This is a genomic window from Gracilibacillus sp. HCP3S3_G5_2, assembly GCF_052063305.1.
In the GTDB taxonomy this organism is placed as follows: Bacteria; Bacillota; Bacilli; order Bacillales; family Amphibacillaceae; genus Gracilibacillus.
This window is the reverse complement of sequence record NZ_JBQHXU010000002.1, coordinates 173,014-288,356: the sequence shown is the minus strand read 5'-3', so window position 1 is coordinate 288,356 and position 115,343 is coordinate 173,014. Positions and strand designations below refer to the sequence as shown.

Here is a 115,343-nt window from a genome sequence, read left to right as displayed (position 1 = left end):
GGTAGATACGTTAGCCATATATATGGGAATGAGTAATCTTGCTTTTCTTACCGAAAAATTAATTAATGCTGGAAAATCATCGCAAACACCGATTGCAATCATTCAAGAGGCGACTACCGCTAATCAACAGGTCGTTGCAGGGACATTACAGAATATTGTAGCGCTTGTAGAGCAGTATCAAGTGCAAAATCCAGCGATGATTATTATAGGAGAAGTAGTGAAAGTAAGGGAAAAACTACAATACTTAAAAGATAGAATGCAAGAGCAAGAGACTATTTCTGCTTTAGAAGTATTTTAGGAGTGAAGAATAATGGAAGCCGTCGTCTATATTTGCCATGGAAGTAGGCTGGAAGAATCCAAATTAGAGTCTTTCGCACTAATCAATCAAGTAAAAAAGAATGTTCCGATAACCATTCAGGAGACTTGTTTTTTGGAATTACAAGATCCTAATTTAGCCACAACCGTTCATAAAGTAGTTGAAAAAGGTGCGACCAAGGTATACATTATGCCGGTCCTTTTACTGACAGCAGGCCATGCAAAAAAGGATATTCCTGACATGATCGAAAAAGAAAAGAATAAACACCCAGGGGTAGAGTTTGTTTATGGACGTGCAATTGAAGTAGATAAAAAAATGATCAATATTTTAACAGATCGAATAAAAGCATGTACGAACAATCTGGAAGGGATCGATTTATTACTTGTAGGTCGAGGAAGCAGTGATATTTCAGCAGTCAATGATACGGAAAGAATTGTCAGTATGTTACGAACTCATTTTCCTGATAATACTGTAGAAAAATGTTTTTTAGCAGCTAGTAAACCAAAATTCGAACCTTTTTTACTGGAAAAAGTGAAGCAAGGTAAGTCTGTTCTAGTCCTGCCATATCTGCTTTTTACCGGATTACTAGATAAGGGGATGAAAGAGTATATTGGCTCGATAGAGTTAAGAGAAGGTCAAAGAATATTACTTGCCGAATATTTAGGACATCATCCGAATGTAGTGGAGGTATTGACGGAAAGAGTGGAAGAAGCCAGAGAGGGAGCGAATCGAAATGCAACAATGGCTGAAAGAAGTAGCTAGAGGAAAAAAAGGTGCAAAGGATTTAAATTATCAACAGACACTGGAGGTTGCCGAAAGCATTTTTTCCCAAAAAGCTACAACTGCACAAATTGCTGCTTATTTGGTTGCTGAAAGAATAAAAACGGAGACGCCTGACGAGTTGTTGGCATTTATTCATAGTTTACAAAGATATACAGACCAACTAGATTTATCAGAAGAAATCAGAGCAAAGACAATAGACTTTGCCGGACCTTATAATGGTCGGAATTCCTTTGCAGCAACCATTCCTGTTTCTTTATTATTAGCAGATTACGGTATACCGGTATTTCTTTCAGCAAGTGACACGTTACCACCAAAATATGGAACATCTTTAAAAACAATTTTTGCGGAATTAGGAGTGGTGGTGGATAACGAACGTGAACAAGTAGCCAAAACATTGGTGGATAGCAATATAGCTTTTGTCGATACAGAACAATACAGTCCTCCACTCGCTATGTTACGAATGATTCGTGAGGAGATTGGCGTTCGAACATTATTCAACACAGTAGAGAAGCTAATTAATATTTCACAAGCAAAGAATGTAATGTTAGGAGCATTTCATCGGACGGCCATTAACAAGCTAGAAGGCGTCTTTAGCCATTTGGATTACCATCATGTATATATTGTTCAAGGCATGGAAGGTTCTGAAGATGTACCAGTACATCGTAATAGCTTTGTGTTTGACTGGACGCCTGAAGGATTACATTCTTTTATCGTCAAACCGAAAGAATATAGGTTAGAAGTTAAAGAATTTGATAAGTCTATTAAATTGTCTGCTAATGAACAAGCAGCTATTATTCATTCTATTTTTTCCGGTGAAGCAAAACAGGAACACCAGTATTATTATTATCAAATCTTATTAAATGCTGGCTTACGCTATTATTTATTTAAGGTTACCGATTCGATTGAGGAGGGGATTGAGATAGCAACAGAACAAATAAAAACTGGTCGTGCAATGCGGAAGTTACAAGAATTCCAAAAAGCCAAGGATGAGAGGTAAATATCGCTCACCCTTGGCTTTTTACTTTTTCAAACCAAGCTAGCTGTTCTTTTCGGGAATAGAGCGGATTTTCTACAATTTCATGTAATAATTCATTTCTGGTGGTAGCAGAGAGGTTTAACTGTTTAATTAATTGTCTAGCTTCGAACAAAAAGTCGATATATTGTTCATAATGATTTGGTAGCTCTTTTTCGATAGATTTTTTTAACTTTTTAGCTAAAATTGGACTTGCTCCGCCAGTAGAGATAGCGATCTGTAATTTTCCCTTCTGAATGGTAATAGGGAAGTGAATATTACCAGCTTCAGCTTGATGTGCGGCATTTATCCAGGCAGATGATGGAGCATTCTTCCTTACATATTCATTTGTGATAGAGTCATTTGTCGCAATTATAATGAGATCTGCCGCCTGAAAGTGATCAAGGTGACATTTTGTCTGGATCCACTTGATGTTATGTAGCTGGATAAGTTGATGTAGTGACTCTGTTAAGCTGGGACTAACAATTGTGGTGTTGTCCTTAAATGGAAGCAAGCGCAGAACCCTTCGTTCAGCTACTTTTCCGCCTCCAATTATCACGATTTGTTTGTTTTGTAAATTTAAAAAAAAAGGTAAATAGGTCATTGATTCCACTCCTAATCTTTATTGTAGTATTCAAACAGTGTCAAGGCAAGCTAATTGACAGAAGAACCCTTCATTACTTAAACTGAATATAATTTAATTAGCTAAACATATTTTGAAGCTGAGATAATGGGGAAGGATGGTAAAATGAAACATATTTTTAAGAAAGGCAAAAGCTTACAAGGGCCTACTTTGCTTCTGTTGCATGGTACAGGGGGAACGGAAACGGATTTGCTACCATTAGCAAATATTATCGATTTAGATGCAAACATTTTAAGTGTACGTGGAAATGTCTCAGAAAATGGAATGTCACGATTTTTCAAACGATTAGCAGAAGGAGTATTTGACGAAGAGGACCTGATATTACGTACGAAAGAGCTTCATGAATTTTTAGATGAGGCAGCGGAGGAATATGGCTTTGATCGTAATTATGTAATTGCAGTCGGGTATTCTAATGGAGCTAATATTGCAGGCAGTTTATTATTCCATTATCAAGATGCGTTAAGTGCTGCTGTGCTACACCATCCAATGGTTCCTAGAAGAGGTATCGAACTTCCTGACCTTGCAGGAGTAAAAGTATTAATAACAGCTGGTCGGAATGACCCATTATGTACAGAGCAGGAGTCTATAGAGTTAGAAGAAATTTTAAAAGAAAATGGTGCTGATGTGGAGGTTCACTGGGAAAACAATGGTCATCAATTAACCCAGACTGAAGCAGAAGCAGCAAAAGAGTGGTATCAAAATAAACTATCTAATTAAAGAAGCTATGTATCTCAACAAAGAGATACATAGCTTTTTTAAATTAAATAGTTGGGAAAATTGGAATAAATTCCTCTTGCATTTTCACATTTTAAGTATATAATATAACTGTACTAAATATATTAATACAGTTAATACAATTAATACAGTTCATACACTAGAAAGGGAGGTTGTTATGTTTGAGTTGGATTTACGTAGTAGAAAGCCTATTTATGAGCAGTTAGTAGATCGACTGAAGCAGTTGATCATTAATAATGTATTGGAAAAAGACGAGCAGTTACCCTCTGTACGTGTACTTGCTCAGCAACTGTCGATTAATCCAAACACGATCCAAAAGGCGTATCGTGAGTTAGAGGCACAGGGATATATATATTCGGTGAAAGGGAAGGGAAGTTTCGTGAATCATGTTATGACGACCGATAATTCAGTTGAAAAGAAAAAGGTAATTGAACATCTGAGAAAGCAAATAGCAGAGGCATTGTTTTTAGGTGTAACCGTTGAAGAGTTAGAGAAATTGATGAGAGAAGTAGAACAATCTGTAACAAGGGGGGATGACGATGATTCAAGTTCAAAACATAGTTAAAAAATTTGAAAAAGAAGTGGTACTTCATGATGTAAGCCTAAAAATACAAAAAGGCTCTATTTACGGTCTACTAGGATCGAATGGTGCGGGTAAAACAACTTTGTTGAAGACTATTGCAGGTATCATTAAGCAAAATGAAGGAGCGGTAGAGCTAGAAAGGAAACCGATATTCGAAAATGTAGAATTAAAGGAAAGAATGATATTCATTCCCGATGCGTTGTTCTTTTTCTCTCATTATACAGTGAAACAAATGGCTAACTTCTATATGGATATCTATCCAAAGTGGAATCAAGAACGATTTCAGCAAATGCAGCATTTATTAGACTTAGATGCCGATCGCAAAATCCAACGTTTTTCAAAAGGAATGCAGCGTCAAGTCGCATTCTGGCTTTCGTTATGTGCAATGCCTGATTATCTTATTCTTGATGAACCGTTTGATGGCCTAGATCCTGTTATTCGCCGTAAAATTAAATCTTGGATCATTCAAGATGTTGCAGAACGGGAAATGACGGTACTAGTTTCCTCTCATAATTTAAAAGAAGTAGAAGATATTTGCGATGCAGTCGGGATTCTTCATCGAGGAAAATTGTTGTTAGAAAAAGACCTGGATGAGCTCAAATCTGATATTCATAAAGTACAGCTTGCTTTTAAACAAGAAGTAAATCCAACACAATTTGAAGGGCTAAATATACTTCATGAAGAAAAGCGCGGCAGTGTATATCTCTGTATTATCCGTGGTGATTATAAGCAAGTAGAAGCGGTTATCGAACAATATAATCCAGTTGTGTTTGATATTTTACCTTTAACCTTGGAGGAAATATTCGTTTATGAAATGGAGGGTGTAGGCTATGCCATCGAAAACATCTTACTTTAAAAAAGAATTATGGAAGCAAGCTTTCCGATCTTTCGGTTGGATTGGAATAGGCTATTTTCTCGCCCTTCTTTTCCTATTACCATTAAAAGTTATTATGGTGAAAACGAGAAATGATCCGGGTGATGTAAACCATTATCAAGAGTATGTAGATGGTCTCTTTCATATAAATGGTCCAGTACAAAGTATACTTATTTTAATTGTTCCTGTTTTAGCGGCTATGTATGCCTGTCGTTATATGCATATGAAAGGCTCCACAGATTTTATCCACAGTCTACCATTAAAACGGTCACAATTGTTTTTTCATCAATTTACAGTAGGTTACTTGATGATTTTGATTCCTGTACTTCTTACTAGTTTTATTCTTTTTGTCATGTATGGATTAATCAATGTGGATTTTATGTATCAACATGAGGATATTTGGAAATGGTTCTATGATACCTTAACATTTACAACTTTTATCTATTCACTTACGTTCCTTATTGGTATGTTTACCGGTATTTCAGTTGTCCAAGGTGCTTTAAGTTATATTATTCTTATTTTCCCTTACGGTATCTCTTTATTAGTGATGGAAAATTTAAGAATGCTGCTAGTTGGATTTAGTCCTGATTCGATCGTAATGTCTTATTTTTTACATGTATCACCAATTTATTGGATTTTTGAATTATCCACGCAAAGTAATCTAGAAATCGTCACTTGGTATTACTGGTTGCTTTCCATTGCTTTAATAGGTATTTCGTTAGTACTTTATCAGGCACGTCATATGGAATCAGCAAATCAAACCATTACATTTCCGGTAATAAAGCCAATTTTTAAATTTGGCGTAACCTTTTGTTTTATGTTGCTAGGTGGCACCTACTTTGGTCTTGCACAAGGATTATATGTAGGTTGGATTGTCTTTGGTTATATATGTGGTGCATTGCTTGGCTATTTGTTAGCAGAAATGCTCCTGCAAAAAACTTGGCGGGTGTTTGATCAGTGGAAAGGTTTTATGATCTATATTGGCATTTCTTTGTTTTTAATAGTATCGGTAATTTTCGATTGGTACGGCTTTGAAACCAAGGTTCCTAGTAAGGATGAAGTGGAAGGAATCTATTTTGCCAATGAAAATTTTCTTTATGATAGTGTCTATTATGATTCAGATGGAAACAGAATAAGTAAGCAAAATATTACTGATTCAGAATTAATACAAGATGTGCTTGATCTCCATAATTTTATTATTGCAAATGATCATATAGGGCAAAATAGATACCACCAATACACTGATGAATCAACGACTATTGATATTAGCTATCATTTGGACAACGGGAATAAACTGACACGGGAATATTTTATCCCGTCAATAGAAGAAATAGCGCATTATTTAAAGCCAATAATGGAATCAGAAGATTATAAACGATCAAGTTTATTTTGGTTGTATGACAAAAATAGTCAGATAAATTCAGTAGCCGTATCTGGTTATAATAGCAGGCAGCAAGTTACCGATCAGCAAACAATTACCAAAATCATGGATGCATTTAAGCAAGATTTCTTAGATGCTACTTATGTAGAAATGATTCAGAGTGGTAATCGCGAAATGAAAGCTCTTGAGTTTGGGCTTGGACCAGACAATTTTTATTACGTGCCTTTATTAGATAGTTATACAAGGGTATTGGATGTTTTAGAAGAAGAAGAATTAGATCGGGGACTTACAATTAATTCAGATGATGTAAGCAGGATTGCCATAACTCGATCCCTTGAGAATGAAGCTGTGTTTTATGAACTGTCTTATATGGAAGATATTGATCTGAACGAATGGATGATTGTGAATGATAGAGAGCAAATAGAAGAATTAGTTAATCTTAACAGTGATTCAGAAGGTAGTTGGGAAATTGGTTTTTATGGACCAACTAATGATTATTTTATTGATGCTTATCAAGTGCGTGAGGATCAGTTACCAAGTTATATTACAGAGTATTTTGAATAAGAGGGGGAGGTGTAATCAATGTTCACGGACGACTTTTATCAAGCATTAGTTAAACAGTATCAGTCAATGATGCACTATACAGCACTCAAAGTAGTCAAAGATCAGCAAATAGCAGAAGATGTTGTCCAAGAGTCATGGATCAAAGTAATGAAACAGCAAGTAGATATTGAAAAGATTGATAAATTAGGGGCATGGTTGCGAACTGTCACCTCAAGAACTGCAATCGATATTTTACGGAAAGAAAAGCGTCGTCAAACATGCTTGCTAGAAAGTCCATACTTAATCGAGGAGCTGGCAATTTGTTCCTCTAATGAAGTGGATGACCAGATAAACTGGAAAACCACATTGGATGAATTAGAGCAATGCATCAATAAAAGTAAGAAGCTAAAGCATGTGTTTCAATTAAAATTTAAAATGGAATTAGACGATGATCAAATAGCAAAAACATTAAAAATTAGTCGTTCAACCGTTAAAACGCGTATTTTCAGAACAAGACAATTATTAAAAAGGCACTATCAACTTAACGAAAATATCTTAAAACCAGGAGCTTAAATGTTTCTGGTTTTTTCTTTGGCAAATTAGGTTTATAATGATAGAAGTAATGTCAATATAAAAGGATGAATCACATGAGTTACATTATATATGTTGTCTTACCTTGGATATTTTTATGCTTATTTATCATTGGTGCCGTCTACAGTTTATGGAAGAAACTTGCTTATTGGTGGGGATTTTTAAGTTGTGCTGTAGGTGTCGTCATTTATTTAATTGGTAACGAATTAGTTGGCGGCTACAATGGGATGAGTCTTAGCTTAATTGGTACTTTACCTTTTACAATCGGTCTGTTCATCTTGTTCTTTCTTTTTATTGGTAGTAAATTCCAGTAAAACCTGAAATAGTGTCGGCTAGAAATTAGTTAAAAGTAAAAGATAGAAGTGTACCCCAAATGAATGGAGGGATACAGATGAGAAGAGGCACAAGAATCTTACCAATGCTTGCTTCAATCGGTATTGGAGCATATGCATATTATCAAATGCGAAGAAACAGAACAATATGATGATAAGAAAACTTGGCGGTAGCCAAGTTTTCTTTCCTGTTTCATATTTGCTATAATAAATTGATAACAATTTTTACGAATAGAAAGGGTTTTTGCTAATGGGGAGACAATACATAGGATATATTGGTTCTTACACGAAAAAAGAAAGCCAGGGTATTTATCGTTTCACATTGGATACAGTAGAAAAAAAAATAATCGACATAGACGTTGCAGCTAATTTGGATAACCCGACATACTTAACAATTAGTAACGATAATCAATATGTATACGCTGTTTCCAAAGAAGGAGATCAAGGCGGTGTTACAGCTTTTAGGATTACAGATGATCGCGGGACATTAGAAAAAATAAATAGCCAGTCAACAGATGGTTCAGCCCCTTGTCATGTCAGTGTAGATAATCGTAATAAGTTAGTGGTAGCAGCTAATTATCATACGAAGAAAGTAGAAGCATTTTCAACGAACCTAGATGGTTCGATAGAGCCACCAAATGCAGTAGAGCATGAGGGAAATGGTCCGCATGAGCGCCAAGAGAAACCTCACCTACATTTTTCAGGATTTACTCCAGACGAACAATTTGTAGTGGTAGTGGACTTAGGTAGTGATACAGTTACCACTTACCGTCCGGATGGCGATGTTCTCCAAGAAATAAGTGTATTAACAGTTAAACCTGGAAGTGGCCCACGTCATATTGCATTCCACCCAGATGGTCAATATGCTTATGTGATGACAGAGCTAAGTAATGAAGTAATTGTGCTTAAATATCATGAAAATGAGGGGACATTTGAAGAAGTCCAATACATTTCCACTCTGCCAGAAGACTTTACAGAAAATAGTCAGGGGAGTGCGATTCATCTTTCCTCAGATGGTAAATTTGTTTATGTAGGAAATAGAGGGCACAATTCCATTGCGATATATCGGATTAAAGAGGATCATACGCTTGAATTTATTGAATGGACACATACAGAAGGAGACTGGCCACGTGACTTTGTTCTGGATCCAACCGGACAATTTATCGTAGCGGCCAATCAAGAAACTGGAACATTAGTATTGTTCGAAAGAGATCAAGAAAAAGGAACATTAAGTTTACTACAAAAAAACATTAACGCGCCAGAAGCAGTATGCGTCAAATTTATAAAATGAGACTATGAGCAGAGGGGGCACCCCCTCTGCTTTCTGGACTTACAGACGTTTTAGCACCGAGACAAATCAACAAATTAAAAAGAGTAATTAGATAGAAAAACCCGAGTATGCATACCGCTTCGGCAAAATACTTCGCTTTCCGTGGGCGAACTTTAGCTAACTGTGTGAAGAAAAAACTTCACCCAGTGGATCTTCAGCTCGTGTGAGTTTCGAAGATAGGACGATCAAGTGTCTGTATTGGCTACAGGAAGTGACCGTAGTTAGCCGACCCACAGGAGTCATTTATTTTTGCCTGCACTTCGTTCAAATTGTTCGGATTCTCGTTCTACCTATTTAGTTATGTCCATCCTCTTTTCTTGGAATGAAAGTAAGTGGGAGGACAGAAGTCATATCATTATTCGAGTGTCCGCTTATTGATATCCACATCAATTAAGTCCATGTTTTCTTTTGAATCATAGCGTGAAATAAATCCATCACCATGACATATTGAGCAAGTATAGCGCCACTCTTCATCATCCATCAAAAGCCCTGTGCCTTCACAGGCTTTACATCTCATATGTTGGGAACCCATCGTTATTCTTCCTTTCTACATTATTTTTGTTTTTGCTTGATCCAATTAATAATCCCGCCTTGTAAAATAATATCGATGTGTCGTTTCGTTAAATCGTGTCGTACCGGAATTGTACGATCTGTTCCTTTCACCTTAATGTCAAATGTATCGGTAACTTGGATGGTTTCGTGGATATTACGGAATTCTAAAATATCATCTTGCGATAGATAATCAAAATCTGTTTCATTCACAAAAGTTAACGGAAGAATACCAAAGTTAATTAAGTTTTGTAGATGAATACGTGCGAAATCTTTCACCACTACCACTTTTAGACCTAAGTATCTTGGTGCAAGTGCAGCATGTTCACGGCTGGATCCTTGTCCATAATTTACGCCAGCAATAAGGGCGTGACCACCGCTATCTCTTATATTCATTGCTTTTTCGTAATAGTCCTCATCAATAATTTCAAAGGTAAATGTGCTGATTTTTTGAATATTACTGCGATAAGGTAATACTCTGGAACCGCCAGCTAATATTTCGTCAGTGGAAATATTATCACTCATTTTCAACAAAATTGGCAGATCAAAATTGTCTTTAATTGGCTCAAAATCAGGAATAGTTGTAATATTTGGCCCTTTCTCTAGTTCTACATCATTATTTTTTGGTGGTGCTTCCAGCATTCCTTCGGTTGTGAATTTTTTTGGTTCTTGAACATTGGGATAGCTCATGTCTAATGTTCTCGGGTCAGTAATTCTGCCTGTCAGAGCTGAAGCTGCAGCAGTTTCGGGACTGCATAAAAAAACACTGTCTTCTCTAGTACCAGATCTGCCCGGAAAGTTACGTGGCGTAGTCCGTAAACTATTTCTACCAGTTGCAGGTGCTTGTCCCATTCCGATACAACCATTACATCCGGCTTGGTGCATCCGTGCGCCGGCGGAGAGAAGGTTTGCTATGTGACCATTTTCCACGAGTTGCTCTAGTAACTGTCGTGAAGTCGGATTGATATCAAAGGAGATACCTGGTGCAATTTTTTTCGCTTTTACTATTTCACTTGCGATAGCGAAATCACGATAACCTGGATTTGCTGATGAACCGATATATGACTGATATATTGGTTCCCCTGCTACTTCCGAGACAGGCACAACGTTACCTGGGCTGGATGGTTTAGCTATTAAAGGTTCTAATTCAGATAAATCAATACTTTCGTGTTCATCATATTCAGCACCACGATCTGCCGTTAACTCGATCCAATCATTTTCACGGCCTTGTTGCCTTAAAAAGTCCTTAATTTCTTTATCAGATGGAAAGATAGTAGCAGTTGCGCCTAGTTCTGCCCCCATATTTGCGATAACATGTCGATCCATTGCAGATAAATTTTTGACACCGGGCCCATAATATTCAATGATTTTGCCAACTCCACCTTTGACACCATGACGTCGTAACATTTCAAGAATAACGTCTTTTGCACTAACCCAATCTGGGAGTTTTCCTTTTAATTCTACACCTATGACTTTTGGCATTTTTACGTAATAAGGCTCTCCTGCCATTGCCATCGCAACATCTATACCACCTGCACCTATGGCAAGCATTCCCATACAACCATTTGCACATGTATGACTATCAGAGCCAAGTAATGTTTTTCCTGGCTTAGCAAGCTGTTGCATATGGACAGGATGGCTTACTCCATTTCCGGGACGACTGTAGTAGATACCAAATTTTCGTGCCGCACTTCGTAAAAAAAGGTGGTCATCCGCATTACGAAAATCCTCTTGAATTAAGTTATGATCTACATATTGGGCAGATGCTTCTGTTTTTACACGATCAATCTCCATAGCTTCTAATTCGAGCATAACCATTGTACCTGTAGCATCCTGTGTTAACGTTTGGTCGATTCTTAAGCCAATTTCCTTACCAGGCTGCATTTCCCCTGATACTAGATGGTTACTAATTAATTTTTGGGTGACATTTTGTTTCATCTCATTTACCCTCCTAACGTTAATTTCCGACATATTTAGAATATACCTTACAGTTAATATTACACATTTTATTTATTTATAAACTTTTCATAACAAAAAAGCAGAAGGAATAAGTTTCCATCTGCTACGGATGATTATAAAGTGAGACTATGAGTAGTGGGGTTTTAACCTCCATTAATATTAGTGAACTTATCAGGGTGTTAGGTCTGTTATCCCAAAACTATCCCTGTGAAGTAGAGGGCTTACTTTATTGTGGAAGATACATTGCCCAAAAAAGAACTACTATAAATAAACCGTCGCAATTAGCAACTGCGACGGCTTTAGGAGAAGCTTCTTCGTTTTCATGTTCACTCCTGCTGAAGGGAGTTTCCCTTTATACCATTACTTTACACATATCGTTTGTTAAGGCAACTGGGTCTTCGATCGGTAGACCTTCGATAAGTAATGCTTGGTTGTACAAAATGTTCGTATACAGCTTTACTTTTTCTTTATCTGTCTTATGGGCATTTACTAATGCTTGAAAAATGTCATGCTTATTATTAATTTCCAATACTTTTGTTGCTTCAATGTTTTGATTATCAGGCATCTGTTTTAGCACTTTTTCCATTTCAATCGAAACATCCCCTTCAGCTGATAAGCAGACAGGATGTGTCTTTAGACGTGTAGAAAGTTTAACATCTTTTACTTTATTGCCAAGAACTTCTTTCATTTCTTCTAAAAGATCCTTATGTTCTTCTTTTTGCTTTTCCGCTTCTTTTTTCGTTTCCTCATCTTCTAAATCAAGGTCACCACTTGATACATTTTTAAATTCTTTGTCATCATAATTCATTAGCATCTTAATGGCAAACTCATCCACTTCGTCAGTGAAATAAAGAATTTCAAAGCCTTTATCCTTCACTAATTCTGTTTGTGGTAACTTCTCGATCCGTTCATGAGATTCACCAGTTGCATAATAAATATGCTCCTGCTCTTCGGGCATCCGTTCCACATATTCTTTTAGTGATACAAGTTTTTGCTCACTGGAGGAATAGAAAAGTAATAAATCTTTTAATTTATCTTTATTAGCACCAAAGTCTGTGTAAACACCGTATTTAAGCTGTCGACCAAATGCCTCATAAAATTTTTCATACTGTTCACGTTCATTTTTTAGCATACTTTGTAAATGGTTTTTAATTTTTTTCTCGATATTTTTCGCAATTAATTTTACTTGGCGGTCTTGTTGTAAGATTTCTCTCGATATGTTTAATGACAAATCTTCTGAATCGACAATTCCACGTACAAAACTGAAATGATCGGGTAATAGATCAGCACACTTATCCATGATGAGTACACCATTAGAATAAAGCTCTAAACCTTTTTCAAAATCTTGTGAATAATAATTAAATGGTAATTGTTCAGGAATATAAAGGATGGATTGAAATCTTACCATACCATCCACACTGATGTGGAGATGACTTAATGGTTTATCAAATCCAAAATGTTTCTCCTGATAAAAGCTTTCGTAATCTTCGTCACGCAGCTCTTGTTTATTTTTTCGCCAAATAGGCACCATGCTGTTAATGGTTTGATCTTCTATTACGTCTTCTAATTCTTCTTCATTATCTTCTTTTGGTTTCTTTTCGATGACTTCCATTTTAATAGGGTAGCGGATAAAATCAGAATATTTTTTAATAATTGATTTTAGCCTATATTCTTCAAGGAATTCATCATAATTTTCTTCTTCTGCATTTTCTTTAAGATGAATAATAATTTCAGTTCCGACATCTTGTTTATCATACGGTTCTATTGTATAACCTTCTTCACCGTCTGACTCCCATTTGAACCCTTCGTCGCTGTGAAGTGAGCGAGTATAAACGGTTACTTTGTCCGCAACCATAAAAGAAGAATAGAATCCTACACCAAATTGTCCGATAATCTCCTGTCCTTCTTTCATTTCCACTTCTTTTTTAAAAGCGAGGGAACCACTTTTAGCAATCGTACCTAAGTTTTCTTCCAGTTCTTCTTTTGTCATACCGATACCAGTATCCTTAACGATCAAAGTACGATTATCTTTGTTCGGTTCAATTCGAATATAATAATCATCTTTGTTAAAAGAAATACTATCATCCGTTAATGCTTTATAATAGATTTTATCGATCGCATCACTAGCATTTGAAATTAGTTCACGTAAAAAGATTTCCTTTTGTGAGTAGATAGAGTGTACCATCATTTCAAGCAATCGCTTGGATTCAGCCTGAAACTGTTTTTTTTCCAAATTAATCTCCTCCTCATCGTTCTTGTTTATGTATGTTAGCACTCTTGTTATGCGAGTGCTAACACATAATAATTATCACAAAAGCCTTGTAGTGTCAAGAATAAAAGCGGTTTGACTTCTTTGCGTCAATCACTTATTTTAAAAAAGAACAAGTATTTTGCTATTATAGTAAGATGTACATAATATAAGAGTTGTTCGGTTATAAAGGGGGAGTCGACATGGTCTTTGATTATCAAACACCACGTTATATTCATGTGATTGAGCAAATAAAAACCAAAATAAGTGAGGGAGAATTGGAGCCGGGTGAACGTTTACCGTCTGAGATGGAATTTGCCAGACAATTAAATGTCTCCCGGAATACCTTGAGAGAAGCACTAAGAATATTAGAGGAAGAAAATATTATTATTCGTAAACATGGAATAGGAACTTTTGTAAATAAAAAACCGGCTTTTTCAGGTGGAATTGAGGAATTATTCAGTATTACTGATTTTATAAAAAGGGAAGGTAAAGAGCCTGGTACAAAGTTACTTTTTCAAGGGATAGTAGATGCTGTCAGTGAAGATAAGCAAGAGTTAAACCTAAAAGACAATGATCCTGTCTATTTGGTGAAACGTGTAAGGACTGCTGATGAAAAACCACTAGTGTACTGCATTGATAAAGTTCCAGTTTCTTTTATTGGAGAGGATTATCGGTTTGAAGAGGAATCTATATTACTTTCTTTTCAGGAGAAAAAAGGGATAACGATTAGTTATGCAAAGGCTGAGATTAAAACAATCGGTTACCATGAAGAAATATCGAATATATTGGAAGCGGAACCTGAGCAACCGTTATTAATACTAAAACAGATTCATTATGATACAGATGACCAACCGATTTTATACTCTTTAAATTTTTTCCGGGCGGATCAGGTTAGTTTTAGTGTAATAAGAAAACGTATTTTATAAATACTACTACTAAAACATTCTGTCATAATTAATTGACTTGTTGGACGTCTTACCTATATAATGAATCCGAATTCAATGGCGATTTCGTAGCAACAGGGTATTAGACGTCCTTATAATTTGGAGTAAGTATAAAGAAGGAGGAATCATTACATGAGAATGGTCGATTTAATCGCAAAAAAACGCGATGATAAAAGCTTAACAAAAGATGAAATCAATTTTATGATAGAAGGCTACACAAAAGAGGAAATTCCCGATTATCAAATGTCTGCTATGGCAATGGCGCTATATTTTCAAGGAATGACGACAGAGGAACGAGTTAATCTAACGATGGCTATGGTTCAATCTGGTGATATCGTTGATTTATCAGATATAGAAGGTATTAAAGTAGATAAACATTCTACAGGTGGAGTAGGTGATACCACTACCCTTATCTTGGCGCCATTAGTAGCCTCTGTAGGTGTGCCAGTTGCCAAAATGTCAGGAAGAGGACTTGGTCACACTGGAGGAACAATTGATAAATTAGAATCTATTGATGGATTTCAGGTTGAATTAACAACAGAAAAATTTAATAAGTTGGTAAATGAACAAAAAGTTGCTGTAGTTGGACAAAGTGGGAATTTGACACCAGCAGATAAAAAACTTTATGGATTACGTGATGTCACAGCTACCGTTAACTCCATACCTTTAATTGCCAGCTCGATTATGAGTAAGAAGATTGCATCAGGGGCAGATGCCATTGTGCTGGACGTCAAGACAGGTTCAGGTGCATTTATGAAAAGCTTAGATGATGCGAAAGAATTAGCAAAAGCAATGGTGGATATTGGGGATGGAGCAGGACGTGAAACAATTGCCGTTATTTCCGATATGAATCAGCCATTAGGATATGCTGTTGGGAATGCACTAGAAATCAAGGAAGCGATAGAAACATTAAAAGGTAACGGTCCTGAGGATTTAAAAGAATTGTGTTTAACTTTGGGAAGCCAGATGGTATATTTAGCGAAACAGGCCAGCTCCATTGATGAAGCAAGGCAGAAATTAGAAGATGCCATTCACTCAGGTAAAGCTATTGATAAATTCAAAACATTTGTGTCCTCACAAGGTGGAGATCCATCAGTTGCAGATGATCCTAGTAAATTACCGCAAGCAAAATATGTGATCGATATTAAAGCAACACAGTCCGGTATTGTTAATGAAATAGTGGCAGATGAAATTGGTATTGCTGCAAGTATGTTAGGAGCAGGGCGTTTAACAAAAGAATCAGACATTGATTTAGCAGTTGGAGTAGTATTACAGAAAAAAATTGGTGATCAAGTATCAGAAGGTGAGACACTGGTTAAAGTATATAGTAATCAGGAAGACATAACAGAAGTAGAGCGAAAAATTATCGATGCCTATACAATCCATACGGAAAATAATACAAATCTCTCATTAATTTACGATATCATTCACTAATAAAACCTTTTATGTAGTAAAGGGTATCATCAAAAGAGGTTGGACATCCTACAAGGAAGAGTATAAAATAGGAGTGACACATCATGAAAGAAATTGCCCTCAGTTTACTTGCTGGAATAATAGTTGGTATCTTGTTTAAATTTATGAAATTACCATTACCTGCACCTCCTGTACTTGCAGGGGTCGTAGGTATTTTTGGTGTTTATTTTGGAGGGCAGATCGCCGACTGGATCAAATCATACTTCTAGAGTTAGTAATAGAAAGGAAGGTCACCAATGAAATCATTTAAACGTGTTTTTTTAATTGTATTAGATTCTGTGGGAATTGGAGAAGCACCTGATGCCGCACAATTTAATGACGAAGGTGCGGATACATTAGGACACATTGCAGAGCATATGAATGGCTTGCAGATGCCTAATATCGGAAAGTTAGGTCTGAGTAATATTCGTGAAATTAAAGGAATCGAAAAAGCAGCGCAACCACAAGCTCACTACACCAAAATGCAGGAAGCATCAAATGGAAAAGATACAATGACAGGTCACTGGGAAATTATGGGTTTACATATCGAGCAGCCTTTTCAAACATTTCCTGATGGATTTCCTGATGACTTAGTGAAGCAGCTAGAAGAACAAACAGGACGAAAAATTATTGGAAATAAACCAGCATCAGGTACTGCGATTATCGAAGAACTTGGTGAAGAGCATATGAAGACAGGCGATTTGATTGTTTACACTTCAGCGGATTCTGTTTTACAAATTGCCGCACATGAAGAGATTATTCCAATCGATGAGCAATATCGAATTTGTAAGATTGCTCGAGATCTAACGAAAAATGAAAAGTATATGGTCGGTCGAGTAATTGCCCGTCCGTTCATCGGTGAGCCAGGTGCATTTGAACGAACATCTAACCGTCATGATTATGCATTAAAACCTTTTGGAAGAACAGTAATGAATGATTTAGCAGATGCTAACTATGACGTAATTGCATTAGGCAAAATATCGGATATTTATGATGGGGAGGGTGTAACAGAAGCCATTCGCACAAAAGACAATGCAGATGGCATGGAGAAATTCATTCAATCTATGGATAAAGAATTCCATGGTTTGAATTTCCTTAATCTAGTTGATTTCGATGCCAAATATGGACACAGACGTGATCCACAGGGTTATGGAGAAGCATTAGAAGCATTTGATCAACGTTTACCAGAAATGCTAGATAAATTGCGTGATGATGATCTATTTATCATTACAGCGGACCACGGTAATGACCCAGTACATCATGGAACAGATCATACAAGAGAGTATGTACCCCTTCTTGTTCGTCATAATCAAATTACTAATGGTAAACAATTAGAAATTAGAAGAACATTTGCTGATATTGGTGCTACCATTGCAGACAATTTTGCTGTAACATTACCATCAAATGGGAAAAGTTTTCTAAGGGAGATTTTATAAGGAGGAGGCTGTTTTAGATGAACCAATTAACCGAATCAACTGCTTATTTACAAAAGAAGATCAAAACACAACCTACAATCGGTTTAATTTTAGGATCTGGTTTAGGTATGCTGGCAGACGAAATAGAAAATCCAACGAAAATTAAATATGAAGAAATTCCTGGATTTCCTATATCAACTGTAGAAGGACATGAAGGACAATTGGTAATCGGTAACCTTCAAGGTGTCGATGTAATTGCCATGCAGGGGCGTTTTCATTACTATGAAGGATATGGATTAGATGCGGTTACTTTTCCTGTTCGTGTTATGAAGGAATTAGGGATTGAAAAGCTATTAGTAACCAATGCAGCAGGTGGTGTAAACCGTTCTTTGGCACCAGGAGATCTTATGTTAATTACTGATCATATAAATAATACCGGGCAAAATCCTTTAATTGGGGAAAACGTGAAAGAGCACGGCGTTCGTTTCCCTGATATGTCGACAGCTTATGATCGTGAATTACAACAAATTGCCAAACAAGCTGCGGAAAAATTGAACATTCCTTTAAAAGATGGTGTTTATGTCTGGAATACTGGCCCAAGCTATGAGACTCCAGCTGAGATCAGAATGTTAGAAACAATTGGAGGGGACGCTGTAGGGATGTCAACTGTACCAGAAGTTACTGTTGCGCGTCATGCTGGTATCAAATGTGTAGGTATTTCTTGTATATCGAATATGGCAGCAGGAATTTTAGACCAACCTTTAACACATGATGAAGTCATCGAAACAACCGAAAAAGTTCGAGAAACCTTTTTACGATTTGTTAAACAGCTGATACAAGATATTGGTTAATAAAAAAGGGGAGAAGCGATGATGGAAAAACAATTAATCGAAGAAGCGAAAAAAGCACGTGAAAAAGCATATGTTCCTTATTCTAAATTTAAAGTGGGAGCAGCATTGCTCGATGATAAAGGCAATATTTTTCACGGATGCAATATTGAAAATGCTGCGTATTCCATGGTTAACTGCGGTGAGAGAACGGCATTATTTCATGCATATGCAAAAGGTTCCCGAAATTTTGAAATGATTGCAGTGGTTGCAGATACAGATCGACCGGTGTCACCTTGTGGAGCATGTCGGCAGGTAATGGCAGAACTGTGCGGTCCGGATATGAAGGTAGTCTTAACGAACCTCCAGGGAGATATAGAAGAAACAACCGTTAAAGATTTATTACCAGGAGCATTTATTGCTGAAGATATGAGCAATGCCAAGTAACAAAGGAGGATGAAGATGAGTTTAGCAAATAAAATTGATCATACAGCATTAAAACCTAATACAACGAAACAACAAATTGAAACACTGTGTGCAGAAGCGAAAGAATACGGCTTTTATTCTGTTTGTGTAAATCCGACATGGGTAAGTTATGCAGCACAATTATTAAGAGGAACCGATGTAGCAGTTTGTACCGTTATTGGTTTTCCTCTTGGGGCAACTACTTCTGCTGTTAAAGCTTTTGAAGCAAAATATACTGTGGAGAAAGGTGCAACCGAAGTAGATATGGTCATTAATGTTGGGGCCTTGAAGGACGGCAATCTTGAGCTTGTACAAGCGGATATTGAAGCGGTTGTTCAAGCAGCTGCAGGTAAAGCGTTAGTTAAAGTTATAATTGAAACATGTTTACTAACAGATGAGGAAAAAGAAACAGCATGCCGATTAGCAGTTGCTGCAGGTGCAGATTACGTGAAGACTTCAACAGGATTCTCAACTGGAGGAGCTACAGTCGAAGATATCGCATTAATGCGTGAAACAGTTGGACCAGATATTGGTGTTAAAGTTCCGGTGGAGTTCGTGATCTAGCAACTGCCCAGGCAATGGTGGATGCAGGAGCATCCCGTATCGGAGCAAGTGCAAGTGTAGCAATAGTGAAAGATGAAGTAAGTGATAGTGATTACTAAGAAGAGAGGATACAGCAAAACGTCAAGCTGTATCCTCTTTTTATCTTGATAGTTCTACTTCTACTTAATGAAACGAATATTTAGGCTCACCAAGGACAGTGACCCTGAAAAGCACCAATCACTTATCTGTATATAAGATAGAGCCAATATCGTTATCATCTAAATAATCTTCATACTTTTCATGCGCTTCATTAACACCAATATATTTTCCATCTATTCCTGCTAAAAGGAACCCTTCCAGTTCTTCAACGCTACCGACTAGTTCTTCTGAGTCGTAGTACATATCGTCATAGTCTTTTTCTGTGTTGTAAAAATCAGAAGGTCCGTCAGAGGAACCATATCTTTCCACACTTTGCCATGCGTCCTCACCATCAAACATTGTATGATCATCACCTTCTAGTTCTTGTTCATCAATATTTGAATGAAGAATGTCTTCTTCGATTGGTCTTTGTTTTTTTATATCCTGTTCAGCGTGTGCGATACAATGAGTAGTGGTGGGCATTGCTATCATACGTTCAGCAGGGATATCGTTATGACAAATCTCGCATTTTCCATAGCTTCCATTTTCGATTGCCTGTAATGCTTGTTTAATATCAGCTAATTCTTTTTCTTCGTGTTCATTCAGTGCAATGTCTTTTTCTCGTTCAAATAACTCTGAACCTGTGTCAGCTGGGTGATTATCATAGTTGGATAATTCGGAAACAGAGTCTTTATTGAGGGATTGTTCTTGGCCAAAATGATCTGTTAGATGCTGTTTTATTATTTTCTTTCGTTCCAATAATTCTTGTTTGCATTGTTCTATTTCTGTGGGATGTAGCAAATTTTGCACCTCCTTATATCTGTTAGTATGTCCGAAACTTCTTATCCCACTATAGAGGATTTTGGAAAATAAAATGGATAAAGGCAAGGGAAGAGGAGAGACTAAATAAAGACTTCAGCAATAAAAAAGCTGATTTCCTAATAATTAGAAAATCAGCCTGTCATGTTTAACCATGAGATTGTTCAAATTGAGATATTTTATCCGCGTGTGTAAGGGTCACAGCAATTTCATCCCAGCCATTTAGCAGCATTTCTCTCTTATAGTCATCTAAATCAAAGGAAGCCTCAAATCCTTGATCGTCATAAACAATTTTTGCTTCAAGATCAACGGTAAGATGATATTGATCGACTTCAGCATTTTTAATTAACGTCTCTACCTCTTGTTCCGTTAATTTAACTGGTAGGATACCGTTTTTGGTACAGTTATTATAAAATATATCCGCATAGCTTGGTGCAATGATTACTCTAAAACCATAATCTTGTAATGCCCATGGAGCGTGCTCTCGTGAAGATCCGCAACCGAAGTTTTCTCCAGCTACCAAAATAGATGTTCCTGTATACTTTGGCTGATTTAAAGAAAAATCTTCACGCAATTCACCTTTTGAATTAAACCGCCAGTTATAGAAAACGAATTGACCAAACCCTTGACGTGAAATGCGTTTCAAAAACTGCTTTGGAATAATTTGATCTGTATCTACATTGGCACGGTTTAATGGGTAAACAAGTCCCTTATGTTTACGAATTGGTTCCATCTTTCGTATCCTCCTTTATCATTAGCTTGGTGTTGGAACACTTAAATGACGAACATCAACAAAGTGACCTTTTATTGCCGCAGCTGCAGCCATTTCTGGACTAACTAGGTGTGTTCGAGCACCGGTACCTTGACGACCTTCAAAGTTTCGGTTTGAAGTAGAAGCACATCGTTCACCCTCTGGTACCACGTCATCGTTCATTGCCAAACACATACTGCAACCAGCTTCACGCCATTCAAATCCTGCCTCTTTAAAGATGAGATCGATGCCTTCTTTTTCAGCTTGTGCTTTTACACTGTGGGAGCCTGGTACTACAATTGCTCGAACATTAGGGTTTACTTTCTGTCCTTTCACAATTTCGGATGCTCGGCGTAAGTCAGCAAGACGAGAATTGGTACATGATCCAATAAATACATGTTCGATTTGTACAGAAGAGATTGGTTCGCCACCTTCAAGCCCCATATATTCTAAGGCACGTCGAATTTCCTCGCGTTCATTATCATTATGCGCATCTTCTAAAGTTGGCACATTTGCACTTACAGGGATACACATACCAGGATTTGTTCCCCAAGTAACCTGTGGTTCAATCTCATCAGCATCAATCTCAACTTGCTCATCATAGACAGCACCCTCATCGGTTGCTAAAGCTTTCCATTCTTCGGCAAGTTGATCAAATGCTTCACCTGCTGGAACATGGCGCTTTCCACGTAAAAATTCGACTGTTGTATCATCTGGACTGATTAATCCTGCTCGAGCACCAGCTTCGATGGACATGTTACATACAGTCATCCGACCTTCCATTGACAGGTCGCGAATTGCTTCACCTGTATATTCGATAACATATCCGGTACCGAATTTGACACCAAATTTTCCGATAATTGCTAAAATTAAGTCTTTTGCTGTTACACCTGTACCTAATTTGCCGTTAACTTTCACATTTAATGTTTTCGGTTTTTGTTGCCAGATTGTTTGAGTTGCCAGTACGTGTTCCACTTCACTAGTACCAATACCAAATGCCAATGCTCCAAAAGCTCCATGAGTGGAAGTATGGCTGTCACCACAAACAATTGTTTTACCAGGTTGTGTTAAACCTAATTCTGGACCTATTACATGGACGATTCCTTGGTCTGGATGATGAATATCTGCTAAAGGCACTTCAAACTCTTCACAGTTTGTTTTTAATGTTTCCATTTGTGTTTTGGAAACTTCATCTTTGATTACATTACGGTGGATAGTCGGTACATTGTGATCCATGGTTGCGAATGTAAGATCAGGTCGACGCACTTTTCGCTTATGCATTCTTAGTCCTTCAAACGCTTGAGGGGAGGTAACCTCATGAACTAAGTGCAAGTCAATATATAAAAGATCCGGCTTTCCTTCTTCATGATGAACAATGTGTTTTTCCCAAATCTTCTCAATAATTGTCTTTGGTTTTCTCATCTATTTCACTCCTTACGTTAATAATGAAAGGTTAAAAGGTTTGATTAGAAAAAGTTTCGCGCTTTTCTATTTGGAATAGGTTACACCGGTGGTTCACTTGCTTAGTTAATCGCATCTACGATCAACTGTGTCATTTCCGATGTGTTGACCAGCATACCATTGTCACTTTTTAAATCCGCAGTGTGATAGTTTTGATTGACTACTTCTTCCACTGCATCTTCAATAGCTTTTGCTTCTTCATTCATATTAAATGAATAACGAAGCATCATGGCAGCAGATAGGATCATCGCAATTGGGTTGGCAATTCCTTTCCCAGCAATATCAGGTGCAGAACCATGTGCAGGTTCATATAAGCCAACACCATCTTCTGCTAGACTGGCAGAAGGAAGCATTCCAAGTGATCCAGTTAAAACAGAAGCTTCATCACTTAAAATATCACCAAACATATTTTCCGTAACAATAACGTCAAATTGTGTAGGGTTGGTGATGAGTTTCATTGCCGCAGCATCAACTAATACATGATCAACAGTAACTTCTGGATAAGCTGCTTTTTTTTCTTCCACAATTTCTCTCCATAGTTTACTAGATTCCAACACGTTAGCTTTATCAACGGAGGTTAGTCGTTTATTACGTAACTTTGCACTTTGAAAGGCTTTATCTATAATACGCTCCATTTCTTTTCGTGTATATGCCAATGTATCTACAACAGCATCTCCGTTCTCAAGGCGTTCACTAGGTTGGCCAAAGTATAGTCCACCAGTCAGTTCCCGGACAATGAGTAAGTCGCTACCTTGTATGATTTCCTCTTTTAAAGGAGATGCATGTAAAAGTTTCTTGAAGCCTTTAACAGGACGAAGATTCGCATATAAATCTAGCGCTTTACGAATACCTAATAAACCACGTTCCGGTCTTAAGTCAGAAGGGTTCTGATCCCATTTAGGACCACCGACGGCACCTAATAAAACAGCATCTGCATTTTTACAAGCTTCAACCGTTTCATCAGGTAGGGGAGTTCCGTGTTTATCAATGGCAACTCCGCCTATATCATAGGAAGAAAATTCAAAAGATTTATGATATTTTTTGCTAATTGCTGCTAGTACGTCTTTGGCAGCATAGATAACTTCTGCTCCTATTCCATCACCCGGAAGCAGGACTATTTTATCTGTCAATTCAATGACCTCCTACATATGGGACTTAGATTGCTTTTGGTTAAAGTGACTATGTTCAGTGGGGGGATTTGCCTCCGCTGATCAATAGCGAGACTTATCAGAGTGTAAGTGTCTGGTACTCCGAAGGAGAAGAGGGAGTCTTACAGACGTTTCACACCGTAGTAAATAGCGCGATTGACACCATTTAAATATGCCTGTACAGCTGCTTCTAGCACATCTTGTGCGGAACCACGTCCACTTACTGCTTTTCCATCAACGGTTAAGCTAACATGAACTTCTGCAAGTGCATCTCGACCTTGACCAATCGAATTTAACTGGAAATCAGTTAGATGTGTTTCCTCCGCAATAATTTGATCTAAAGTGTTATAAAGTGCTTCCACACTCCCTGACCCAGTGCTTGTATCTTCTACTTTTTCGTTATGAGGAGTAGATAATGATACCGTTGCGCTTGGTTGATCATTAGAGCCATATTGTACTTGGAAATTTTCAAGCTTATAACGTTTCACATTCGAGGTATCTGTTTGGATATCGGTAAGGATTGCAAACAAATCATCGTCTGTTACTTCTTTTTTTCGATCTGTTAATAGTTTGAAGGATTTAAATGCTTCTTTAATCTTATCCTCTGGAAGGTCATAGCCAAGCTGCTTAATTTTATCGGTAAATGCATGGCGACCGGAATGTTTCCCTAAAACCAAATTATTCGAATGAACACCAACTAATTCTGGTGTAATAATTTCATAAGTTTGCGCATTTTTTAACACACCATCTTGGTGAATACCAGATTCATGTGCAAATGCATTACGGCCAACAACCGCTTTGTTTCCAGGAACAGTCATACCAGTGAATTTACTTACCATATCACTTGTACGTTTAATTTCATTTAAAACTAAATTAGTATAATAAGGATAATAATCATTGCGAATTTTTAATGCTACAGCAAATTCCTCTAATGATGCATTACCAGCTCGTTCACCAATACCATTAATAGTACCTTCTACCTGGGTTGCGCCATTTTCTACTGCAGCAATCGAGTTAGCTAATGCCATTCCTAAGTCATCATGACAATGACAGGAAAGGTCGACTTTATCGATATTCGGTACATGTTCTGTTACATATTTAAACATTGCGCCATATTCACGTGGCATAGTGTAGCCAACTGTATCTGGTAGATTAATAACAGTAGCTCCTGCATCAATTACTTTTTCAATGATTTTTGCTAAAAAATCTAAATCTGTTCGGGAAGCATCTTCAGCAGACCATTCAACATGATCAAAAAATTGCTTACCGTACTTTACCATTTCAACAGCTGTTTCAATTACTTCCTCTGGTGTTTTCTTTAATTTATATTCCATATGAATAGGGGAGGTAGCGATAAACACGTGAAGTCTTGGATCAGCTGCATTTTTAAGTGCATCACGACATGCATCGATATCTGATTTAACAGCACGCGCTAAACCCGCTACAGAAACATTCTTGACTGTTTCTGCAATTTTTTTTACCGATTCGAAATCACCTTTGGAGGAAGCAGGAAATCCTGCTTCCATAATATCTACCCCAAAGCGTTCTAATTGTTTAGCAAGCTCTAATTTTTCTAGTTGATTGAGATTGACGCCGGGTGATTGTTCACCATCACGAAGCGTCGTATCAAAAATCTTAATTTGCGTCATTAGAGACCACTTCCTTTTTATTAATTGCCTTTTGCTTAACAAATGGCATTAATTCACGCAGTTCTCTACCTACCTTTTCAATTTGATGTTCGCTTTCTGCCTTTTTAATAGCAGTGTAACGAGGGCGATTCGCTTGATTCTCAAGAATCCATCCTTGCGCAAATTTACCTGTTTGGATGTCGGATAATACTTCTTTCATACGTGCTTTTGTATCTTCATCTACAATGCGCGGACCTGACATAAAGTCTCCCCATTCAGCTGTATCAGAGATGGAGTGGCGCATGTTCTCTAATCCACCTTCATATAGAAGATCCACAATTAACTTTAATTCATGGAGACATTCAAAGTAAGCGACTTCTGGTTGGTATCCTGCTTCCACTAGTGTTTCAAAACCAGCTTTCACAAGTGCAGAAGTACCCCCGCATAGAACAGCTTGCTCACCGAATAGATCAGTTTCTGTTTCCTCTTGGAAAGTAGTTTCAAGTATTCCTGCACGACCTGCACCAATACCTTTGGCATATGCAAGAGCAACATCTTTAGCTTTGCCAGTTGCATCTTGGAAGATGCCATATAGAGCAGGTACACCAGCACCTTCTTCATATGTTCTCCGTACCAGGTGGCCAGGTCCCTTAGGGGCTACAAGGAAAACATCTACATCTGCAGGTGGTACGATTTGATTAAAGTGAATATTGAAGCCATGTGCGAATACAAGCGCATTTCCAGCTTCTAAGTTAGGCTCAATTGCATCTTTATAAATAGCTGGTTGATTTTCATCTGGAAGTAAGATCATAATTACATCTGCTTCTTTAGCTGCCTCAGCTACAGTTTTTACATCTACACCATCTTCTACCGCTTTATCCCATGAACGGCCTTTACGTAAACCTACCACTACATCAAATCCACTTTCTTTTAGATTTAAGGCATGAGCATGACCCTGAGAACCATACCCGATAATTGCGATCTTTTTAGATAGTAATACCTCTTCATTAATATTGTTGTTGTAAAGTACTTTTGTCATAAAAAATACATCCTCTCCATTAATATTTTTATAATAAAGTTAATTATTATTAGCCTAAGAAAGTATAATTTTTGGCTATATGTCTAGCTATGAGCTCTCCGAAAAAGGTGAATGCTCTGCGCTTATCTTATTAGCCTAATAGTGATTGGAAATTGCCATCTTTTGTATTCGGCTGCTGTCCACGAACAAAAGCAGTTAAGCCTGTACGCGCCAGTTCTTTAATACCGTATGGTCTAAGCAATTCGATTAATGCTTCTACTTTATCTGGTTTACCAGTAACTTGAATGGATAAGCTATCTTTACTTACATCGATAATCGATGCACGAAAAGGTTCGATTATTCCTTGTATTTCAGCACGTAATTGACTGTTGCTAACAATTTTAATTAATGCCAATTCGCGTGCAACGATGGCTTTATCTGTTATATCTGAAACTTTAATCACATCAATTTGTTTATTTAATTGTTTTGTTACTTGTTCTAATTTTTGAGAGTCTTCGACATCTACAACAAAGGTCATTTTGCTCATGCCATCCGTTTCTGTTCTGCCAACAGAGATGCTTTCGATATTGAATTGTCGTCGTTGTAGAAGACCTGTTATACGGTTTAATACACCACTGCGATTTCTAACTGTTGCGGTTATAATTCGTTTCATGGTTTCACCCCTATCATTTCATTTAATCCTTTACCAGGTGCTATCATAGGGAAGACATTTTCCTGTTGAAGTACGCGAGCATCAACAAGTACTGGACCTTGATAATCAAAGATTTCTGGTAGTGCTTGGATAAATTCATCTTGGGTTGTAACTTTTATTCCTTTTACATTATAGGATTCTGCTAGTTTTACAAAATCTGGCTGAATACTAAAAATGGATTGTGAATATCGCTCGGCATAGAATTTTTCTTGCCATTGTCTTACCATTCCCAATGCTTGGTTGTTAACAATAATTACTTTGACTGGTAAGCCTTTTTCTTGCAAGATGGATAATTCTTGTAGCGTCATTTGGAAACCACCGTCACCAACAATAGAAACCACCGTTTCTTCTGGTTTGGCAAGTTGTGCGCCTATCGCAGCAGGAAAGCCAAATCCCATTGTACCTAATCCACCAGATGATACCCATTTGTGTGGCTTGGTGAACGTGTAAAACTGTGCTGCCCACATTTGATGCTGTCCTACATCTGTTGTTACAATAGCATTTCCTTTGGTTGCTTCGTACACTTGTTTAATAACCCATTGTCCGATCATTTCCTGATCTGGATTATTAAACCATAGCGGATAATTTTCTTTATTTTCGTGAATACGAACAAGCCACTCATCATGTTCAGGTTGTTGGATATCATGGGTTAATAGCTTCTGTAATGCTGCTTTAGCATCTCCAACAATCGGTATATCAGTAGCAACATTTTTGCCAATTTCTACTGGATCAATATCAATGTGAGCAACTATTGCATTTGGTGCAAAAGATGATAGTTTACCTGTTAAACGGTCGTCAAATCGTGCTCCGATGTTGATTAATAAATCACATTCGTAAATGGCAGTATTCGATGCATACGTTCCATGCATACCAGCCATTCCCATAAACAATGGGTGATCGCCTGGAAATGCGCCTAATCCTAAGAGGGTGGAGGCAACTGGCAACGAAAATTTTTCAGCAAATTCTTGCACTTCTTCTGAAGCATTCGCAAATAAAATACCTGCACCTGTTAATAAAACCGGTTTTTTCGCTTTACCAATTGCATCGGCAAGCTTTTTGGTCTGCAATGGATTGGGCTTCGTTGTTGGCTGATATCCTGGTAAATCTAATTCAATGTTTGCTTTGAAGTCTTCTTCTATAATTTCTGCTGATATATCCTTTGGCATATCAATTAATACTGGTCCTGGTCGTCCTGTTGTGGCAATATGAAATGCTTCCTTCATAATCCTAGGTAAATCGTACACATTACGTACTTGATAGTTATGTTTGGTTATCGGTGTAGTAACGCCCATAACGTCTACTTCTTGAAAGGCATCAGATCCGATCACACCTTGCGCAACTTGACCTGTAATAATAATCATCGGTAGGGAATCAATCATTGCGTCTGCAATACCAGTTACTAAGTTGGTCGCACCTGGCCCTGAAGTAGCAACCACAACACCAGGCTTTCCAGAAACTCTTGCATATCCCTCAGCAGCATGAATGGACCCTTGTTCATGTCGAGCCAGGATTTGATCGAAAGCATCTTGAGCTTTATAAAGAGCATCGAAAATAGGCAAAGCGGCTCCGCCTGGGTAACCGAATAATGTATCAACGCCCTCGTTGATTAACGATTCGACAAGTAAATCAGCTCCTGTTTTTGGTTCTTTATATTCTTTTGCTGATTCTACTTGTTTTTGTGTTCTTTCCATTCTAATCCCTCCTAAATGTTAGAATCTGAAAATTAACATAAACTATCACTATTTCATTTTCTTTATATATAAAAAAAGGCCATTTCTAACTTGTTCCTGCTACTGAATAGCAAACAACAAGGGAGAAAAGGCCTTTCTTTTCACGGTACCACCCTGATTCACAATATTCTCACAAATATTGCCTCATGAAGCTGAACATAGTACAGCTTCATTTTGATAACAGGTGTAATAACACCTGGCTATGCTTACTAAGCGAGTGTTCAACATAGCACTCAGGGATGAGTAATCGGAATAGGTGTATTACCGAGCTTCCACCATCCTCGGCTCTCTATTAATACATGATCCTAATCCTTTCTTCCCGTCAACGTTTTATAGTATCATTTATAATTTTATACTATCGGATTGATTTTATCCTGTCTACATATTTTTTAAAAATGGGTAATATTCAGAAATATCTGATTGACGACAATAATACAACCAAAAAGCCTTTTGGTCAACCGTTTTTTAATAATTTTCTGACATTTTTTTCGCGAAAAAAAATGTGGTAAGCGATTACAACCCTGCTGTTACTTTATCTTACAATGAAGATTTTTTTCTGTTTTACAGCTTTGTAATTTGTTATATATAATGGAATAGACGGATAGGAGAGATATTAAATGTCACAGCTCTGTGTAATACCTTGTGGAAAAAAGAAAATATGGGATAAAGTCCCAGATGAAGGACCAACAAAGGCAAAAAATGCTTACATAGGTGTTCTGCATACGTTATGTCGCCAATACGTCGAGATGTATTTTGAGGATTGGGTAATCATCTCAGGAAAACACGGATTATTGCTTCCAGATGATATTGTTGCAGAAAATTATGATGTTACTTTTCGCCCAAACGATCCAAAGGTTATTACGCTTGAGAGATTACGTAAGCAAGTACAAGTTAAGCATTTGGATCAATATCGTGAGATTGTTGCTTTAACAGGAAAGAAGTACCAGTCTATTCTTAATCAAACATTTCATTTTGCAAACAAAATCGAATACCCATTATTAGGAACAAGGGGTATTGGCGATATGCAAAGATTATTAAAGAAAAGTATCCAAGATAGCGAACCTCTACATTCAGGAAGAAAGGAGTAATAGCATGAAAGCTTATGTAATTCAAAATGGAGAATATCAGTTGAAGGATGTACCTGAGCACTATCCAGAAGGACGACAAGTGCTAGTGCGTCTGAAAACAGCTGGATTGAATCATCGTGACCTTCAGATTAAGGAGCGAATTGGCAAGAAGACGGAGTACTATATACTTGGATCAGATGGTGCCGGAGTGATCGAACGAACTGGTGAGGAAGTTACTCGATTTGAAGGCGGGGAAGAGGTAATTATTAATCCTAGTTTAAATTGGTATGATAATACAAATGCACCACCGAAAGACTTTGAAATAGTCGGGGTACCATTTAATGGTACATTTGCAGAACAGATCCTCATATCTGAAGATTTTGTTGAAATAAAACCAAACCATTTACGTTGGGAAGAAGCAGGAGTATTTGCATTATCTGCCTTGACTGGTTACCGTGCATTGTTTACCCAAGGTCAAATAAAAGAAGGGGAAACATTATTTATTCCAGGAGTAGGGGGAGGGGTAACATCCTTTATTATTCAAATGGCCAAAGCTGCTGGAGCAAGGGTCATTACTACTTCAAGAGAAACGGAGAAGTTGAAACAGGCGGAGGTGTTAGGTTATGACCGCGGAATTTTAACTAGTGAAGATTGGAAAAACGCATTAGCAGATGAAGAAATTGATATCGTGATTGAAAGTATAGGTGGTGCTACGTTTAACAGGTCTTTAGATGTTCTGAAGAGGGGTGGCAGAATTGTAACCTTTGGCTCCTCTACAAACGATGAATTTACTTTTAATTTACGTTCCTTTTTCTATGGTCAATATAAATTAATCGGATCGACCATGGGGAGTAGGGAAGAGCTACGCGATTTAATACAATTTATCGAAAAACACGATATAAAACCATTCCTTGATAAAGGATATCCATTGGATGAAATCGACAATGCTTTTTCTTATTTAGCATCACAAAAACAGTTAGGAAAAATATATATTCATATGTAAAAGGAAAAGCAGATGGGCCAAATAAAGCTCCATCTGCTTTAATATTTAATCTAAACAGGAATTATATACTTTATCAGAATGGAAGGATGTTACACAATGAACAATTACCATTAGTTTGTAATGTTTATCTATTCACCTGATATGTTTTGTCGGATTCGCTTATCCTTTTGGCTTGAAAAGTATGGCGCCTATCATGCCGAAGATAATTGCTGCAGATATACCAGAACTTGTTACTTCAAACATACCTGTAACAACACCAATCAGACCATGCTTTTCTGCTTCTTCCATGGCACCATGAACAAGAGAATTACCGAAACTCGTAATAGGAACGGTAGCACCTGCCCCAGCAAAATCGATTAACGGTTCATATAATCCGAAACCATCTAAGATAGCTCCGGCTACCACCAAGGTACTTAATGTATGACCAGGAGTCAGCTTTCCTACATCAAGTAATAGCTGTCCAACTACACAGATTAGCCCCCCAACTATAAACGACCATAAAAAAACCATACTTCATCACCTCTTTCTTAATTATTTTCAATGGAAACTGCATGTGCAATGCATGGAATCGTTTGTTTTTGCTGAACAGTTAATGGGGATAACAATGCACCTGTAGCAACTACTAATATTCGATTACATTCCCCTCTTAACAATTTATTAACAAAATGGCCGTATGTAACAACTGCCGAACATGCTGTACCGCTAGCCCCAGCAAATATTGGCTGATCTGGTTTATAAATGATCAATCCGCAATCGACAAATTGCTCATCACTAATTTGATAATTATTTTGATGTAACAAGTCTAAACAAATATCCCGACCGATTTTAGCTAGATCTCCTGTAATAATGTAATCATAATAATCAGGAGAAATGTTCCGATCCTTTAAATGTCTAGTAATAGTGTCATAAGCAGCAGGGGCCATTGCACCCCCCATGTTAAAAGGATCTTTCAGACCTCGATCCACGACTTTTCCAATTGTAGCTGAAGTTACTTTTGGGCCGTTCCCATTCTTAGCAAGAATAGCGATTCCAGCACCTGTTACAGTCATTTGAGCGGTGTCAGGCTTCTGGCTTCCGTACTCATTGGGATAACGAAATTGCCTTTCTACGGCAGAATTATGACTTGCAGCACCGGTCATTACATAATCAGCTTTCATTTGATTGATAATTAAAGCCGACAGCGCTAATCCTTCCATGGATGTTGCACAAGCATTAAAAACACCTAAAAACGGTATCGATAAATTTCGTGCCGCAAAATTTGAAGGAGTTAGTTGGTTAATAAGGTCTCCATGTAGAAAGAACTGAATGTCACTTGGCTCCAAAGTGGCTTTTTCAATTGCAATGTGACATGCATCTTCAATCATATGTTGATGTGCAAGTTCAAATGATTTTTCATCCATCCACTGATCCGTATAAAAATTATCAAAATCATTTGGAATATTGCCTTTTTCCTCAAACGGTCCTCCTACTACACCTGTGGAAATGATCGATGGAGGAGTATCAAAAATCCAAGTTTGTTTACCTGTCATCATTATGCGCCACTCCAATATGAAAAAATAGTTTTAATTAAAGCAATAATAAAAGCAGAAAATACACCAAAGAGTATTACTGAACCAGCTAGTTTAAACATATTTCCACCTACACCTTGAACAAACCCTTCTGTACGGTGTTCAATTGCGGCGGAAATAACTGCATTACCAAACCCTGTCACTGGTACAGCTGTACCCGCTCCTGCAAATTGAGCAATACGATCATATACGCCAAAACCAGTTAACAACATGGTAATAAAAATTAAAGTAGCAACAGTGGGATTGCCAACAGTTTGTTCAGTAAAATCAAAAAAATACATATATATAGTGGAAATAACCTGACCAATAAGACAAATAAACCCGCCAATTAAAAATGCTTTCATGCAATTTTTTAATAATGGCCGTTTTGGTTCTTGTGTTTTCTCATATTCTTGATAGCTATTCGGGTGATCTTTCATTATTTATCCTCCGTTATGTTTGTTCTTTTGAAAGTTTTTTTAGCTCTTTTAATTTTTTTAAGGCTTCATCTTTTGATAGTTCTTGATCTTCTAATTTTGTTAATTCCATATAAAATTTTTGATCTGAAGTTACTTCAATATCTTTTATATCTGTTAAATTTTCTAGGTCTTTTTTTATTCTTTTTTCAATCTTTTGTTCTACTGCCTGCCTGAGCGGTGTTGCATTAAAAGCAATAAAAAGCTGATCATCAATATGGATTGCTTTATAGGATGCAATATCATTTGACTGTTCATCCAAATATGTTTGTGCTATGGATGGGATAGTGTTTTCGTCATGTGTATTAGCTGTTTCTGAATTTAACATGACAATATCAGATGTATCGCTTTGCACGGTAGAGGAAGAGCCTTGATTGTCCTGATTGTTACACGCAACAAGTATTAAGGTACATAATATGGAAATGATAGGTAACACTTTCATCTTTTCTGTCCTCCCTTGAATAGAATAGCCTTTATACATATCTTGTAGAAAATTGAAAAAAGTATGCATTTAAAAATCCTTGCAAAATGAAACCAAATCCTTAGGAAATTCGTCTATTTAAAATAAAGAAAAATAGCGAGGAGGAGTGACATATGTGGAAAAAATACTCCATAGTCATCACTATAATCGCTTGTATTGGGACTATTCTACTGTTTGTTGTGAAGGATATCCAAAAAACTTCCTTAGTTGAAACAGTCAAGATTGAAGAACAATATGAGGATTTTATTGTACATATACAAGTAGAAGAAACTAGTGAAGGATTTCAAGTGTTACGTTCTATACAATATTTAGGGGATGAGGTTATCGTAATTTTGCACAGAACCCCGTTAACACAAGTTACGGTTGACGCAGACAATGCTACTTTTACTGGGAGTCCACTATCTAAAAAAATGGAACCCGATTATCAATATTACCCACAAGAGCCATTAAATTTTCCAGCTTTAGAAAAAGGGGATCATACGTTATATGTGCATACTCAGTTTTTCATAGATGGAGAAAGGATAGATATTAAAACAGAGGAAACTATCTCATTTCAGTAAAAGACATAGTATGGAGGAAGGCTAAATACCCGGTCATAGTAATGATCGGGTATTAGAAGTATAACACGTAATAAAACCAAAAAAATGAGGATAAGCAGTAATCCCTCAAATGCTGGAATAAGCCCCCTTTTATCCAATTACATAAAAGAAATTATAAGCCTAATTGTCAATATTGAATAGTTGCTCCTGTTTCTCCGAAATTATCACTTCCTGCACGATGTTATCCGATAATTGTTGATAGTTAATGGTAATGGATTCTTCATCGAACCAATCTGCTGATTGAATGCGAATATTATTCGGAGGAGGAGGTTCAAATTTCATTGTCGTCCATTCGTTAAGATCGAATACTTTCCATGAATCCGCTTTAAATTCTTCTAAAATAAAAAAAAGTTTTGATTGGTCGTGAGAAGGAATGACTTCTTTTATATGAATTAGATCATCGATAAGAAAAGAGCGATTGGGTTCTTTTCTATCTAATAAAAGATAGGAACAATTGGTTTGAACACAATTAAAAGATAGTAGATAAAGGTTGTCAAGGTCTAGTTTTTCAAGCTCCATATTGGAAATAGCTTCATCTCTATTTTTAACAGTGTTGAGATATGCTCCCAATATAGTAATATTCTTAGTATTTAATGTGATAATCTCATCTTCTAATAAAAATTCTACTTCCAAGTTTTCTTTTTCTTGTGGTGTTTCTTGTACTTCCTTTTGATCTAATAATTCATCTATTGATTGTTCTGGATCTTCCTTGGTAATCATTGGTTCCGTATTTTGATTACTACATGCAAGCAAAAATAATAGTGAAGCAATCATTATTTTTTTCAAATTAGCACCCCCTTATATTACTCCATTTGTTCTAAATTGAGTATTTTCAGTTGGTCATTTTCATAACCTACAACCAATAGATAATGAAGTGATTCCTTAACTTCTTTATATTCCTCGTCTCTAACTGTTATCTCTACAGTTATATCCATATGAACTTCCTCGTTTTTAGTTTCTAAAATGACTTTATCTAGAACAGATAGATCAATGAGTGCTTGGAATAATTGTCGAAATTCGGTATAACTAGTTCTGCCTTGATATTTACTACCTAATAATGAATAGGCGTTAACATAATCTCGTAAGGTAATGTTATCTAGGAAGTACTCCGTAATATAAAGAGAGTCTTCCTTAAGCTTTTCTTGATCAATTTGTTGTTCAGTAGGAGATAAATAGGTTAAATCGTCTTCTTCCAAATTTTCTGTCCATTCTGCAACTATGTCAGCCACTTGTGTAATCGGTATACTGAATCCAATGTCTGTATCAGTAATTCCAGCAGAATTAATGCCAACTACTTTTCCAGTGTCTCTTAAAATAAGTGGACCGCCACTATTTCCGTGTGTGATGTTAGCGGATATTTGATAAACTTCATCATATTGGTAATTATTAATAGAAAATGAGCGATCAGTACCAACGATTAAGCCCAAAGAAACACTATTTTGAATACCTAATGGACTCCCGATAGCAATAATTTCATCGCCAATTTCAAGCTGTTTCTCTGTCTCAAGTGCTATTGGTTCCAATTGCTGTAACTCTGGTACACGAATGACTGCAAAATCTTGCTCTTCTCCTATTCCAACTACAGCAGCAGGATATTCTCTCGCATTCGCTAGCTTTACAACTATGGTATCTGCATTTTCAATTACATGTGCGTTCGTAATAATGTCTCCTTGGTTATTTATCACAAAACCTGAACCTGTCTTTGAATCCATATCATTGGAGCTTTCGATTTGCACAACTGCTTTTTGTGATTGGTGAATAATATTTTTTAAATTGATTTCATTTTCACTTTCGATTTTCGCAGCTACTGTATTATTTATTTCTAAAGGTTGCTTATTCGTGTTGATGAAAATAATTATTGCTGTAATGATTGCCGACATGAGGATGATAATAGCTAAAAATATAGGAATATACTTTCTTTTCTTATACATGAAAACCCTCCGAAGTTTAATCTAAGTACCATGTAATTTCTTCTACTTTCGGTGTTAATCGCTCAGAATCAGATTCAATGTCAAAATGCGTAAATTCGAAATTACCTACTTCCCCAGGGTATAATGTCTCCGGGAAAATATAAACATCATTCTCTAATAATGTATTATCATCCTTACCATTGACTGAATAACTAACTAAAATAGAATGAATGGGTACTGTTGCAACACTTTTAAGTTCGCCAGAAATGATCCAGTTATTTTTATCTTTGTTTAGATGAATATCGATTAATTCTAATGCGTGATGCTCATTTAATTCTTGTTCTTCCTCAAATGCAGAAAAAGCTTGTTCAATTCGTTGTTCCTGTGCAGATTCGAATGCAGTTTTCTCCTTATTGACCGTAGTTTTTAAGCTCTCTAATTGTTCAGAGCTTTCTATCACTTTTAGGGTATCCTCAATGACACGTAATGACTGTGAGAATTGAAGATCTTCTAATAAAGATGCTGCCTCCTGATAGGTGATCGTTACTAACATTTGAATTGCCTCTTCTTGCAACTCAGTTACTTGGTCATGATTTATATCTTCTATTTCCCATATTAATGCTTTTAAATCATCTGTAGAAGGATTATTAGTTAATTTATATGTTGCTTGTTTTAATAAAGTTTGATTTTTTATTGCTAAGTTTTGTTCCATTATTTGATCTGTTAAATCACCAGTAAACTTTTGTAATTCACTTTCGGAATGACGAATAATGGATAATGTCTCAGCATACTGATTTTGCTCATTTAATTTTTCGATTTGATCGAAATTATTTTCTACCTCAATAGCAACATTTAGAAAAGCTTTAACCTCTTCGGCTGCAGGGAAATTCTCTTTATATTTTAGTGCTTTTTCCAATAAAGTAATAGCCTGCTGATAATCACCAATTAATGCCATTTCTGTTGCTTCTTCATAGAATGCGAATGCTTTATTAGATTGATAGGTTGTCACAAAATAACTCAAACTAACAATAAAACAAGCGATTAACAGTGATATAACAGGCAAGAACCACCATTTTTTTGATGGTTTTACCGGTAATGTTCTTTTACTTATATCTTCTGGTAATCTTTTTCCACAAGAAATGCAGTATGTTTCTCTCTCTTGTACTTGACCACCACAGTTTGGACAATAAAACAATGTAATACCTCACTTTCAAGTCTAACTAAGCAGGATAAAATTATTATAGCATGAATCGCTTCTATTCTTTAGAATGTAACAAAGGATTAAGGAAAAAAATAAAAAATCTTTATTAATAGCTGAAATTTAGGTATAATAAGCGTAGAAAAATGGAAAAATGAGGTGTAGAACGTGAGTTTAATATTTGGAATTGTATGTTTTGTGATTTTAATCGGGTGTATGGGCTATACTATCTTTGATCGTGTCAAATAATGGAGAAATACAAATAAAACCTCAATAGAATGTCTATTGAGGTTTTATTTTGATAGTGAGTTTGCTCATAACGTCCATATATTTCTACATTACCATTTGTCATACAAATTAGTCATTTACTTGTAAATTCTCGATAAATATTTTATAGTTAATACATGTATATTAAATACATCTATTTGGAATTTCCCTTTATTTACAAGGGTTTATAAAGTTACTTGTATGTATCGGGGTATTAAGGAATAGGAAAATAAACGGAAACACTATGCTTCCGCAAGAGAAAATAGTACAATATACCTGATAGTAAAATAGTTAAGCCAATGTCTATCAAGGGAAAATTTAGCAAAACGAATGTCGAACTGGCAGGAGACTTGCTAGATAATCTTTTGCTAGATGAAAGAAATGTCTATTTTTGCGGTTTGCTTTACAATAAAACGTTTTTTTGGGATAATCAATAGCGTTTACCATATGTACTTTTGACAAATCTAATTTAGGGGGTAACTCGGTAGATGTCACTATATCCAGTAAATTTAATAAGTAAGATAGAACAATTACGAAAAGAAATGACCGACGTTGCTCTCAAAAAAGGCATTACTAGCAAAGAATCACTTCACATTAGTCAAGAGTTGGACGAATTATTAAATGATTATGAACATTATAAAAAAATGCAAAATAATAAGAAAAAATAAATTTTGATGGATGATAATGGAAACATTATACGATAAAGCCCGTTTCAACTGATTGAAACGGGCTTCTACATTTATTAGACAAATTTCCTAGAGTATAGGACAGGACTATTTATTTTTAGAGATAAACGGCTCAATACGATCAAGGCCTTCTTTAAGTGTGTCCATATCATAAGCATATGATAAACGCAAAAACCCTTCACCATATTTGGAAAATGCACTGCCTGGTACCAAAGCAACTTTTGCTTCCTCTACTAATTGCAAAGCTATAGAGAATGAGTCTTTTTTTAAGTGAGTGATATCCAAGAAAAAATAGAATCCACCGTCAGGTAAGTAAGTGTCAATACTCATTTGTTTTAACCTTTCATAAACATAGTCTCTTCTTTCTCGGTAGACCTTTTTCATTTCAATAGGATCTTGTTGACCATTTTTAATAGCCTCTAAAGCACCGTACTGACTTACGGAAGATGCACAAGATACATTATACTGGTGGACTTTGAGTATATGTTTTGCTAGCCAGTCGGTTGCAAGAATATACCCAATACGAAAGCCAGTCATAGAATGTGATTTTGAAACACCATTAATAATGATCACTTTATTCCGAATGGATCGAAATTGTCCTATAGAAAAATGACTTGTATCATATACAAGCTCACTATAAATTTCATCAGCAATTAAAAAGATATTATGCTTTTCGATGATCGATGCAATTTCCTTCAGTTCTTCCTTTGTAAGTGTTACGCCAGTAGGATTGGAAGGATAGGGGATAATAATTGCTTTCGTTTTAGCAGTAATATGCTTCTCAATTAAATCAGCCGTTAATTTAAAGCCTGTCTGTCGAGTATCGATCGAGATAGGTATGCCGCCAGCTAATTGTATTAAAGGTTCATATCCTGGATAAACAGGGCCAGGTAACAGAACTTCATCACCGTCCATTAAAAGTGTCCGGAGTGTAATATCAATAGCCTGTGACGCACCAACAGTCACAATAATTTCGTTAATAGGATCATAGTCAAGCTGATAATTTGTATTTATAAATGAAGCTATTGCCTTTCTTAAAGCTAAAATACCAGCATTATGTGTATAAGTTGTTTGATTGTCATCTATTGCTTCCTTTGTTTTTTCTTTAACATGGGAAGGGGTAGGGAAATCTGGTTGGCCAATAGTTAGTGATAGGATATCCTGCTTGTTTCCTACCATATTAAAGAATTGGCGAATCCCTGATATTTCAATATTTTTCACTTGCTCATTTATGTATGATTCCAACGTATATACCCTCCTTCATTTCCTCTTATAACTAGTATAAAATTTGGAAATAATAGTACCAATTATAAAAAAGACTAGCATTATTTTATCATAAAATGAATAGGAGGGCACTTAATGGCTGAAGAGGTATGGAAAGAGATGATAAGAGTAACTGATGTTCTTTTATTAACAATGCAAGCCGAAGTATTCTTTGTCTTTTATATAGTCAGTGGATTAATTATTATGTATTATTTATTCCAACCATTTGTTAAGTTTATGATGGTATTAGAATGGAATACCTTACTAACGGTTATCTTTGTAGTTTTATTAATGTTTTTAATAACATCTACATTAACTGATGTTCCAGATTGGAGATATGTTCTTTATGGTATCTTAATCTTTTCTATTATCATTAGTATAAAAAGAAGTATCGCTATCATGAAAAAAAAACAGCCTCATTCGAACTAGAATATTAGTTGAATATCTCTTATCTCAGCATGCAAAAATTAGTGATAGCAGGAAGATGAGTATATCTTCCTGTATTTTTACGAAGAAGAACCGTTACCAGTGCTTTTTTCTTTTGTGATAGAAAGGAGATAGAGAAGCGGCTTGTTGTTTAAATGGCTTATAATATGGTCGACGCTTGTCCTTTGGTTGTTGAATAGACCAGTTTAAAAACTGATAAAGGATGGCTTTGGCTTTAGTTAAAGAAAGTGTAGGCTTTTGATTACAATAGCTATCATCTAAATGGCCGAGATGGGGGAGTGAGTTCATATCCTCTTTCCCAGGTGGCATGTGAAAGTAGTAATCTCCAATTTGAACTAACAAAATGGAGTGTTGTCGACTTTGTTTTGGATTGTTAGAGTAATGTAAGCCCACTTTTTTTGCTTTCCGTTCCTTTATTAATTTTTTCATCGCTTCTTTTTTTAAGTGGTATAAATGAGAAGGATCTGGCGCTGTTTTTGCATGGCGATTGACAATAAATAAAGCTTGACCTATTTGTTTAATCTCTTCATCTGAATCCTTCATTGACTCACCTTCTTTTCCATTTTTCACAATAAAAAGTAGAAGGATGTCATCCCTTCTACTAGTTACTTTAATTCATTGATTGGATATCTTCAACTATTTTTTGCATATTGTCAGCTTTTTCTCCATCGTAGCCTTTTATTGCATTCCCATCCGGTGAAACTAGATAGAATGTTTTGACATGAACGACTTGATCACTATTATCCGGATTTTCAACAAATGCTTTAAATGAATTCTGGGCAAATTGTTTAATTTCTTCGTCTGTATATCCAGTGAGAGCATGCCAATTATCAAATGTCCCGCCACGTTGTTCAATGTAATCTTTTAATATTTCTGGCGAATCGTTAGTTGGATCCACGCTAAATGAAACGAGTTCTGCATCAATATTTTCTTCTGCTAAAAGACCTTGAAGACGGGCCATATTTGCTGTCATTGGCGGACAGATCGTTTCACAATTAGTAAAAATCATATTAGCAACCCAAAATTTACCATCCAACTCACTTTTAGACAATTCCTCTCCATCTTGGTTAGTAAAAGTGAAATCCTCTACTTCATAGGAAAAGTCCCCTTCATATTGTTCATTATCACTACAGCCAACTACAAAAAGTGCAGCTAATACAATCCATATTACTTTATATTTCATTGTTTCACCTCGTTTATGATTTCCTTAACTGGTATATCGTTATTTCAGGTTTGCAGAAAAAGCGATATGGTAATCTAGTCGTTCCTATACCTCGACTTACAAACAATTGTAATGGCGAATTTCCAATAGTATAGGCTCCCTCTACATACTTTTCGGCTAAGTGCGGAGTATATATATATCCGATGAATGGTATTTGAACTTGTCCACCATGACTGTGTCCTGATAGTTGAAAGTCAATAGGATAGTCTTTTGCAATATCTGCATAATCTGGTTCATGGGCTAGGAGTATGGTCAATTGTTCACTGTCGATTCCAGCAATTGCTTGCTCTATGTCAGGTCTTCCTAATAATACATCATCAATACCAGCTAAATAAATCATATCACCATTTTTATTAATCTGTCTGTGATCATTTTGTAACAATTCAAAGCCACTCTGTTGAAATATATCCATTAACATATCGGTACCATATCCACCATGGTCATGATTCCCGTAAATCCAGAATTTACCGTCCTTTGCATTTAACTTATCTAACAGCGGAATTAACCTATCGTCTAGTTGGTATATACGTGGGTTATCAATTAAATCTCCGGTAAATACAATCATGTCAGGTTCTAGTTGATTTATTTTATCTATTAGTTCTGCAAACTGATCTACTGTATAGTGGAAGCCGATATGAGTATCAGAAAATTGCACTATTTTATACCCTTCAAAAGCAGTTGGTGTTTTTCTAGAATGAATATCTACATAATGCACATCTAACATATTCGGTTCAATTTCTCTAGCGTAATAATAAGTACCACCGCTCAGACCAAATAATGTAATGATGCCCCCAAAAAATCGTTTTAAAAATGTTCTTCGGTTCATACTGTTAAAGCCCTCTCCATTAAATCGAAAATATATGTGTTTCATTATAGCATGCTATGAGGTGAATAGGATATCCATGCGGTAAATTACACAAATTATTTAAATTTATGTTAAAATAAAAAAGGTGATATTTACAATAACTCCTTCACCAAAGCCAAAAGGAGTGTACCATATGTCGAGTGTAATTAAAAGATCATTAACTGATTTGACTGTAGATGATTTAATGATACCATCAGAAAAGGTAGCGCATGTACAAGTAGGTAATCCTGTAGAACATGCTTTACTTGTCTTGGTTGAATCAGGTTATTCGTCTGTTCCTGTGTTGGATCTGGATTATAAATTCAAGGGTACCATTGCCAAAACACCGATTTTAAAAAGTGTAATGGGAATAGAGCGATTCGAAATGGAGAAATTGGCCGAGACGAAGGTTGAGGCAATTATGCAAACGGAACAACCTACTTTGACAAAAGATACTGATTTTTTAACTTGTCTGAAAGTTGTCATTAATCATGCTTTTGCATGTGTCGTAGATGAAGAAGGATACTTTCTCGGTATTCTAACAAGACGTGCTATTTTAAAAGAGGTTAATAAATCATTATATACGACAAAATAATAATACTTGTAAAAGTAATTTATTTTTTGGTACATTTATATCAACTATTAATATTGGAGGAAGAAGACAATGAAGCAAATGGATGCACATGAGATTATCTCTTTTATTTCAAACAGTAAAAAATCAACACCTGTAAAAGTATATGTTAAAGGTGTAGAGTTGGATAAAATTGAAGCAACTGGATCAATTCAGACGTTCCTTAATGAAACAAATGGTGTTATTTTTGGCGAGTGGAAAGAAGTAAAAGGATTACTTGATACATACAGTGATAAAATTACGGATCACGTAGTGGAAAATGACCGCCGAAATTCAGCTATTCCATTATTAAATATGAAAGACATTAACGCACGAATTGAACCTGGAGCGATTATTCGTGAGCAAGTAGAAATTGGTGACGGTGCAGTAATTATGTTTGGTGCCATGATCAATATCGGTTCTGTAATTGGTGAAGGAACAATGATTGATATGAATGCATCTTTAGGTGGGCGAGCAACAGTAGGTAAAAATTGCCACATCGGGGCAGGTGCCGTATTAGCAGGTGTTATTGAGCCACCTTCTGCACAGCCAGTAATTATTGAAGATGGGGTTGTAGTAGGTGCTAATGCAGTAGTTCTGGAAGGAGTTCGCGTAGGAGAAGGTTCTGTTGTTGCAGCAGGTGCCGTTGTAACGAAGGATGTTCCGCCAAACACTGTAGTAGCTGGAACACCGGCTAAAGTAATTAAAGAAATTGATGACCAAACCAAATCAAAAACAGAAATTATGGAAGCATTAAGAAAATTAGATGATTAATAATAGGAAAAAGACAGGGTCATGTAGATCCTGTCTTTTTTAAGAAAGGACTATGCAAGCACTCATCTAACTTTTTATGAAAAGAACGGATGAAAGCCTTATTTTCGCTAGTTCGCAGTTTGTATTTAGGATGACAATGGAAGAGAGGAAGTTTTTGATGAATAAGGAGCAGTTAGTGGCAATTAGACGTTCATTACATAGGATACCTGAGCTTGGTTTTCAGGAATTTAAAACACAAGTTTTCTTGTTGGAAACGATTAAAAAGATGAATCGACCAAATATTGAAATTACTAAATGGGAAACTGGTTTGTTTGTTTTGGTAAAAGGGAGTAATCCGAAGAAAACAATAGCTTATCGTACAGATATCGATGGTTTGCCAATTACAGAAGAAACAGATTACCCGTTTAAATCACAGCATCCAGGTCAAATGCATGCATGTGGGCACGATTTACATATGACGATCGCTTTGGGAGCACTTGATGAAATAAGTGCAAATCCAATTGAGAACAATGTCCTCTTTATTTTTCAGCCTGCAGAAGAAGGACCTGGGGGGGCGGAGCCTATGCTTGCCTCTAATACATTTAAGCAGTGGAAGGTAGACAGTATTTTTGCATTACATATAGCACCTGAACTTCCAGTTGGAACGGTTTCTAGCCGACCTGGTATCTTGTTTGCCAATACAAGTGAGCTATTTCTTGATTTTACTGGTAAGGGGGGACACGCTGCATATCCTCATTTGACAAAGGACATGATTGTTACAGCAAGCACCTTTGTTACACAATTACAACAAATAATTTCAAGAAAAGTAGATCCATTAGATAGTGGTGTTATTACGATAGGGAAAATGACAGCTGGTACTGTTCAAAATGTTATTGCAGAAACTGCTCGATTAGAGGGAACTATTCGTACATTACAACCTGAAACGATGTCTATAATTAAAAGTGAACTGGAAAAATTTATTAAAGGATTTGAGATTGCGTATGATTGTACGATTAAAGTAGATTATGGAGCGATGTATTATCAAGTAAGTAATGATAAACGTTACGTTGACCAATTTACCAATGCCGTTGAAAAAGAAGGAATTCAGTTTGTTGAAGCAAATGCTGCGATGACTGGAGAAGATTTTGGATATTTTTTAAGGGAGATACCTGGCTTTATGTTTTGGCTGGGAGTAGACTCTCCATATGGCTTGCATCACAGTAAACTTCAACCAAGCGAAGATGCGATTGAAACAGGTATTAAAGCAGTAACAGTGATGATGAGACAGAGCAGATAAAGTTTTACTCATATTTCAACTAAACATGCTAACTTATAAGTTGGTTCTTCTCATTTTTTTGTCTGAAATGAACAAAAACTCACTCTGTAAGAAGAGTGAGTTTTTGTTATTGTACTTGCATATTTCATAGTTCCAGGCAACTAGCTAGGTGACTTCGAATAAAAGTCATCTATGCCTAATCGATCTGGTTCATTCGTACCTACAGGAACCATTGCGCTTTTCTTAGTTATTTTTTTGTACATAAACTTGATGCGGAAATGGAATTTCAATATTGTTTTCATCAAACACTTCTTTAATACGTTTTCGAATATCTCTTTCTGCACCCCATTGTTCCATGCTTTTGGTTTTTCCAATAATTCGTAATACAATTTCACTCGATCCAAAAGCCTGTACACCAATTACTTCAGGCCCTTCAGCAAATCGAGGATCAGTCTCGAATTCCTCACATATATTTTTTAAGATGACCATTGCCTTATCTATATTTTCATCATAACTAATTCCTATATCAACTAGTGCACGCATATTACCTCTGGAGTGATTACTAACACCCGAAATTTCTCTGTTCGGTACATAGTGAAGTGTGCCGTCAAAGCCGCGAATTTTTGTTGTTCGTAAGCCAACTTCTTCTACAATCCCGTCATATCCAGCAGCTGTTACATAATCTCCAACATCGATTTGTTTCTCTAATAAAATGAAAAATCCTGTAACGATATCACTTACTAGACCTTGTGCCCCAAATCCAATTGCTAATCCTACAACACCTGCACCAGCAAGTAACGGCCCAATAGGCTGTTCAATAATTCCGAAAAACATTACGACAAAAATAAATATCAATGCGTAAGAAAAAACATTTAATAGTAATTTTTCTAATGTTTGCATTCTTGCTTCGGAAACATTTTGTCTTGTGCTTGATCTTTTTAAGGATGCAGAGATAATTTTTTTTCCAATTGGAGCTATGATAAGTAAAGCAATAATAAGTATGAAAATTTGTATACCATAACTGATTATTTTGTCCAATATGTAACCCCAATCAATTTGTAGTCCATTTTCGAACATATTTAGCCTCCTATAAATGATGATATTTCTATGATAGAAGAATGTTTTTCTAGAAGCAAATAAAAACTAATTCCTCAATAATAATCAACTTAAAAAAAAATTTTTAGAAAATAAGTCGAAAAGGTGGAAATTTATTTCGGATGCCGTTATATTTATACATACGTAAAAAATTTAGGGGGTGCAAACAGGATGGAAACATTTCAAAAGCTGAAAGATTTTTATTGGCCTTTTAAAAAATATTTCTTCTTATCAGTATTTTTCGTGATGATTGTTACTGGAATTACCGTAGTCTATCCAATCATCTTACAAATTACAATTGATGATGTGGTAATAGCGGGAAGTAATCAACTGATCCCGATTCTTGCCGTTGGTTTTATTCTCATCATGGTGATAAAGGGCATTGCCAACTTTCTCCAACAATACTTAGGTGACTTGTTTGGTGTTAAATCTGTTTATACTTTACGAGATGAATTATACAAAAAATTGCAAAGGCTTTCTTTTACTTACTATGATAATGCTCGTACTGGTGATTTAATGTCACGGTTAACGATGGATGTGGAAGGTTTTCGGTTTTTCTTGGCAGCTGGTTTCCGTGAACTAATTAGAGTATGTTTACTAATTATCATCAGTTTAGCGGTCATGTTTTATTATTCGATACCATTAGCATTAGTAACAATGGCTGTAATGCCTTTCTTAGCGGTTGTTGTCTACCGATTTGATAAAAAAGTACATCCGGCCTTTCGTAGTGTTAGAAAATCGTTAGGGCGCTTAAATACCCGTATTCAAGAAAATGTGAGTGGTATGAATACGGTCAAATCTTTATCAAAAGAAGATTTTGAAATTGATCGTTTTTCTACTAATAATGCTAATTATAAGGAAGTAAATATATTTACTTCGAACATCTGGTCAAGATATTTTCCTTTAATGGAGTTTATTGGCAATATTAGTATGGTAGCACTGTTAATTTATGGTGGCTACTTAGTAATTAATAATTCGTTACAATTAGGTGAACTAGTAGCTTTCTTTAGTTTGGTTACGTATATTATGGGACCACTAATGAACTTAGGGTTTATTGTCAACCAATTTTCACAGGCAAAAGCTTCAGGTGAAAGATTATTAGAAATACTGGAAGCAAAAGAAGATATTGAGGAAGAGGAAGACCCAATTATGCCAGCGCGTATTAACGGTCATGTTACGTTTAACAATGTTACCTTAACGTATATCGAAGATGATGATACAGCATTAAAAAATATTTCTTTCGATGCACCGCCAGGAAAAGTTATAGGCCTTATAGGTCCTACTGGTGCTGGTAAAACAAGTATTACTCAATTAATTACAAGATTTTATGAACCGGAAAAAGGAGAAGTTTTAGTCGATGGTAAACCGACAAGCTCTTATTCTTTGAAATGGTTACGTAAACACATTGGCTTTGTATTGCAAGAATCGTTTTTATTCTCGACAACAATTAAAGAGAATATTGCCTATGGAAATCCGGATGCCTCAATGGAGGATATTATTGCTGCTGCCAAGCGTGCACAGGCGCATGATTTTATTATGGAAATGCCTAAAGGTTATGACACGTTACTTGGTGAGCGGGGTATGGGACTTTCTGGAGGTCAAAAGCAAAGAATTGCGATTGCACGTGCAATTTTGATTGACCCAAGTATTTTGGTATTAGATGATGCTACTTCAGCCGTAGATATGGAAACAGAATTTCAGATCCAAAAAGCACTTAAAGAAGTGATGAATGGAAGAACAACTTTTATTATTGCACACCGTATTTCTTCTCTAAAACATGCTGATGAAATTCTTGTATTAGAAGAAGGAGAAATTAAAGAACGGGGTACACATGAACAGTTAATCAAACAAAATGGACCATATCGTCGTATTTACGATATTCAATATCGTGATCGTGACGCTATTATGCAATCTGTTGAATAAAAGGAGGGGACGGAAGTGGCTAAATCGATGACAGCAAAAGAAATGAAAAAAGGCAGTCCGCATTTAAATCGATTTTATTATCCATTGGATCAAGCGGTAGAGAAGCCGTTCAACTGGAAACAAATGTTACGGCTACTCTTTTATTTAAAACCATATGCAAAGACTTTAATGCCAGCAGCAATAGCGGCTATGCTAGTATCGACATTTGTTAGATTAGTTGTACCAGTATTGATAGGTACATGGGTAATTGATAGGGCGATTGCGGAACAAGACGTTAGCTTATTAACTTATTTGATTATAGCAATATCCATATTATATCTCTTAAGTTATGTAGCCAATACATTTCGCATTAGATGGGTCAATATTTTAGGTCAGCGAGTTATTCATGATTTACGAAAGGGATTATTTTCACACGTTCAACGATTATCACATAATTTTTTCGATAAAAGATCTGCGGGATCGATTTTGGTACGAATATTGAATGATGTTAATTCATTACAGGAATTATTTACGAACGGTATCATTAATTTATTGATGGACCTTGTTATGCTATCAGGTATCATTATCATTTTGTTTGCATTGAGTCCTCAATTAGCATTAGCAGTATTAATTATTTTGCCAATCATGTTTTTTATTTCTACCAAATTACGAAGAAACATTCGCCGTTCATGGCAGGACGTTCGAATTCAAAAATCACGGCTAAATTCACACTTGAATGAAAGTATGCAAGGAATCCGTATTACACAATCCTTCTCACAAGAAAAGGAAAATACAGAATTCTTCAATGGTGTAAATACAGATAACTATGAAAAAGAAAGAATTGCCATGAAGAAGAGTGCCTATTTTGGTCCTTTTGTAGAAATGAGTAATGCTATTGGTACTGTTATTTTAATTTCATACGGTGCACATTTGATTATAACTGGAAATATTGAGATTGGTGTGTTCGTGTCGTTTGCATTTTATTTAGGTATGTTCTGGGAGCCTATTTCTCGTTTAGGGCAAATTTATAATCAATTATTAGTAGCGATGGCATCATCTGAACGAATTTTTGAATTTCTTGATGAACAGCCTAATGTGGTAGAAAAGAATGATGCCAAAACTTTTGAAAATATGAAAGGTCACATCGTATTTGACAAAGTACAATTTTCTTATGATGAAGATCGTGTTGCATTACACGAAATTTCATTAGAAATGAAGCCAGGACAGACGGTGGCGCTAGTTGGACATACTGGTTCTGGTAAATCAACAATTGCCAACTTAATCAGTCGTTTTTATGACCCGACTAAAGGTGAAGTAAGAATTGATGGCCATAATTTACGAGACATGAGGTTGGATAGTCTACGAACCAATATATCCGTTGTCTTACAGGATACTTTTATTTTCTCTGGTACCATTATGGAAAATATCCGATTTGGTCGTCCAGAAGCAACTGATGAAGAAGTAATAGCAGCAGCAAAAGTAGTGGGAGCAGACGATTTTATTAACAGGTTATCAAATGGATATCATACTGAGGTTGAAGAGCGAGGGAATATCTTGTCAGCAGGTGAAAGACAGTTGTTATCTTTCGCGCGTGCATTATTGGCAGATCCTAGAATCTTAATATTAGATGAAGCAACAGCTAGTATTGATACTGAAACAGAAGTTAAAATTCAACAAGCATTACGGAAATTATTAGAAGGTCGTACGGCAATTATGATTGCTCACCGCTTGTCTACTATTAGAGAGGCAGATAATATTATTGTGTTGGAGCATGGTCGTATTTTAGAACAAGGGAATCATGATGAATTAATGAAGGCAAAAGGCGAATATTATGATCTTGTAAAATCTCAGTTTGAAATGTTAGACGCTTTATAAATTTTGTTGAAACCAGATATATTATCTGGTTTCTTTTTCTTTTCAATGTGATAAAATGAGTATGATTATTTACTGTTGGAGGAGTTGTATATGAAACGAGAATTCGCTGTAATTGGTTTAGGACGGTTTGGGGGAAGTATCTGCCGGGAGTTAAGCGCAGACGGGTTAGATGTACTGGCAATTGATATACAAGAGGACAAGATTAAAGAATTTAAAAATATTGCGGCACATGCTGTAATTGCAGATACAACAGATGAAAATGTATTAAAGGAATTAGGTATTCGAAACATTGATCATGTAATTGTCGCAATCGGAGATGATATCCAAGCAAGTACACTTACTACACTAATGTTAAAAGAATTGGGAGTCAACAAGATAACCGTTAAAGCTCAAAATGATTACCATGCAAAAATATTAGATAAAATTGGTGCAGATCATGTTGTACATCCAGAGCGTGACATGGGGAAACGTATTGCACATAGTATTATCTCGACAAATATTCTGGATCATCTAGAATTATCTGATGATCATAGTATAGTGGAGGTCAAAGCGGGAGATAAAATGCACGGAAAAACGTTACTTGAACTAGACATTCGTGCCCAGTTTGGCTGTAACGTTGTTGCAATTAAAGAAGCAGATGAAAAAGGGATTAATGTTTCACCAATGGCGACACAAGAAATCGAAAAAGATGATATTCTGATCGTTATTGGAGCTGATAAAGATATAGCACGATTTGAAAAACAGTTAGTGGTCGAAGATTAAAACCTTTGATTACGACAGTATTTAACTGATGAATAAAAACCCGTTTCAAATATAATTTGAAACGGGTTTTAGTTTATACCTCCATAATGATTGGTAAAATCATAGGACGGCGTTTTGTTTTATCATAAAGGAATGGTGCGATTGTATCGGTTATTTCATTTTTAATTTCAGACCACTGGGTAGTCTTACGTTCCATTACTTTATTTAAGTGCTTGGAAACAAGCTTTTGTGCTTCGTTGATTAAGTCCTCAGATTCTCGCATATAGACAAACCCACGGGATATAATATCTGGACCTGATGCTATTTTAAATTCCTTCATATTGATACTTACGACAACGATAACTAATCCTTCTTCAGATAGGATGCGACGATCACGTAATACGATATTACCAATATCCCCAATTCCGCTACCGTCTACATAGATGGAGCCTGAAGGGATTTTACCAGCAATGGCGGCACTATCTTTTCCTAATGCCAAAACTTCTCCATTATCCATAATAAAACTATGTTTAGGTGGTATGCCACAATCATCGGCTAGTTTCGTATGCTCTTTCAACATCCGATATTCACCGTGAATAGGCATAAAGTATTTAGGCTGGATTAACCTTAGCATCAATTTTTGTTCTTGCTGACCACCGTGACCCGAAGTGTGAATGTCGTTAAGTGGGCCATGAATGACTTCAGCACCTGCACGATATAATTGATTAATGATTTTGCTAACACTTAGTGTATTCCCAGGGATTGGTGAAGAAGAGAATACAACTGTGTCACCAGGGATAATCTGAATTTGACGGTGTGTACCGTTCGCAATTCTAGATAATGCAGCCATAGGTTCTCCTTGTGAACCGGTACAAAGGATGGTTACTTCGTTAGCAGGAAGTTGGTTAATTTGATGTGCGTCAATAAACGTATTTTTTGGTGCACGAATATATCCGAGCTCTTGTCCAATCTTAATAGAACCTTCCATGCTTCGTCCGAATACGGCAATTTTACGATTATGTTTAACAGCTGCTTCAACGACTTGTTGCAAACGGTGAATATTAGATGCAAAAGTAGCAAAAATTAATCTACCATCCACTCTGGAAAAAATATCATTTATACTGTCACCAACTACGCGTTCTGATAAAGTAAATCCAGGAACTTCACTGTTTGTACTATCTGATAACAAGCAAAGAACTCCTTCTTTACCTATTTCTGCCATTCTTGCGAGATTGGCAGGTTCTCCAACTGGTGTAAAATCAAATTTAAAGTCACCAGTATGAACAATATTTCCTGGAGGTGTTTTTACAACAATACCATAAGAATCTGGAATACTATGTGTCGTTCTGAAAAAGGACACAGCTGTTTTTCTAAATTTAAATACATCATCTTCTTGAAAGGTGTGTAACTTTGTCTTTCTTAATAATCCGTGTTCATCCAATTTATTTCGAATAAGCCCAATTGCTAATTTACCCGCATAAATAGGCACATTTATTTCACGCAGTAAATAAGGTAATCCACCAATATGGTCTTCGTGACCATGTGTGATGAATAAGCCTTTAATTTTATCTTGATTTTGCACAAGGTAGGTGTAATCAGGAATAACATAATCAATTCCTAATAATTCATCCTCAGGAAACTTGATCCCAGCATCGATAAGAATGATTTCGTCTTGGAATTGTACACCGTAAGTGTTTTTACCAATTTCACCTAAACCACCCAGAGCAAAAACCGCTGTTTGGTCATTTTTTACAAATTTCATACGCTAAGCTGTCTCCACTTTAAAAACAGGTGATTGTTGTTCATATTCTAAATGTGCCTCACTTAACAATTGGATTAATTCAATATTGATGTTCTTTCCTTTTAAAGAATCACGGACTTCTCTTTCAGAAGAAGCTTCAATATATAAACTCTTTGTATGCTCACGTACAGGTATTTCAGATGCATCTTCCTGATAAAGTACTTTATAAATCATGCTATCTCTCCTTTAGTTGTTATTTCTTTTTCGATTCTATGGTTTGTTTTGTTGATTGTTTGTAAAAATCTTTAGAATGCTTAATAGTAGTTGGTATACGTTTTCTCCGTAAAACTTCCCGAATGCGTCGTTTTAATTTTTCTCTTAAACGTTTTAACATAATTACCGCTCAACTCCTTCCTATTCAATAGAAAAGAAAAGCAAGTATTCAACGAACCGATCCAATCCCTATTACTTTATAGTATAGTATGATTTTTGAAAATTTGAAACAAAAAAGGTCAAAATTAATGAATTATTTTCTAATTATCTTAATCAGGGCGCTGATATCAATAGCTTTCACTTAGTTTTAGCTTTGTTTATTATACTTATGCATTTTCTTCATGGTATAATCAGAAATGGTAATTTCTTAGTACTAATTATAGAGGAGAATGAAATTGGGACAAAAAGTTGTGTTTCTTGATATTGATGGGACAATCTTAAATCATGACAAACAAATACCGCCTGCAACGAAAGAAGCGGTGAAACTACTTCACGAGTCAGGGGTGGTTGTAGCAATAGCTACCGGTCGTGCCCCATTTATGTTTCAAGATATTCTGAAAGAATTAAATATTCAATCCTACGTTAGTTTTAATGGCCAATACGTGGTATCCAATGGTCAGGTTATTTATCAGCAGCCAATTGCTGAAGATCAACTTGAAGAATTAACGGACTTTAGTGTTGAACATAACCACCCACTGGTTTATCAGGGGATAAATGACATGAAATCATCGGTAAGTAATCATCCACACATTAAACAAGGAATGGAAAGTTTAAAGCGAAGTCACCCGCTTGAAGACACAGAGTATTATAAAAACAAAAAAATATTTCAAGTACTATTATTTAATGAAGAAATCGAGCAACAAATCTATGAAGAGACCTTTCAGCAGCTGCGTTTTGTTAGATGGCATCAAGTTTCTTGTGATGTAATGCCCCAAAATGGATCAAAGGCGAAAGGTATTGAGAAATTTATTGAGGCTTTAAATCTTAGCTGGGAAGATACATATGCCTTTGGTGATGGCTTAAATGATTTAGAAATGATTGCAAAAGTTCATACAGGTGTTGCGATGGGAAATAGTGTACAAGAAGTTAAAGAAGCAGCAACCCTGGTAACGGACGATGTAGATCAAAACGGCTTAAGCAACGCCATGAGAAAATTATCGTTGATTAAATAAATGTACGTAAAATGAATTCATTATCGATTTTAAAAAAATTAGCATAAAAAACATATAACGCGAAGTGAGATGAGTCTTTTTTTATCGAATTTTGACGAGTGCTACCATTCGCTTCGGCAGAACGCTTCGCTTTCTTTGGGCTCGGCTTCAGCTAACTTGGTAAAGAAACCCACTTTACCAAGTGGATCTTCAGCTCTCGCTGTCCCCCAGGAGTCTTCGCATTCTACCTACGCTAATGAGATGGATTCCCTTTATGGAAGTGGAAGACTATAGATATCAATTACTAAGGATCTACGCTTCCTAAAATGAGAACTCTATGATAAGCGCAGGGAAAATATGTAGACTCCTACGGGAACAGCACGAGCTGAAGATCCCGGAGGAAAGCGATTGTTGCTTTCCGAGGAAGCTGAGACCGTGCCCGTGGAAAGCGAATATTTTTCCGCAGCGTATGCATGCACTCAAATTCAGAACGGGGATTAGTTCGGAGTACGTATCTACTATAAATCAGCTCATAAAGAAGCCCGTTTCCATTTTGGTGAAACGGGCTGTTTGTGTAGCATGATTTTATTATTGGTCACACGGCTTGGCGTTTTCAGGAACTGTAAAAGGATCTTGTTTATTAATACGATCATAAAACATTACACCATTTAAATGATCAATCTCATGCTGAAATACGATCGCAGCATAGCCTCTTAATTTAAGCTTTACTTCATTCCCCTCTAAGTCAATGGCTTTTATGGTAATCTTTTGATAGCGCGGAACATAACCAGGCACTTCTCTATCAACAGATAGACAACCTTCACCACTAGAGAGGTATGTTTCTGCAACGGAATGGCTCACAATCTTCGGATTAAAGAGCCCATAACTATATTCCTTCTCCTCAAAGTCTTGAAAGTGAACAGCAATCATTCTCTTGGAAATACCGATTTGTGGAGCCGCTAAGCCAACACCAGCACGCAAATCATATTTTTTAGCGATCTCTTCATCTTGACTATTTTTTAAAAACTGTAGCATTTCCTTCAATGTACTTTTCTCTTCTTCAGTAGGTGGTAGTTCTACCTCTTTTGCAACTTGTGTTAAGACAGGGTTCCCCTCTCTAACTATATCTTTCATTGTAATCATTGACATACACCTCTCATAAATATTCGTATTATCTATAATAACTAAAAATGAGGAAAAAATATAGAATTCGACTTTATCAAATTTTCACTTTTGTACAAACGGTCCATTTTTTTATGTTATAATGGATGGGCTTCAAATTATTAATGATGTTGCTTTAGGAGGATTTAGGGACTATGAAGAAATTATTTCTAATCGGCGTTTTGCTTGGAATGGTATTAGTTGGTTGTAGTGGAGAATCTGTTGCGAACGAGATGTATAACCACTTAGAAGAGACGGTAGAATTGGAGCGACCATTTGTTGAACAACAAGAGCCATTCACTGCTTTAGAAAAGGAAGAGCAGGAGCTATATAATCAAATTATTGAATTGACTGCTGATGAAATGGAAGAAATCACATCGCTATCTGAACAAGCAATTTCTACAATCGAAGATCGAAAAGAATTGCTACAGACTGAACTAGAAAGTATGAAGGTAGCTGAAGAAGAGTTTTCCCAAGTGAAAGAATATGTCGATGATTTGGATGAAGAACCTAAAGAAGTTGCCCTTGAAATGATTGAAACGATGGAACAGCGCTATGAGGCCTATCAACACTTAAATGACGCATATATAGTCTCTTTAGATGAGGATAGAATGTTATATGAATTATTCATGGACCAAGAACTTACGGAAGAAGATCTTCGTGATCAAATTGACAATGTAAATCAATCTTACGATAATGTAATGGCAATTAACACAGAATTTAATCAACTGACTGATGATTATAATCAACTTAAAGAAGAATTTTACAGAGCAGCTGACCTAAATGTTAGCTATGAGTAAAGCTTTCGATATATTCGAAAGCTTTTTTTCTGCTTTTTAAAAGATGACAAAAATAGTACAGATAAAAAAAGTTTATGAAACAGATTTGAATTAAAGCGCTTTAATTAATATCGGACACTGTTTGAAAAGCTTCTTGTAAAATTGTAATTAAATATTGCAAAGTGTTTGACCAACTAACTTCAATAAGCTAAACTATACATGAGTAAAAATTGTACCAGTATTATAAGTCAATTCTTATGTAACAGTTTTATTTAATTACATAGGTTGATTATTTTTGGCCTTAAAGGGTATAGCAATAATAACGACTTTGGTACAGATTTTTTAATCTTTTGGGAAAGCTAATTTTGATAAATTTAAATTAGGCTATAAAGGAAAGGAAGAGGTGAATTCTTTTGAAACGTACTTTAGAAAATATTGAAGAACAGTTTGAAACGTTTCAAATTCTGAATGAAGAAGGTAAGGTCGTTAACGAAGACGCTATGCCTGATCTTTCAGATGAAGAGTTAAAAGAAATTATGTATCGTATGGTGTACACAAGAATTCTTGATCAACGTTCGATTGCGTTAAACCGTCAAGGACGTTTGGGATTCTATGCACCTACTGCAGGACAAGAAGCGTCACAATTAGGGACACAGTTTGCGCTTGAAAAAGAAGATTTTATTCTTCCAGGTTACCGTGATGTACCACAGTTAATCTGGCAGGGACTTCCATTATATCAAGCATTTTTATTCTCTCGTGGGCATTACCATGGTAACCAAATGCCTGAAGGTGTTAATGCTTTAAGTCCGCAAATTATCATTGGTGCACAGTATACACAAGCAGCTGGTGTAGCGATGGGTATGAAAAAACGAGGTAAAAAATCCGTAGCTATTACTTATACTGGTGATGGTGGTACTTCTCAAGGTGACTTCTATGAAGGAATTAACTTTGCAGGTGCTTATCAGGCTCCGGCAATTTTTGTTGTGCAAAATAACCGTTTTGCTATTTCAGTACCAGTTGAAAAGCAAACTGCAGCGGAAACCCTAGCACAAAAAGCTGTTGCTGCAGGTATTGAAGGTATCCAAGTAGATGGTATGGATGTTCTTGCTGTTTATGCTGCAACAAAAGAAGCTAGAGAACGTGCTGTTAATGGAGAAGGTCCAACATTAATCGAAACGTTAACTTACCGTTATGGTCCACATACAATGGCTGGTGATGATCCAACTCGCTATCGTACAGAAGAGATGGACAACGAATGGGAGAAAAAAGATCCGATTGTTCGTTTCCGTAAATTCTTAGAAGAAAAAGGCCTGTGGTCTGAAGAAGAAGAAAATGAAGTAATCGAAAAGGCAAAAGAAGAAATCAAAGCTGCGATTAAGAAAACAGATGAACAGCCGAAGCAGAAAGTTACTGATTTAATTAGTAACATGTATGAAGAACTTCCAGCTCACTTGCAGGAACAAATGGAAGAATATAAAGCAAAGGAGTCGAAGTAAATCATGGCTCAAATGACAATGATCCAAGCAATTACTGATGCTTTACGAGTAGAACTAAAAAACGATGAAAATGTACTAGTGTTCGGAGAAGATGTTGGCCAAAACGGTGGTGTCTTCCGTGCAACAGAAGGATTACAAAAAGAATTCGGTGAAGACCGAGTATTTGATACACCACTAGCTGAATCTGCAATCGCAGGTATTTCCGTCGGTCTTGTAACGCAAGGATTCCGTCCGGTACCTGAGATTCAATTCTTTGGTTTCGTGTATGAAGCAATGGATGCTATTAATGGACAAATGGCACGTTTACGTTATCGCTCTGGTAATACACAAAGTGCTCCCATTACGATTCGTTCACCATTTGGTGGAGGTGTGCATACACCGGAACTTCATGCAGACTCTTTAGAAGGTCTTATAGCACAACAACCAGGTATGAAAGTAGTTATTCCATCTGGTCCTTATGATGCAAAAGGTCTTTTAATTCAATCAATTCGTGATAATGATCCGGTAGTATTTTTAGAACATATGAAACTTTACCGTTCTTTCCGTGAAGAAGTTCCAGAGGAATCTTATACACTTGAATTAGGTAAAGCGAATGTTGTTCGAGAAGGTAATGACGTAACATTAATTGCATATGGTGCGATGGTTCACTCTGCACTAAAAGCTGCAGAAGAACTAGAAAAAGACGGTATTGATGCAGAAGTGATTGACTTGCGTACAGTAATGCCTGTTGACTTTGAAACGATTATTAAGTCAGTAGAAAAAACTAATCGAGTAGTTATGGTACAAGAAGCGCAACGCCAAGCTGGTATTGCTTCCTATGTAGTATCGAATATTCAAGAACGAGCAATACTACATTTAGAAGCGCCAATCTTAACAGTAGCAGCTCCTGATACAGTCTATGCTTTTACACAAGCAGAAGAAGTTTGGTTACCAAACTATAACGATATTATCGAGAAAGTAAATAAAGTCATTAATTTCTAAGCAATAAAATCGAGACGGGAGGTCATATGAATGGCTTTTGAATTTAAATTACCTGACATTGGAGAAGGTATCCATGAGGGTGAGATTGTAAAGTGGTTTGTAAAAGCTGGTGAAGAAATTAAAGAAGACGATGTGCTTTGTGAAGTACAAAACGATAAAGCAGTTGTTGAAATACCTTCTCCAGTAGAGGGTACGGTGAAAGAAGTACATTTTGATGAAGGTTCAGTAGCTACAGTAGGAGAAACAATAATTACTATAGATGCTGAAGGATATGAAGATGAAGGTTCTTCAGATGATGGAGCTAAAGATGAACCAAAAGAAGCTAATAAAGAAGAAGCTAAAAATGACGAAGCGGGTAAAGAAGAAAAACAAGAGCCAACAGCTAAAGACCCGAACAACCGCGTAATCGCGATGCCTTCTGTTCGTAAATATGCACGTGATAATAATGTTAATATTGCAGAAGTACAAGGAACAGGAAAAAATAATCGAGTATTAAAAGAAGATATTGATGCGTTCTTAAATGGTGGTCAAAAAGCAGAAACAACTGCAGATCAAGCAAGTGAAGAACCAGCTCAAACTTCTGCTCCATCTGTTCCAGAGGGTGAATTCCCAGAAACTCGTGAGAAGATGAGTGGAATTCGCAAAGCGATCGCTAATGCAATGGTTAATTCTAAGCATAAAGCACCTCATGTAACGTTACATGATGAAGTAGATGTTACAGAGTTAGTAGCTCATCGTAAGAAATTTAAGCCAATTGCAGCAGAGCAAGACATTAAGTTAACATACTTACCATATGTTGTAAAAGCTCTCACATCTGCACTTTCTAAATATCCAATTCTAAATGCTTCTATTGATGATGATACTGATGAAATCATCTATAAGCACTATTTCAATATTGGAATTGCAGCAGATACTGAAAAAGGACTATTAGTACCAGTTGTTAAAAATGCAGATTCAAAATCAATTTTTACTATCTCTAGCGAAATCAATGAACTTGCTGTTAAAGCTAGAGACGGTAAATTAGCACCAAATGAAATGAAAGGTGCATCTTGTACAATTTCAAACATTGGTTCTGCAGGTGGTCAATGGTTTACACCAGTTATTAATTATCCTGAGGCAGCAATCCTTGGTATCGGACGTATTGCAGAAAAACCTGTAGTACGTGACGGAGAAATTGTTGTGGCACCAGTTCTAGCATTATCATTAAGCTTTGATCACAGAATTGTAGACGGTGCTACTGCTCAATTAGCGTTAAATCAAGTTAAACGTTTATTAGCAGACCCACAATTAATTATGATGGAGGGGTAAGAGATGGTAGTAGGAGATTTCCCAGTTGAATTAGACACACTAGTAGTAGGAGCTGGACCAGGGGGATATGTTGCGGCTATTCGTGCAGCGCAGACTGGTCAAAAAGTAACAGTTGTTGAAAAAGGTACTGTTGGTGGTGTATGTCTTAACGTTGGATGTATTCCATCTAAAGCATTAATCGAAGCAGGTCACCGATTCGATCATGCAAAAGGTGACGAAGCATTAGGAATTTCTGCAGAAAATGTTTCTGTTGACTTTTCAAAAGTGCAAGAATGGAAGAGCTCTGTTGTTAAGAAGTTAACTGGCGGAGTAGAAGGTCTATTAAAAGGTAATAAAGTAGATCTAGTACAAGGGGAAGTATACTTTGTTGACAAAAATACTGTTAAAGTAATGGATGATAAAAATTCCCAGACTTATACTTTCAAAAACTGTATTATTGCAACAGGATCACGCCCAATTGAATTACCAACTTTTAAATTCTCTGATCGTGTATTAGATTCAACAGGTGCACTTAACTTGAAAGAAATTCCTAAGAAGCTTGTTGTTATTGGTGGGGGATATGTTGGTACTGAGTTAGGTAGTGCCTATGCTAACTTTGGTACAGAAGTAACCATCTTAGAAGGTATGAAAGAGATCTTAGGTGGCTTCGAGAAGCAAATGAGTTCCTTAGTTAAAAAGAAATTAAAAGCTAAAGGTGCAACGATCGTAACGGAAGCAATGGCACAAGGTGTAGAAGAAACAGAAAATGGTGTGAAAGTTACGTATGAAGCAAATGGTAAAACGGAAACTGTTGAAGCTGATTATGTACTTGTGACTGTTGGACGCAAACCTAACACAGATGAACTTGGATTAGAACAAGTTGGCATCGAAATGGGCGAAAGAGGTCTTATTAAAATTGATGAGCAATGTCGTACAAGTGTCGATAATATTTACGCAATTGGTGACATTGTTGCTGGACCACCTCTTGCACACAAAGCTTCTTATGAAGGAAAGATAGCTGCAGAAGCAATTGCGGGAGAAAATGCAGTAATTGACTACAATGCCATTCCAGCTGTAGTATTCTCTGATCCAGAATTAGCTACTGTAGGTTATTCTGAAGAAGAAGCAAAAGAAGCTGGTTACGATGTGAAAGCATCTAAATTCCCATTTGCTGCGAATGGTCGTGCATTATCACTAAATGCAGCGGAAGGATTTATGAAGCTAATTACACGTAAAGAAGACGGCTTAATCATTGGTGCGCAAATTGCTGGCCCAAATGCAAGTGATATGATTTCTGAACTTGGACTTGCAATTGAAGCTGGTATGACAGCAGAAGACTTAGCTCTTACTATTCATGCTCACCCGACATTAGGTGAGATTACCATGGAAACAGCAGAAGTTGCTATCGGAACACCAATTCATATTGTAAAATAAAATTGAACAAAGAAGGAGTCTGCTCTTGCAGGCTCCTTTTTAAAAACAAAAGAATGCACAACCTACATAAACATGAAGGAATTTTTAATACTCATCACCAATCAGAATGGTAGAAAATATTTTTCACTAGTTCACAGTAGTTATTAATAGAAATGAACAGAGCAGGGTATGTTTATCTTTTTATTTTTTTAAAATGGAGGAATTTTCGTTGGTTAAAAAAAGTATCTATACATTGTTATTAGCAATATTAATCGGTCTGGTTGCATGTAGTGATAATAGGAACGAAGAAAATGAAGGAACTGACAGTGAAGAAGCTAGTACGGACGAAACTTCAACAGAAGATGTGGAGGAGCCACCAGTTACGGAGGAAAAAGACGACAATCAGCGTGAGGATGAAGAAAAAGTACAAGAAAGAACCGAACCATTGTATGAATTAGATGAAAACTGGAATCTGATCCCCCTTAAAGAAGGAACCGATGAAGATATAGTTTTACTTACAATTGACGATGCTCCAGATAAATATGCCTTAGAAATGGCACAGATTTTAAAAGAACTAGAAGTACCGGCAATTTTCTTTGTGAATGGTCATTTCTTACAAACTGATGAAGATAAGCATAAGCTTCGTCAGATACACGAAATGGGATTTGCCATTGGAAACCATACCTACAATCATCAAAGGTTATCAGATGTGGATGAACAAACTCAAAAGCAGGAAATAGTGGAATTAAACGATTTGATTGAAGAAATAATTGGAGAAAAACCAAAATTTTTCCGAGCACCACATGGCGATAATACCGATTATGCTAAATCAGTGGTGGAAGAGCAAGGAATGTTGTTGATGAATTGGACATATGGTTATGATTATTTTGAACCGTATACGGATCCAGAAAAGCTCAAAGAGGCAATGATCTCTGGTGAAGCGCCAGAGGCAGATGTTCCATACTCCTTATTAAGCCCCGGTGCAAATTTATTAATGCATGATAGAGAATGGACGGCAGAAGCATTAGAAGATATCGTGAAAGGTTTAAGGGAAAAAGGCTATCAATTTGCAGATCCGATGACATTAAAATTACCGAAAAACAATTAATCTTACATAAAAACACCGTCAAATTAACTAACTAATTAAACGGTGTTTTTGTTTGTATTAGCTAGTTAACAAGTTCTGTTGACAAAAAGCTCTAAATAAATTACCATTTATTTATTGATAAATAAAAACACGAGGATGATATCATGCCACCAAGAGAAGATAAAAAAGAAATGATTATTGATAATGCGGTACCAGTATTTGCAGAAAAGGGGTATTATAAAGCAACAACTGCAATGGTTGCAAAAGCTGCAGGAGTGACACAGCCATATGTATTTCACTTTTTCACAAACAAGGAAGAACTATTTAAAGCAGTAATTGACCAGGCTTTCAGCAGAATATACGATACGTTTTCAAACGTTCAAGCACCTGCTGATAAGTTAATTGAAACAATGGGAACTGCATTTGAACAAATCATTCAGACACACCGTGATGAAGTATTAATGGTTATGCAAGCACATGCAATTGCGGAGGCTGGTATTCGTGAGCATGTAAAAAAACTGTTCCTTACTATATTTGAATCCTTGACATTAAAATTTGAAAAGGCAGGGATTCCAAATGCAAAACAGACTGCATCACATTTTATCGGAACAGGTTTACTCATAACGGTTGCTGAAGTATTGGAATTACCACAATTATGCTATAAAGATAATTCTATGTAAAAAGGGAGTAATAAATCTCCTTTTTTAAAAATCCAATATTTATTTATCTATAAATAAATATTGTTTAAAATATAAACTGTTTGATAGAAGGGATGATTCATGTTCATGAAGGTTGAGCAAATAGTGAAAGAACCGTCTGTGAAATTGTTTGTAGGAGAACGTTGGCTGATCTGCACGGGAATACTTGGATTGATGCTTTCTTTAGGTATCGCCTTGTTCATCTTACTCAATGGTCATATTATACTACCTGAGGGGAATCTGAAGAACGCTTTTTCCTTTGATGCAGCTATAGGTATTTATGTTCTGTCTATAGCAGCGATTTTACCTCTTTCAAGATTTAGTGATCGTAAGAGGAATAGCGTTCGTTGGCTTATGATTATGGCAATTTTATATGGTTATGCCATCGAAACTATTCAAAACTTTAGAGGGCTTAATCCGCGCTTTTCCAATGTGGGGACGATTATGGATATCGTTGCTGGACTGTTGTTCGGAATTATATCTTTATTTCTTGTCGCATTAGCAATTGTGTTAACTGTTCATTATTTTCGATTAAAACCTCCATACGAGCGTCCTTTACTTTTATTAGGTATTCGTTATGCCTTTCTTTCTATCATAGTAGCTAACCTTGCCGGGATATGGATGATCATCCTTCAAGATCGGTTTACTGGCGATGCTGGAAACCTTATTGTACTTCATGGTATTGGATTTCATGCATTGCAAACATTAATTTTGCCAGCATGGCTACTAGAGAAAAGCCAATTGAAAGAAACGCTCCAAAAAAGAATAATACATTTTGGCAGTATTGCGTGGATGCTTATGATCTTATTTTTAGGAATTCAAACTGGGCTAGGTCGTTCTGTATTTGAGTTAACGATCTTACCAATCATAGGAGGCTGTTTACTAATAGCTTGGTTTACTACAGTTATAATGGCAGTTGTCCTTTTTATTAGGCAAAAAAGAAATTCGATAGCACTTGAACAATCAACCTTACTAGAGCGATCTAGTAAAAAAACTCTCTGACTTATCCATTAGCTCACATGAATAGTAATCACTGTAAATTGCTTCATAATCATATAATTGATTTTGTGCCAAGTAAAATACATTTGAGTAATTAGTTGTTCGTTGAAGGTGATTACAAATTAGCTAAAAATAACGATTGAACCGCTGCTTGTCAAACAGTTAGGCAGCGGTTCAACTCTGTAAATGAAGAACATTATTTTAATTAAAAACTACTCGTTCTTTCAAGACACGAACAGTTTCTAACGTTTCATCCTCTAATCCTTGTACTGGTAAACCAGACTTAATATTTTGGGATATATAGTCCAGATTTTCTTTTGATATGATCTCACCAGGAATAAAAATTGGTATTCCAGGAGGGTATACCATTATTGACTCTGCGCTAATTCTTCCGGCTGATTCCTTTAAAGGTATCACTTCATATTCTGCATAAAAAGCATCTCTTGGGCTGACAGCTAGAAAAGGTATTTCAGCAACTGATATTGTAATATCCTGTTGGTTTGCATTTTTCTCATAGCTTAAAGATAACTGTTGTAAAGCATTCATTAGATATTGAATATCTTCCTTGCTGTCGGCAGGGGTTAAAATACATAAAATGTTATACATATCAGAAAGTTCTACCTCAATTTGATAGTTTTTCCGAAGCCAGACTTCTGCATCATGACCTGTTATGCCAAGATCCTTAACAGAAATGATTATTTTTGTTGGATCATAATCAAAAGTTGCTTCTGAACCTAATAAATCTTTTCCTGGACTATACAAATAAGGAATTTGATTGATTTCCTTTCTGATAAATGCTGCGTGTTGTATAGTATTGGACAGAAGATCTGTTCCATGCTGATATAAATATTTTCTTGCAACATCTAGTGATGCGAGTAAAATATAGGAAGTGGATGTTGTAGTTAACATGGACATAACGGTTTGGACACGATCTGGATTGACTAGTCCTTCTTTAATATTTAATACCGAGCTTTGCGTAAGAGAGCCACCTAACTTGTGGACACTTGTTGCAGCCATATCTGCACCTGCTTGCATAGCGGACAGTGGAAGCTCATCATGAAAATGAATATGGACACCATGTGCTTCATCAACTAAAACTGGAACATGATAGTGATGAGCAATGCTAACGATCTGTTGTAAGTCCGCAGCAATACCAAAGTAAGTAGGGTTAATAACAAGAACAGCCTTTGCATCTGGATGAGCTAGCAATGCCTTTGCGACTGCATTTGGTGTTATTCCATGAGAAATCCCCAATGAATGATCTAACTCTGGATGAATAAATATCGGTATTGCCCCGGAAAATATAATAGCAGATGACACCGATTTATGAATATTCCTAGGTACAATTATTTTATCGCCAGGATTACATACACTAAGAATCATCGTCATAATTGCTCCACTCGTTCCTTGTACGGAAAAATAGGTATGATCAGCTCCAAACGCCTCTGCAGCTAATGCTTGAGCTTCCTTAATAATACCTTTAGGGTGATGCAAATCATCCAATGGTTCTATATTAATTAAATCGATTGCCAGCGTATTATAGCCGATAAATTCTTGAAACGTTGGATCCATTCCTTTACCTTGTTTATGTCCAGGAATATGAAATGCCTTTGGCTCTTTTTTTATATGTTGTAGTAAACCACTAAACAGTGGAGTATCATTCTGATTCATGCTCTTCTATTGAACTCCTTTACCAATTTTGAAATATAAAGCAAAAGGTATTATAGCAAATCCGTTAGTGAATAGCTAGTTATATCGCTATACATTACAAAATGAACATGATAAAATACGAGCGAATCCAATCGTGAGGTGTTAAAAATGAATTATAGCTATCCTATTGATGAAACATGGACAACTAAGGAAATTATCGATGTCGTTAATTATTATTCCTTGATTGAGAAGGCATATGAAAAAGGGGTAGAAAAGCGAGATTTAGTAGCAGCATACAATCGGTATAAAGAAATTGTACCGTCTAAAAGTGAGGAAAAAAAATTAGATAAGCAATTCGAGAAGCAATCAGGATATGTTCCTTTTCGAGTTATTAAAAAAGCGAAAGAGTTATCAGCAAAAGATAGGATTAAAATGTAGCGAAGCAATGATGGAACGAATGTCAATTATCATGTAAAAAAAGCTTAAAGTGGCTAATTGCCTATACTTTAAGCTTTTCATTATGAAGATTAAAAGAACCTCAAAAACGGCACAGTAGCTTTTGTGTCTCTCGTTTTGCATGTGCTTTTCTTTGTTATAGTTCCATTGATGAACGGTACAATGGTGCTAGTGTCTCAATTGTTTCTCTAATTGTTTGGATTAGCTTGTCACCATCCTGGACGAGCGGATCATTAGCATCAATTCTACGACCAATTAAAAATTCACCTTTTTTAACATTTTTAAATCGTTCGAGGCTATTTAGTAAATCAGCTTCAGAGAGTGTTACTGCTTCATTTTTCATATGATCGAGTGATATATGGTAGTCTTTAGGAACGCTATTCTTAATATCATCGATATCATGCAAAAACTTTTCGGCGATCTCACTTTTATGGGGGAGTTCGTAAATATACGCTAACCAAATAAAGAGATTATCATCCCATAATCCAACCTGAAAATGTGGATGCTTTTTATAACCACGTTTGTTATGACAATAGGCAGACCATGTATCTTTAGGTGGATTTACGGTACGTCTTGCGTGTTTTGCGATATGCAAATGCATTTCACGACCAGCGAATGCCTCTAAATCCTCTGCAATTTCTTCATATATTCTTTTGAATTTTGGTTGAATTCTTTCCTGTATGGCTTCCATTCGTTCATCAAGACCATCAATCTTAAATGTGTCAAAATCATTTTGTTGAAATCCTTTAAACGTCATTTTGTTTCACCTTTCTATCTAATTAATATCATTTTAATATTATATTAATTATTATTTATTTGCAAAGAAATAGTATACATTTTTCAATTAACTGAATATTTGCTAAAATAGTAACTACCCTAATGAGAATGGAGGAAGGTTGATGGATGCAGCCACTCGTCAAAAGATTTTTGAAGATGCAAAACAATGGATTTATCAGGCGGGTCAACTAATACGTAATCAAATAGATGATCCATATCAAATTGATACAAAATCAGATGCAAACGACTTAGTTACTGCGGTAGATCGATCTACTGAACAATTTTTCACTAAAAAAATAAGAGAAAAATATCCATCTCACTCTATAGTTGGTGAAGAAGGTTATGGTGATAAAGTAGAGTCATTAGATGGCACATTATGGATAATTGATCCAATTGACGGAACGATGAATTTTGTACATCAAAAACGAAATTTTGCCATTTCGATCGGTATCTTCCATGATGGAATTGGAGAAATAGGATTGATTTATAACGTAATGGAAGATATTTTGTATAGTGGAAAAAGAGGAGAAGGTGCTTACCGAAATCAGGACAAGCTTCCACTACTAGGTGAGGAAGTTACCTTGGAAACTAGTATTATTGCATTAAATAGTTCATTGGCCTGTGAAAATAAGCGAATTAATGAAAAGAAAGTGCAACAACTGATTCATGATAGTCGTGGTACAAGGTCGTATGGTTCAGCTGCATTAGAATTTGCTTTCGTGGCAGAAGGAATAATTGATGCTTATCTAACGATGAGATTAGCTCCATGGGATTTTGCTGCTGGTTTGATACTTGTGGAAGAAGTAGGGGGAATCACCATCCAAGCAAATGGACAGCCTGTAAACCTTTTGGAGAAAAATACTATATTGACTTGTAATAAGGCAATTAAGGAACAATTAATCGATGAGTATATTGAATTTAAATAGAAAAAATACTAGCAGTCTTACGATTGCTAGTATTTAACTGGATTCTTTTCTTTTTAATAAGATTCCATAACCCATAAGTGCAAAGCCTACTAAGAGTGCAATGATGATAAACCAGACACTTCTAAGTGCAACACCAACACCTGCAGCGGAAAATGCTAAGATAACGCTTAAAGCTAGTAGGAGTTTAGAAAATTGAATATTCATTGTGCCACCTCATCTATATAATCGCTTTTTTTAGCATACCATAAATTTAATAGAAATTGTATTTAACAAGGGATTAAAGTATAATAGATTTGTTTGAACGTATAATTTGGAGGTTTCACATGCAAAGAGAAACAGTAATTCAAGTACCTGACAATTTATGGCCAGTGGCAGATTTTTTTATGAGCGAATTAGGTGGGGAGGTAAATTTAGCTGATGAAAGTGAGATGGCAATTCTAATCAGAGGGTTTATCTTTCTTTATCTGACAGTTGTCATATTCGCTATTTTTGCCTATAAATTTGGTTTTGCCAAAAAGCTATCACCGCTTAAGTCATTAATTATTTATATTTTATTAATTATAGGAACTTTCTTTTTAACCTTAATATTCGGTTTGAATCTTCCATTAGCAGAAAGTTTATTTATCATTGCAGTAGTAATGGGTGTCTATCGCCTAAGACTTTACCAAGAACGAAAACAGAAACCAAAGGCTGAGCAGTAACTGCTCAGCCTTTTTTTAATAGAGATAGTTATATCGCATTGTTCATGTAAAACAAAAATATTGTCAAGGGCTATGATAAATATTGGTCTTGTACTTCTTTTTTTCGAAATAGCTTAAAATTACCCGTTTTATGCCTTCTTATCGTATTTTCTTCGATACGCTTATCGCATTCAGGGCACATATAGGTGTGTATTAATCGGTTACGCAATTTTTTAGCTTTAGAACAATCATTATCTATTTTATCGATTTTATCACAAATCACACATTTTACTCGCATTGTTTCACCTCAAAGATAACCAATTCACTTACTTGATCATATTGTAACATAAATTTCACATTTACCAAAGTTGTGAAATAATGTTTAACAGAGAAACGTCTGGGTATTGATATAGTAATAATAGAAAATGTGGAAGGGTGATCAATATGCGTAAGAGAAGTATTGTAGGAATGGTCGGAGCAGCTGGATTAGCTACTACATTATCCATTTTATTAATGGACAAACCGAAAAGAAAAAAATTTGCAAAAAAATGGGAGGATTGGAAAAATTCTATTTCAACTAGTAAATCTACCTTACCGATAGAAGAGGCGGGCAATCCAAGTCAAGATAATATAGAAAATGCAAAAATGGTTGCAGAAGGATCTCAGTTTGGAGTGAACTATTACAATAAAGTGAAACAGTAATAGAAGCCAACATGTGTTGGCTTCTTTCTTGTAGACAAGCTTCTTGCATGAGAGGATATCCATTAACGGCTTTTCTGATGATTGGATTGCTCTTCATTAATTTCTTCCAGTTCTTGCTGATCTTGCTCATCCATCATTTGATTATTGTGATCTTCATTTTCTGTTTGCTTTTCATTTAAAGGTAATTCAGGCATCCAACGGCCGGTAATGTTCCCTAGCTCTTCTGTAATAGCTTCAATCGGATGTCCTTCCTGCATTTTTTGTCCCATTCCTTGTATACGTTCATGTAAGTCAGCATCCGCTACAATAATTGCTCTTCTGCCAAATGGATCATGTTCTAATGCTTCCAAAACAGAATATTTGATTGAACCTACATGAGAACGATCTAAGTCCTCATCTACATCAATACTGACAATAACACCGCGATTAGTAATCAAAGCAGATGCATTATTGACGTTTGGCACCTCACTAGCCAAATTGGCTAAATATTGAGCTTTTTCTTGATTATCCATATCATCTGTCGGTGTTGGATCTGAATTCTTTACTTGAACTGCTCCATAATCATCTGTTTGCCGAGCTAAGTCATTTTCTTGTACATCCTGCTGACAACCAATTAATACAGTTAAAAAGCACAACAGATAAATGTACTTCATAAAAAATCCCTCCTTCTTCTCTGTATATTTTTTGTTGAAATTAATAAAATATACTATCTGAGAAGAAGAAAGGAGTAATGAGCTATTTTATTTCGATAACTTGGATACCTTTAATTGGTTCATCTTGATTTGATCCATCTCCGAAGTACAAATAGGCAGGACCATTTTCCTTTATTTGTTTACCATCGATAGAGAATAATAAATATGATTCCAATAATTTATTAATTGAAATAGTATACTCATTATCATTCGTTCTTAAAATTGCTTCTGAAACGTTCTCATTTGCTTCAGCATTTTCGATAAATTCTTTTATCGGCATAAGGTAGGAGTGTTTTAGTAATTCTTTTTTATTGAACTTTTGGATACTATGGTTGACTGGTGGTTTATTTAATTTACTGTTGGATTCGATTACATCTTCATTAGTAGCAGATGATGTGAATGCCTCTTCTAACTTTATTTTCCTGTCATCAAAAATCCATACACTCGGATCAAGTGTTATTGGATATTTCACATTCCCTTTGATTTGAATAATCACTTTTCTTCACCTCTTCATATATAGCATTACTTATTAGCATAGCAAAGTATAATAGAAAATGCATTCCACATCTCTTATTTCTAATAAGGTAATATAATAGATACAATTCCATTTTATAGTAGTCATGTACAATAGTGTTATCTTGCATTTTTATCTTATTCACGATAATATTAAAATTAGAAGTTTTAATTCGGAGGGGATTTCGTGATACCTGAAGTTGCTTTAAGTAAAGAGGAGCAAGCCTATGCCCTTCTAAAGGCTGATGCTGATAAGATTTTGCAATTAATTAAAGTTCAGATAGATAATCTAACAATGCCGCAATGTCCTTTATACGAAGAAGTTTTGGACACGCAAATGTTCGGTTTATCCAGAGAAATAGATTTCGCCGTAAGGTTAAATTTAATACGGGAAGAAGATGGGAAAGCATTGTTAGAAAATCTTGAAAGGCAATTAAATGTTTTGCATGAGGCATCTCAAAAAGTATAATATTCATCCCTAAGAAACTTTGCCTGCGTGGCAAGGTTTTTGTATTTACGGAATTATATAAAATGTACTATGTTAAATACTAACTTTATTATGATAGAATGAGAGTAATAAATTACTAGATACTGAGGTAGTCGTTATGAAGCAAAAAAGAAAAACATTTGATTTTTTATTGGTGTTATCACCATTATTATTATCAGGCTTCGGTGTAGTGATGATCTATAGTGCCAGTATGGTTACATCCGTATTAATCCGAGAAGAGCCTGCTTATTCATTAGCTTTAAAGCAAGCCATGTGGTTGGCTGTTGGTTTAGTTTTATTTATTTTTGCCAGCTATTTTAAGTATACCTTGTATCTTAAGTTAACGAAGTGGATCGTACTATTAATGTTTACTAGTCTTCTCTTATTAGAAGTGTTTGGAGTCACACTTAACAATGCAACATCGTGGTTAGTTATCGGTCCATTTTCCGTACAGCCGGCAGAATTTATCAAAATCGGTTTAATAATTTATTTAGCTGCTGTGTATACAAAAAAGCTTGCTTATATAGATGATTTTTTCAAAGCAGTTTTGCCCCCTTTAATTATTACTAGTGCTTTAACTGCATTGATCATCAAACAGCCTGATATAGGTACTGCTGCTATCGTATTTGCAATTGCATGTACAGTAATTTTTAGTTCGGGAATCAAGTTTAAACATTTGTCAATCTTGATATTAGTTGGCTTGATTGTGTTAATTGCAGTTGGTTTCCATATGGTGACAGATGTAAGAATATCTAGGTTTACAGGGGCATATCAACCTTTTGCAGATCCTGATGATGGTGGGTATCAGCTCATACAATCTTTGATTGCAATTGGCACAGGAGGCTTGACCGGAGTAGGACTTGGACAAGGTATTCAAAAATTAGGTTATCTGACACAAGCCGAAAGTGATTTTATTATGGCCGTTATTTCAGAAGAGCTTGGAATTTTTGGTGTGTTATTTGTACTGGTGAACCTAAGCATTATTGTACTAAGAGGGCTATTTATTTCAAAGAAATGTGATCATCCTTTCGGTAGCCTATTAGCAATTGGTATATCCTCCATGGTTGGAATACAAGCGGTTATCAACTTAGGAGCAATTAGTGGATTATTACCGATCACTGGTGTACCTTTACCATTTGTTAGTGCCGGTGGATCATCACTACTAGTCTTATTATTCTCAATGGGGATTTTAAATAATATTGCTCGTCATGTAAATTATCAACGATTTAATGAAGAAAAACAGGATACAGAGGAAACGATAGTCCCAACAAAATCAACAACAGGAAGATTAAGAAGGAACTACTCCTCCTAAACAAAAGGGTAGATCTTTTCTTTATTTGTAAAAAGCAAAGCCGAGTATGGCTTTGCTTTTTTTGTACGCAGGCAAACTAAAACAGTTAAAATTTCGAGTGCGAATCAATGATAGGAAGAAGCTACAAACATGATCCATATCTTTGAGCAAAGGACAACTGCATGTTACATTTCTAATTTGGATAAGAAGTGGAAATTAATAGATTATTTACACTGCTTACATGTTCAGAAAAAAATCGAGTTTTTTGTTGCAATATTCCAAAAGTCACTATATAATCTTTATAGACCGACGGTCAGTCTATAAAGAATGGAGGGAATACATGAAAGTTATGAAGGATCGGGATGAACGAATAAATGAAATTAGGCAAGCAGCAGAATATTTATTTACTACAAAAGGATATTCAAAAACGACAATCAACGACATCTTAAAGAAAGTTGGAATAGCAAAAGGTACATTTTATTATTACTTCAATTCTAAAGAAGAAGTAATGGATGCTATTATCGAGCATTATATTGATATGACTATTTCCCATGCGCAATCAATCGTTGATCAACCATCCTTAAGTGCTCAAGAGAAACTGTTTCAAGTATTGATGACACAACAAATTGAAACAAATCGAAAAGATCATGTGATTGAAGAGTTACATCAAGCAGATAACGCAGAAATGCATCAAAAAAGTTTGGTCGCTACGATTACAAAATTAACTCCAGTAATTACAACTATCGTGGAACAGGGAATTGACGAAGGAGTTTTTCATACTTACTATCCGCAAGAAACTGTGGAATTTTTATTAGTATCCTCTCAATTTTTATTTGATGAAGGTATTTTTCAATGGGAGGAAGAACAATTAGCGAAAAAAGCTATAGCATTTGTAGAACTCGTCGAAAAAAGCTTAGGTGCTGAGCAGGGAAGCTTTTCATACCTTATTCAAAAGTTGAACAATTCTAAAATAAAAGGAGATGATGTTATTGAATAATCAAGAAGTAATCCAGGAAGTGGCCTTAAAGTCAGGAGTACGTGAGTCGGATTGTGAAAGAGTACTTCAAGCATTCGAAGAGGTATTAAATAGTCAATTAGCAGATTCATCAAAATTTGGCAATGCTTTTGATAAAGTGTATCAAGTATTACATTACTTCCATAACAAGAAAAATACCAAGTAGGTGAAACAATGGGAGCGATCGTTCAAGTAGATAAGTTCACCAAAAAGTATGGCAAATTAACAGCTATTTCGCCGCTTTCCTTTCGAGTGAAAAAGGGGAGTGTATTTGCCCTGTTAGGTCCGAATGGTTGGCTTAACCTATTCTAGTTTTGTTATACCATAATGGTCGTATTTATGATTTATGTCGGTCTTACTTTTTTCAGGGTTTGGCTTATTTATCACAACTGCAGTCAAACAAGCACAATCCTATCAAATTGTCCTCCTAGCTATTACAACACCGATAACATTTCAGTGTGGTGTCTACATTCCATTAGATTTACTTCCTAGTACACTACAATATTGTAGCATTATATAATCCAATAACATTTGCTACAGCTTTTTTCGGGGAATTAACCTAGAAAAAATACCTCCAGAACAACTCTCACAGAACAGGTCACCTATCAATTAAGTGACTACATTATTACTCCGTATATGAGCATGGTTATTGTAATTGTTTTTAGCATCATTGTTTCTTTTCAGCATTTATGGAGCTTTCAGCGTGTGGATTTTTCTACACTTCATCGTTCGAATAATTCCAAGGATATTTTTCAACTATAAAGAGTAAAGGGGATAAGCCATGCTTATTCAACTAATGAAAAAGAATATTAAGCGTAATAAATCGATTACGGGAATTCTTTTAGTGTTTTTATTTCTCGCTTCCATTTTAATTACAAGTGGTTTAACTATTGTTGTAACATTAATGCAGGCGATTAATAACTTCGCTGTGGAAGCAGATGCTCCAGATTATGTCCAGATGCATAGTGCGGAGATGGATGAAGGACAAATTAGAGAATGGATCAATAATATCCAATTCGATCACCGATATCAGACAGTTGAGATGATTACAGTAGAAGGCACTTCGATATATATTGGAGATAATCCGAAGTCGGAAGTGAATAGTGTGATGGATATTAGTTTTGTCATGCAAAATCGAGAGTTTGATTTTTTACTAGATATGGATAATCAAATTGCCTATCCGGCAGTCGGGGAAATAGGCGTACCCGTTTTTTATATGTTACGAGATCAGTTAGAAATTGGAGATACCATAACCTTTAAGCATAATGATGCTACCATCAAGTGGACAATTAGTCATTTTATACGAGATGCTTTAATGAATCCTGCCGTTGTTCATTCAAAACGATTTCTCATTAACGATAAGGACTATCAATTAATTGCAAATATAGTAGACAACCGTGAGTACCTTATTGAGTTTAAAGCTAACAATGAGCATGATTTGGATATGTTGATTCAATCTTATCAAAGTGCTGCACTTCCACAACAAGGTCCAGCAATAGACAGGCAAGCGTTTCAAGTATTAAACAGCGTGACAGAAGGGTTAGTTGCAGTGGTATTATTGGTTATTAGTTTTTTACTTATCTTGATCGCACTCGTTTGTATTCGTTTAACAATAAGTGCCACATTAGAGGAAGACTATTTTGAAATAGGTGTTATGAAGGCAATCGGTGTTACACCTTTGCAAATCAAGTATATATATATTGGAAAATATTTGTTAATATCTAGTGCTGCTGGTAGTACCGGATTTTTGATTGCTAAAATAATGGAACCTGTAATAACAGATCGTATTACAAGTTATTTCGGTAGTGTGGCCTCAAATGGATGGATTGTTACTGCTTCGTCATTTGGTGTATTACTAATGATTATGATTGTTTTTATATTTTGTTATCGTACTTTAGGAAAAATCGAAAACATTCGTGCTGTAACGGCTATTCAACATGGAAGAACCAAACAACTGAAAAAAAATCACTCCTTGTTTTCAATGGAAAAAAGGATACAGTTGCCACTTTCTTTCATAATGGCAATTAAAGATTTTTTCCATCAATTTAAAATGATTTTATTTTACATTCTTGTTATTATTACGTCTACATTTCTGATTGCAGTTCCAATTCTTTTATATCAAACGATTAAATCTCCATACTTTATGTCGTACATGGGGATTGGACAGGGAGATATCCGGATTGATTTACCTGCAAGTACAGATGATGCAGAAGATTTTCAAAACATTTTACAGTACTTGCAAGGTGATAAAGAGGTAAGAGGCTATGCCTCGCTTGCTACCTATTCATTTCAATCCCCTACCCCTGAAGGAGAAGTTGAAAAGATAAGGGTTGAGTCAGGTGATATATCACGTTTTTCCCTTTCGTTTATAGAAGGGCGTGCACCAAAAAAAGAATCGGAAATAGCACTATCCTATTTATATAGTAAAGATTTTAATAAAAAAGTTGGAGATGAGTTCTTATTATTTGATAACGGTACATCAATACGAATGACTATAACGGGCATATATCAGGATATTACCAATGGCGGAAGAACTGCGAAGGCTATATTAGTTAGTCAAGAGCAGCAACCATTACATTATGTAATTAATCTGCATGTGAAAGGAGATATCCAAAGTAAGTTGAGAGAATATAGAAGCGTGTTTCAATCCGCTAAAATTACACACTTAGAGGGATATAAGCAGGAGACACTAGGAGACACGATCAATCTTATAAAAATAATGGGATGGGTAGCGTTTGCTTTAGCAGTCATCATTTCGATCTTAATTGTTTCCTTGTTTATCAAGCTTGTTCTGGCAAGAAAACGAGAGGAGACAATGATCTTACAAAGTATCGGTTTTTCAAGAAGTTATCTACAAAAATACTATTTTTACTTTTTTAGTGTACTAAGCATAGTGGCAACATTATTAGGAATGATGATAGCAGTGACGATAGGTGAATCGATCGTTAGCTATATTTGGTCCTTCTTTGGTGCTTCCAATATTTCATTTGAGCAGGAAGCTATTCAGCTAGTAATTTATCCAGTACTATTCCTGATTCTCTCTATCATTGTGACGATATGGCTCGGTTTAGAAACGCTGAAATCTTTTTCGGATAAAGAATGGAGGGGTTAAATGGAAACAATTCTTAAAGTAAAAGATATGGAAAAATCAGTACCTGAGCAGGAGCTGCCGATTTTGAAAAAGGTAAGCTTACATGTTCAAGAAAAAGAGTTTGTTGCTATCATGGGGCCGTCAGGTTCAGGCAAATCAACATTACTTTATTGTGTAAGTGGAATGGATAGGGTAACAAATGGGCAAGTAATTTTTAATGGTGCTGATATAACTAAGTATACAGAAAAACAATTAGCACAGTTACGACTACATCACATTGGATTTGTTTTTCAACACATGTATTTACTACACCATTTAACAGTGGTGGAGAATATTATTTTACCAGGTTATTTAGCGAAAAGAGAATCTCGAGGAAAAGTAATAGAATATGCATATAATTTAATGACACAATTGGAAATTAATCATCTTTCAGAACAAGCAATTACAAGTATTTCGGGTGGGCAACTTCAGAGGGTAGCGATATGCCGAGCACTAATCAATCGACCTACCATTATATTTGCTGATGAGCCAACTGGCGCATTAGATTCACAGGCTACAGAAGAAGTGATGAGCATATTAGATACGATTAATCGACAAGGAACTACAGTTGTAATGGTTACCCATGACCCACATGTTGCTGCCTATGCCAATCGGATCTTTTATATGAAAGATGGTACTATAATCAACGAGAAACAAAACAAAAAGAGTATGAATCTAACGGAAAGAGAGGAAAACTTAGCGGACTGGTTGCAAGGAATGAAGTAAAGGTTATACGTTCCTAATGGAGATTGGTACAAAAGCTAACTTTTAGAGGGGGATAAAAACCCCCTCTTACTTAATTGTTTACTATTGCGTTACTTATTTTAATTCCTCAGCTTTCATACTACGGTAAGATAATAATAAATAGTAACATAATAATCCGAAATATAATGTAATAAATAAAGCATGTAATAAAGCGATCATAAGATTACCTATAGTAAAAATAACGAGTGCACCTAAAATCACCTGGATGGAAATCAGAGCAGTTGCAATTCCCCAACCTTGATACATTACTCGACTATTCCGATAATCCTTTTTAATACGGAAGAACAAAATCCATGTCCAAATAAAAGCGATACCCGCCAACAATCGATGCCCCATTTGTACCCATTGTCCTAAATGGGAACCAAAACTCAGTGGATTACCACTTTCACAAACAGGCCAACTCGGACATGCTAGACTTGAATCAATATGTCTTACCAATGCTCCAGAATAGACGACAATCATTATGTATATAGCTAACCAAACGAATTGTTTACGAAAAAAAGAAGAAATAACTAAAGAATCCGCATCAAATTTATGATCTACTTCAAAGATCAGTAATGTTAATAGTAATACTGCTGCAAATGATATGAGTGAAATCCCAAAGTGTATTGCTAAGACAAAATCTGATTGAGACCACAAAACAGCTGCTGCTCCAATTAGCCCTTGAGCAACAAGAAAAAAGAAGGAAATAAATGCTAAGAATTTAGTTTCCCTTATGTGGCCAATTTTTCTCCAGGAAAAAAAGGATAATAATAGAACTAAAATACCTGCAATGGAGGATACGATTCGATGACTTAGCTCAATAAACATTTCCATTGACCAAGTACCATAACAGAAAGGCCAATTTGCACCGCATCCCATACCTGAATCAGTTTTAGTTACTAATGCACCACCAACAAGTACAAAAATCATTGCTAGTGTTGATAATACTGATAAATATTTTAAAAATTTCATCCTCACTACACCTCATCAAACTTTAACCATTCTACTAAGACTTAACTATAAAATAATGCCTAGATAAATTAAACAAATAAAACCCTTGCAAAGTATTTATGTATTATGCTAGAAATAAATAGGGTATAATAGAATGACTTGAATTCAAAATCCTATTCATTATAACAAATAAAACGAATTTCGTGTCGATTAAGTACTTTATGAATGAAGAGTTCACAGAAATGTCATATTTCTAAATCAATAATAAACATAAATAGCGAAGCAATAAAATACATGGTACAATAACATTGTTTGATAGTTTTTAATGGTGAGCATTATGGTATTAATTTTACAAGTTTCTATGTTTTGGACTGATGGAAAGGAGGTAACAACGAAGATGGATAAGATGGGATTTTCTTCGAATGAACCGGTTTTGTCAACAAGTACAAATGAATATTTGTATAAATGGTCTGAATTAAAATCATTGTTGAAAGTCGGTATTATTAATTCGAATACTATGACTGCATTTGCAGGATTTTGGTTAGCCTTATTCTATACAGGTTCCTCCTTGACGCAATATTGGCATGTTTTATTAGTAACACTTGTGGGTACAGCATTTGTAATCGCTGGCGGATGTGTCATTAATAATTATTATGACCGAGACATTGACCAGGTGATGAAAAGAACAAAAAAACGCCCTACAGTAACTGGAAGTATCGACTTATCACATGTATTAATAATTGGTATTTCACTATCAGTAGTAGGTGTATTAATATTGTCTTTAGCTTCTGTGCAAACGGCTGTGTTTGGGGTAATAGGATGGTTTAGTTATGTTGTATTATATACGATGTGGTCTAAGCGCCGTTATACGATTAATACGGCAATTGGGAGTTTATCAGGTGCAGTACCACCTTTAATTGGCTGGTCCGCAGTTGATCCAAATTTACACGTTATTGCTTGGATATTATTCCTACTTATTTTTATATGGCAAACGCCACACTTTCTTGCAATAGCGATGAAAAAGATAGATGATTACCGAGATGCTGAGATACCAATGTTACCAGTAGTACATGGTTTGAACATCACCAAAAGACAAATGATTGTATATGTAGTTTGTTTATTACCAATTCCTTTTTTATTATATGAAATAGGATTTATTTTTGTCGTATTAGGGACTATTTTAAATATAGGTTGGTTAGCCTTAGCACTAAAAGGATTATTTACCCAAGATAATAAAAAATGGTCTAATCAAATGTTTATTTATTCACTACTTTATTTAACAATTATTTTCTTTGGGATGATTATTATAACTTTACCGGCTAATTTGTTATAATAAAGTAAATTTTGTCAGTAGAACTTGATTTTTAATCAAGTTTTTCTAAATAATATATTAAGTTAAAAAGAAAGAGAGGGTTAAACATGAAAGATTGGATGGGAAAAATCCGAACTCTGTCATTATTTTCTTTTTTGGTAATCATACTTTCAGCGTGCGGTAAAGAAAACTTAACTGCATTAGTGCCAAAAGGATATGGGGCAGAGCAATCATTTAATGTCATTATCATTTCAATACTTGTAATGATTGTGGTCTTTGTTGTCGTAATGGCAATTTACCTGTATGTTATTTTGAAGTTCCGTCAGAGAAAAGGACAAGAAGATTATATCCCTAAACAAACAGAGGGGAATAAAACGTTGGAAGTAGTGTGGACAGTTATCCCGATTTTGCTTTTAATCATCATTGCTGTTCCAACTATTGCAAGTACATATGATTTAGCAGATGAATCAGCTAAAGAGGATAGTATTAATGTTAATGTGACAGGTTTACAGTTCTGGTGGAATTTCGAATACGCTAATGAAGGGGTTCAAACTAGTCAGGAAATGTATATTCCTGTAAATGAAAGAGTTTATTTAAATATGATGTCTAGTGATGTAATCCACTCTTTCTGGGTACCGTCTATAACAGGAAAGATGGATGTAAGCCCTGAAAACGAAAACACCATGTACATTGAAGCATATGAAGAAGGTGTTTATTGGGGGAAATGTACAGAATTTTGTGGAGATTCTCACTCATTAATGGACTTTAAAATTATAGCAGTGAGCCAAGAAGAGTATGATCAGTGGATTGATGGTATGCAAAACACTGACCCAGAATATACAGCTGAAACAGCTACTGCTCAAGAAGGGCAAGCATTATTCGAAAATAGTTGTTTAAGCTGTCATGCAATAGATGCAAGTGCAGACCATCCAGTAATTGGTCCTAACTTAGCAGATTTTGGTAACCGCGCAATGGTTGCAGGAATTAGTGACTTCACTAAAGAAGAAATTGTTAGATGGATTGTTGATCCAGCAGAAGTAAAGCCAGGAAATGGTATGTTAGACGCACCATATCTTGAAGATAATTCTATTGGTGAAGAAGAAGCGGAACTCATCGCTGATTTCTTATTGGAATTAAAAGCTACCGATGAACCGCTAGATAATGTTCAACATTTTAGAGAAGACGAAGCAAGAGATAACTAAAGGGAGGTTAACTTAACGTGAGTACAATGGTAGCTACGAACAAAAAAGGCTTCGGTGCCACTTTATGGGATTACTTAACAACAGTAGACCATAAAAAAATTGCTATTATGTACCTAGTAGCTGGTGGTTTCTTCTTTATCCTTGGTGGTTTAGAAGCACTTGCTATTAGATGGCAATTAGTAAAACCGATGAACGACTTTGTAAGTGCAGGATTTTATAATGAGCTAATCACAATGCACGGCACAACAATGATATTTCTGGCAGCCATGCCCTTAATTTTTGCCTTTATGAATGCGGTAGTGCCTTTGCAAATCGGGGCACGTGATGTGGCATTCCCATTTTTAAATTCATTAGGTTTCTGGTTATTTTTATTTGGTGGAATCATGTTAAACGTAGGTTGGTTTACAGGAGGAGCAGCAGATGCTGGATGGACAGCATATGCACCACTTTCTACTACATCACTTGGAGAAGGGGTAGACTATTATGTTTTAGGTCTACAAATTTCTGGTGCAGGTACATTAATTGGTGGTATTAACTTCCTTGTAACGATTGTCAATATGCGTGCGCCAGGTATGACTTATATGAGAATGCCACTATTTACTTGGACTGCTTTTGTGGCAAGTGCACTTATCCTATTTGCATTTCCTGCATTGACAGTTGGTTTATTCTTAATGATGTTTGACCGATTATTTGGTTCAGGTTTCTTTGATCCGTCAATGGGTGGTAACGCTGTTATCTGGCAACACTTATTCTGGATTTTCGGTCACCCTGAAGTTTATATCTTAGCTTTACCTGCTTTTGGTATCTTCAGTGAAATCATTTCAACTTTTTCAAAGAAACGCTTATTTGGTTATACTGCTATGGTTTTTGCGACAGTATTAATCGGTTTCCTAGGCTTTATGGTGTGGGCTCACCACATGTTTACAGTTGGTATGGGACCTGCAGCAAACTCCATTTTCGCAGTTGCCACAATGGCGATTGCCGTTCCGACAGGTATTAAGATTTTTAACTGGTTATTTACCCTTTGGGGAGGGAATATCCAGATTAACACTCCAATGTTGTGGGCATTAGGCTTTATCCCCACCTTTACATTGGGTGGTATGACAGGTGTAATGGTTGCGGCTGCATCTGCAGACTATCAATATCATGATACTTACTTTGTTGTAGCACACTTCCACTATGTAATTGTTGGTGGTGTAGTATTTGCATTGTTGGCAGGTACACATTATTGGTGGCCAAAAATGTTTGGTACTATATTAGATGATAAGTTAGGGAAACTTACTTTTTGGTTATTCTTTATCGGTTTCCATTTAACGTTCTTTATCCAACATTTCCTTGGATTGATGGGTATGCCAAGACGTTATTGGGTATATCTAGAAAATCAAGGTCTCGATTTAGGAAACTTGATCAGTACGATCGGGGCATTCTTAATGGGAGTTGGAACAATTGTTTTATTAATTAATATTATTAAGACATCGATAAAAAATGAAAAAGTAAGTGGAGATCCATGGGATGGACGTACTTTAGAGTGGGCAATCCCATCACCACCACCGTTCTATAATTTTAAGCAGTTACCACTAGTACGTGGACTAGATCCATTATGGGTCGAAAAAATGGATGGAAGATCTGGTATGACACCTGCAGAGCCGATATCTGATATTCATATGCCAAACAATTCCTTCATACCATTTGTAATATCTTTAGGCTTGTTTATCGCAGGATTTGGCTTCATCTATCAAAAATATGATCTATCATGGTTAATTGTATTATTTATTGGTATGGGGATCACACTAGGAGCAATGTTAGTTCGATCACTAAAAGATGACCTAGGTTACCATATCCATAAAGAAGACTTGCAGAAGGAGGCAGAGGAAAAATGAGTGAACAAGACGTACTAAATCCAAAGCACATGCCTCATGACCCTGAAAAAGCCACCTTAGAAGGTAAAAACAAATTTATGGGCTTTTGGTTTTTCCTAGGTGGAGAAGCTGTACTATTTGCTAGTTTGTTTGGTACTTACTTAGCCTTAAAGGATTCTACCAATGGTGGGAGATCTTCTGAAGAATTATTTGGTTTAGAATTAGTTTTCATTATGACTATGTTGCTTTTAACTAGTTCTCTGACTAGTGTTTATGCAATGTACCATATGAAAAACCATGACTTTAAGAAGATGCAATTATGGTTAGGAATTACAGTTGCACTTGGTTTAGGCTTCCTAGCCTTCGAAATTTATGAATTTTATCACTATATTCATGAATATGAATTTACTATGCGATCTTCTGCTTTTGGTTCAGCATTCTATACACTCGTTGGCTTTCATGGTGGTCACGTTGTCTTCGGATTATTATGGATTGTAACGTTAATGATCCGCAATGCGAAGAGAGGTTTAAACTTATACAACGCTCCTAAGTTTTATATTGCCAGTTTATATTGGCACTTTATTGACGTTGTATGGGTATTTATCTTCACAGTAGTTTATCTCATGGGGGTGCTTTAATAAATGGCTGACAAAGTATCTGGAACTACTGAACAATTTGATTTTGAAAAACAAAAAAGAAAAGATGAAATGAAGCAGCAAGTAATTACATTTTCTTTAATGATTATTTTCACTATTGTAGCATTCGCAATGGTCATATCAGAATTGGATAGACTGTTTGTTATACCTGTATTATTGGTATTAGCTGCTATCCAGGTCGGATTTCAAATGTACTACTTTATGCATATGAGCCATAAAGGGCATGAGCTACCAGCTTTAATGTTCTATGGTGGCGTCTTTGCAGCATTTTTAACTATTCTAGCGCTTGTAGTGTTAGTATGGTGGTAATACGAAAAAGCTTGAGAAGTAAATCAACACTTCTCAAGCTTTTTTAATAGGAAAATAAAATAAGTGATATTAACAATTGTGAAGAATGTGTATCGCTTTTTTCTTTAATTTAGCTAAGGCTATTTCCATCTCTGTAAGAATTGTGGTGAGATAACTATTTAGTAATGATCGTTAGTTTACACAGATGATAAATGAAAAAAGTAGAAATGAAAGGGGCTTAATGTCGTGATTACAGATTTTTATGTATCTGTTCATTAAATTGTTAAAAACGAATGTTTATATTACTTTTTAATCACTGATAAGTTCGCTATAATAAGAACTAGTTGCTATGATACAAAATGGAGTGATAAATATGTGGCAAGACTTACAGATTTTCGGTTTTCGAGCATTATGGAGTCCTTACTTTATGCTATTTATATTAAGCTTAGCTGTTCTTTATTTTTTCCTTTTCATCAATCGACAAGATGATAAAAAGGCGGATATAAAGCAAATATCTTATTTCTACAGTGGTTTAATCCTCCTTTATATTATAAAAGGATCTCCCGTAGATTTATTATCGCACATCATGTTTACAGCTCACATGATCCAGATGGCCTTGTATTATTTACTTTTTCCGATTTTGATTATTAAAGGACTACCTGTATGGGTATGGCAAAAGGTTTTTAATATATTTGGACTTGGTTCAATCTTACGCTTATTAACCAAGCCTTTAATTGCCTTATTATTATTTAATGGTTTGTTTTCTATCTACCATATTCCAGTCGTTTTTGACTATGCTAAAGCAAATGAAATGGCACATACACTGATTACTTTAACGATACTCGTTGCCGCATTCATTGTCTGGTGGCCGATATTTTCACCAATTAAAGAGATGAATAAAATGCCACCTTTACTTAAGCTTGGTTATATAGCTGCAAACGGTATTTTAATTACTCCAGCTTGCGCCTTAATTATTTTCTCTACTACTACTATTTATACTACATACAGTGCATCAGGTGCCTGGGTTCAGGCGATGGCATTATGTGTACCTAGTGATGTATTAAGTGGCTTATCTTTAAGTGGTCCAGAAATGTTCTCACCATTAGGTATGTTAGAAGACCAGCAGCTTGGGGGCATTGTGATGAAAATAACACAAGAAATTATTTATGGTGCCATCTTAGCTCGTATTTTCTTCCCATGGTTCAGAAGTGGTGCAGATAAAATTGACCCGATACCAGCTAACCATCATACAGAGCAAATATAAATTGGAAGGATAGGATCTAATGGAAATATTACCGACAATAAGTACCTTTTTTATCGTATTAAGTGCAATTCTTGTAGCTATTGGCTGGCGTTTAGTTGTGAAAAAAAACTACAAAGCTCATAAAAAAGTAATGATAGCAGCAGCAGTGAGTGCATTAGTGTTTTTTATCATTTACATGTCCAGAACAATTTTCATAGGGAATACAAGCTTTGGTGGGCCAGAGGAGTACGAGATTTATTACACGATATTTTTAATATTCCATATAATATTAGCTACTACAGGAGCTGTCTTTGGAATTGTTACCTTGATTTTAGCTTTCAAGCGAAATATAAAAAAACACCAGAAGATTGGTCCAGTGACAAGTGTTATCTGGTTTTTCAGTGCAATAACAGGAGTAATAGTCTATCTGTTATTGTATGTCTTCTATGAAGGTGGGGAGACAACGAGCTTAATAAAAGCAATATTTGGAACCTAAAAAACCGAGCTTTAAGCTCGGTTTTTTTACATATAAGTGCTTATAACTTAGCTGGTAAAATGTCATCAACTTTTATCCTTGCGCAACGCAGAATAGTGTGGTTACCATGGGAAAAAGAAGCGGAAAAAGTCTCTCGCTTCTTTTACACTTTGAAATTCATTTTTATAATACCTGCTTCTTTGGCTGAATTAAAAGCAATTACTAGCATTGGTCCAATTATAAACCCAAGGATTCCTAATAGCTTCAGACCGATATACATAGCAATAAGTGTTGCAAGTGGGGATAAACCAATATGTTTTCCCATTACTTTTGGTTCTACGGTTCTCCTAATAGCAAGAAGAATTACTGCTAGAATGGCTAGCTGGACACCAACTAATACTTCACCAGTTATTAATAGATAGAGCGCCCATGGACCTAAAATAGCAATTGAGCCTATAATCGGGATAAAATCAATAACCCAGATTATTATGGACATAATTAACGCATATTCAGGAACAATAAGGTACAATCCAATAAGTGATACAATAAAAATGATGATACTCACTAGAAATTGAGCTTTAAAAAAGCCTAGAATTACATGCGATAAACGATCATTCATAAATTTTACTTTTTCTGCTGTACTTTCTTTTAAATGACTATATGCTTTTGCTTTTAAACGAGGAAGTTCCAGCATAAACATAAATAATGCGATTAAATATACAATTAAACTTACCAGGTATTCTGGTACTTTACTTGCTATCTTAGCAATCTCCTCGATTCTTACTATCTCTCTTATATTGTTACTCAATGCAGTTGTAGTAGATTGTATTTGTGTTTTTACTTCCTCGACGAGCTCAGTAGGTAAATCTTCGGTAAAATGATCAAGGTCTGATTCCCATTCGAGGAGCTGATTATTTAGCTGAACAATGTATGTTGGAACGTTCTCAGCAAAGCTCACTACTTGACCAATTGTTTTCGTTACTGCATATGTTCCAATTGTACTAACGATGATAATAAACAGGATAAATACAACAGTAACTGATAACTTACGATTTAACTTTAATTTTTTAATAACCCATCGTACAACAGGGTTTAGAATTAATGCAGTAATAAAGGCTAATATGAGTGGAATGGATACTGGTAAAATGAAAATAGCCACTAATATTAGAAATAGAATGACAAAAAATAACTTGAGATGTTTTTTATTGAGATTTTTCATTTAAGTAATATCGAAACTCCTTTCAACATCAGGTGTACATTATATATGCCTTATGAAAAACGGCTGTATGTTAGATACAGCCGTTTTTTATTAGGAAAGTAGACCATTACTTTATAAAAGGTATCATGTTTTCTTTTGCCTTTTGTAATAATTTTACCGCTCTTTCAACTGTAGATGGTGGAAAATTTTCTTCCTCTCCGTATTCAATTCCGTGAGGATAATAATGTTTTCCCAATAATGGTGTTAATAATTTAATCACTGCATCGCCTCTATCAACATCACCCTCAACTGCATAACCCTGTACTCTTATGTAATAGGTGATGTTTTTCTCAGGAGAGCCGATTTTATAATCATATGTAACACGTTCATAATCCCATTGATCTGCTCGGACAAAATTCGCCTTTGCCATGGCATGATCTAATGGTTCTAAATCAATTAATACATCTTCGATCTCTGTGTTTGTAATTTTCATACTTTCACCTCATCAAAAAATAATCACTAAAACTATAATAGTATGAAATGCTAAAAGATGCAATTTATAAAGGATTATTCCTTCTAAAAACTTTCATGAAAAATCTAGAGTAGCATATATTTTAGTAATTACAGGTCAATAATAGGTGGGATTATATGAAAATTAAAATGATATCATTTATCTTCATAGTTTGTTTAATAGTATTTATCAGTCTATTTTACTTTAGTCAACAAGATGAGCCCCAGGTGGCTCTTTATCACAAAAATCCTGTATTAACAAAAAGTGAAAAGTTACACCTTGAAGAAGATCATACACTTATCGTTCAGCAAAACGCAGTGTGGAAATATGTCAACCAAGACATTGAAGAATTTATAGCTGTTTATGGAGAGCCTGATCGCAAGGATTCTTCCTTATATGGTTTCGATTGGTGGATATTTCAGAAAGACAATTACTATATTCAAGTAGCGGTGCAAAATGAAACAATTATTAGTATTTATTCCAATTCTGAGACTTTAGATTTCCACCCACTAGTTATTGGGCAATCATCGGAGGAAATTTCGGATATCTATCAATTAAAAGAGGAAATTGAGTTTGATCATTTACGTTTTAAATTGACTGAAGAAGATTTGAAGCAGAGACCAGTTGTAAGATTGTCAGAAGAAGTATTTGCTCAATTATATATGGATCAGTTTACGGAAAAGTTATCAGGGTTGCGAATATTAAATAAAGAAGGCTTTGAGTTATTGAAACCATATGAATTATACTACTGGGGTGAAATAAAAGAAGTGGATCAACCGGATCAAAATCAATGGGAAGAAATCGAGGAAGGTTTAGAGCAACAGATTTTTGATTTAACAAATGAAATTCGGTCGCTACATGATTTGAATACTTTAACATGGGATGATCAAGCAGCAGAGGCTGCCAAAGCACATAGCAAGGATATGTTTGAGGAAAATTATTTCTCTCACTATAGTTTAAATGGGGATGGACTGAAAGAGCGTTTAATAGCCGCTAATGCCTCCTATTTAGCAGCTGGAGAGAACATAGCAGCACATTATATAGATGCTCCAGCCGTCATACATGGCTGGCTTAATAGTGAAGGTCATCGGGAAGCATTACTCAAAGAGGATTATACACATTTAGGAGTAGGTGTCTATCAATCATTTTACACCCAAAATTTCATTCAAAAATAATGGTGAGATCACCAAAATAGGTAATTTGCATATATTGTGGTAGAGAAGTTGTAGGAGAGGAGCATATCAATGAGAAAAACATCAGATCCTTCTGTACAACAGTTTAAAGCCTTTATTCATGAGCATCCCCTTCTAATTAAAGAAATTCGTCAAGGGAAAACAACATTACAAGAAGCTTATGAAAAATATATGTTATTAGGAGAAGAAGATCCTTCTTGGAGTAAATACAAGTCCAATCAAGACGAAAGTTACGCAAAGTCTAATGACGACTCGACCAATCAACTTTATCAAAAATTATGGAAACATCTAGAACAATTAGACTTGGATCAGGTTGAAACACATATCAATGATTTAAACGGAGCAATCAATAATATTGTGACCCTAATTGATCAGTTTAAACAGTTTCGTAATAATCAAATGGGACAATCACAATCAAACAAATTTTTCTATAACCCAAAAGACTAGGGAGGCCTGTAGATGGAGCCTGAGACCTACCGATTTATTCAACAAAGAGAAGATTTGTGGCGCTTTATCCGTTTAAATCCGGAATGGTACCGATATTTAACTAGAAACCCGAATAGTATAGCAGAATTAGAAACGGAAGCTAAACAATTTTATGGTAAAACACTACCTCAGCGTTTAGAAAAAACGCAACAAAATATGCAGATGATACGATTATTGATGCAAATGGCAGACTCTTGGAATGATTAGAGTGCTGCCTCTTTTAATTCTTTCTATTAATTGGTATGATAATAATATGGAGGTGTAACCATTATGCTTGCTACAATGGAAATTGTTGACATTTTAGATAAATCAGAAGCACTAGGTCAGATGGTTGTAGAATCTGATGTTATGCAGGATTTTTATAAAGCAAAAGAAGTAATGGATCAAGATGAAAAAGCACAAGAACTAATCATGCGCTTTAATCAAATAAAGAAGTCATATGATGAGGTAGATCGTTTTGGCAGGTATCACCCTGATTATAGTAAGATTATGAAAGAAATACGTGTTGCTAAGAGAGAGATGGATATGCACGATTCAATTGCTGCGTATAAAATGGCTGAAACTAATCTGCAAAAATTCCTAGATGAAATTAGCCAGTTGGTGGCTTTTAGTGTAAGTGATAAGGTGAAAGTACCAATGGATGGTGCAGCTCTCAAAGATGGTGGCTGTGGCTGTGGATCTGGTAGTAGTGGCTGTGGTTGTAGAGCTTCTTAGCGAAATGGATGAAAGGCAAGGTGACCTGATGATAGTGAAAAGACAAGGATTAATCGTTTGGTTTCATCAAATGAAACATGTTAAACATATCAAAAAATTCGGTCATATGGTACATGTGTCGAAAAGGTTAAAATATGCGATGATATATGTAGATCAAACCAATTTAGATGATACATATCAATCGCTATTAAAGTTACCTTTTGTCACAAAGGTAGAACCTTCTTACAAGCCATTTATTAAAACCGATTTTGAAAATAAAGTGTTAGATAAAGAAGAAAAAGAATATGATTACAAAATGGGTATTTAAAGAAGAGCTTAGTCGGACATAACATGTATCAAGTAATGGGAAAGTATAGCTGGAACAAAAAAACAACCTGCAGTTCATTAATAACTGCAGGTTCTTTTTATTTTCTTATAAAGAAAATAAAAAGATAAAGGGAGAGGAGAAACCGGAGGAAGAACTTATGGGGAAATGTAAGTCTTCTCCGTATTTAAGCAACTTTATAGGTTGCTATATCTAAAGTTTGTACAATAATGTTTGCTTTTATACAAATGAATTTGAGAATTTCACTATTTTCATGCTATAGTAAGATAGATTTAAAAAGCAGGAAAGAGGGGAATATTTTGAGAATAATTGCTGGTGATCTTAAGGGTAACAGAATTCAGCCAGTCCCTAATCAATTAACACGCCCTACGGGTGATAAGATAAAAGAATCTTTATTTCAAATGATTGGCCCTTTCTTTAACGGAGGAATTTGTCTCGATTTATTCGCAGGAAGTGGCGCATTGGCGATAGAAGCGATCAGCAGGGGAATGGATAGTGCGATTTTAGTTGATAAACAGTCAAAAGCAGTCTCTATTATTCATCAAAACGTTGACCATTTACATATTAAAGATAAAGTTGAAATATATCGTAACGATGCCTTCAGAGCATTAAAGGCCATTCAAAAAAGGGAATTACAATTTGATATAATCTTTCTAGATCCTCCATATCATAAAGTCTCGTATGACAAGTTGTTAAAAAGTATTAGTACAATTGACATTATGAAGGATAACGGACTGATTATTTGTGAACATGATCCGCATACTAAAATGGAAATAGACAATCAAAGGTATGATGTATGGAAAAGCGAAGTATACAATAATACTACAGCAATCACAATTTTTAGGAAAGGTGTGAAAGGTGTTGACTAGACTTGCAATTTGTCCAGGTAGTTTCGATCCGGTAACAAATGGTCATCTGGATATTATTCTTAGAGGAGCTAAGGTTTTTGATAAAGTAATTGTTGCCGTTTTTAATAATCAATCAAAAAAACCATTATTTTCTGTTGAGGAAAGAGTTCACCTCTTACAAAAAGCAACAGAAGATATCGATAACGTATCAGTAGATGCATGTAATGGCTTGTTAATGGATTATGCGAAAAGCAAAAATGCGCAGGCAGTACTAAGAGGATTAAGGGCTGTCTCCGATTTCGAATATGAATTACAGATTACGTCAATGAACCGAAAATTAAACGAAGAAATTGAAACATTTTTCATGATGACGAATAATCAATATTCTTTCTTAAGTTCAAGTATGGTTAAAGAAATTGCAAAATATCAGGCAAATGTAGCAGATCTAGTGCCTCCAGTAGTTGAAGAGGCACTAAAAGAGAAATTTAGTATTAGCTAATTTTTCTGTTTGATTAAAATTATTAGATAGATACATAATGCCGTCAACGTAATAATGAATCCGGATTGTTCAAAGATCGTGTAGATAGTTTGGATGTTGTGAATCGAAGGCTGAGCCGAAACAGATGTGATAGTATCCTGAGTTAATTGGCTTTTGTAAATAGGTACATATAAAAGACAAACAATAATACTAGCAAAAACACCATGTAATAAACGTGCAAAGAAATAAGGAGCAAATCGTATGTCTGTCTCGGCCAGTATACTGGCGACTTGAGCTTGGACAGAAAAACCATTAAAGGCCAAGATAACGGAAACTAAAATAGCTTTTATTAAAGTAGAAGTCTCTGTATTGGAGACTTCGTTTGCTCCTATGGTTATTTCAAACAAGCCTGAGAAAAATGGTAGAGCCATCTCTGTTGGGATATGAAACCAGCTTAAGATAACAGCAATGCCTCCAGAAAGAAATTGTGCGATTTGCACTTCGCGGAGGATCTCTGTTAACACAGAAAAAAGAATAATAAATCCACCGATAATCAGTAACGTTTGAATGGAGTGGGTTACTGAATCCCCCAATATTTTACCAATCGCTCTTTTCTCTTTTACTCTTGCTAAGTGTAGCTGTGAAAAAGCTTTAGAAATGGAAAAATGCTGTAATGAATAACGTTTTCTATCGTGATTTTTGTAAAATCGCATACAAATACCGACAAGAAAATTACTAGTATAATGAGTAATAGCTAATAAAATACCTAATTGATGGTCATGAAAAAAACCGATCGAAACGGCTCCGACTATAAAAAGTGGATTAGATGCATTGGTAAAGCTAACAAGTCTCTCTGCTTCTGTTTTTGTTAATTGATTTTCTTGTCTTAATCTTGCGGTGAATTTTGCCCCAGACGGATAACCGCTAGCCATCCCCATAGACCAGACAAATCCGCCTACCCCAGGGACATTAAATAATGGTCTCATCACCGGTTCGAATAACACCCCGATAAAATGTACCACTCCAAAGGCTATTAATAATTCTGCCATTATAAAAAAAGGTAATAATGAGGGGAAGACAACATTTGCCCAGACATCTAAACCTCTTTGGCTAGCTTTTAATACTTCCTGAGGAAAGGTTATAATCATGACAGCCATAAATGCGGAAGCTGATGCATAAATAATAGAATACAACTTTTGCTTCAAGTTTTGCACTCCTTTGATAGCACTTTTCTGTACCTTTATTAAAATGAGTAGTAAAATATGTAGTGTTTTTAAGTTTGTCCTACATTTAAATATACGCAACAATAAAGGAGAAATATGACATATCGTTAGATAAATTTGAATGACCACGAGAAAGAAGGGATTACATGTTTCAAAATAGAGACAAAGCAAAGATACTGGGGTTTTTCATTGGGTTAATTATCATTTTTTTAGTATTTAGTTATCAGTTACCATATTATATTCATAAACCGGGACATGCAGATCCACTCAACCCTGTAGTAGAAGTCGAAGGTGCATCTGAGAGTGAAGGAGATATGCATCTAGTAACAATCCAAGGCGGTAGAGCAACTCCCTTTCAATATATGCTAGCGCTATGGCGAGATTATTATGATGTACTCCCTATTGAGGAAGTACTACTGGATGGCATGACAGATGAAGAATATCGCCAAATGCAATTAATGATGATGGAAAGCTCACAAGAAGCTTCAACTGTTGTGGCTTATGAAGCAGCGGAAAAAGAGATTAACATTGACTATGAAGGAGTTTATGTTGTTTCCGTTGTAGAGGACATGCCTGCAGATGGGATATTACAATCGGCTGATCAAATACTTGAAATTGACGGAAATATTATTTATGAAGCACAGGATTTGATCGATTATGTTACTGCAAAAGATGTAGGAGATACGATTTCATTAACCATTGAACGTGATGAGGAGACACTTGAGGAAGAGATTCGCTTGCAAGCTCTAGAGGAATTAAATGGGCAACCAGGAATTGGGATACAGCTCGTTACCAATCGTAGTGTTACGGTATCACCGGAATTAACGTTTTCTAGTGGCGAGATTGGTGGTCCGAGTGCAGGATTGATGTTCGCATTAGAAATTTATGATCAGTTAATAGAGGAGGATATCACAAAAGGTTATCAAATTGCTGGTACAGGCGAGATCGATTATCAAGGAAATGTGGGTAGAATAGGAGGCGTCGATAAAAAAGTAGTCGCGGCGGATCGGGCAGAATGTGATGTGTTCTTTGCACCTAATGAAAATGGGAGAGAAAATTCTAATTATCAAATTGCCAAACAAGTTGCTGAAGAAATTGGAACAGATATGGAAATAGTGCCTGTTGACACTTTTGATGACGCATTGGATTACCTCAATAATTTATAACAAAGGAGATTGTGCCATTATTTAAGACACCTTGATTATGGTGTCTTAAATAATGGTTTTTGATATGCTTGTTTTTTTAATTGTTGTTGAGAAGCTTCCGGTAAAATACTGTAATAGGCATGATCAACCCGATCTTCAAACGCTTGATAGGGATATGGCTGTTTACTGCTTGTATACCATTTAACATCGACTTCTTTTCTTCGGACACTTAAATAATTTTGTCCAGTCTTACTCATAGCTAAAATACGAATAGCGGAAGGTTTTTCTTTATGCACTAATGATGCAATATCACTTGTGCGCGTATTTGTCAATATATGGGTGAAAACTCGTTGCAAACTAGTCCAAGTATATCTTTTTGTTTTCAGCAGCTCCATCCAATTAGTGAAAGTTTCCGCTTGTTTAGCGGTATTTACAATTCGATACTCTAATCCTTCCTTTACACCTTGTATATCACTAAATTCTTCGCTTCTCATTGTTAAGACACGATATTTCAATAAATGAAAATATGCTTCCCAATAATGCCAGGAACGATGTCTTTCTTTATAACCTATAAGAGCTGCTTTTGTTATCGACGGAACAGCATCGTTTAGTTGTTCTATATTTGCATCTTTTGCAAGTAGTTGATTTCGAATACTTGTGGCACTTGCAATGGAATCATGAATTTCTCGATCATGATAATTGTTTTTAATACGTTTAATAGTGAAAGGAGTTATGTTTGTATGTAAATCGTAAATGTTTTTCACGTATTGATACCCTAGTATATTATTCGGTTTGCTGAAATCAATAGAGAGTTCTTTTCCGCCAATGCTGGAAAAAGCAATATCGTTTGCTTTAGGGTAAGAATAGCCTTGCTTTAAGGATTGAGTTAAAAAATAATTATATTCCTCTCGATGGTTGTTGATGAAATGATACATATTATTAAAATCTTGCATTTTGCCATGTTCACTTCCGAAACATAACGAATCAACCTTTAAGCTGTTCAATATTTTCACTGCTCCATTTGCAAAGAGTTCACTATGTTGTACAGCGTAAAAATAAGGTAGTTCAATCACGAGGTCAATTCCTTGTTCTAGTGCGATTTTTGCTCTTGTAAACTTATCTACAATTGCTGGTTCGCCTCGTTGAAGAAAGTTACCACTCATTACAGCAATCATACAATCAGCTCTTGTAATCTTTTTTGCCTGTTGAAAGTGATAATGGTGTCCGTTATGATAGGGATTATATTCAACTATTAATCCACATGCTTTCATAGTAATCTCCTCCACAATTTGGCTAATGAATGATCTTTTAGGTTAATGTACAAAATAAGGATATTGTATAAAGTAGTATAGCATAGAAAATAATAAATGTTTGTTGTGTAAAGAAAATATATTGACAAATGGGTCAATACATTTTAAAATATTTCTTGTTGCCTTGAGGTGAGTATAATGAAATTATATATCCAAAAACTTAAACAGTCACAGGGAGAATCCGTTCCTTATCGTGAGGAAGTAGATATCTCAGATATCGCCGAGTTGGATAATGATATCCGAAGAATTGATCCAGTTTTAGTTGAGGGAACAGCTAGGATGGATGGTGAAGATATAACTTGTGATTATCAAATTCAAGGAACGATGATTCTCCCATGTGCGAGAACATTAGTAGATGTACCGTATGATTTTTCCATACATGCAATCGAATTCTTTACGATATCCTCTTATCGTGAAGGGGAGGACGTGCATTTGATAAATGGTGAGGTGCTTGACTTAACTCCATTTATCAAGGAAAATGTATTATTAGAAATACCGCTGAGAGTGTTTGCTGATCAAGATGAATTAGAAGCGAATACGATGAAAGAAGGCCAAGGGTGGACACTGATTACAGAAGAAGAAAAATCAGAGACTGTTGATCCACGCCTAGAAAAATTGAAATCTTTATTAGATGACAAGAGTAATGAGAAAGATAGTAAAGGATAGATCTTTACTTCTCTTTAAAGGAGGTGTAACGTATGGCAGTACCTAAGCGCAGAACTTCAAAAAAAGTAAAAAATCAACGTCGTACTCATAAAAAATTACATGTACCAGGAATGGTAGAATGTTCAAATTGTGGTGAACTTACAAAACCTCACCATGTATGTAAATCCTGTGGGCAATATGATGGAAAGCAAGTAGTGGAACAATAATTTTATATGTTGTACAACCATAGTGTAAGAGTTTGATCTCTTACACTATTTTTATGCCTTCCTTCCTTACTTTCTTCCTTCCTTGATTAACCAATAACAACTACTTGTGAAGCTTATGTCCGATTCATGTTGCAGCTAATACTTATGCCTTCTTATGTAAGGAGAACTAGGTAGATATCTTAATTTCCTGGAGGGATTGTTTTCTATCATCAGTTCCCTACAATAAACGCGAGTATCAGGCCGGATCCACTATTCATTAAAGTCGTATTCGCTCTCTGTTAATTTAAACAATGTGAAAATGTAGGGAGGGGCACTAATGAGGTTTCTTTAATAATTATATGTCTATCTCTTCTATTAATTGCATACATTGTAACAAGAATAGAGGAGGTGGAGTTGTGCAAGGGAATCGACAAGATGCTTGGACTAGTGATGAAGATATTTTGCTAGCTGAAACAGTCTTACGCCATATTCGCGAAGGGAAAACACAGCTAGAGGCATTTAAGGAAGTAGGTGAGAAATTATCTAGAACTTCTGCCGCATGTGGCTTTCGTTGGAATGCAACTTTGAGAAAACAGTATGATGAAGCTATTCAACTGGCAAAACAGAATCGGAAGAAAATAGCTTATCACACGAATAAAAAGTTAGATGCTAGTCATTCTGGTCAACCAAACATTCACGAAGTAATTCAAACATTGGAGCGTTTGCAAAAATATTATCAGGAAATAGACCATCAGGAAGAATTACGTAAGTTAATGGAAGAAAATAAAAAATTAAAACAAACGATAAATCAGTATCAAGCTTTTATGGAGACTGTAGAGCAAGCTATGGAAAAATTCAAGCATTAATACCTTCATACTATAGGTTGAACCTCATCGAAAAGGTGAGGTTTTTATGTTCCTCTCTTAATTTATTCGAAAAGAGCTTGCACAAGTTCAAAAGTCTAATATAATAAATATTAATATGACCAAAAGTAATGGTATAAAAGTTATACAAAAGATTGAAGTGAGGTTGTTGTATGGTTGAGGGTTTGTACTATCTGCTTGCATTAATGATTACGTTACCGTTTGCTATAACATTTTTAGTGTATAAATTATCCTGTAAATTGGTTGGAGAAAAGCGATATTCCTTCCACCTTGCGATTGATTCGACAACTATTTTATACATTGCATCAGTCGCTGCCATTATTTACACTGTTTTTTCCATTAATCCTATTAGATATATTGTTCTTATTTTGTTAGTTATTTTAATTATATGTGTGTTCGTTCATTGGAAGGTGTATGCAGATATTGTTTTTTTACATGTGTGGAAGCGTTTCTGGAAAGTAACCTTTTTACTATTCTTCGCATTATATATTATCAATATTTTATACGGCATTTTATATAATATAAGCATGGTTTTTTCATTGAATTTATATTTATAAACAAATTATGTGCTTTTATCGTTTGCATTATGTACAATACTATTGGATTACTATTGTACATATTAATACAAAGGAGCAGTTCATTAATGCGCATCGAATCCCAAAGACTCGATTTACATAATAAATTTATCTTAGATTATGAAAAGGAAGTAAAGAATTTATTGGATCATTTTGATTATAATCCTTATCAAGAAAATGTTTTTGAAGAAAGGGTAAGGGATTTAAAAGGAATGACATTCCAAAGGAACGCGCTTGCTGATGTCTTAACAACTTTAAATCAACGCTGGTTTGCTGCTGAAGCAACCTATAAGAATATTGAAAGACTAAGAGATGAAAATAGTGTGGTTGTTATTGGAGGTCAACAAGCAGGTATACTGTCGGGGCCACTTTATACCATCAATAAAATTATCTCGATTATATCTTTAGCAAGAGAGCAGGAAGAGTTACTAGGTATTCCAGTATTACCTGTTTTTTGGATTGCAGGAGAGGACCACGATTTTGACGAAGTAAATCATATTTATTTACCTGAAGAAACAGAACTTCGAAAATATCCAATAATTGATCATCATAAGGAAAGAACTTCTGTATCTAATCGACAATTAAACGAAGAACAAGCATTTGAATGGTTAAAAGCTACTTTTCGTTCTTTAAAAGAAACCGCTTATACAAAAGAATTGTTTTACTCTTTACGTGACAAGCTTTCAAATGCTACTACTTTTGTTGATTTTTTTGCGTCATTTGTGCATGAGATCTTTGCTGATACTGGGCTAATTTTAATTGATTCTGGTAATAGTGCAGTGCGCAAATTAGAATCATCCTACTTTCGTGAAATAATTAAAAAGCAAGTAGCAATAAGTAGAGGGGTATATAATTCCCTACAGTCAATGAGAACAAAAGGATACCATGTAAGTGTGGATGCGAATCAAGATGATGGTCATTTGTTTGTGGAAGTAGAGGGAGAAAGAATTCTCCTTCAAAAAAATGAAGAAAAATGGGTAGGTAAAAATGGTGAATGTCAATTTACCAACCAGCAGCTTTTAGAAATAGCGGAAGCAACACCCGAAAGATTAAGTAATAATGTAGTAACAAGACCATTAATGCAAGAAAAGTTATTTCCAACTCTTGCTTTTTTTGCTGGCCCAAGTGAGGCTGCATATTGGTCTATCCTAAAAGAAGCATTCCATACTGTATCATTAAGAATGCCACCAGTGTTACCACGCGTATCCTTAACATTCGTAGAGGAAAAAATATCAAAATTATTAGATAAGTACCATCTAGATGTCCGTACTGCTGTAAATAATGGGGTATTGACTAAGAAACAAAATTGGTTATCCGCCCAGACTAGCAGGCCAGTTGAAGAAATGACCAATCAGTTGAAGTATGCCATAGAACAAACACATCTTCCATTAAGAGAAATTACAAAAGATTTATCCGATGATGTTTCACAATATGCAGAAAAGAATCTCCACTTATTGTTACAGCAAGTGGATCAGCTTTCAAATAGGTTAAATAAAGAATATTCCAAAAAATATCATACACACCTAAAAGAGTTTGATTATATTCAAATGCACTTAAAACCTGAGAATGGCCTCCAAGAACGAATTTGGAATATTACTTATTTCCTTAACCTTCATGGCTTTGAATGGATGAAGCATATTAATAGTTACACGTTTGATTGGCGAAAACAACATTATATCGTGTATTTATAAATAATAAGGAACGGATTACTTTGTAAAATTAAAGGTAAGTGATTGTATGTTTTTATTAGAACAGCAGCTTATCTATAATGACAAACATTATAGGATAATTAGTACATCACTGGATATAGTGGTGTACTTTTTGTTAGTAGACCTCTAAATAACACTACAACAACATTTGTAAAATATTAAAAAACCTATAATTCCTTTACAAGAATATTCTTATTGTGTTATATTCTTATTGAGGAATATTGATTATACATGAAAACTTCATAACCACAATGCCATTTTTACAGGGTTGTGTGCGAATTTGGAGGGGATAGTAAAAAAGTAGTCGTTACAATTTAATTAGTTTAAATTGCAATGTTTTATGGGTAGGGGTGGATTCTATAAATGGATACTACAATATTGAACGCTCTTTCTGAATCCAATCGTTTACAGATTGTAGAGCTTTTACGAGAAGGTCCACTTACAGTGGGAGAAATAGCAGATCAACTACAAATCCGTCAGCCGCAAGCTTCTAAACACCTTCGAGTCCTTAGTGATGCAGGGATTGTTAAAGTGCATGCTGAAGCAAATCGTCGGATATACCAATTACGGCCTGAGCCATTTGTCCAATTAAATGGGTGGCTTGAATCTTATCTCCGTATTTGGGAAGAAAGGTTTGATAACTTGGATAATTATCTAAAAGAAATGGAAGAAAAAGAAAAGTAATAAAATTTAAAATTGATGGAGGTTATAAAATGAGTACTACTAAAAACACGTCCGTGGAAGTTGAAGGAAAAGAAATTATTGTAAAGCGAGTTTTTAAGGCATCACGTGAATTAGTCTGGAAAGCATGGAGCCAGCCAGAACATTTAAAAAACTGGTGGGGACCAAAAGGTTTTTCGGTTACAACTTCAGCATTTGAAATGAAACCAGGAGGTATTTGGAGATTTATTATGAAAGGGCCAGATGGTGTGGAATATCCAAACAAGATCACCTTTCAGGAAATTGTAAAACCAGAACGTCTCGTTTACACATCCGCCGATGATATAGAAGGGGACCCTGGTGAATTTCAGACCATAATAACTTTAGTTGAAGAAGACAACCATACATTACTTACTCAACGAATGATCTTTTCTTCTGCAGAAATTAGAGAACAGGTAGCTCGGGAGTTTGGAGCCATTGAGGGAGCTAATCAAACCCTTGATCGACTTGAAACAGAATTAAAAAAAATAAGTTCATTTCTATAAAAAATATTGAGAGTGAACCAACCTTCGAGTAGCATTTCCAATAAATAATTAAACCTTTATTTCGGCTGCCATAAACGGCAGCTTTTTTTTATTCAATATCTTATTAGTGTTAGCTTAATAACAACCAACATCTTGAATTGATATATATAGGTATATGTTATACCTGAGAAGAATAGGCGATACATGTATTTTAATCAAATTATCTCTTTTGGCTTGTAATATATGCTGCTTAATGATAGAAAATTTTAAACACTTGCACAGGATAAAGAAAAACGGGTAGCTACTCGTTTTTTTTAATTGTTTAAAAACCTTAATATGAGTACTTTTCATCAGATTAAAATAATTCAATCAAAAAATTGAATTAATTTTTTAAGTTTTAGTGGTGAAAAGTGGGGGAATGTGGTACGATAAAGGTAGAAAGTGGGGTGCCTGGATATGTTCATGGGAGAATATCAACATAACATTGATACCAAAGGACGTATAATTGTTCCTTCTAAGTTCAGAGATGATTTAGGAGAGCAGTTTGTTGTTACTCGTGGTTTAGATCAATGTTTGTTTGCATATCCAATGAGCGAATGGCGCCAATTAGAAGAAAAACTGAAAAAGTTACCACTAACGAAAAAAGATGCACGAGCATTTACCCGTTTTTTCTTTTCTGGAGCAGTTGAATGTGAATTGGATAAGCAGGGAAGAATAAATATACCTGCCCCACTTCGTAAATATGCAGGTATCGAAAAGGAATGTGCAGTTATCGGTGTATCTAATCGTGTTGAATTTTGGGCTGAGGATAAATGGAATGAATTTGTAGACGTATCAGAGGAATCCTTTGCAGAGATTGCAGAAAATATGATGGATTTTGATTTATAAAGACAACAAGATAGGGGTGGCTCCATGTTTGAACATTATACGGTGCTAAAAAAGGAAACCGTGGGTGGTCTAAATATTAATCCTGATGGCATTTATGTTGACTGCACATTAGGTGGTGGTGGGCACTCCGGATACATACTGGAACAATTAGGTGAAAAAGGCAGACTAATTGCATTTGATCAAGATCAGGATGCTATTGATGCCGCTAGAGAAAGGTTAAAAGATTATTCTGAGCAAGTCACTTTTGTACAACGAAATTTTCGTTATCTAAATGAGGAATTAGAAAAATTACAAATAACAGAAGTAAACGGAGTCTTGTTTGATTTAGGTGTATCTTCTCCGCAATTAGACAGAGGGGAAAGAGGATTTAGTTATCAACATGATGCTCCATTAGATATGAGAATGAATCAAGAAAGTGAATTAAATGCATTTGACATTGTTAATAAATGGCCGTATGAAGATCTTGTATCGATTTTCTTCCGATATGGTGAAGAGAAATTTTCTAAACAAATTGCACGAAAAATCGAAGCCGAAAGAGAGAAAAACTCAATAAATACTACATTTGAATTAGTTGAAATTATTAAAGAGGCAATTCCTGCTCCTGCAAGGAGAAAAGGAGGGCACCCTGCAAAACGTATTTTTCAAGCAATTCGAATAGCCGTTAATGATGAGTTGAAAGCTTTTGAAGATGCATTGTATCAAGCAGGACGGTCTCTTTGTATAGGCGGGCGAATAGCGGTCATTACGTTTCATTCGCTGGAAGATCGAATATGCAAACAAGCTTTTAAAAAGTGGAGCACTTCAGCTCCAGTCCCAAAAAATATTCCTATAATACCTGAGGAATTCAAACCTCCATTTCGTCTGATAAATCGTAAACCAATTTTACCATCAGAGAAAGAATTAGAAGAAAATCGGCGTTCAAGGTCAGCTAAACTACGAGTGATCGAAAAAGTTAAAGAGTGGAATGAAGAAATTACGAAATAGAAGGGTGGCAGAAACATGAGCAGTCAACACGCAAGAGTTTATTACACAAACGAGCAAGTAAAAGAACAAGTTCAACATAAGAAAGTTGTCAAAAAGAAAGTAAAAGTTCAAAAGCGGTGGGTTACTCGAGGAGAAAAGGTGATGTATTCTGTCTTTGCTGTCATATTCCTTAGCTTTTCCGCTTATATGGTTACTTACAGTGCTTCATTGGACCAATTAAATCGAAATGTAGAATCATTAAATACACAAATTCAACAGCAAAGCGTACAAAACAAAAACCTTGCTTTTCAACAAAAAGAATTAAGTCAGCCTGAACGGATTATTGAAAATGCAAAAAAACATGGGTTGAAGGTTCAGAATACCCAAGTAAAACAAGCAACTGAATTAACAGATTAGGTGTTGAAAAATGAAAAGTAAAACAACGCAAATCATGCCAATAATTTGGATGGTTATTTTTACCATTTTATTTCTCATCATAGCCGGAAGATTTTTGTATATTCAAGTCTCGGACGAAGTATCTGGTGTTTCCATTCAGGAGTGGGCAGATGAAAAAAGAACCAACAAATACAGTATTCCTGCTAGTAGAGGAACTATTTATGACCGAAATGGCATGGCGCTAGCTCAAGAACATGTTGTATATCGCCTATATGCTGTAGTAGATGAAGCCCAAACGACAAATCCTTTGTCCCCAAAACATGTAAAGGATGTTGAAGATACTGCGAAAAAACTGGCACCTATTTTAGAAATGGAAGAAGGAGAAATTGTTGAGCGACTGGAAGATGGTATAAGTAATGGAAGGTTCCAAGTAGAATTTGGTGCTAATGGTCGGGAATTAAATCAGGAACAGAAAGAGGAAATTGAAGCGCTAGAGTTACCTGGAATAAATTTCATTGAGGAACCAATCCGTTTTTATCCGAATGGTATGTTTGCCTCTCACACCATTGGCTTAACAGATAAACAAGATGATCAAATTGTCGGCATTAATGGTGTTGAAGGGTTTATGAATGATTTGCTTACAGGAAAAAATGGATCGATTTCTTATCAGAGAGATAAGTTCAATATGAAACTATTAGATCCGAAAGAAGTAATAAATGAACCTGAAAATGGGGATGACGTCTTTTTAACGCTTGATCAGAAAATACAAACATTACTAGAAGATGCATTATCTGAGGTGGATGAGGAATATAATCCCGACCGCATGACAGCTATTGTAATGAATGCCAAAACGGGAGAAATCCTTGCTTTGAGTAATAGACCAAGCTATAATCCTAATAATCTAGGAGAAGTAGAAAATTGGTATAATGATGTAATTGCTACACCCTTCGAACCTGGCTCAACTATGAAAATATTTACATTAGCAGCGGCGATTGAGGAAGGAGTGTGGAATCCTGAGGAAGAATTTAAATCAGGTACATACAAAGCAGAGGATAACGTTGAAACAATAGGAGATCACAATGGACGTCGTGGCTGGGGAACGATTAGTTACTTGGAAGGTATACAGAGATCTTCCAATGTAGCTGCAGCAAAGCTAGCGTATGAAAAGATCGGAGCTGATCGATTTTTAGAGTATTTGGAAGCATTTGACTTTGATAAAAAAACTGGTATTGATTTACCAGGAGAAGTAAAAGGCAGGATCCTTTATAATTGGGTAACTGAAAAAGTAACAACTTCATTTGGTCAAGGTACAACTACCACACCAATACAGTTAATGAAAGCAGCTACTGCTATTGCGAATGAAGGAAAAATGTTGAAGCCTTATATTATTGACAGAACATTGGATCATGACACGCAAACGGTTATTGTGGAGAATCAACCAGAAGTAGTTGGTCAACCGATATCTCCTGAAACTGCTAAAGAAACATTAGAAGTACTAGAGACAGTTATTACTTCTGAAAATGGTACAGGTCATAACATCTACAATTTAAATGACTATTCGGTGGCAGGTAAAACTGGTACAGCACAAATAGTCGATCCCGAAACAAATAAGTATAAAGTAGGTAGAGAGAGTTATGTCTTTTCATTTTTAGGTATGGCACCTGCTGACAATCCGGAGCTGATAATGTATGTGTCTGTCAAGGAGCCAAGTTTGGATGAAATGGAGTCAGGTTCAGCACCTGTATCTTTTATTTTCAAGAATGTAATGGAAAACAGCTTACGTTATTTAAATATTGAACCAGATAAAGATGCTGCAGAACCATCTAAAGTCGTAGAGATTCCTGAATGGGAAGGTAAACAAACGGAATCATATGTAAATGAATTGCAAGAACTAGGTATCGAGCCTGTAATTGTCGGAGACGGTGAACAGATCAAAAAGGTGAATCTAGCACCTGGGACAAAGATAACAACGAGACAAACTGTTTTTGTTGCGACAGATAAACTTAACATGCCAGATATGACCGGATGGTCTTTTAGAGACGTATTATCATTCCGAGACTTTTTAAATTTAGATTTAGAATGGTTAGGAAATGGTTATGTGAAAAAGCAAAGTATTGAGGAAGGCAGAGCATTTAATGAACAAGATTATTTAATGGTTGAATTAGAGGAACCGGATGTATCAGCAGATTCGGAAACAAATGCTGACGAAAACGATGCCGGTGAAGGTGAGGAGGAAGAGGAATAGCTCACTTAATCATACACTTTGTATAGATGTTCATTTTGAAATGATGAAAGTGTCCTTCTTTCTGTTTATCCAAGGGTTGTGATAGACTCCGCTTTTGTAAAGCGAACATAAATATTCTTGAAGTTCATCGTTCTTGGTAAAAGCTTATCTAATTCTTCTTTTTAACAATAGCACACAGTGTTCTATTCATCCTTAAGCAAACATATATTGGGACAAACAGTTTCTTGAATTAAAGGAGTAATGTCATGAAACGAATAACCAATATTATGGTTCAGCGCAGAATAGTCACTGTGTTTCTTTTTGCATTATTAATTATGGCAGTTATTGTAGTAAGGTTAGGGTATGTACAATTTATCTGGTCTGATTTTCTAATTGCTGAAGCAGAAGAACTTTGGAGTAGAGATATTGTGTTTGAACCAGAAAGAGGGAAGATTGTTGATATTAATGAAGAGGTTTTGGCGGAGAATGTCTCTGCTCCAACCGTTATGGTTGTACCTAGACAAGTGACAGAGCCAGAAAAAACAGCGGAGCAATTAGCTAATGTATTAGAGATGCCTTATGAAGATGCATTAGAAGCAATGCAAAAAAATGAACGGATCGTTATATTGCAACCAGAAGGTCGAAAGATATCAGAAGAAAAAGCAATGGCAGTTCAAACTTTAGATTTAGAAGGGATATATATTGCAGAAGACTCGATTAGACATTATCCAAATGGTGCTTATTTGTCACATGTTCTTGGGTTTAGCGGAATTGATAATCAAGGATTAACTGGACTCGAGTTGATGTATGAAGACATGTTAAGTGGAACAGAAGGCAGTTTATCCTTTTATAGTGATGCAAAAGGACAGCGCATGCCACAAATGGCTGACAAGTTTACTCCACCTGTTGATGGCTATGATTTGCAGCTTACAATAGACAGTAGGGTTCAAACGATCATGGAGAGGGAATTAGATATAGCAGAGGAGAAATATAATCCTGACGGTGCGATAGCTATTGCAGTGAATCCAAAGGATGGCAGTATACTAGGTATGGCATCAAGACCAAACTTTGACCCGGCAAACTATCAGGAGATCAGTGCCGAAGTATACAATCGCAATTTACCAATTTGGAGTACTTATGAACCTGGTTCTACATTTAAGATTATTACATTGGCTGCAGCTTTGGAAGAAGGGGCTGTAGATTTAGAAAATGATGAATATGTGGATGATGGGGACATTGAAGTAGGTGGCACGCATTTGCATTGTTGGAAAAGTGGTGGACACGGCCATCAAACATTTTTAGAAGTTGTACAAAATTCGTGTAACCCTGGATTTATCGTGTTAGGACAAAAGTTAGGAAAAGAAAAATTATTTTCATATATAGATCAATTTGGTTTTGGACAAAAAACAGGTATTGATCTACAAGGAGAAGCTACTGGAATTTTGTTTGATTTAGATAATGTGGGACCTGTAGAGTTAGCAACCACTGCATTTGGTCAAGGGGTCTCGGTCACTCCTATTCAGCAGGTAATGGCTGTTTCAGCAGCAGTTAATGGCGGTTATTTATACGAGCCTTATGTTGCAAAAGCATTTCTCGATCCGGTAACAGGTGATGCTGTAAATACTTCTGAACCTGTGTTGAAAAATCGAGTTATTTCATCCGAAACATCAAAAGAAATACGTGAGGCTCTGGAATCTGTCGTTGCGTTAGGTACTGGTAGAAGTGCATATGTTGATGGGTATCGAATTGGTGGCAAGACGGGAACAGCCCAAAAAGTTGGTGAAGACGGACAATATATGGAAAATAATCATATTGTATCTTTCATTGGCTTCGCTCCAGCTAATGATCCTGAGATTGTCGTATATGTTGCTGTAGATAATCCAAAGGATGTTGTACAATTTGGTGGGGTGGTAGCTGCTCCGATTGTAGGCACGATTATTGAAGATAGTTTACGTGCCTTAGGAGTCCAAAAACAAGAAGATGGAATTGATAAAGATTATGAATGGCCGGAATCACCACCTGTTGAAGTACCTGACTTAATTGGATTGAACAAAAATGAATTACAGCAATATCTGCTCTCATTAGAGGTAGATGTAGTAGGAGAAGGTGACTATATTATTGATCAAGCACCAGTCGCAGGAGAAAAAGTACAAGAAGGAAGTAAAATCAGGCTTGTTTTAGGCAATAAATAGTTATAAAGTTTTATCGTAATGTTTAAAAGTCTTTGATATAATATTATAGTTGTTTAACATGGTGCATATTGTCTGTAAGTCCCCTGTCAATTGTAAAAAGTAACACAGGGAATCTAACAGACACTAACACCCTAATAAGTTCCGCTACTGATTAGTTGGGACCTAATCCCACACTGATCATAGCCTCATTTTATCAAAAGTAATCAAAAGAAAAAGGTGACAAGGATGAATGCAAAAGATTTAATAAAAAATTTACCAGATTATCAATGTGAACAAAACCTTGATATAATAAATATCGAACAGATAGAAATGGATCATAGACTTTTAAAACCAAATTCTTTATTTGTTTGTATTAAAGGATATACGGTGGATGGCCATCAATTTGCAGAAGCAGCTGTGGAGAATGGGGCAACAGTGATCGTCGCGGAAAGAGAATTGGATGTCTCGGTTCCTGTTGTTATCGTACCGGACACTTCTAGGGCACTTGCTCATTTGGCTAACATGTTTTATGGCCATCCTTCTAGTAAATTGAAAGTGATTGGGGTCACTGGCACAAATGGAAAGACTTCCGTTACCCATATAATCGATGAAATTCACCAGTATGCCAAGCAAAAAACAGCATTAATTGGTACGATTCAAATGATAATGAATGGTGAGAGCTATCCAGTGAAAAATACTACACCGGATGCGTTATTCTTACAGAAAAATTTACATGAGATGGTTAAAAAGGACATAGATGTTGTGACAATGGAAGTATCTTCACATGCATTAGACTTAGGTCGGGTACACGGTGTAGATATAGATATCGCAATATTTACTAATTTAAGTCAAGATCATCTTGATTACCACGATACGATGGAAAGCTATTTGCATGCAAAAAGTTTATTGTTTTCGCAGCTTGGCAGCACGTTAAACCATACAAGACCTAAGTATGCCATTATTAATCAAGATGACGAACATGCAGCCTTCTTAAAAAAAGTAACTGCCCAACCGATTTTAACTTATGGTGTAAAGAATGAAGCTTCTTTTCAGGCTATTAATGTGGAATTGAGGTCTAATGGGGTATCATTTACTATGAAAACACCAAAAGGTGATATACTGATCAATAGTAAATTGATGGGGATGTTTAGTGTTTATAATTTGTTAGCAGCAGCAGCTTCATCTTATGCGTCAGGAATCGGATTAGAAGTAATTCAAAAAGTGTTAAACAATACTTCAGGGGTGAAAGGCCGTTTTCAACCAGTAGATCACGAAAAAGATTTTGGCGTTATTATCGATTATGCACACACACCAGATTCCTTAGAAAATGTCTTATCAACAATTAAGCGATTTTGTGAAGGGAAAATTCATGTTATAGTTGGTTGTGGTGGGGACCGTGATCGTCGTAAAAGACCATTAATGGCAAAAATTGCATGTGATTATGCAGATCAAGCAGTCTTTACATCTGATAATCCACGCTCAGAGTCACCGCAAGCAATCATAGATGATATGACCGAAGGATTGAAAAGAAGCAATTATCAGATTGTTTTAGATCGGGAAGAAGCTATTAAGCAAACGATTGAACAAGCTAATGATAAAGATGTAATATTGATTGCGGGTAAAGGACACGAAACCTATCAAATTATTGGAGATAAAGTATTAGAATTTGACGATGAAAAAATAGCACTGAAATATTTGAATTAACATGTAGTTATCGTCATAGCTGGATAGAGAAGATTGGAGAGAACATGGATGAATGAATTTACATTTTTAATTACAGTAGCGATCGCATTTTTGATTACTGTCCTACTATCCCCTATTTTAATTCCTTTTCTAAAAAGGCTAAAATTTGGACAAAGTATTAGAGAAGAAGGGCCACAGTCACATCAGAAAAAATCGGGCACTCCAACAATGGGTGGTGTCATGATTATACTAAGTATTACAATAACAAGCATAGTTGTCGTTACACGTGTTAATAATGGTGCGTTAGGATATGAAGTCTGGTTATTATTATTAGTCTTAATTGGCTTTGGCTTGTTAGGTTTCCTTGATGATTTTATTAAAGTCGTATTAAAGCGAAATCTCGGATTAACGTCTAAACAGAAGTTGCTAGGACAAATTGTGATAGCAATTATTTTTTATATCGTGTTATTGCAACAAGAATTTTCAACAAGTATTGTGGTTCCAGGTACTACTTTTACGTTTGATTTAGGATGGTTTTATCCTGTTTTTATTATCGTGATGTTAGTAGGGGCATCCAATGCAGTGAATCTTACAGATGGTCTTGATGGCTTATTAGCTGGAACGGCTGCTATTGCTTTCGGAGCATTTGCTATTCTTGCCTGGTATGGTATACCAAACCTTAGTGTGACATTATTTAGTCTTTCGGTAGTTGGTGCATTGCTTGGGTTCCTTGTATTTAATGCACATCCAGCAAAGGTTTTTATGGGAGACACTGGTTCTTTAGCGCTTGGTGGTGCTATTGCCGCTATTGCTATTCTTTTAAAGTTGGAAATTTTATTAGTTATTATTGGTGGTGTATTCGTTCTCGAGACTTTATCTGTTATCATTCAAGTTATTTCTTTCAAAACAAGAGGAAAAAGAATCTTTCTAATGAGCCCGCTTCATCACCATTACGAGTTAAAAGGCTGGTCGGAATGGCGTGTTGTCACCACCTTTTGGGCAGTAGGAATTTTATTTGCAATATTAGGCATTTATATTGAGGTGTTGTCGTCATGAGGAAATTAAAGAACTTCCCATACCGGAAAGTGCTTGTGCTGGGTCTTGCTAAAAGTGGAACAGCTGTAGCGAAATTATTAAATAGGAATGGCGTAGAGGTTATCGCTAATGATTTGAAAACTACTGCAGATGATGAGAATGTACAAAGTCTACATTTGCAGGGTATTTCTGTAATTGTGGGTGATCACCCTTTATCTTTATTGGATGATGTCGATGCAATCATTAAAAACCCGGGTATTCCCTATGAAAATATATTAGTAGAACATGCAATCAACAAACAGCTACCTGTGTTGACGGAGATAGAATTGATACCTTATTTTGGGGTTGATCAGATTGTTGGAATAACGGGATCAAATGGAAAAACAACGACAACAACGCTCATATATGAAATGTTTAAAAAAGCAGATTTTCCTGTTAGTTTAGCAGGAAATATTGGTCATGTTGCGTCTGAAGTTGCTGAACAGATGGATGATAAACAAACGATGATTGCAGAGTTATCTTCTTTTCAATTATTAGGAATTGATACATTTAAACCTAAAATTGCCGTACTGCTTAATCTGTTTGAAGCACATTTGGATTATCATCACACGATTGAACATTATCAGAATGCAAAAGCTAATATATTTAAAAATCAAACAGATCAAGACTATTTAGTATATAATGCCGATGATGAGAGAATAGTAGAGATGATTTTCACTGCACCCGCTAATCTTCTCCCGTTTAGCCGTAAAAAAGTTCTGGCAAACGGTACATATTGTGATGAAAAAGCAATATATTTCCGTGGTGAAAAAGTGATGGAGTTAGCATCAATAGCTTTAGTAGGTGAACATAATCTTGAAAATATATTAGCTGCTATTTCTGTAGCGAAGCTGGAAGGTATCTCTAATCATGTGATCGAAACGGTTTTGATGACATTTACTGGTGTGTCTCATCGACTGCAATTTGTAAAAGAAGTAAATGGACGTCTGTTTTATAATGATTCCAAGGCTACGAATATACTTGCAACTACTAAGGCTTTATCTGCATTTAATCAATCTATTATTCTACTTGCAGGTGGTCTTGACCGAGGAAATGACTTTGATGACTTACTCCCTTATATGGCAAATGTGAAGGCTCTTGTTTTGTTTGGAGAAACGAGTCCAAAATTAAAAAAATTGGGAGAAGCTAGTGGAATAGAACAAATTGAAATAGTAGACACAATGAATGAGGCCGTTCAAAAAGCATATCAGCTATCCAATCAAGATGATGTGGTATTGTTATCACCTGCATGTGCAAGCTGGGATCAATATAAAACCTTTGAGGAAAGAGGCAACATGTTTATGGAATCTGTGCATAAGTTATAATAGGGGCTTGTCTATTATAACTGAGCATATATAATTTTATAGAATAAAAATAAAGCCCCTAATTCATTTTAAGATTTGGGGGTTTTTTTTGTGCAACCGATGTTGAAAAATCAGCATAAGCCAGATTATTTCTTGATCTTTACTATTCTTGCAATTCTGTTGGTGGGAACAGTGATGGTTTATAGTGCCTCCTCGATCTGGGCTGAGTATAAATTTAATGATTCCTTCTATTTTTTGAAGAGACAGCTTTTATTTGCAGGTGTTGGTGTGATAGCGATGTTTATCGTTTCCAACATTCCTTATTTCCAATGGATTAAATACAGGAAATGGATCTTTATTATTTGTTTTATTTTATTAATCGCTGTGTTAATTCCTGGTATAGGTATTGTCAGAGGTGGTGCTAGAAGCTGGATTGGTGTCGGTGCGTTTAGTATTCAGCCTGCAGAATTTATTAAACTTGGGATGATTATGTTTTTAAGTGGTTTTTTGGTCAATCATCAAGATAGAATAACAGAATTTAAAAAAGGATTTCTCCCACCACTTATGCTTTCAGTGCTTGTTTTCCTTATTATTATGCTGCAACCTGATTTAGGAACTGGAATGGTATTTCTTTTAACTTGCTTTTTATTAATATTTGTAGCTGGTGCCAAAATCATACATTTTGTGTTTTTGGCAGGTTTTGGTGTAATAGGATTTCTACTGCTGATTATCTCTGCACCATACAGAATTAATCGGATCACAGCCTTTCTTGATCCCTGGCAGGACCCTTTAGGTACAGGATTTCAAATTATTCAGTCCTTATATGCGATTGGGCCTGGTGGATTATTAGGGGTTGGCTTCGGCAATAGTTTGCAAAAATATTTCTATTTACCAGAGCCGCATAATGATTTTGTTTTTGCGATTATTGCAGAGGAGTTAGGGTTTATCGGTGCAAGCTTTGTTATTGTGTTATTCATTATATTTATATGGCGAGGAATACTGACAGCCATCCACGCACCTGACCTTTTCGCAAAATTGTTAGCAATAGGTATTACTGGTATGATTGCTATTCAAGTAATGATTAATATTAGTGTTGTTATTGGCTTAATTCCTGTAACAGGTATTACCTTACCGTTTTTGAGTTATGGCGGTTCCTCTTTAACATTGACTCTCTGTTCAGTAGGGATATTAATTAATATTAGTAAATATCGGCAATAAAGTTGGGAGATTTGGGTGATACCTAGATAGTAAAGACTATGTTATAATGAAATAAAGGTAAACAAATTTTCAGTGAATGGATGAATAGAAAAGGACGTATTGACATGGTACAAAAAAGAGTCGTTTCGATAGAAGACCGTATTCCTAAGTTGAAACAAGAGCGCAGAAAAAAAGCCAACAGAAAACTGATTTTTTATTTGCTCATCTTTTTTGTATTAATATTTATTGTGATTTACCTTCAGTCACCTATGAGTTACGTGAAAAATATATCAGTGAATGGCTTACAATGGCTCACAGAAGAAGAAATAATTGCCCAAAGTGAGATAGGAGAAAATGTAAACTTTTGGAGGGTTCAACCGAAAGACTTAGAACAAAATATTGTATCACACCCTCAAGTAAAAGAGGCAGAGGTTTCGAGATCTTTCCCAAATACGATTGTAATGGATATAACTGAATTAAACCATGTAGGCTATGTAGAGATCAACGGAAATGTACAACCTCTTTTGGAAAATGGTGATGTATTAGCTGAGATGAATGCTTCCAATCTAAATGGCGATGTTCCAATTTTAAAGGGGTTTAAAGATGATCACTATTTAGATGAAATATCGGAAGAATTAGCTGACCTTTCTGTATATGTTTCTGCCTTGATTTCTGAGGTGAACTGGATTCCATCAGAATCTAATCCTTATAAGATTAAGTTGTATATGACAGATGGACAGGAGGTTGAGTCTTCTATCCGTAACTTATCTTCTTACCTTGGTAGTTATCCATCTATTGTAAGTCAGTTGGATCATAGTAGTGAAGGTATTATTAAGATTGACGAAGGTGGAGCAGTATTCACTCCATATGAAGTAGAAAAGGAAGAAGAGGAGAAGATAGAAGAAGAAAATGAAGAGTAGACAGTTAGTATTTGCATTAGTTTTTCTTGTGTTGGGCTTCTTGCTAACCTTTAGCTATCAGCAGACAAATTCAAACGCAGAAATCGTACAAGTTAATAATCAGGAATGGGAAAGAGATTTTTATTATCGTAAACAGCTAATCGACATGGAAGAAAAAAACAAAGAGCTAAGATCAGAATTAAATCAAATCCGGCAAGAAGTGCAATCCATCGAACAGGAATTGGGGGAAGAAGCCGATATCTTAAAAGATTTGGTAGATACCAAAACAAATTTGCAAAAATTGACCGGAGAACTGTCTATAAGTGGTGAAGGTGTTATCGTGACATTAAAGGACGCAAATTTTATACCTGCAGAAGATCATGCCAATCAATATATTGTACATGACCGGCACATTCATCAGACTGTCAACGAACTGTTTAGTGCAGGTGCAAAAGCTATTGCAATAAATGGACAACGAATATATCGAAATAGTTACATATCTTGTATTGGTCCTGTGATTTCTATTGATGGGAAGTCATATCCTGCACCATTTGTTATTTCTGCAATTGGTGATCAGGAAATTCTCGATGTTAGCTTAAACCTTAGAAATGGTGTTGTCGATAAGCTTGTACAGGATAATATCGAACTGGCAATTGAGAAGAAATCAACTATTGAAATGTATGCAAGGGATATGTGACGATATGAAGAAAATCTTTAGGCAACAGCACTTTATGATAGGAATAGTTTGTTTATTGATCGGCTTTATGGTTGCGATATTATTTAATACCAATCACCAAACTACAAATCGTGATACGAGAGACACCTGGGAGATAAGAACAGCATTGATAGAAGAGCAAAAAATCCAACAAAGCCTTTATATGGAGATAGCAGAAGCAGAAAATACGCTTCAGGAGTATCAGGAACAAACAGAACATCAACAAATTGAATCATTAAAAAACTCCATTGAACAATTAAGAGAACAAGCTGGATTAACAGAAAAAAAAGGACAAGGTCTTATCATTAAGTTGGAACCACTTTTCTTAGATGAAGAATATCAAGAATTTCCTAAAATAGACGCAGAATTACTTCAATTATTTATAAACGAATTGAATGCTGCAGGAGCAACAGAAATGGCTATTGAAAACCAGCGGATTATTAATATAACACCGATAAGAGATGTGAATGGTAATATATATGTAAACAATAGTTCGATTGGAGATTTGCCAACTGAAATGCGTGTTCTTACTGAAGATGCTGAACAAATAAACAATCATATAGAGGCTAGTGAAATAGGTGACTATTTCGCGTTAGAAAATATTTTAATTAGTCTTACAGAACAAAGTGAAATCATACTGCCAGCGTATGATGACCAGATTGAGTTACAAGATGTAGATATCGTTGATGTCCAAGAAGAAGGTGAAGGCTAATGTGGTTACCGGCATTGTTTTTAATAATTGGTTTATTGCTAGGGTTTATGACAAATATGACGATACCGGAGGAATATGCCAATTATTTATCAATTGCTGTATTAGCAGCTTTAGACACATTATTTGGCGGTATAAGAGCTCAATTGGATTCGAAATTTGATCAAAGAGTATTCATCTCTGGCTTTTTTTTCAATGTTTCGTTGGCAGCATTTTTAGCCTTTTTAGGAGTTCAGCTAGGAATAGATTTATACTTAGCTGCAATCTTTGCATTCGGAGTAAGATTATTCCAAAATTTAGCTATTATAAGAAGGTTGTTATTAGAGAAATATTATCTATATCGAAAAGCCAAAAAAGAGCTTAATTCATAATTTTTAATATTTTTCCGGTAAATTTACATATATTCATGTAAAAATATTGTATTTTTTATTATAATAGTGTTTAATACAGTTTATTATACTAATAATATATGAAATGAATCGTAGTTTAATGCATTGAAATAGGAGGTGCCTTATGGATAACGGTGAAATTCTAGTCAGCTTGGATATAGGTACATCAAAAATAAAAGTTATCATTGGAGAAATTCAAAGTGATTCATTAAATGTAATTGGTGTTGGTACGGCAAAGTCTCTAGGTATGAAAAAAGGAGCTATTGTTGACATAGATGAGACTGTTCATTCAATCCGTACAGCGGTTGAGCAAGCTGAACGTATGGTAGATATACATATTGATCAAGTAATTGTTGGAATTAATGGTAATCATGTCCAGCTACAACCATGTCATGGAGTGGTTGCAGTATCTAGTGATAATAAAGAAATTTCGGAAGAAGATATACATCGTGTAATGGATGCTGCACAAGTTATGTCGATTCCACCTGAAAGAGAAATAGTGGATGTAATACCAAAGCAATTTATTGTTGATGGATTAGACGAAATTCGTGATCCAAGAGGGATGATCGGAGTTCGCTTAGAGATGGAAGGTACCATTATTACATGTTCGAAAACGATGTTACATAATATCTTAAAATGTGTAGAAAAAGCAGGACTAAATGTTATGGATATTTGCTTGCAGCCATTAGCAACTGGTGAAGTAGCACTATCTCAAGACGAGAAAAATTTAGGTGTTGCTTTACTTGATATTGGTGGTGGAAGTACAACTGTGTCGATATTCGAAAATGATGGATTGGTCGCTACTAGTGTAATACCACTAGGTGGAGATAATATTACAAAGGATCTTTCTATTGGATTACGCACAACATCAGATGAAGCAGAGGATATAAAACTCGATCATGGCCATGCATTTTTTAATGATGCCAATGAAGAGGAAGTTTTTGACGTGAATATCATTGGTAGCAATCAAAGACAAACATATAATCAGCTAGATTTAACTGAAATAATCGAAGCTAGATTAGAAGAAATTTTAGTATATAGTGCACGTGAGATTCAAAAAATGGGTTATGATGAAATTCCGGGTGGCCTGGTACTCACAGGTGGTTCGATGAGTATGCCTGGGGCTGCTGATCTAGCACAGGATATTTACCAAAGTAATGTCAGAATTGCAATTCCTGATTACATAGGGGTGCGTGAACCACAGTTTACAGCAGGTATCGGTATCTTGAAATTTGCGTATAAGAATGCGAAAATACAAGGGAAAGAATTCTCTGATGCTGTTACAGTTGAACGAGAAAAAGCACCTCAAATAGAAGAAAAGCCAAAAAGGGTAAAAAAGACAACTAATAAACAAAGTGTAAAAGAAAAGAAAGAACCTAAATTAGCAAACTTCTTCAAATATTTCTTTGACTGAGAATAATGAAGAAAAGGAATACGTGGGAAAAGACAGACTATTAATCTAGCAAAAATGGGAGGAAATGGTATGTTAGACTTTGATACGAATATGGATCAGCTAGCTACGATAAAAGTAATCGGTGTAGGCGGTGGAGGAAGCAACGCTGTTAACCGAATGATAGAGCATGGTGTTCAAGGTGTTGAATTTATTGCAGTAAATACAGATGCGCAAGCATTAAACCTTTCAAAAGCAGAAGTTAAGATGCAAATTGGTACAAAATTAACGAGAGGTTTAGGCGCTGGAGCAAACCCTGAAGTTGGAAGAAAGGCTGCAGAAGAAAGTAAAGAACAGATTGAAGAAATTCTTAAAGGATCTGATATGGTCTTTG

General features: G+C 35.7%; 123 protein-coding genes and 1 pseudogene (2 of these 124 only partly in view). 86 read left to right on the top strand and 38 right to left on the bottom strand.

Annotation, left to right across the window (positions count from 1 at the left end):
* The 3 genes in view from cobA to ACTNEP_RS03875 are tightly spaced (at most 12 nt apart) and all read left to right on the top strand, a layout consistent with a single transcriptional unit that may run on beyond the window.
* On the top strand, positions 1-298 hold the 3' end of the coding sequence (gene cobA, locus ACTNEP_RS03885) for a uroporphyrinogen-III C-methyltransferase (RefSeq protein ID WP_441160351.1). It extends 485 nt beyond the left edge of the window; only the last 298 of its 783 coding nucleotides appear in the window; the start codon falls outside the window, past its left edge; it ends in the stop codon at positions 296-298.
* 12 nt (positions 299-310) lie between these two features.
* Complete coding sequence (locus tag ACTNEP_RS03880; RefSeq protein WP_441160350.1) at positions 311-1,078, top strand: sirohydrochlorin chelatase; 768 nt, start codon at positions 311-313, stop codon at positions 1,076-1,078.
* The gene (locus tag ACTNEP_RS03875; RefSeq protein WP_441160349.1) at positions 1,050-2,096 is read left to right on the top strand and encodes an anthranilate phosphoribosyltransferase; all 1,047 of its coding nucleotides are present in this window, start codon (positions 1,050-1,052) and stop codon (positions 2,094-2,096) included. Before ACTNEP_RS03880 ends, ACTNEP_RS03875 begins: the two co-directional genes overlap by 29 nt.
* Positions 2,097-2,103: 7 nt before the next feature.
* On the opposite strand, the gene ACTNEP_RS03870 is transcribed toward ACTNEP_RS03875, so the two are convergent.
* The gene (locus tag ACTNEP_RS03870) at positions 2,104-2,715 is read right to left on the bottom strand and encodes a precorrin-2 dehydrogenase/sirohydrochlorin ferrochelatase family protein (RefSeq protein ID WP_441160348.1); all 612 of its coding nucleotides are present in this window, start codon (positions 2,713-2,715) and stop codon (positions 2,104-2,106) included.
* Between the two features lie 144 nt (positions 2,716-2,859).
* Between ACTNEP_RS03870 and ACTNEP_RS03865 the strand changes: the two genes are divergently transcribed.
* The 7 genes from ACTNEP_RS03865 to ACTNEP_RS03835 all read left to right on the top strand — a co-directional run bounded on the left by ACTNEP_RS03865 (position 2,860) and on the right by ACTNEP_RS03835 (position 9,084).
* Positions 2,860-3,471 (top strand): alpha/beta hydrolase, encoded by a 612-nt coding sequence (locus ACTNEP_RS03865; RefSeq protein ID WP_441160347.1) that lies wholly within the window; start codon positions 2,860-2,862, stop codon positions 3,469-3,471.
* Between the two features lie 175 nt (positions 3,472-3,646).
* Positions 3,647-4,054, top strand: a complete 408-nt coding sequence (locus ACTNEP_RS03860) for a GntR family transcriptional regulator (protein WP_441160346.1) — start codon at positions 3,647-3,649, stop codon at positions 4,052-4,054.
* A complete protein-coding gene (locus tag ACTNEP_RS03855) occupies positions 4,029-4,928 on the top strand; it encodes an ABC transporter ATP-binding protein (RefSeq protein WP_441160345.1) in 900 nt (299 codons plus the stop codon). Before ACTNEP_RS03860 ends, ACTNEP_RS03855 begins: the two co-directional genes overlap by 26 nt.
* Complete coding sequence (locus ACTNEP_RS03850; protein WP_441160344.1) at positions 4,903-6,891, top strand: DUF6449 domain-containing protein; 1,989 nt, start codon at positions 4,903-4,905, stop codon at positions 6,889-6,891. Before ACTNEP_RS03855 ends, ACTNEP_RS03850 begins: the two co-directional genes overlap by 26 nt.
* Positions 6,892-6,909: 18 nt before the next feature.
* Complete coding sequence (locus tag ACTNEP_RS03845; RefSeq protein WP_441160343.1) at positions 6,910-7,443, top strand: RNA polymerase sigma factor; 534 nt, start codon at positions 6,910-6,912, stop codon at positions 7,441-7,443.
* Between the two features lie 74 nt (positions 7,444-7,517).
* Positions 7,518-7,775 carry a hypothetical protein gene (locus tag ACTNEP_RS03840; protein ID WP_441160342.1) on the top strand — a complete coding sequence of 86 codons (258 nt, stop codon included), beginning with the start codon at positions 7,518-7,520 and terminating at the stop codon, positions 7,773-7,775.
* A gap of 268 nt (positions 7,776-8,043) precedes the next feature.
* Positions 8,044-9,084 carry a lactonase family protein gene (locus tag ACTNEP_RS03835; RefSeq protein WP_441160341.1) on the top strand — a complete coding sequence of 347 codons (1,041 nt, stop codon included), beginning with the start codon at positions 8,044-8,046 and terminating at the stop codon, positions 9,082-9,084.
* Between the two features lie 394 nt (positions 9,085-9,478).
* On the opposite strand, the gene ACTNEP_RS03830 is transcribed toward ACTNEP_RS03835, so the two are convergent.
* The 3 genes from ACTNEP_RS03830 to htpG form a co-directional block, all read right to left on the bottom strand.
* Complete coding sequence (locus ACTNEP_RS03830) at positions 9,479-9,655, bottom strand: hypothetical protein (protein ID WP_441160340.1); 177 nt, start codon at positions 9,653-9,655, stop codon at positions 9,479-9,481.
* Positions 9,656-9,675: 20 nt separating this feature from the next.
* Complete coding sequence (locus ACTNEP_RS03825; protein ID WP_441160339.1) at positions 9,676-11,610, bottom strand: aconitate hydratase; 1,935 nt, start codon at positions 11,608-11,610, stop codon at positions 9,676-9,678.
* Positions 11,611-11,983: 373 nt separating this feature from the next.
* Positions 11,984-13,864, bottom strand: a complete 1,881-nt coding sequence (htpG, locus tag ACTNEP_RS03820) for a molecular chaperone HtpG (protein WP_441160338.1) — start codon at positions 13,862-13,864, stop codon at positions 11,984-11,986.
* Positions 13,865-14,082: 218 nt separating this feature from the next.
* Between htpG and ACTNEP_RS03815 the strand changes: the two genes are divergently transcribed.
* The 7 genes and pseudogenes from ACTNEP_RS03815 (at position 14,083) to deoC (ending at position 19,647) form a co-directional block, all read left to right on the top strand.
* Positions 14,083-14,808, top strand: coding sequence for a GntR family transcriptional regulator (locus ACTNEP_RS03815; RefSeq protein ID WP_441160337.1), 726 nt, complete (start codon positions 14,083-14,085; stop codon positions 14,806-14,808).
* Between the two features lie 150 nt (positions 14,809-14,958).
* Positions 14,959-16,260: a pyrimidine-nucleoside phosphorylase gene (locus ACTNEP_RS03810; RefSeq protein ID WP_441160335.1), complete on the top strand. Its 1,302-nt coding sequence runs from the start codon at positions 14,959-14,961 to the stop codon at positions 16,258-16,260.
* 83 nt (positions 16,261-16,343) lie between these two features.
* A complete protein-coding gene (locus ACTNEP_RS03805) occupies positions 16,344-16,508 on the top strand; it encodes a XapX domain-containing protein (protein WP_441160334.1) in 165 nt (54 codons plus the stop codon).
* Positions 16,509-16,535: 27 nt separating this feature from the next.
* The gene (deoB, locus tag ACTNEP_RS03800; RefSeq protein WP_441160333.1) at positions 16,536-17,714 is read left to right on the top strand and encodes a phosphopentomutase; all 1,179 of its coding nucleotides are present in this window, start codon (positions 16,536-16,538) and stop codon (positions 17,712-17,714) included.
* A 17-nt stretch (positions 17,715-17,731) separates the two neighbouring features.
* On the top strand, positions 17,732-18,544 hold the full coding sequence (locus ACTNEP_RS03795; RefSeq protein WP_441160331.1) for a purine-nucleoside phosphorylase: 813 nt from the start codon (positions 17,732-17,734) through the stop codon (positions 18,542-18,544).
* Between the two features lie 18 nt (positions 18,545-18,562).
* On the top strand, positions 18,563-18,967 hold the full coding sequence (locus ACTNEP_RS03790; protein WP_441160330.1) for a cytidine deaminase: 405 nt from the start codon (positions 18,563-18,565) through the stop codon (positions 18,965-18,967).
* Positions 18,968-18,982: 15 nt separating this feature from the next.
* Positions 18,983-19,647 (top strand): annotated as a pseudogene (gene deoC, locus ACTNEP_RS03785) (deoxyribose-phosphate aldolase).
* A 118-nt stretch (positions 19,648-19,765) separates the two neighbouring features.
* On the opposite strand, the gene ACTNEP_RS03780 reads toward deoC, so the two are convergent.
* The 8 genes from ACTNEP_RS03780 to ilvB form a co-directional block, all read right to left on the bottom strand.
* Positions 19,766-20,467 carry a TraR/DksA C4-type zinc finger protein gene (locus tag ACTNEP_RS03780; RefSeq protein ID WP_441160329.1) on the bottom strand — a complete coding sequence of 234 codons (702 nt, stop codon included), beginning with the start codon at positions 20,465-20,467 and terminating at the stop codon, positions 19,766-19,768.
* 166 nt (positions 20,468-20,633) lie between these two features.
* On the bottom strand, positions 20,634-21,218 hold the full coding sequence (leuD, locus tag ACTNEP_RS03775) for a 3-isopropylmalate dehydratase small subunit (RefSeq protein WP_441160328.1): 585 nt from the start codon (positions 21,216-21,218) through the stop codon (positions 20,634-20,636).
* Positions 21,219-21,239: 21 nt separating this feature from the next.
* Positions 21,240-22,658, bottom strand: coding sequence for a 3-isopropylmalate dehydratase large subunit (gene leuC / locus ACTNEP_RS03770; RefSeq protein WP_441160327.1), 1,419 nt, complete (start codon positions 22,656-22,658; stop codon positions 21,240-21,242).
* A 101-nt stretch (positions 22,659-22,759) separates the two neighbouring features.
* Entirely contained in the window at positions 22,760-23,827 is a 1,068-nt protein-coding gene (gene leuB / locus ACTNEP_RS03765) for a 3-isopropylmalate dehydrogenase (protein ID WP_441160325.1), read from the bottom strand.
* A gap of 140 nt (positions 23,828-23,967) precedes the next feature.
* A complete protein-coding gene (locus ACTNEP_RS03760) occupies positions 23,968-25,494 on the bottom strand; it encodes a 2-isopropylmalate synthase (RefSeq protein ID WP_441160323.1) in 1,527 nt (508 codons plus the stop codon).
* On the bottom strand, positions 25,481-26,512 hold the full coding sequence (gene ilvC, locus ACTNEP_RS03755) for a ketol-acid reductoisomerase (protein ID WP_441160322.1): 1,032 nt from the start codon (positions 26,510-26,512) through the stop codon (positions 25,481-25,483). Before ilvC ends, ACTNEP_RS03760 begins: the two co-directional genes overlap by 14 nt.
* A gap of 130 nt (positions 26,513-26,642) precedes the next feature.
* The gene (gene ilvN, locus ACTNEP_RS03750; RefSeq protein ID WP_441160321.1) at positions 26,643-27,164 is read right to left on the bottom strand and encodes an acetolactate synthase small subunit; all 522 of its coding nucleotides are present in this window, start codon (positions 27,162-27,164) and stop codon (positions 26,643-26,645) included.
* The gene (gene ilvB, locus ACTNEP_RS03745) at positions 27,161-28,894 is read right to left on the bottom strand and encodes a biosynthetic-type acetolactate synthase large subunit (RefSeq protein WP_441160319.1); all 1,734 of its coding nucleotides are present in this window, start codon (positions 28,892-28,894) and stop codon (positions 27,161-27,163) included. The genes ilvN and ilvB overlap by 4 nt, the downstream gene beginning before the upstream one ends.
* Before the next feature lie 656 nt (positions 28,895-29,550).
* On the opposite strand from ilvB, the gene ACTNEP_RS03740 reads away from it, so the two are divergent.
* Both ACTNEP_RS03740 and ACTNEP_RS03735 read left to right on the top strand, forming a co-directional pair.
* The gene (locus tag ACTNEP_RS03740) at positions 29,551-30,021 is read left to right on the top strand and encodes a DUF6884 domain-containing protein (RefSeq protein ID WP_441160318.1); all 471 of its coding nucleotides are present in this window, start codon (positions 29,551-29,553) and stop codon (positions 30,019-30,021) included.
* A gap of 4 nt (positions 30,022-30,025) precedes the next feature.
* Entirely contained in the window at positions 30,026-31,003 is a 978-nt protein-coding gene (locus ACTNEP_RS03735) for a zinc-binding dehydrogenase (RefSeq protein WP_441160317.1), read from the top strand.
* Positions 31,004-31,162: 159 nt separating this feature from the next.
* Here the strand turns inward: ACTNEP_RS03735 and spoVAE are convergent, their stop codons facing one another.
* Genes spoVAE through ACTNEP_RS03715 form a run of 4 tightly spaced genes read right to left on the bottom strand, consistent with a single transcriptional unit; the run spans position 31,163 to position 33,468 of the window.
* Positions 31,163-31,513, bottom strand: a complete 351-nt coding sequence (spoVAE, locus tag ACTNEP_RS03730; protein WP_441160316.1) for a stage V sporulation protein AE — start codon at positions 31,511-31,513, stop codon at positions 31,163-31,165.
* Between the two features lie 17 nt (positions 31,514-31,530).
* The gene (spoVAD, locus tag ACTNEP_RS03725) at positions 31,531-32,535 is read right to left on the bottom strand and encodes a stage V sporulation protein AD (RefSeq protein ID WP_441160315.1); all 1,005 of its coding nucleotides are present in this window, start codon (positions 32,533-32,535) and stop codon (positions 31,531-31,533) included.
* On the bottom strand, positions 32,535-32,990 hold the full coding sequence (spoVAC, locus tag ACTNEP_RS03720) for a stage V sporulation protein AC (protein WP_441160314.1): 456 nt from the start codon (positions 32,988-32,990) through the stop codon (positions 32,535-32,537). Before spoVAC ends, spoVAD begins: the two co-directional genes overlap by 1 nt.
* Positions 32,991-33,003: 13 nt before the next feature.
* Positions 33,004-33,468 carry a hypothetical protein gene (locus ACTNEP_RS03715; protein WP_441160312.1) on the bottom strand — a complete coding sequence of 155 codons (465 nt, stop codon included), beginning with the start codon at positions 33,466-33,468 and terminating at the stop codon, positions 33,004-33,006.
* 152 nt (positions 33,469-33,620) lie between these two features.
* On the opposite strand from ACTNEP_RS03715, the gene ACTNEP_RS03710 reads away from it, so the two are divergent.
* A complete protein-coding gene (locus ACTNEP_RS03710; protein WP_441160310.1) occupies positions 33,621-34,067 on the top strand; it encodes a hypothetical protein in 447 nt (148 codons plus the stop codon).
* 159 nt (positions 34,068-34,226) lie between these two features.
* Here the strand turns inward: ACTNEP_RS03710 and ACTNEP_RS03705 are convergent, their stop codons facing one another.
* Genes ACTNEP_RS03705 through ACTNEP_RS03695 form a run of 3 tightly spaced genes read right to left on the bottom strand, consistent with a single transcriptional unit; the run spans position 34,227 to position 37,211 of the window.
* The gene (locus tag ACTNEP_RS03705; RefSeq protein WP_441160309.1) at positions 34,227-34,892 is read right to left on the bottom strand and encodes a hypothetical protein; all 666 of its coding nucleotides are present in this window, start codon (positions 34,890-34,892) and stop codon (positions 34,227-34,229) included.
* A gap of 17 nt (positions 34,893-34,909) precedes the next feature.
* Positions 34,910-36,037 (bottom strand): S1C family serine protease, encoded by a 1,128-nt coding sequence (locus ACTNEP_RS03700; RefSeq protein WP_441160307.1) that lies wholly within the window; start codon positions 36,035-36,037, stop codon positions 34,910-34,912.
* Between the two features lie 16 nt (positions 36,038-36,053).
* Entirely contained in the window at positions 36,054-37,211 is a 1,158-nt protein-coding gene (locus ACTNEP_RS03695; protein ID WP_441160305.1) for a hypothetical protein, read from the bottom strand.
* A gap of 758 nt (positions 37,212-37,969) precedes the next feature.
* On the opposite strand from ACTNEP_RS03695, the gene ACTNEP_RS03690 reads away from it, so the two are divergent.
* Positions 37,970-38,149, top strand: a complete 180-nt coding sequence (locus ACTNEP_RS03690; RefSeq protein WP_441160304.1) for a Spo0E family sporulation regulatory protein-aspartic acid phosphatase — start codon at positions 37,970-37,972, stop codon at positions 38,147-38,149.
* Between the two features lie 105 nt (positions 38,150-38,254).
* Here the strand turns inward: ACTNEP_RS03690 and ACTNEP_RS03685 are convergent, their stop codons facing one another.
* Positions 38,255-39,412, bottom strand: coding sequence for an aminotransferase A (locus ACTNEP_RS03685; RefSeq protein ID WP_441160302.1), 1,158 nt, complete (start codon positions 39,410-39,412; stop codon positions 38,255-38,257).
* 114 nt (positions 39,413-39,526) lie between these two features.
* On the opposite strand from ACTNEP_RS03685, the gene ACTNEP_RS03680 reads away from it, so the two are divergent.
* A complete protein-coding gene (locus tag ACTNEP_RS03680) occupies positions 39,527-39,859 on the top strand; it encodes a hypothetical protein (protein WP_441160301.1) in 333 nt (110 codons plus the stop codon).
* Positions 39,860-39,952: 93 nt separating this feature from the next.
* Here ACTNEP_RS03680 and ACTNEP_RS03675 read toward each other — a convergent pair whose 3' ends face one another.
* The 3 genes from ACTNEP_RS03675 to ACTNEP_RS03665 all read right to left on the bottom strand — a co-directional run bounded on the left by ACTNEP_RS03675 (position 39,953) and on the right by ACTNEP_RS03665 (position 41,925).
* Positions 39,953-40,420: a YkyB family protein gene (locus tag ACTNEP_RS03675; RefSeq protein WP_441160300.1), complete on the bottom strand. Its 468-nt coding sequence runs from the start codon at positions 40,418-40,420 to the stop codon at positions 39,953-39,955.
* 67 nt (positions 40,421-40,487) lie between these two features.
* On the bottom strand, positions 40,488-41,060 hold the full coding sequence (locus tag ACTNEP_RS03670) for an SCO family protein (protein WP_441160299.1): 573 nt from the start codon (positions 41,058-41,060) through the stop codon (positions 40,488-40,490).
* Positions 41,061-41,073: 13 nt separating this feature from the next.
* Positions 41,074-41,925: a metallophosphoesterase gene (locus tag ACTNEP_RS03665; protein WP_441160298.1), complete on the bottom strand. Its 852-nt coding sequence runs from the start codon at positions 41,923-41,925 to the stop codon at positions 41,074-41,076.
* A 172-nt stretch (positions 41,926-42,097) separates the two neighbouring features.
* Between ACTNEP_RS03665 and cbpB the strand changes: the two genes are divergently transcribed.
* The 3 genes from cbpB (at position 42,098) to ACTNEP_RS03650 (ending at position 44,603) form a co-directional block, all read left to right on the top strand.
* On the top strand, positions 42,098-42,538 hold the full coding sequence (gene cbpB / locus ACTNEP_RS03660) for a cyclic-di-AMP-binding protein CbpB (RefSeq protein WP_441160297.1): 441 nt from the start codon (positions 42,098-42,100) through the stop codon (positions 42,536-42,538).
* A 69-nt stretch (positions 42,539-42,607) separates the two neighbouring features.
* Positions 42,608-43,327 carry a 2,3,4,5-tetrahydropyridine-2,6-dicarboxylate N-acetyltransferase gene (gene dapD / locus ACTNEP_RS03655; RefSeq protein WP_441160296.1) on the top strand — a complete coding sequence of 240 codons (720 nt, stop codon included), beginning with the start codon at positions 42,608-42,610 and terminating at the stop codon, positions 43,325-43,327.
* A 157-nt stretch (positions 43,328-43,484) separates the two neighbouring features.
* Positions 43,485-44,603, top strand: coding sequence for an N-acetyldiaminopimelate deacetylase (locus ACTNEP_RS03650; protein WP_441160294.1), 1,119 nt, complete (start codon positions 43,485-43,487; stop codon positions 44,601-44,603).
* Positions 44,604-44,825: 222 nt separating this feature from the next.
* Here ACTNEP_RS03650 and ACTNEP_RS03645 read toward each other — a convergent pair whose 3' ends face one another.
* A complete protein-coding gene (locus tag ACTNEP_RS03645; protein WP_441160293.1) occupies positions 44,826-45,659 on the bottom strand; it encodes a mechanosensitive ion channel family protein in 834 nt (277 codons plus the stop codon).
* A 189-nt stretch (positions 45,660-45,848) separates the two neighbouring features.
* Here ACTNEP_RS03645 and ACTNEP_RS03640 point away from each other — a divergent pair, with 189 nt between their 5' ends.
* The 3 genes from ACTNEP_RS03640 (at position 45,849) to ACTNEP_RS03630 (ending at position 50,216) form a co-directional block, all read left to right on the top strand.
* Positions 45,849-47,600 carry an ABC transporter ATP-binding protein gene (locus ACTNEP_RS03640; protein WP_441160292.1) on the top strand — a complete coding sequence of 584 codons (1,752 nt, stop codon included), beginning with the start codon at positions 45,849-45,851 and terminating at the stop codon, positions 47,598-47,600.
* A 27-nt stretch (positions 47,601-47,627) separates the two neighbouring features.
* Positions 47,628-49,454: an ABC transporter ATP-binding protein gene (locus ACTNEP_RS03635; protein ID WP_441160592.1), complete on the top strand. Its 1,827-nt coding sequence runs from the start codon at positions 47,628-47,630 to the stop codon at positions 49,452-49,454.
* A gap of 90 nt (positions 49,455-49,544) precedes the next feature.
* Positions 49,545-50,216: a potassium channel family protein gene (locus ACTNEP_RS03630; protein WP_441160291.1), complete on the top strand. Its 672-nt coding sequence runs from the start codon at positions 49,545-49,547 to the stop codon at positions 50,214-50,216.
* 73 nt (positions 50,217-50,289) lie between these two features.
* On the opposite strand, the gene rnjA is transcribed toward ACTNEP_RS03630, so the two are convergent.
* Positions 50,290-51,957, bottom strand: a complete 1,668-nt coding sequence (gene rnjA / locus ACTNEP_RS03625) for a ribonuclease J1 (protein ID WP_441160290.1) — start codon at positions 51,955-51,957, stop codon at positions 50,290-50,292.
* A 3-nt stretch (positions 51,958-51,960) separates the two neighbouring features.
* Positions 51,961-52,170, bottom strand: coding sequence for a DNA-dependent RNA polymerase subunit epsilon (locus tag ACTNEP_RS03620; protein WP_441160289.1), 210 nt, complete (start codon positions 52,168-52,170; stop codon positions 51,961-51,963).
* 428 nt (positions 52,171-52,598) lie between these two features.
* Between ACTNEP_RS03620 and ACTNEP_RS03615 the strand changes: the two genes are divergently transcribed.
* Complete coding sequence (locus ACTNEP_RS03615) at positions 52,599-53,381, top strand: Cof-type HAD-IIB family hydrolase (RefSeq protein WP_441160288.1); 783 nt, start codon at positions 52,599-52,601, stop codon at positions 53,379-53,381.
* 567 nt (positions 53,382-53,948) lie between these two features.
* Here ACTNEP_RS03615 and def read toward each other — a convergent pair.
* Positions 53,949-54,503: a peptide deformylase gene (def, locus tag ACTNEP_RS03610; RefSeq protein WP_441160287.1), complete on the bottom strand. Its 555-nt coding sequence runs from the start codon at positions 54,501-54,503 to the stop codon at positions 53,949-53,951.
* Between the two features lie 173 nt (positions 54,504-54,676).
* Between def and ACTNEP_RS03605 the strand changes: the two genes are divergently transcribed.
* From ACTNEP_RS03605 to ACTNEP_RS03570, 8 genes are all read left to right on the top strand, one after another.
* Positions 54,677-55,321 carry a YkyA family protein gene (locus ACTNEP_RS03605; RefSeq protein ID WP_441160286.1) on the top strand — a complete coding sequence of 215 codons (645 nt, stop codon included), beginning with the start codon at positions 54,677-54,679 and terminating at the stop codon, positions 55,319-55,321.
* A gap of 392 nt (positions 55,322-55,713) precedes the next feature.
* Complete coding sequence (pdhA, locus tag ACTNEP_RS03600; RefSeq protein ID WP_441160284.1) at positions 55,714-56,796, top strand: pyruvate dehydrogenase (acetyl-transferring) E1 component subunit alpha; 1,083 nt, start codon at positions 55,714-55,716, stop codon at positions 56,794-56,796.
* Positions 56,797-56,799: 3 nt separating this feature from the next.
* Positions 56,800-57,777, top strand: coding sequence for an alpha-ketoacid dehydrogenase subunit beta (locus ACTNEP_RS03595; protein ID WP_441160283.1), 978 nt, complete (start codon positions 56,800-56,802; stop codon positions 57,775-57,777).
* Between the two features lie 30 nt (positions 57,778-57,807).
* Complete coding sequence (locus ACTNEP_RS03590) at positions 57,808-59,085, top strand: dihydrolipoamide acetyltransferase family protein (protein ID WP_441160282.1); 1,278 nt, start codon at positions 57,808-57,810, stop codon at positions 59,083-59,085.
* Positions 59,086-59,088: 3 nt separating this feature from the next.
* Positions 59,089-60,498, top strand: a complete 1,410-nt coding sequence (gene lpdA / locus ACTNEP_RS03585; RefSeq protein WP_441160281.1) for a dihydrolipoyl dehydrogenase — start codon at positions 59,089-59,091, stop codon at positions 60,496-60,498.
* A 208-nt stretch (positions 60,499-60,706) separates the two neighbouring features.
* Positions 60,707-61,585, top strand: coding sequence for a polysaccharide deacetylase family protein (locus ACTNEP_RS03580; RefSeq protein ID WP_441160279.1), 879 nt, complete (start codon positions 60,707-60,709; stop codon positions 61,583-61,585).
* A gap of 143 nt (positions 61,586-61,728) precedes the next feature.
* Positions 61,729-62,244, top strand: coding sequence for a TetR/AcrR family transcriptional regulator (locus ACTNEP_RS03575; RefSeq protein WP_441160278.1), 516 nt, complete (start codon positions 61,729-61,731; stop codon positions 62,242-62,244).
* A 105-nt stretch (positions 62,245-62,349) separates the two neighbouring features.
* Positions 62,350-63,264 (top strand): hypothetical protein, encoded by a 915-nt coding sequence (locus ACTNEP_RS03570; RefSeq protein ID WP_441160277.1) that lies wholly within the window; start codon positions 62,350-62,352, stop codon positions 63,262-63,264.
* A gap of 198 nt (positions 63,265-63,462) precedes the next feature.
* Here ACTNEP_RS03570 and ACTNEP_RS03565 read toward each other — a convergent pair whose 3' ends face one another.
* On the bottom strand, positions 63,463-64,932 hold the full coding sequence (locus ACTNEP_RS03565) for an aminotransferase class I/II-fold pyridoxal phosphate-dependent enzyme (RefSeq protein WP_441160276.1): 1,470 nt from the start codon (positions 64,930-64,932) through the stop codon (positions 63,463-63,465).
* 147 nt (positions 64,933-65,079) lie between these two features.
* On the opposite strand from ACTNEP_RS03565, the gene ACTNEP_RS03560 reads away from it, so the two are divergent.
* Complete coding sequence (locus ACTNEP_RS03560; protein WP_441160275.1) at positions 65,080-65,349, top strand: UPF0223 family protein; 270 nt, start codon at positions 65,080-65,082, stop codon at positions 65,347-65,349.
* A 154-nt stretch (positions 65,350-65,503) separates the two neighbouring features.
* Here ACTNEP_RS03560 and ACTNEP_RS03555 read toward each other — a convergent pair whose 3' ends face one another.
* Complete coding sequence (locus tag ACTNEP_RS03555; RefSeq protein ID WP_441160274.1) at positions 65,504-66,124, bottom strand: DUF1054 domain-containing protein; 621 nt, start codon at positions 66,122-66,124, stop codon at positions 65,504-65,506.
* A gap of 142 nt (positions 66,125-66,266) precedes the next feature.
* Here ACTNEP_RS03555 and ACTNEP_RS03550 point away from each other — a divergent pair, with 142 nt between their 5' ends.
* Positions 66,267-67,070 carry an inositol monophosphatase family protein gene (locus tag ACTNEP_RS03550; RefSeq protein WP_441160273.1) on the top strand — a complete coding sequence of 268 codons (804 nt, stop codon included), beginning with the start codon at positions 66,267-66,269 and terminating at the stop codon, positions 67,068-67,070.
* Positions 67,071-67,103: 33 nt separating this feature from the next.
* Here the strand turns inward: ACTNEP_RS03550 and ACTNEP_RS03545 are convergent, their stop codons facing one another.
* Positions 67,104-67,274 carry a DUF5325 family protein gene (locus ACTNEP_RS03545; protein ID WP_441160272.1) on the bottom strand — a complete coding sequence of 57 codons (171 nt, stop codon included), beginning with the start codon at positions 67,272-67,274 and terminating at the stop codon, positions 67,104-67,106.
* 119 nt (positions 67,275-67,393) lie between these two features.
* Here ACTNEP_RS03545 and ACTNEP_RS03540 point away from each other — a divergent pair, with 119 nt between their 5' ends.
* Complete coding sequence (locus tag ACTNEP_RS03540; RefSeq protein ID WP_441160270.1) at positions 67,394-67,771, top strand: YlaH-like family protein; 378 nt, start codon at positions 67,394-67,396, stop codon at positions 67,769-67,771.
* 70 nt (positions 67,772-67,841) lie between these two features.
* On the opposite strand, the gene ACTNEP_RS03535 is transcribed toward ACTNEP_RS03540, so the two are convergent.
* Positions 67,842-68,048, bottom strand: a complete 207-nt coding sequence (locus ACTNEP_RS03535; protein ID WP_441160269.1) for a YlaI family protein — start codon at positions 68,046-68,048, stop codon at positions 67,842-67,844.
* Positions 68,049-68,194: 146 nt separating this feature from the next.
* Between ACTNEP_RS03535 and ACTNEP_RS03530 the strand changes: the two genes are divergently transcribed.
* On the top strand, positions 68,195-68,452 hold the full coding sequence (locus ACTNEP_RS03530; protein ID WP_441160268.1) for a hypothetical protein: 258 nt from the start codon (positions 68,195-68,197) through the stop codon (positions 68,450-68,452).
* A 62-nt stretch (positions 68,453-68,514) separates the two neighbouring features.
* Here ACTNEP_RS03530 and ACTNEP_RS03525 read toward each other — a convergent pair whose 3' ends face one another.
* Both ACTNEP_RS03525 and ACTNEP_RS03520 read right to left on the bottom strand, forming a co-directional pair.
* Complete coding sequence (locus tag ACTNEP_RS03525; protein WP_441160266.1) at positions 68,515-69,105, bottom strand: YhcN/YlaJ family sporulation lipoprotein; 591 nt, start codon at positions 69,103-69,105, stop codon at positions 68,515-68,517.
* Between the two features lie 82 nt (positions 69,106-69,187).
* Entirely contained in the window at positions 69,188-69,640 is a 453-nt protein-coding gene (locus ACTNEP_RS03520; RefSeq protein ID WP_441160265.1) for a hypothetical protein, read from the bottom strand.
* 204 nt (positions 69,641-69,844) lie between these two features.
* Here ACTNEP_RS03520 and ACTNEP_RS03515 point away from each other — a divergent pair, with 204 nt between their 5' ends.
* From ACTNEP_RS03515 to ACTNEP_RS03480, 8 genes are all read left to right on the top strand, one after another.
* Positions 69,845-70,126 (top strand): YlaN family protein, encoded by a 282-nt coding sequence (locus ACTNEP_RS03515; protein WP_441160263.1) that lies wholly within the window; start codon positions 69,845-69,847, stop codon positions 70,124-70,126.
* Positions 70,127-70,262: 136 nt separating this feature from the next.
* Positions 70,263-71,456 carry an FtsW/RodA/SpoVE family cell cycle protein gene (locus tag ACTNEP_RS03510; protein ID WP_441160262.1) on the top strand — a complete coding sequence of 398 codons (1,194 nt, stop codon included), beginning with the start codon at positions 70,263-70,265 and terminating at the stop codon, positions 71,454-71,456.
* A gap of 319 nt (positions 71,457-71,775) precedes the next feature.
* Positions 71,776-72,432, top strand: coding sequence for a TetR/AcrR family transcriptional regulator (locus ACTNEP_RS03505; protein ID WP_441160261.1), 657 nt, complete (start codon positions 71,776-71,778; stop codon positions 72,430-72,432).
* On the top strand, positions 72,425-72,616 hold the full coding sequence (locus tag ACTNEP_RS03500) for an HU family DNA-binding protein (protein WP_441160259.1): 192 nt from the start codon (positions 72,425-72,427) through the stop codon (positions 72,614-72,616). The genes ACTNEP_RS03505 and ACTNEP_RS03500 overlap by 8 nt, the downstream gene beginning before the upstream one ends.
* An 8-nt stretch (positions 72,617-72,624) precedes the next feature.
* Positions 72,625-72,762, top strand: coding sequence for a hypothetical protein (locus ACTNEP_RS03495; RefSeq protein ID WP_441160258.1), 138 nt, complete (start codon positions 72,625-72,627; stop codon positions 72,760-72,762).
* A 34-nt stretch (positions 72,763-72,796) separates the two neighbouring features.
* Positions 72,797-72,970, top strand: coding sequence for an ABC transporter permease (locus ACTNEP_RS03490; protein WP_441160256.1), 174 nt, complete (start codon positions 72,797-72,799; stop codon positions 72,968-72,970).
* A gap of 261 nt (positions 72,971-73,231) precedes the next feature.
* Complete coding sequence (locus ACTNEP_RS03485; RefSeq protein WP_441160255.1) at positions 73,232-75,562, top strand: FtsX-like permease family protein; 2,331 nt, start codon at positions 73,232-73,234, stop codon at positions 75,560-75,562.
* Positions 75,563-76,306 (top strand): ABC transporter ATP-binding protein, encoded by a 744-nt coding sequence (locus ACTNEP_RS03480; RefSeq protein ID WP_441160253.1) that lies wholly within the window; start codon positions 75,563-75,565, stop codon positions 76,304-76,306.
* A 93-nt stretch (positions 76,307-76,399) separates the two neighbouring features.
* On the opposite strand, the gene ACTNEP_RS03475 is transcribed toward ACTNEP_RS03480, so the two are convergent.
* Positions 76,400-77,299, bottom strand: a complete 900-nt coding sequence (locus ACTNEP_RS03475) for a COX15/CtaA family protein (RefSeq protein WP_441160252.1) — start codon at positions 77,297-77,299, stop codon at positions 76,400-76,402.
* Positions 77,300-77,675: 376 nt separating this feature from the next.
* On the opposite strand from ACTNEP_RS03475, the gene cyoE reads away from it, so the two are divergent.
* From cyoE to ACTNEP_RS03440, 7 genes are all read left to right on the top strand, one after another.
* The gene (gene cyoE, locus ACTNEP_RS03470; RefSeq protein WP_441160251.1) at positions 77,676-78,611 is read left to right on the top strand and encodes a heme o synthase; all 936 of its coding nucleotides are present in this window, start codon (positions 77,676-77,678) and stop codon (positions 78,609-78,611) included.
* A gap of 86 nt (positions 78,612-78,697) precedes the next feature.
* Positions 78,698-79,792, top strand: coding sequence for a cytochrome c oxidase subunit II (coxB, locus tag ACTNEP_RS03465; protein ID WP_441160249.1), 1,095 nt, complete (start codon positions 78,698-78,700; stop codon positions 79,790-79,792).
* Positions 79,793-79,818: 26 nt separating this feature from the next.
* Complete coding sequence (ctaD, locus tag ACTNEP_RS03460; protein WP_441160591.1) at positions 79,819-81,672, top strand: cytochrome c oxidase subunit I; 1,854 nt, start codon at positions 79,819-79,821, stop codon at positions 81,670-81,672.
* Complete coding sequence (locus tag ACTNEP_RS03455) at positions 81,669-82,289, top strand: cytochrome (ubi)quinol oxidase subunit III (RefSeq protein ID WP_441160247.1); 621 nt, start codon at positions 81,669-81,671, stop codon at positions 82,287-82,289. The genes ctaD and ACTNEP_RS03455 overlap by 4 nt, the downstream gene beginning before the upstream one ends.
* Positions 82,290-82,292: 3 nt before the next feature.
* Positions 82,293-82,616: a cytochrome c oxidase subunit IVB gene (gene ctaF / locus ACTNEP_RS03450; protein WP_441160246.1), complete on the top strand. Its 324-nt coding sequence runs from the start codon at positions 82,293-82,295 to the stop codon at positions 82,614-82,616.
* A gap of 352 nt (positions 82,617-82,968) precedes the next feature.
* Positions 82,969-83,859 (top strand): cytochrome c oxidase assembly factor CtaG, encoded by an 891-nt coding sequence (gene ctaG, locus ACTNEP_RS03445; RefSeq protein WP_441160245.1) that lies wholly within the window; start codon positions 82,969-82,971, stop codon positions 83,857-83,859.
* Positions 83,860-83,878: 19 nt separating this feature from the next.
* Positions 83,879-84,334: a DUF420 domain-containing protein gene (locus ACTNEP_RS03440; protein ID WP_441160244.1), complete on the top strand. Its 456-nt coding sequence runs from the start codon at positions 83,879-83,881 to the stop codon at positions 84,332-84,334.
* A gap of 142 nt (positions 84,335-84,476) precedes the next feature.
* Here the strand turns inward: ACTNEP_RS03440 and ytvI are convergent, their stop codons facing one another.
* A complete protein-coding gene (gene ytvI, locus ACTNEP_RS03435; RefSeq protein ID WP_441160242.1) occupies positions 84,477-85,532 on the bottom strand; it encodes a sporulation integral membrane protein YtvI in 1,056 nt (351 codons plus the stop codon).
* 106 nt (positions 85,533-85,638) lie between these two features.
* The gene (locus tag ACTNEP_RS03430; protein ID WP_441160240.1) at positions 85,639-86,004 is read right to left on the bottom strand and encodes a YugN family protein; all 366 of its coding nucleotides are present in this window, start codon (positions 86,002-86,004) and stop codon (positions 85,639-85,641) included.
* A 155-nt stretch (positions 86,005-86,159) separates the two neighbouring features.
* Here ACTNEP_RS03430 and ACTNEP_RS03425 point away from each other — a divergent pair, with 155 nt between their 5' ends.
* The 7 genes from ACTNEP_RS03425 to coaD all read left to right on the top strand — a co-directional run bounded on the left by ACTNEP_RS03425 (position 86,160) and on the right by coaD (position 90,087).
* Complete coding sequence (locus ACTNEP_RS03425; protein WP_441160239.1) at positions 86,160-87,197, top strand: CAP domain-containing protein; 1,038 nt, start codon at positions 86,160-86,162, stop codon at positions 87,195-87,197.
* A gap of 69 nt (positions 87,198-87,266) precedes the next feature.
* A complete protein-coding gene (gene ylbD, locus ACTNEP_RS03420; protein WP_441160237.1) occupies positions 87,267-87,662 on the top strand; it encodes a spore coat protein YlbD in 396 nt (131 codons plus the stop codon).
* Between the two features lie 12 nt (positions 87,663-87,674).
* Entirely contained in the window at positions 87,675-87,908 is a 234-nt protein-coding gene (locus tag ACTNEP_RS03415) for a YlbE-like family protein (RefSeq protein WP_441160236.1), read from the top strand.
* A 63-nt stretch (positions 87,909-87,971) separates the two neighbouring features.
* Positions 87,972-88,415 carry a YlbF family regulator gene (locus tag ACTNEP_RS03410; protein ID WP_441160235.1) on the top strand — a complete coding sequence of 148 codons (444 nt, stop codon included), beginning with the start codon at positions 87,972-87,974 and terminating at the stop codon, positions 88,413-88,415.
* A 28-nt stretch (positions 88,416-88,443) separates the two neighbouring features.
* Entirely contained in the window at positions 88,444-88,722 is a 279-nt protein-coding gene (locus ACTNEP_RS03405; protein WP_441160590.1) for a YlbG family protein, read from the top strand.
* A 317-nt stretch (positions 88,723-89,039) separates the two neighbouring features.
* The gene (gene rsmD / locus ACTNEP_RS03400; protein ID WP_441160233.1) at positions 89,040-89,609 is read left to right on the top strand and encodes a 16S rRNA (guanine(966)-N(2))-methyltransferase RsmD; all 570 of its coding nucleotides are present in this window, start codon (positions 89,040-89,042) and stop codon (positions 89,607-89,609) included.
* Entirely contained in the window at positions 89,602-90,087 is a 486-nt protein-coding gene (gene coaD, locus ACTNEP_RS03395; protein ID WP_441160231.1) for a pantetheine-phosphate adenylyltransferase, read from the top strand. Before rsmD ends, coaD begins: the two co-directional genes overlap by 8 nt.
* On the opposite strand, the gene ylbJ is transcribed toward coaD, so the two are convergent.
* Positions 90,084-91,271 (bottom strand): sporulation integral membrane protein YlbJ, encoded by a 1,188-nt coding sequence (gene ylbJ, locus ACTNEP_RS03390; RefSeq protein WP_441160230.1) that lies wholly within the window; start codon positions 91,269-91,271, stop codon positions 90,084-90,086. The two genes, coaD and ylbJ, sit on opposite strands and share 4 nt — an antisense overlap.
* Positions 91,272-91,435: 164 nt before the next feature.
* On the opposite strand from ylbJ, the gene ACTNEP_RS03385 reads away from it, so the two are divergent.
* Complete coding sequence (locus tag ACTNEP_RS03385) at positions 91,436-92,455, top strand: SepM family pheromone-processing serine protease (protein ID WP_441160229.1); 1,020 nt, start codon at positions 91,436-91,438, stop codon at positions 92,453-92,455.
* A gap of 35 nt (positions 92,456-92,490) precedes the next feature.
* On the opposite strand, the gene ACTNEP_RS03380 is transcribed toward ACTNEP_RS03385, so the two are convergent.
* Positions 92,491-93,705, bottom strand: coding sequence for a nucleotidyltransferase (locus ACTNEP_RS03380; protein WP_441160228.1), 1,215 nt, complete (start codon positions 93,703-93,705; stop codon positions 92,491-92,493).
* Positions 93,706-93,882: 177 nt separating this feature from the next.
* Here ACTNEP_RS03380 and ACTNEP_RS03375 point away from each other — a divergent pair, with 177 nt between their 5' ends.
* From ACTNEP_RS03375 to ftsZ, 22 genes are all read left to right on the top strand, one after another.
* Positions 93,883-94,410, top strand: coding sequence for a YceD family protein (locus ACTNEP_RS03375; RefSeq protein WP_441160226.1), 528 nt, complete (start codon positions 93,883-93,885; stop codon positions 94,408-94,410).
* Between the two features lie 32 nt (positions 94,411-94,442).
* The gene (rpmF, locus tag ACTNEP_RS03370; RefSeq protein ID WP_018932780.1) at positions 94,443-94,616 is read left to right on the top strand and encodes a 50S ribosomal protein L32; all 174 of its coding nucleotides are present in this window, start codon (positions 94,443-94,445) and stop codon (positions 94,614-94,616) included.
* 395 nt (positions 94,617-95,011) lie between these two features.
* Complete coding sequence (locus ACTNEP_RS03365; protein WP_441160225.1) at positions 95,012-95,461, top strand: RsfA family transcriptional regulator; 450 nt, start codon at positions 95,012-95,014, stop codon at positions 95,459-95,461.
* A 170-nt stretch (positions 95,462-95,631) separates the two neighbouring features.
* Positions 95,632-96,036 carry a DUF3397 family protein gene (locus ACTNEP_RS03360; RefSeq protein WP_441160224.1) on the top strand — a complete coding sequence of 135 codons (405 nt, stop codon included), beginning with the start codon at positions 95,632-95,634 and terminating at the stop codon, positions 96,034-96,036.
* 86 nt (positions 96,037-96,122) lie between these two features.
* A complete protein-coding gene (gene bshC / locus ACTNEP_RS03355) occupies positions 96,123-97,745 on the top strand; it encodes a bacillithiol biosynthesis cysteine-adding enzyme BshC (protein WP_441160223.1) in 1,623 nt (540 codons plus the stop codon).
* A 381-nt stretch (positions 97,746-98,126) separates the two neighbouring features.
* Positions 98,127-98,447: an ArsR/SmtB family transcription factor gene (locus tag ACTNEP_RS03350; RefSeq protein WP_441160222.1), complete on the top strand. Its 321-nt coding sequence runs from the start codon at positions 98,127-98,129 to the stop codon at positions 98,445-98,447.
* Positions 98,448-98,476: 29 nt separating this feature from the next.
* Positions 98,477-98,968, top strand: a complete 492-nt coding sequence (locus tag ACTNEP_RS03345; RefSeq protein WP_441160221.1) for an SRPBCC family protein — start codon at positions 98,477-98,479, stop codon at positions 98,966-98,968.
* Between the two features lie 435 nt (positions 98,969-99,403).
* A complete protein-coding gene (mraZ, locus tag ACTNEP_RS03340; protein ID WP_441160220.1) occupies positions 99,404-99,835 on the top strand; it encodes a division/cell wall cluster transcriptional repressor MraZ in 432 nt (143 codons plus the stop codon).
* Positions 99,836-99,859: 24 nt separating this feature from the next.
* Positions 99,860-100,819: a 16S rRNA (cytosine(1402)-N(4))-methyltransferase RsmH gene (gene rsmH, locus ACTNEP_RS03335; protein WP_441160219.1), complete on the top strand. Its 960-nt coding sequence runs from the start codon at positions 99,860-99,862 to the stop codon at positions 100,817-100,819.
* 15 nt (positions 100,820-100,834) lie between these two features.
* Positions 100,835-101,215 carry a cell division protein FtsL gene (ftsL, locus tag ACTNEP_RS03330; protein WP_441160218.1) on the top strand — a complete coding sequence of 127 codons (381 nt, stop codon included), beginning with the start codon at positions 100,835-100,837 and terminating at the stop codon, positions 101,213-101,215.
* Positions 101,216-101,225: 10 nt separating this feature from the next.
* On the top strand, positions 101,226-103,439 hold the full coding sequence (locus ACTNEP_RS03325; protein WP_441160217.1) for a penicillin-binding transpeptidase domain-containing protein: 2,214 nt from the start codon (positions 101,226-101,228) through the stop codon (positions 103,437-103,439).
* A gap of 245 nt (positions 103,440-103,684) precedes the next feature.
* Positions 103,685-105,610, top strand: coding sequence for a stage V sporulation protein D (locus ACTNEP_RS03320; protein WP_441160216.1), 1,926 nt, complete (start codon positions 103,685-103,687; stop codon positions 105,608-105,610).
* Positions 105,611-105,835: 225 nt separating this feature from the next.
* On the top strand, positions 105,836-107,293 hold the full coding sequence (locus tag ACTNEP_RS03315; RefSeq protein WP_441160215.1) for a UDP-N-acetylmuramoyl-L-alanyl-D-glutamate--2,6-diaminopimelate ligase: 1,458 nt from the start codon (positions 105,836-105,838) through the stop codon (positions 107,291-107,293).
* Positions 107,294-107,341: 48 nt separating this feature from the next.
* Positions 107,342-108,328 carry a phospho-N-acetylmuramoyl-pentapeptide-transferase gene (gene mraY / locus ACTNEP_RS03310; protein ID WP_441160213.1) on the top strand — a complete coding sequence of 329 codons (987 nt, stop codon included), beginning with the start codon at positions 107,342-107,344 and terminating at the stop codon, positions 108,326-108,328.
* A complete protein-coding gene (gene murD, locus ACTNEP_RS03305; protein WP_441160212.1) occupies positions 108,325-109,671 on the top strand; it encodes a UDP-N-acetylmuramoyl-L-alanine--D-glutamate ligase in 1,347 nt (448 codons plus the stop codon). Before mraY ends, murD begins: the two co-directional genes overlap by 4 nt.
* Positions 109,672-109,770: 99 nt before the next feature.
* Positions 109,771-110,868: a stage V sporulation protein E gene (spoVE, locus tag ACTNEP_RS03300; RefSeq protein WP_441160589.1), complete on the top strand. Its 1,098-nt coding sequence runs from the start codon at positions 109,771-109,773 to the stop codon at positions 110,866-110,868.
* A 104-nt stretch (positions 110,869-110,972) separates the two neighbouring features.
* Positions 110,973-111,767, top strand: a complete 795-nt coding sequence (locus ACTNEP_RS03295) for a cell division protein FtsQ/DivIB (RefSeq protein ID WP_441160211.1) — start codon at positions 110,973-110,975, stop codon at positions 111,765-111,767.
* Entirely contained in the window at positions 111,757-112,443 is a 687-nt protein-coding gene (locus ACTNEP_RS03290) for a DUF881 domain-containing protein (protein ID WP_441160210.1), read from the top strand. The genes ACTNEP_RS03295 and ACTNEP_RS03290 overlap by 11 nt, the downstream gene beginning before the upstream one ends.
* A gap of 4 nt (positions 112,444-112,447) precedes the next feature.
* The gene (locus tag ACTNEP_RS03285) at positions 112,448-113,173 is read left to right on the top strand and encodes a DUF881 domain-containing protein (protein ID WP_441160208.1); all 726 of its coding nucleotides are present in this window, start codon (positions 112,448-112,450) and stop codon (positions 113,171-113,173) included.
* Entirely contained in the window at positions 113,173-113,541 is a 369-nt protein-coding gene (locus tag ACTNEP_RS03280; RefSeq protein ID WP_441160207.1) for a small basic family protein, read from the top strand. The genes ACTNEP_RS03285 and ACTNEP_RS03280 overlap by 1 nt, the downstream gene beginning before the upstream one ends.
* A 142-nt stretch (positions 113,542-113,683) precedes the next feature.
* Entirely contained in the window at positions 113,684-114,973 is a 1,290-nt protein-coding gene (gene ftsA, locus ACTNEP_RS03275; RefSeq protein WP_441160206.1) for a cell division protein FtsA, read from the top strand.
* A 69-nt stretch (positions 114,974-115,042) separates the two neighbouring features.
* Positions 115,043-115,343, top strand: the 5' end (the start) of a protein-coding gene (ftsZ, locus tag ACTNEP_RS03270) for a cell division protein FtsZ (protein WP_441160205.1). The gene runs 845 nt beyond the window's last position; the window shows 301 of its 1,146 coding nt (coding positions 1-301); the start codon lies at positions 115,043-115,045; its stop codon lies beyond the right edge, outside the window.

Excerpts from the sequence above, each read along its gene's own strand:
- ACTNEP_RS03880 (WP_441160350.1), top strand. The coding sequence starts at position 311 with ATGGAAGCCGTCGTCTATATTTGCCATGGAAGTAGGCTGGAAGAATCC.
- ACTNEP_RS03875 (WP_441160349.1), top strand. The coding sequence starts at position 1,050 with ATGCAACAATGGCTGAAAGAAGTAGCTAGAGGAAAAAAAGGTGCAAAG.
- ACTNEP_RS03870 (WP_441160348.1), bottom strand. The coding sequence starts at position 2,715 with ATGACCTATTTACCTTTTTTTTTAAATTTACAAAACAAACAAATCGTG.
- ACTNEP_RS03865 (WP_441160347.1), top strand. The coding sequence starts at position 2,860 with ATGAAACATATTTTTAAGAAAGGCAAAAGCTTACAAGGGCCTACTTTG.
- ACTNEP_RS03860 (WP_441160346.1), top strand. The coding sequence starts at position 3,647 with ATGTTTGAGTTGGATTTACGTAGTAGAAAGCCTATTTATGAGCAGTTA.
- ACTNEP_RS03855 (WP_441160345.1), top strand. The coding sequence starts at position 4,029 with ATGATTCAAGTTCAAAACATAGTTAAAAAATTTGAAAAAGAAGTGGTA.
- ACTNEP_RS03850 (WP_441160344.1), top strand. The coding sequence starts at position 4,903 with ATGCCATCGAAAACATCTTACTTTAAAAAAGAATTATGGAAGCAAGCT.
- ACTNEP_RS03845 (WP_441160343.1), top strand. The coding sequence starts at position 6,910 with ATGTTCACGGACGACTTTTATCAAGCATTAGTTAAACAGTATCAGTCA.
- ACTNEP_RS03840 (WP_441160342.1), top strand. The coding sequence starts at position 7,518 with ATGAGTTACATTATATATGTTGTCTTACCTTGGATATTTTTATGCTTA.
- ACTNEP_RS03835 (WP_441160341.1), top strand. The coding sequence starts at position 8,044 with ATGGGGAGACAATACATAGGATATATTGGTTCTTACACGAAAAAAGAA.
- ACTNEP_RS03830 (WP_441160340.1), bottom strand. The coding sequence starts at position 9,655 with ATGGGTTCCCAACATATGAGATGTAAAGCCTGTGAAGGCACAGGGCTT.
- ACTNEP_RS03825 (WP_441160339.1), bottom strand. The coding sequence starts at position 11,610 with ATGAAACAAAATGTCACCCAAAAATTAATTAGTAACCATCTAGTATCA.
- ACTNEP_RS03815 (WP_441160337.1), top strand. The coding sequence starts at position 14,083 with ATGGTCTTTGATTATCAAACACCACGTTATATTCATGTGATTGAGCAA.
- ACTNEP_RS03810 (WP_441160335.1), top strand. The coding sequence starts at position 14,959 with ATGAGAATGGTCGATTTAATCGCAAAAAAACGCGATGATAAAAGCTTA.
- ACTNEP_RS03805 (WP_441160334.1), top strand. The coding sequence starts at position 16,344 with ATGAAAGAAATTGCCCTCAGTTTACTTGCTGGAATAATAGTTGGTATC.
- deoB (WP_441160333.1), top strand. The coding sequence starts at position 16,536 with ATGAAATCATTTAAACGTGTTTTTTTAATTGTATTAGATTCTGTGGGA.
- ACTNEP_RS03795 (WP_441160331.1), top strand. The coding sequence starts at position 17,732 with ATGAACCAATTAACCGAATCAACTGCTTATTTACAAAAGAAGATCAAA.
- ACTNEP_RS03790 (WP_441160330.1), top strand. The coding sequence starts at position 18,563 with ATGATGGAAAAACAATTAATCGAAGAAGCGAAAAAAGCACGTGAAAAA.
- leuD (WP_441160328.1), bottom strand. The coding sequence starts at position 21,218 with ATGGAACCAATTCGTAAACATAAGGGACTTGTTTACCCATTAAACCGT.
- leuC (WP_441160327.1), bottom strand. The coding sequence starts at position 22,658 with ATGAGAAAACCAAAGACAATTATTGAGAAGATTTGGGAAAAACACATT.
- ACTNEP_RS03760 (WP_441160323.1), bottom strand. The coding sequence starts at position 25,494 with ATGACGCAAATTAAGATTTTTGATACGACGCTTCGTGATGGTGAACAA.
- ilvC (WP_441160322.1), bottom strand. The coding sequence starts at position 26,512 with ATGACAAAAGTACTTTACAACAACAATATTAATGAAGAGGTATTACTA.
- ilvN (WP_441160321.1), bottom strand. The coding sequence starts at position 27,164 with ATGAAACGAATTATAACCGCAACAGTTAGAAATCGCAGTGGTGTATTA.
- ilvB (WP_441160319.1), bottom strand. The coding sequence starts at position 28,894 with ATGGAAAGAACACAAAAACAAGTAGAATCAGCAAAAGAATATAAAGAA.
- ACTNEP_RS03740 (WP_441160318.1), top strand. The coding sequence starts at position 29,551 with ATGTCACAGCTCTGTGTAATACCTTGTGGAAAAAAGAAAATATGGGAT.
- ACTNEP_RS03735 (WP_441160317.1), top strand. The coding sequence starts at position 30,026 with ATGAAAGCTTATGTAATTCAAAATGGAGAATATCAGTTGAAGGATGTA.
- spoVAE (WP_441160316.1), bottom strand. The coding sequence starts at position 31,513 with ATGGTTTTTTTATGGTCGTTTATAGTTGGGGGGCTAATCTGTGTAGTT.
- spoVAD (WP_441160315.1), bottom strand. The coding sequence starts at position 32,535 with ATGATGACAGGTAAACAAACTTGGATTTTTGATACTCCTCCATCGATC.
- spoVAC (WP_441160314.1), bottom strand. The coding sequence starts at position 32,990 with ATGAAAGATCACCCGAATAGCTATCAAGAATATGAGAAAACACAAGAA.
- ACTNEP_RS03715 (WP_441160312.1), bottom strand. The coding sequence starts at position 33,468 with ATGAAAGTGTTACCTATCATTTCCATATTATGTACCTTAATACTTGTT.
- ACTNEP_RS03710 (WP_441160310.1), top strand. The coding sequence starts at position 33,621 with ATGTGGAAAAAATACTCCATAGTCATCACTATAATCGCTTGTATTGGG.
- ACTNEP_RS03700 (WP_441160307.1), bottom strand. The coding sequence starts at position 36,037 with ATGTATAAGAAAAGAAAGTATATTCCTATATTTTTAGCTATTATCATC.
- ACTNEP_RS03690 (WP_441160304.1), top strand. The coding sequence starts at position 37,970 with ATGTCACTATATCCAGTAAATTTAATAAGTAAGATAGAACAATTACGA.
- ACTNEP_RS03680 (WP_441160301.1), top strand. The coding sequence starts at position 39,527 with ATGGCTGAAGAGGTATGGAAAGAGATGATAAGAGTAACTGATGTTCTT.
- ACTNEP_RS03675 (WP_441160300.1), bottom strand. The coding sequence starts at position 40,420 with ATGAAGGATTCAGATGAAGAGATTAAACAAATAGGTCAAGCTTTATTT.
- ACTNEP_RS03670 (WP_441160299.1), bottom strand. The coding sequence starts at position 41,060 with ATGAAATATAAAGTAATATGGATTGTATTAGCTGCACTTTTTGTAGTT.
- ACTNEP_RS03665 (WP_441160298.1), bottom strand. The coding sequence starts at position 41,925 with ATGAACCGAAGAACATTTTTAAAACGATTTTTTGGGGGCATCATTACA.
- cbpB (WP_441160297.1), top strand. The coding sequence starts at position 42,098 with ATGTCGAGTGTAATTAAAAGATCATTAACTGATTTGACTGTAGATGAT.
- dapD (WP_441160296.1), top strand. The coding sequence starts at position 42,608 with ATGAAGCAAATGGATGCACATGAGATTATCTCTTTTATTTCAAACAGT.
- ACTNEP_RS03650 (WP_441160294.1), top strand. The coding sequence starts at position 43,485 with ATGAATAAGGAGCAGTTAGTGGCAATTAGACGTTCATTACATAGGATA.
- ACTNEP_RS03645 (WP_441160293.1), bottom strand. The coding sequence starts at position 45,659 with ATGTTCGAAAATGGACTACAAATTGATTGGGGTTACATATTGGACAAA.
- ACTNEP_RS03640 (WP_441160292.1), top strand. The coding sequence starts at position 45,849 with ATGGAAACATTTCAAAAGCTGAAAGATTTTTATTGGCCTTTTAAAAAA.
- ACTNEP_RS03635 (WP_441160592.1), top strand. The coding sequence starts at position 47,628 with ATGACAGCAAAAGAAATGAAAAAAGGCAGTCCGCATTTAAATCGATTT.
- ACTNEP_RS03630 (WP_441160291.1), top strand. The coding sequence starts at position 49,545 with ATGAAACGAGAATTCGCTGTAATTGGTTTAGGACGGTTTGGGGGAAGT.
- rnjA (WP_441160290.1), bottom strand. The coding sequence starts at position 51,957 with ATGAAATTTGTAAAAAATGACCAAACAGCGGTTTTTGCTCTGGGTGGT.
- ACTNEP_RS03620 (WP_441160289.1), bottom strand. The coding sequence starts at position 52,170 with ATGATTTATAAAGTACTTTATCAGGAAGATGCATCTGAAATACCTGTA.
- ACTNEP_RS03615 (WP_441160288.1), top strand. The coding sequence starts at position 52,599 with ATGAAATTGGGACAAAAAGTTGTGTTTCTTGATATTGATGGGACAATC.
- def (WP_441160287.1), bottom strand. The coding sequence starts at position 54,503 with ATGATTACAATGAAAGATATAGTTAGAGAGGGGAACCCTGTCTTAACA.
- ACTNEP_RS03605 (WP_441160286.1), top strand. The coding sequence starts at position 54,677 with ATGAAGAAATTATTTCTAATCGGCGTTTTGCTTGGAATGGTATTAGTT.
- ACTNEP_RS03595 (WP_441160283.1), top strand. The coding sequence starts at position 56,800 with ATGGCTCAAATGACAATGATCCAAGCAATTACTGATGCTTTACGAGTA.
- ACTNEP_RS03590 (WP_441160282.1), top strand. The coding sequence starts at position 57,808 with ATGGCTTTTGAATTTAAATTACCTGACATTGGAGAAGGTATCCATGAG.
- lpdA (WP_441160281.1), top strand. The coding sequence starts at position 59,089 with ATGGTAGTAGGAGATTTCCCAGTTGAATTAGACACACTAGTAGTAGGA.
- ACTNEP_RS03575 (WP_441160278.1), top strand. The coding sequence starts at position 61,729 with ATGCCACCAAGAGAAGATAAAAAAGAAATGATTATTGATAATGCGGTA.
- ACTNEP_RS03570 (WP_441160277.1), top strand. The coding sequence starts at position 62,350 with ATGAAGGTTGAGCAAATAGTGAAAGAACCGTCTGTGAAATTGTTTGTA.
- ACTNEP_RS03565 (WP_441160276.1), bottom strand. The coding sequence starts at position 64,932 with ATGAATCAGAATGATACTCCACTGTTTAGTGGTTTACTACAACATATA.
- ACTNEP_RS03560 (WP_441160275.1), top strand. The coding sequence starts at position 65,080 with ATGAATTATAGCTATCCTATTGATGAAACATGGACAACTAAGGAAATT.
- ACTNEP_RS03555 (WP_441160274.1), bottom strand. The coding sequence starts at position 66,124 with ATGACGTTTAAAGGATTTCAACAAAATGATTTTGACACATTTAAGATT.
- ACTNEP_RS03550 (WP_441160273.1), top strand. The coding sequence starts at position 66,267 with ATGGATGCAGCCACTCGTCAAAAGATTTTTGAAGATGCAAAACAATGG.
- ACTNEP_RS03545 (WP_441160272.1), bottom strand. The coding sequence starts at position 67,274 with ATGAATATTCAATTTTCTAAACTCCTACTAGCTTTAAGCGTTATCTTA.
- ACTNEP_RS03540 (WP_441160270.1), top strand. The coding sequence starts at position 67,394 with ATGCAAAGAGAAACAGTAATTCAAGTACCTGACAATTTATGGCCAGTG.
- ACTNEP_RS03535 (WP_441160269.1), bottom strand. The coding sequence starts at position 68,048 with ATGCGAGTAAAATGTGTGATTTGTGATAAAATCGATAAAATAGATAAT.
- ACTNEP_RS03530 (WP_441160268.1), top strand. The coding sequence starts at position 68,195 with ATGCGTAAGAGAAGTATTGTAGGAATGGTCGGAGCAGCTGGATTAGCT.
- ACTNEP_RS03525 (WP_441160266.1), bottom strand. The coding sequence starts at position 69,105 with ATGAAGTACATTTATCTGTTGTGCTTTTTAACTGTATTAATTGGTTGT.
- ACTNEP_RS03510 (WP_441160262.1), top strand. The coding sequence starts at position 70,263 with ATGAAGCAAAAAAGAAAAACATTTGATTTTTTATTGGTGTTATCACCA.
- ACTNEP_RS03505 (WP_441160261.1), top strand. The coding sequence starts at position 71,776 with ATGAAAGTTATGAAGGATCGGGATGAACGAATAAATGAAATTAGGCAA.
- ACTNEP_RS03495 (WP_441160258.1), top strand. The coding sequence starts at position 72,625 with ATGGGAGCGATCGTTCAAGTAGATAAGTTCACCAAAAAGTATGGCAAA.
- ACTNEP_RS03490 (WP_441160256.1), top strand. The coding sequence starts at position 72,797 with ATGTCGGTCTTACTTTTTTCAGGGTTTGGCTTATTTATCACAACTGCA.
- ACTNEP_RS03485 (WP_441160255.1), top strand. The coding sequence starts at position 73,232 with ATGCTTATTCAACTAATGAAAAAGAATATTAAGCGTAATAAATCGATT.
- ACTNEP_RS03480 (WP_441160253.1), top strand. The coding sequence starts at position 75,563 with ATGGAAACAATTCTTAAAGTAAAAGATATGGAAAAATCAGTACCTGAG.
- ACTNEP_RS03475 (WP_441160252.1), bottom strand. The coding sequence starts at position 77,299 with ATGAAATTTTTAAAATATTTATCAGTATTATCAACACTAGCAATGATT.
- cyoE (WP_441160251.1), top strand. The coding sequence starts at position 77,676 with ATGGATAAGATGGGATTTTCTTCGAATGAACCGGTTTTGTCAACAAGT.
- coxB (WP_441160249.1), top strand. The coding sequence starts at position 78,698 with ATGAAAGATTGGATGGGAAAAATCCGAACTCTGTCATTATTTTCTTTT.
- ctaD (WP_441160591.1), top strand. The coding sequence starts at position 79,819 with ATGGTAGCTACGAACAAAAAAGGCTTCGGTGCCACTTTATGGGATTAC.
- ACTNEP_RS03455 (WP_441160247.1), top strand. The coding sequence starts at position 81,669 with ATGAGTGAACAAGACGTACTAAATCCAAAGCACATGCCTCATGACCCT.
- ctaF (WP_441160246.1), top strand. The coding sequence starts at position 82,293 with ATGGCTGACAAAGTATCTGGAACTACTGAACAATTTGATTTTGAAAAA.
- ctaG (WP_441160245.1), top strand. The coding sequence starts at position 82,969 with ATGTGGCAAGACTTACAGATTTTCGGTTTTCGAGCATTATGGAGTCCT.
- ACTNEP_RS03440 (WP_441160244.1), top strand. The coding sequence starts at position 83,879 with ATGGAAATATTACCGACAATAAGTACCTTTTTTATCGTATTAAGTGCA.
- ytvI (WP_441160242.1), bottom strand. The coding sequence starts at position 85,532 with ATGAAAAATCTCAATAAAAAACATCTCAAGTTATTTTTTGTCATTCTA.
- ACTNEP_RS03430 (WP_441160240.1), bottom strand. The coding sequence starts at position 86,004 with ATGAAAATTACAAACACAGAGATCGAAGATGTATTAATTGATTTAGAA.
- ACTNEP_RS03425 (WP_441160239.1), top strand. The coding sequence starts at position 86,160 with ATGAAAATTAAAATGATATCATTTATCTTCATAGTTTGTTTAATAGTA.
- ylbD (WP_441160237.1), top strand. The coding sequence starts at position 87,267 with ATGAGAAAAACATCAGATCCTTCTGTACAACAGTTTAAAGCCTTTATT.
- ACTNEP_RS03415 (WP_441160236.1), top strand. The coding sequence starts at position 87,675 with ATGGAGCCTGAGACCTACCGATTTATTCAACAAAGAGAAGATTTGTGG.
- ACTNEP_RS03410 (WP_441160235.1), top strand. The coding sequence starts at position 87,972 with ATGCTTGCTACAATGGAAATTGTTGACATTTTAGATAAATCAGAAGCA.
- ACTNEP_RS03405 (WP_441160590.1), top strand. The coding sequence starts at position 88,444 with ATGATAGTGAAAAGACAAGGATTAATCGTTTGGTTTCATCAAATGAAA.
- ACTNEP_RS03385 (WP_441160229.1), top strand. The coding sequence starts at position 91,436 with ATGTTTCAAAATAGAGACAAAGCAAAGATACTGGGGTTTTTCATTGGG.
- ACTNEP_RS03380 (WP_441160228.1), bottom strand. The coding sequence starts at position 93,705 with ATGAAAGCATGTGGATTAATAGTTGAATATAATCCCTATCATAACGGA.
- ACTNEP_RS03375 (WP_441160226.1), top strand. The coding sequence starts at position 93,883 with ATGAAATTATATATCCAAAAACTTAAACAGTCACAGGGAGAATCCGTT.
- rpmF (WP_018932780.1), top strand. The coding sequence starts at position 94,443 with ATGGCAGTACCTAAGCGCAGAACTTCAAAAAAAGTAAAAAATCAACGT.
- ACTNEP_RS03360 (WP_441160224.1), top strand. The coding sequence starts at position 95,632 with ATGGTTGAGGGTTTGTACTATCTGCTTGCATTAATGATTACGTTACCG.
- bshC (WP_441160223.1), top strand. The coding sequence starts at position 96,123 with ATGCGCATCGAATCCCAAAGACTCGATTTACATAATAAATTTATCTTA.
- ACTNEP_RS03350 (WP_441160222.1), top strand. The coding sequence starts at position 98,127 with ATGGATACTACAATATTGAACGCTCTTTCTGAATCCAATCGTTTACAG.
- ACTNEP_RS03345 (WP_441160221.1), top strand. The coding sequence starts at position 98,477 with ATGAGTACTACTAAAAACACGTCCGTGGAAGTTGAAGGAAAAGAAATT.
- mraZ (WP_441160220.1), top strand. The coding sequence starts at position 99,404 with ATGTTCATGGGAGAATATCAACATAACATTGATACCAAAGGACGTATA.
- rsmH (WP_441160219.1), top strand. The coding sequence starts at position 99,860 with ATGTTTGAACATTATACGGTGCTAAAAAAGGAAACCGTGGGTGGTCTA.
- ftsL (WP_441160218.1), top strand. The coding sequence starts at position 100,835 with ATGAGCAGTCAACACGCAAGAGTTTATTACACAAACGAGCAAGTAAAA.
- ACTNEP_RS03325 (WP_441160217.1), top strand. The coding sequence starts at position 101,226 with ATGAAAAGTAAAACAACGCAAATCATGCCAATAATTTGGATGGTTATT.
- ACTNEP_RS03320 (WP_441160216.1), top strand. The coding sequence starts at position 103,685 with ATGAAACGAATAACCAATATTATGGTTCAGCGCAGAATAGTCACTGTG.
- ACTNEP_RS03315 (WP_441160215.1), top strand. The coding sequence starts at position 105,836 with ATGAATGCAAAAGATTTAATAAAAAATTTACCAGATTATCAATGTGAA.
- mraY (WP_441160213.1), top strand. The coding sequence starts at position 107,342 with ATGAATGAATTTACATTTTTAATTACAGTAGCGATCGCATTTTTGATT.
- murD (WP_441160212.1), top strand. The coding sequence starts at position 108,325 with ATGAGGAAATTAAAGAACTTCCCATACCGGAAAGTGCTTGTGCTGGGT.
- spoVE (WP_441160589.1), top strand. The coding sequence starts at position 109,771 with ATGTTGAAAAATCAGCATAAGCCAGATTATTTCTTGATCTTTACTATT.
- ACTNEP_RS03295 (WP_441160211.1), top strand. The coding sequence starts at position 110,973 with ATGGTACAAAAAAGAGTCGTTTCGATAGAAGACCGTATTCCTAAGTTG.
- ACTNEP_RS03290 (WP_441160210.1), top strand. The coding sequence starts at position 111,757 with ATGAAGAGTAGACAGTTAGTATTTGCATTAGTTTTTCTTGTGTTGGGC.
- ACTNEP_RS03285 (WP_441160208.1), top strand. The coding sequence starts at position 112,448 with ATGAAGAAAATCTTTAGGCAACAGCACTTTATGATAGGAATAGTTTGT.
- ACTNEP_RS03280 (WP_441160207.1), top strand. The coding sequence starts at position 113,173 with ATGTGGTTACCGGCATTGTTTTTAATAATTGGTTTATTGCTAGGGTTT.
- ftsA (WP_441160206.1), top strand. The coding sequence starts at position 113,684 with ATGGATAACGGTGAAATTCTAGTCAGCTTGGATATAGGTACATCAAAA.